Origin of the sequence: Rahnella aceris (assembly GCF_011684115.1) — a bacterium.
Lineage (GTDB): Bacteria > Pseudomonadota > Gammaproteobacteria > Enterobacterales > Enterobacteriaceae > Rahnella > Rahnella aceris.
Genome location: NZ_JAADJV010000001.1, coordinates 2,189,323 through 2,302,156, shown reverse-complemented (window position 1 = coordinate 2,302,156; position 112,834 = coordinate 2,189,323). Strand labels below are relative to the sequence as shown.

116 protein-coding genes, 3 tRNA genes, 3 other RNA genes, 1 pseudogene and 1 riboswitch (1 of these 124 cut by a window edge) are annotated in these 112,834 nt (G+C 53.4%); of the genes and pseudogenes, 67 read left to right on the top strand and 56 right to left on the bottom strand.

The features are described from left to right. The first annotated feature begins 707 nt into the window (after positions 1–707). The 19 genes from cydA (at position 708) to pnuC (ending at position 12,763) form a co-directional block, all read left to right on the top strand. Positions 708–2,276 (top strand): cytochrome ubiquinol oxidase subunit I, encoded by a 1,569-nt coding sequence (gene cydA, locus GW591_RS10550; RefSeq protein ID WP_013576435.1) that lies wholly within the window; start codon positions 708–710, stop codon positions 2,274–2,276. 14 nt (positions 2,277–2,290) lie between these two features. Continuing rightward, the gene (gene cydB / locus GW591_RS10545; protein WP_013576434.1) at positions 2,291–3,430 is read left to right on the top strand and encodes a cytochrome d ubiquinol oxidase subunit II; all 1,140 of its coding nucleotides are present in this window, start codon (positions 2,291–2,293) and stop codon (positions 3,428–3,430) included. A gap of 10 nt (positions 3,431–3,440) precedes the next feature. Beyond that, complete coding sequence (cydX, locus tag GW591_RS10540) at positions 3,441–3,554, top strand: cytochrome bd-I oxidase subunit CydX (RefSeq protein ID WP_013576433.1); 114 nt, start codon at positions 3,441–3,443, stop codon at positions 3,552–3,554. A gap of 2 nt (positions 3,555–3,556) precedes the next feature. Then, positions 3,557–3,850, top strand: coding sequence for a cyd operon protein YbgE (gene ybgE / locus GW591_RS10535; protein ID WP_013576432.1), 294 nt, complete (start codon positions 3,557–3,559; stop codon positions 3,848–3,850). 149 nt (positions 3,851–3,999) lie between these two features. After that, on the top strand, positions 4,000–4,404 hold the full coding sequence (gene ybgC / locus GW591_RS10530) for a tol-pal system-associated acyl-CoA thioesterase (protein ID WP_013576431.1): 405 nt from the start codon (positions 4,000–4,002) through the stop codon (positions 4,402–4,404). After that, the gene (gene tolQ, locus GW591_RS10525; protein ID WP_013576430.1) at positions 4,401–5,090 is read left to right on the top strand and encodes a Tol-Pal system protein TolQ; all 690 of its coding nucleotides are present in this window, start codon (positions 4,401–4,403) and stop codon (positions 5,088–5,090) included. Before ybgC ends, tolQ begins: the two co-directional genes overlap by 4 nt. 11 nt (positions 5,091–5,101) lie before the next feature. Beyond that, positions 5,102–5,533, top strand: a complete 432-nt coding sequence (tolR, locus tag GW591_RS10520; RefSeq protein ID WP_013576429.1) for a colicin uptake protein TolR — start codon at positions 5,102–5,104, stop codon at positions 5,531–5,533. 113 nt (positions 5,534–5,646) lie between these two features. Beyond that, positions 5,647–6,852, top strand: a complete 1,206-nt coding sequence (tolA, locus tag GW591_RS10515) for a cell envelope integrity protein TolA (protein ID WP_166860550.1) — start codon at positions 5,647–5,649, stop codon at positions 6,850–6,852. 129 nt (positions 6,853–6,981) lie between these two features. Continuing rightward, complete coding sequence (gene tolB / locus GW591_RS10510) at positions 6,982–8,274, top strand: Tol-Pal system beta propeller repeat protein TolB (RefSeq protein ID WP_013576427.1); 1,293 nt, start codon at positions 6,982–6,984, stop codon at positions 8,272–8,274. 48 nt (positions 8,275–8,322) lie between these two features. After that, the gene (pal, locus tag GW591_RS10505; RefSeq protein ID WP_013576426.1) at positions 8,323–8,835 is read left to right on the top strand and encodes a peptidoglycan-associated lipoprotein Pal; all 513 of its coding nucleotides are present in this window, start codon (positions 8,323–8,325) and stop codon (positions 8,833–8,835) included. 9 nt (positions 8,836–8,844) lie between these two features. Further along, positions 8,845–9,636, top strand: coding sequence for a cell division protein CpoB (gene cpoB / locus GW591_RS10500; protein ID WP_013576425.1), 792 nt, complete (start codon positions 8,845–8,847; stop codon positions 9,634–9,636). A gap of 197 nt (positions 9,637–9,833) precedes the next feature. Then, positions 9,834–9,909: transfer RNA gene (locus GW591_RS10495), tRNA-Lys, on the top strand. Positions 9,910–9,924: 15 nt separating this feature from the next. After that, positions 9,925–10,041, top strand: a non-coding RNA gene (locus tag GW591_RS10490) — RtT sRNA. A 71-nt stretch (positions 10,042–10,112) separates the two neighbouring features. Then, positions 10,113–10,188 (top strand) — tRNA-Lys (locus GW591_RS10485). Between the two features lie 14 nt (positions 10,189–10,202). Continuing rightward, positions 10,203–10,322, top strand: a non-coding RNA gene (locus tag GW591_RS10480) — RtT sRNA. 68 nt (positions 10,323–10,390) lie between these two features. Next, positions 10,391–10,466 (top strand) — tRNA-Lys (locus GW591_RS10475). 14 nt (positions 10,467–10,480) lie between these two features. Next, positions 10,481–10,600: non-coding RNA, RtT sRNA (locus tag GW591_RS10470), on the top strand. 317 nt (positions 10,601–10,917) lie between these two features. Then, complete coding sequence (gene nadA / locus GW591_RS10465) at positions 10,918–11,982, top strand: quinolinate synthase NadA (protein ID WP_112151664.1); 1,065 nt, start codon at positions 10,918–10,920, stop codon at positions 11,980–11,982. A 58-nt stretch (positions 11,983–12,040) separates the two neighbouring features. Further along, on the top strand, positions 12,041–12,763 hold the full coding sequence (pnuC, locus tag GW591_RS10460; protein ID WP_037037501.1) for a nicotinamide riboside transporter PnuC: 723 nt from the start codon (positions 12,041–12,043) through the stop codon (positions 12,761–12,763). Positions 12,764–12,828: 65 nt separating this feature from the next. Here pnuC and zitB read toward each other — a convergent pair whose 3' ends face one another. Continuing rightward, positions 12,829–13,782: a CDF family zinc transporter ZitB gene (zitB, locus tag GW591_RS10455; protein WP_015690251.1), complete on the bottom strand. Its 954-nt coding sequence runs from the start codon at positions 13,780–13,782 to the stop codon at positions 12,829–12,831. 126 nt (positions 13,783–13,908) lie between these two features. Next, positions 13,909–14,238: a protein YbgS gene (locus GW591_RS10450; RefSeq protein WP_013576421.1), complete on the bottom strand. Its 330-nt coding sequence runs from the start codon at positions 14,236–14,238 to the stop codon at positions 13,909–13,911. Between the two features lie 203 nt (positions 14,239–14,441). Between GW591_RS10450 and aroG the strand changes: the two genes are divergently transcribed. Beyond that, positions 14,442–15,494 (top strand): 3-deoxy-7-phosphoheptulonate synthase AroG, encoded by a 1,053-nt coding sequence (gene aroG / locus GW591_RS10445; protein WP_166860548.1) that lies wholly within the window; start codon positions 14,442–14,444, stop codon positions 15,492–15,494. A gap of 65 nt (positions 15,495–15,559) precedes the next feature. On the opposite strand, the gene GW591_RS10440 is transcribed toward aroG, so the two are convergent. Continuing rightward, positions 15,560–16,033, bottom strand: a complete 474-nt coding sequence (locus GW591_RS10440; RefSeq protein WP_015690248.1) for a GNAT family N-acetyltransferase — start codon at positions 16,031–16,033, stop codon at positions 15,560–15,562. A 137-nt stretch (positions 16,034–16,170) separates the two neighbouring features. On the opposite strand from GW591_RS10440, the gene GW591_RS10435 reads away from it, so the two are divergent. Then, a complete protein-coding gene (locus tag GW591_RS10435) occupies positions 16,171–16,494 on the top strand; it encodes a hypothetical protein (RefSeq protein WP_015690247.1) in 324 nt (107 codons plus the stop codon). A 264-nt stretch (positions 16,495–16,758) separates the two neighbouring features. On the opposite strand, the gene GW591_RS10430 is transcribed toward GW591_RS10435, so the two are convergent. From GW591_RS10430 to GW591_RS10395, 8 genes are all read right to left on the bottom strand, one after another. Continuing rightward, complete coding sequence (locus tag GW591_RS10430; RefSeq protein ID WP_013576416.1) at positions 16,759–18,024, bottom strand: DUF1479 domain-containing protein; 1,266 nt, start codon at positions 18,022–18,024, stop codon at positions 16,759–16,761. A gap of 247 nt (positions 18,025–18,271) precedes the next feature. Continuing rightward, positions 18,272–19,024: a 2,3-diphosphoglycerate-dependent phosphoglycerate mutase gene (gpmA, locus tag GW591_RS10425; RefSeq protein ID WP_013576415.1), complete on the bottom strand. Its 753-nt coding sequence runs from the start codon at positions 19,022–19,024 to the stop codon at positions 18,272–18,274. A 207-nt stretch (positions 19,025–19,231) separates the two neighbouring features. After that, the gene (locus GW591_RS10420) at positions 19,232–19,564 is read right to left on the bottom strand and encodes a PsiF family protein (RefSeq protein WP_037037122.1); all 333 of its coding nucleotides are present in this window, start codon (positions 19,562–19,564) and stop codon (positions 19,232–19,234) included. A gap of 151 nt (positions 19,565–19,715) precedes the next feature. Continuing rightward, positions 19,716–20,762: a galactose-1-epimerase gene (gene galM / locus GW591_RS10415; RefSeq protein WP_112198511.1), complete on the bottom strand. Its 1,047-nt coding sequence runs from the start codon at positions 20,760–20,762 to the stop codon at positions 19,716–19,718. Then, positions 20,756–21,904 (bottom strand): galactokinase, encoded by a 1,149-nt coding sequence (gene galK / locus GW591_RS10410; RefSeq protein ID WP_013576412.1) that lies wholly within the window; start codon positions 21,902–21,904, stop codon positions 20,756–20,758. Before galK ends, galM begins: the two co-directional genes overlap by 7 nt. Further along, positions 21,904–22,953, bottom strand: coding sequence for a galactose-1-phosphate uridylyltransferase (gene galT, locus GW591_RS10405; RefSeq protein WP_013576411.1), 1,050 nt, complete (start codon positions 22,951–22,953; stop codon positions 21,904–21,906). Before galT ends, galK begins: the two co-directional genes overlap by 1 nt. Before the next feature lie 19 nt (positions 22,954–22,972). After that, a complete protein-coding gene (gene galE / locus GW591_RS10400) occupies positions 22,973–23,989 on the bottom strand; it encodes a UDP-glucose 4-epimerase GalE (RefSeq protein ID WP_013576410.1) in 1,017 nt (338 codons plus the stop codon). 200 nt (positions 23,990–24,189) lie between these two features. Further along, positions 24,190–25,137 carry a LysR substrate-binding domain-containing protein gene (locus GW591_RS10395; protein ID WP_166860545.1) on the bottom strand — a complete coding sequence of 316 codons (948 nt, stop codon included), beginning with the start codon at positions 25,135–25,137 and terminating at the stop codon, positions 24,190–24,192. Between the two features lie 138 nt (positions 25,138–25,275). Between GW591_RS10395 and GW591_RS10390 the strand changes: the two genes are divergently transcribed. Then, positions 25,276–26,106 (top strand): MFS transporter, encoded by an 831-nt coding sequence (locus tag GW591_RS10390; protein ID WP_013576408.1) that lies wholly within the window; start codon positions 25,276–25,278, stop codon positions 26,104–26,106. Here GW591_RS10390 and modF read toward each other — a convergent pair. Together modF and modE are read right to left on the bottom strand one after the other, a co-directional pair. Next, complete coding sequence (gene modF / locus GW591_RS10385; RefSeq protein ID WP_121020043.1) at positions 26,060–27,529, bottom strand: molybdate ABC transporter ATP-binding protein ModF; 1,470 nt, start codon at positions 27,527–27,529, stop codon at positions 26,060–26,062. The genes GW591_RS10390 and modF overlap by 47 nt on opposite strands. A gap of 121 nt (positions 27,530–27,650) precedes the next feature. After that, positions 27,651–28,433 (bottom strand): molybdenum-dependent transcriptional regulator, encoded by a 783-nt coding sequence (gene modE, locus GW591_RS10380; RefSeq protein ID WP_013576406.1) that lies wholly within the window; start codon positions 28,431–28,433, stop codon positions 27,651–27,653. A gap of 189 nt (positions 28,434–28,622) precedes the next feature. Between modE and GW591_RS10375 the strand changes: the two genes are divergently transcribed. The 4 genes from GW591_RS10375 to modC all read left to right on the top strand — a co-directional run bounded on the left by GW591_RS10375 (position 28,623) and on the right by modC (position 31,677). Next, positions 28,623–28,778, top strand: coding sequence for an AcrZ family multidrug efflux pump-associated protein (locus GW591_RS10375; RefSeq protein WP_013576405.1), 156 nt, complete (start codon positions 28,623–28,625; stop codon positions 28,776–28,778). Between the two features lie 195 nt (positions 28,779–28,973). Further along, positions 28,974–29,747, top strand: a complete 774-nt coding sequence (modA, locus tag GW591_RS10370; protein ID WP_013576404.1) for a molybdate ABC transporter substrate-binding protein — start codon at positions 28,974–28,976, stop codon at positions 29,745–29,747. 177 nt (positions 29,748–29,924) lie between these two features. Further along, the gene (gene modB / locus GW591_RS10365; protein WP_013576403.1) at positions 29,925–30,614 is read left to right on the top strand and encodes a molybdate ABC transporter permease subunit; all 690 of its coding nucleotides are present in this window, start codon (positions 29,925–29,927) and stop codon (positions 30,612–30,614) included. A 1-nt stretch (position 30,615) separates the two neighbouring features. Then, positions 30,616–31,677, top strand: coding sequence for a molybdenum ABC transporter ATP-binding protein ModC (gene modC, locus GW591_RS10360; RefSeq protein ID WP_013576402.1), 1,062 nt, complete (start codon positions 30,616–30,618; stop codon positions 31,675–31,677). 12 nt (positions 31,678–31,689) lie between these two features. Here modC and GW591_RS10355 read toward each other — a convergent pair whose 3' ends face one another. Beyond that, positions 31,690–31,953: a helix-turn-helix transcriptional regulator gene (locus GW591_RS10355; protein ID WP_013576401.1), complete on the bottom strand. Its 264-nt coding sequence runs from the start codon at positions 31,951–31,953 to the stop codon at positions 31,690–31,692. Positions 31,954–32,097: 144 nt separating this feature from the next. On the opposite strand from GW591_RS10355, the gene GW591_RS10350 reads away from it, so the two are divergent. Then, positions 32,098–32,367: a helix-turn-helix domain-containing protein gene (locus tag GW591_RS10350; RefSeq protein ID WP_015690238.1), complete on the top strand. Its 270-nt coding sequence runs from the start codon at positions 32,098–32,100 to the stop codon at positions 32,365–32,367. A gap of 56 nt (positions 32,368–32,423) precedes the next feature. Here the strand turns inward: GW591_RS10350 and GW591_RS10345 are convergent, their stop codons facing one another. Beyond that, positions 32,424–33,245 (bottom strand): pyridoxal phosphatase, encoded by an 822-nt coding sequence (locus GW591_RS10345; RefSeq protein ID WP_013576399.1) that lies wholly within the window; start codon positions 33,243–33,245, stop codon positions 32,424–32,426. Positions 33,246–33,415: 170 nt separating this feature from the next. On the opposite strand from GW591_RS10345, the gene pgl reads away from it, so the two are divergent. Further along, positions 33,416–34,414: a 6-phosphogluconolactonase gene (pgl, locus tag GW591_RS10340; RefSeq protein ID WP_013576398.1), complete on the top strand. Its 999-nt coding sequence runs from the start codon at positions 33,416–33,418 to the stop codon at positions 34,412–34,414. A 254-nt stretch (positions 34,415–34,668) separates the two neighbouring features. After that, positions 34,669–36,180 (top strand): methyl-accepting chemotaxis protein, encoded by a 1,512-nt coding sequence (locus tag GW591_RS10335; RefSeq protein ID WP_166860543.1) that lies wholly within the window; start codon positions 34,669–34,671, stop codon positions 36,178–36,180. 82 nt (positions 36,181–36,262) lie between these two features. On the opposite strand, the gene GW591_RS10330 is transcribed toward GW591_RS10335, so the two are convergent. From GW591_RS10330 to GW591_RS10315, 4 genes are all read right to left on the bottom strand, one after another. Further along, positions 36,263–37,543: a putative acyl-CoA thioester hydrolase gene (locus tag GW591_RS10330; protein WP_013576396.1), complete on the bottom strand. Its 1,281-nt coding sequence runs from the start codon at positions 37,541–37,543 to the stop codon at positions 36,263–36,265. 122 nt (positions 37,544–37,665) lie between these two features. Further along, complete coding sequence (locus GW591_RS10325) at positions 37,666–38,148, bottom strand: kinase inhibitor (protein ID WP_013576395.1); 483 nt, start codon at positions 38,146–38,148, stop codon at positions 37,666–37,668. Between the two features lie 37 nt (positions 38,149–38,185). Then, positions 38,186–38,881 (bottom strand): type 1 glutamine amidotransferase domain-containing protein, encoded by a 696-nt coding sequence (locus GW591_RS10320; RefSeq protein WP_013576394.1) that lies wholly within the window; start codon positions 38,879–38,881, stop codon positions 38,186–38,188. Between the two features lie 41 nt (positions 38,882–38,922). Next, complete coding sequence (locus tag GW591_RS10315; protein WP_013576393.1) at positions 38,923–39,960, bottom strand: NADP-dependent oxidoreductase; 1,038 nt, start codon at positions 39,958–39,960, stop codon at positions 38,923–38,925. 271 nt (positions 39,961–40,231) lie between these two features. On the opposite strand from GW591_RS10315, the gene aphA reads away from it, so the two are divergent. Continuing rightward, positions 40,232–40,945 (top strand): acid phosphatase AphA, encoded by a 714-nt coding sequence (gene aphA / locus GW591_RS10310; protein ID WP_112151654.1) that lies wholly within the window; start codon positions 40,232–40,234, stop codon positions 40,943–40,945. Positions 40,946–41,105: 160 nt separating this feature from the next. Here the strand turns inward: aphA and GW591_RS10305 are convergent, their stop codons facing one another. Both GW591_RS10305 and GW591_RS10300 read right to left on the bottom strand, forming a co-directional pair. Beyond that, on the bottom strand, positions 41,106–41,885 hold the full coding sequence (locus tag GW591_RS10305) for an ABC transporter substrate-binding protein (protein WP_166860541.1): 780 nt from the start codon (positions 41,883–41,885) through the stop codon (positions 41,106–41,108). Between the two features lie 41 nt (positions 41,886–41,926). After that, positions 41,927–43,081 carry a methionine aminotransferase gene (locus tag GW591_RS10300; RefSeq protein WP_013576390.1) on the bottom strand — a complete coding sequence of 385 codons (1,155 nt, stop codon included), beginning with the start codon at positions 43,079–43,081 and terminating at the stop codon, positions 41,927–41,929. 155 nt (positions 43,082–43,236) lie between these two features. Here GW591_RS10300 and GW591_RS10295 point away from each other — a divergent pair, with 155 nt between their 5' ends. Further along, on the top strand, positions 43,237–44,190 hold the full coding sequence (locus GW591_RS10295; RefSeq protein ID WP_015690235.1) for a LysR substrate-binding domain-containing protein: 954 nt from the start codon (positions 43,237–43,239) through the stop codon (positions 44,188–44,190). Here the strand turns inward: GW591_RS10295 and bioA are convergent, their stop codons facing one another. After that, complete coding sequence (gene bioA, locus GW591_RS10290; RefSeq protein ID WP_013576388.1) at positions 44,191–45,468, bottom strand: adenosylmethionine--8-amino-7-oxononanoate transaminase; 1,278 nt, start codon at positions 45,466–45,468, stop codon at positions 44,191–44,193. A 128-nt stretch (positions 45,469–45,596) separates the two neighbouring features. Between bioA and bioB the strand changes: the two genes are divergently transcribed. The 4 genes from bioB (at position 45,597) to bioD (ending at position 49,311) form a co-directional block, all read left to right on the top strand. Next, positions 45,597–46,634, top strand: coding sequence for a biotin synthase BioB (bioB, locus tag GW591_RS10285; protein WP_013576387.1), 1,038 nt, complete (start codon positions 45,597–45,599; stop codon positions 46,632–46,634). Positions 46,635–46,637: 3 nt separating this feature from the next. Next, positions 46,638–47,789 carry an 8-amino-7-oxononanoate synthase gene (bioF, locus tag GW591_RS10280; protein WP_015690233.1) on the top strand — a complete coding sequence of 384 codons (1,152 nt, stop codon included), beginning with the start codon at positions 46,638–46,640 and terminating at the stop codon, positions 47,787–47,789. Further along, entirely contained in the window at positions 47,773–48,564 is a 792-nt protein-coding gene (bioC, locus tag GW591_RS10275) for a malonyl-ACP O-methyltransferase BioC (protein ID WP_015690232.1), read from the top strand. Before bioF ends, bioC begins: the two co-directional genes overlap by 17 nt. A 66-nt stretch (positions 48,565–48,630) precedes the next feature. Then, positions 48,631–49,311 carry a dethiobiotin synthase gene (bioD, locus tag GW591_RS10270; protein ID WP_015690231.1) on the top strand — a complete coding sequence of 227 codons (681 nt, stop codon included), beginning with the start codon at positions 48,631–48,633 and terminating at the stop codon, positions 49,309–49,311. A 4-nt stretch (positions 49,312–49,315) separates the two neighbouring features. On the opposite strand, the gene GW591_RS10265 is transcribed toward bioD, so the two are convergent. After that, positions 49,316–50,026, bottom strand: coding sequence for an ABC transporter ATP-binding protein (locus tag GW591_RS10265; protein WP_013576383.1), 711 nt, complete (start codon positions 50,024–50,026; stop codon positions 49,316–49,318). Between the two features lie 1,156 nt (positions 50,027–51,182). On the opposite strand from GW591_RS10265, the gene uvrB reads away from it, so the two are divergent. From uvrB to GW591_RS10250, 3 genes are all read left to right on the top strand, one after another. Continuing rightward, the gene (gene uvrB, locus GW591_RS10260; protein WP_013576382.1) at positions 51,183–53,189 is read left to right on the top strand and encodes an excinuclease ABC subunit UvrB; all 2,007 of its coding nucleotides are present in this window, start codon (positions 51,183–51,185) and stop codon (positions 53,187–53,189) included. 66 nt (positions 53,190–53,255) lie between these two features. Beyond that, a complete protein-coding gene (locus GW591_RS10255; protein WP_013576381.1) occupies positions 53,256–53,624 on the top strand; it encodes a VF530 family protein in 369 nt (122 codons plus the stop codon). 40 nt (positions 53,625–53,664) lie between these two features. Beyond that, on the top strand, positions 53,665–54,189 hold the full coding sequence (locus tag GW591_RS10250) for an isochorismatase family protein (protein WP_166860539.1): 525 nt from the start codon (positions 53,665–53,667) through the stop codon (positions 54,187–54,189). A gap of 64 nt (positions 54,190–54,253) precedes the next feature. Here GW591_RS10250 and GW591_RS10245 read toward each other — a convergent pair whose 3' ends face one another. Then, complete coding sequence (locus tag GW591_RS10245) at positions 54,254–55,162, bottom strand: gluconeogenesis factor YvcK family protein (protein ID WP_013576379.1); 909 nt, start codon at positions 55,160–55,162, stop codon at positions 54,254–54,256. Between the two features lie 263 nt (positions 55,163–55,425). Further along, a riboswitch (molybdenum cofactor riboswitch) is annotated at positions 55,426–55,582 on the top strand. On the opposite strand from GW591_RS10245, the gene moaA reads away from it, so the two are divergent. From moaA to GW591_RS10215, 6 genes are all read left to right on the top strand, one after another. Beyond that, a complete protein-coding gene (gene moaA, locus GW591_RS10240; RefSeq protein ID WP_015690228.1) occupies positions 55,572–56,558 on the top strand; it encodes a GTP 3',8-cyclase MoaA in 987 nt (328 codons plus the stop codon). It overlaps the preceding riboswitch by 11 nt. Before the next feature lie 31 nt (positions 56,559–56,589). After that, positions 56,590–57,102 (top strand): molybdenum cofactor biosynthesis protein B, encoded by a 513-nt coding sequence (moaB, locus tag GW591_RS10235; RefSeq protein WP_013576377.1) that lies wholly within the window; start codon positions 56,590–56,592, stop codon positions 57,100–57,102. A 2-nt stretch (positions 57,103–57,104) separates the two neighbouring features. Further along, the gene (moaC, locus tag GW591_RS10230; RefSeq protein WP_013576376.1) at positions 57,105–57,596 is read left to right on the top strand and encodes a cyclic pyranopterin monophosphate synthase MoaC; all 492 of its coding nucleotides are present in this window, start codon (positions 57,105–57,107) and stop codon (positions 57,594–57,596) included. Beyond that, a complete protein-coding gene (gene moaD / locus GW591_RS10225; protein WP_013576375.1) occupies positions 57,593–57,838 on the top strand; it encodes a molybdopterin synthase sulfur carrier subunit in 246 nt (81 codons plus the stop codon). Before moaC ends, moaD begins: the two co-directional genes overlap by 4 nt. Before the next feature lies 1 nt (position 57,839). Next, a complete protein-coding gene (moaE, locus tag GW591_RS10220; RefSeq protein WP_166860537.1) occupies positions 57,840–58,292 on the top strand; it encodes a molybdopterin synthase catalytic subunit MoaE in 453 nt (150 codons plus the stop codon). Positions 58,293–58,410: 118 nt separating this feature from the next. Further along, positions 58,411–59,121 carry a Bax inhibitor-1/YccA family protein gene (locus GW591_RS10215; RefSeq protein ID WP_013576373.1) on the top strand — a complete coding sequence of 237 codons (711 nt, stop codon included), beginning with the start codon at positions 58,411–58,413 and terminating at the stop codon, positions 59,119–59,121. A 210-nt stretch (positions 59,122–59,331) separates the two neighbouring features. Here the strand turns inward: GW591_RS10215 and GW591_RS10210 are convergent, their stop codons facing one another. Further along, positions 59,332–60,534: a multidrug efflux MFS transporter gene (locus GW591_RS10210; RefSeq protein ID WP_013576372.1), complete on the bottom strand. Its 1,203-nt coding sequence runs from the start codon at positions 60,532–60,534 to the stop codon at positions 59,332–59,334. Between the two features lie 377 nt (positions 60,535–60,911). On the opposite strand from GW591_RS10210, the gene rhlE reads away from it, so the two are divergent. Beyond that, positions 60,912–62,324, top strand: a complete 1,413-nt coding sequence (gene rhlE / locus GW591_RS10205; RefSeq protein WP_013576371.1) for an ATP-dependent RNA helicase RhlE — start codon at positions 60,912–60,914, stop codon at positions 62,322–62,324. Between the two features lie 66 nt (positions 62,325–62,390). Here rhlE and GW591_RS10200 read toward each other — a convergent pair whose 3' ends face one another. Continuing rightward, entirely contained in the window at positions 62,391–63,038 is a 648-nt protein-coding gene (locus GW591_RS10200) for a helix-turn-helix transcriptional regulator (RefSeq protein WP_166860535.1), read from the bottom strand. Between the two features lie 121 nt (positions 63,039–63,159). Here GW591_RS10200 and GW591_RS10195 point away from each other — a divergent pair, with 121 nt between their 5' ends. The 3 genes from GW591_RS10195 to pbpG all read left to right on the top strand — a co-directional run bounded on the left by GW591_RS10195 (position 63,160) and on the right by pbpG (position 66,762). Then, the gene (locus GW591_RS10195) at positions 63,160–64,605 is read left to right on the top strand and encodes an MFS transporter (protein WP_112151651.1); all 1,446 of its coding nucleotides are present in this window, start codon (positions 63,160–63,162) and stop codon (positions 64,603–64,605) included. A 58-nt stretch (positions 64,606–64,663) separates the two neighbouring features. After that, entirely contained in the window at positions 64,664–65,596 is a 933-nt protein-coding gene (gene dusC / locus GW591_RS10190; RefSeq protein WP_015690224.1) for a tRNA dihydrouridine(16) synthase DusC, read from the top strand. 227 nt (positions 65,597–65,823) lie between these two features. Then, on the top strand, positions 65,824–66,762 hold the full coding sequence (gene pbpG / locus GW591_RS10185) for a D-alanyl-D-alanine endopeptidase (protein WP_015690223.1): 939 nt from the start codon (positions 65,824–65,826) through the stop codon (positions 66,760–66,762). A 69-nt stretch (positions 66,763–66,831) separates the two neighbouring features. Here pbpG and GW591_RS24285 read toward each other — a convergent pair whose 3' ends face one another. After that, a complete protein-coding gene (locus GW591_RS24285) occupies positions 66,832–66,915 on the bottom strand; it encodes a small membrane protein YohP (RefSeq protein ID WP_019105993.1) in 84 nt (27 codons plus the stop codon). 108 nt (positions 66,916–67,023) lie between these two features. Beyond that, positions 67,024–67,653 (bottom strand): Asp/Glu racemase, encoded by a 630-nt coding sequence (locus GW591_RS10180; protein WP_166860533.1) that lies wholly within the window; start codon positions 67,651–67,653, stop codon positions 67,024–67,026. Positions 67,654–68,022: 369 nt separating this feature from the next. Between GW591_RS10180 and GW591_RS10175 the strand changes: the two genes are divergently transcribed. Continuing rightward, entirely contained in the window at positions 68,023–68,673 is a 651-nt protein-coding gene (locus GW591_RS10175) for a hypothetical protein (RefSeq protein WP_166860531.1), read from the top strand. A gap of 177 nt (positions 68,674–68,850) precedes the next feature. Then, entirely contained in the window at positions 68,851–69,441 is a 591-nt protein-coding gene (locus GW591_RS10170) for a Yip1 family protein (protein ID WP_013576364.1), read from the top strand. A 139-nt stretch (positions 69,442–69,580) separates the two neighbouring features. On the opposite strand, the gene dld is transcribed toward GW591_RS10170, so the two are convergent. Beyond that, on the bottom strand, positions 69,581–71,272 hold the full coding sequence (dld, locus tag GW591_RS10165; RefSeq protein WP_015690221.1) for a D-lactate dehydrogenase: 1,692 nt from the start codon (positions 71,270–71,272) through the stop codon (positions 69,581–69,583). 206 nt (positions 71,273–71,478) lie between these two features. On the opposite strand from dld, the gene phnC reads away from it, so the two are divergent. The 4 genes from phnC (at position 71,479) to phnE (GW591_RS10145) (ending at position 75,263) form a co-directional block, all read left to right on the top strand. Next, entirely contained in the window at positions 71,479–72,315 is an 837-nt protein-coding gene (gene phnC, locus GW591_RS10160; RefSeq protein WP_015690220.1) for a phosphonate ABC transporter ATP-binding protein, read from the top strand. Between the two features lie 68 nt (positions 72,316–72,383). Then, positions 72,384–73,316: a phosphonate ABC transporter substrate-binding protein gene (gene phnD, locus GW591_RS10155; protein ID WP_013576361.1), complete on the top strand. Its 933-nt coding sequence runs from the start codon at positions 72,384–72,386 to the stop codon at positions 73,314–73,316. A 160-nt stretch (positions 73,317–73,476) separates the two neighbouring features. After that, the gene (gene phnE / locus GW591_RS10150; protein ID WP_013576360.1) at positions 73,477–74,340 is read left to right on the top strand and encodes a phosphonate ABC transporter, permease protein PhnE; all 864 of its coding nucleotides are present in this window, start codon (positions 73,477–73,479) and stop codon (positions 74,338–74,340) included. Further along, positions 74,340–75,263, top strand: a complete 924-nt coding sequence (phnE, locus tag GW591_RS10145; RefSeq protein WP_013576359.1) for a phosphonate ABC transporter, permease protein PhnE — start codon at positions 74,340–74,342, stop codon at positions 75,261–75,263. Before phnE (GW591_RS10150) ends, phnE (GW591_RS10145) begins: the two co-directional genes overlap by 1 nt. A gap of 80 nt (positions 75,264–75,343) precedes the next feature. Here the strand turns inward: phnE (GW591_RS10145) and GW591_RS10140 are convergent, their stop codons facing one another. Together GW591_RS10140 and GW591_RS10135 are read right to left on the bottom strand one after the other, a co-directional pair. Then, positions 75,344–76,465 (bottom strand): ribosomal protein uL16 3-hydroxylase, encoded by a 1,122-nt coding sequence (locus tag GW591_RS10140; protein ID WP_015690219.1) that lies wholly within the window; start codon positions 76,463–76,465, stop codon positions 75,344–75,346. A 149-nt stretch (positions 76,466–76,614) separates the two neighbouring features. Continuing rightward, positions 76,615–77,994: an NAD-dependent succinate-semialdehyde dehydrogenase gene (locus GW591_RS10135; protein WP_013576357.1), complete on the bottom strand. Its 1,380-nt coding sequence runs from the start codon at positions 77,992–77,994 to the stop codon at positions 76,615–76,617. 335 nt (positions 77,995–78,329) lie between these two features. On the opposite strand from GW591_RS10135, the gene GW591_RS10130 reads away from it, so the two are divergent. Then, positions 78,330–78,659: a DHCW motif cupin fold protein gene (locus tag GW591_RS10130; protein WP_013576356.1), complete on the top strand. Its 330-nt coding sequence runs from the start codon at positions 78,330–78,332 to the stop codon at positions 78,657–78,659. Positions 78,660–78,717: 58 nt separating this feature from the next. Then, on the top strand, positions 78,718–79,815 hold the full coding sequence (ddlA, locus tag GW591_RS10125; RefSeq protein WP_013576355.1) for a D-alanine--D-alanine ligase: 1,098 nt from the start codon (positions 78,718–78,720) through the stop codon (positions 79,813–79,815). A 68-nt stretch (positions 79,816–79,883) separates the two neighbouring features. On the opposite strand, the gene GW591_RS10120 is transcribed toward ddlA, so the two are convergent. The 7 genes from GW591_RS10120 to GW591_RS10090 form a co-directional block, all read right to left on the bottom strand. After that, positions 79,884–80,225 (bottom strand): helix-turn-helix domain-containing protein, encoded by a 342-nt coding sequence (locus GW591_RS10120; protein ID WP_013576354.1) that lies wholly within the window; start codon positions 80,223–80,225, stop codon positions 79,884–79,886. Next, entirely contained in the window at positions 80,206–80,565 is a 360-nt protein-coding gene (locus GW591_RS10115; protein WP_013576353.1) for a type II toxin-antitoxin system RelE/ParE family toxin, read from the bottom strand. The genes GW591_RS10120 and GW591_RS10115 overlap by 20 nt, the downstream gene beginning before the upstream one ends. Before the next feature lie 173 nt (positions 80,566–80,738). Beyond that, positions 80,739–81,953 carry an MFS transporter gene (locus GW591_RS10110; RefSeq protein ID WP_013576352.1) on the bottom strand — a complete coding sequence of 405 codons (1,215 nt, stop codon included), beginning with the start codon at positions 81,951–81,953 and terminating at the stop codon, positions 80,739–80,741. A gap of 247 nt (positions 81,954–82,200) precedes the next feature. After that, positions 82,201–82,458, bottom strand: a complete 258-nt coding sequence (gene bhsA / locus GW591_RS10105; RefSeq protein ID WP_013576351.1) for a multiple stress resistance protein BhsA — start codon at positions 82,456–82,458, stop codon at positions 82,201–82,203. A gap of 151 nt (positions 82,459–82,609) precedes the next feature. Continuing rightward, positions 82,610–82,867: a multiple stress resistance protein BhsA gene (gene bhsA / locus GW591_RS10100; RefSeq protein ID WP_013576350.1), complete on the bottom strand. Its 258-nt coding sequence runs from the start codon at positions 82,865–82,867 to the stop codon at positions 82,610–82,612. Positions 82,868–83,036: 169 nt separating this feature from the next. Then, a complete protein-coding gene (gene bhsA, locus GW591_RS10095; RefSeq protein ID WP_013576349.1) occupies positions 83,037–83,294 on the bottom strand; it encodes a multiple stress resistance protein BhsA in 258 nt (85 codons plus the stop codon). A gap of 416 nt (positions 83,295–83,710) precedes the next feature. Then, positions 83,711–83,968, bottom strand: a complete 258-nt coding sequence (locus GW591_RS10090) for a hypothetical protein (protein WP_013576348.1) — start codon at positions 83,966–83,968, stop codon at positions 83,711–83,713. 210 nt (positions 83,969–84,178) lie between these two features. Between GW591_RS10090 and GW591_RS10085 the strand changes: the two genes are divergently transcribed. Together GW591_RS10085 and GW591_RS10080 are read left to right on the top strand one after the other, a co-directional pair. Beyond that, positions 84,179–84,838: a TetR/AcrR family transcriptional regulator gene (locus tag GW591_RS10085; protein WP_013576347.1), complete on the top strand. Its 660-nt coding sequence runs from the start codon at positions 84,179–84,181 to the stop codon at positions 84,836–84,838. Positions 84,839–84,855: 17 nt separating this feature from the next. Beyond that, entirely contained in the window at positions 84,856–85,722 is an 867-nt protein-coding gene (locus GW591_RS10080) for an oxygenase MpaB family protein (RefSeq protein WP_166860528.1), read from the top strand. A 3-nt stretch (positions 85,723–85,725) separates the two neighbouring features. On the opposite strand, the gene abgT is transcribed toward GW591_RS10080, so the two are convergent. The 3 genes from abgT to GW591_RS10065 form a co-directional block, all read right to left on the bottom strand. After that, a complete protein-coding gene (gene abgT, locus GW591_RS10075; protein ID WP_013576345.1) occupies positions 85,726–87,249 on the bottom strand; it encodes a p-aminobenzoyl-glutamate transporter in 1,524 nt (507 codons plus the stop codon). A 105-nt stretch (positions 87,250–87,354) separates the two neighbouring features. Next, positions 87,355–88,821: a M20 family metallopeptidase gene (locus GW591_RS10070; RefSeq protein WP_112198554.1), complete on the bottom strand. Its 1,467-nt coding sequence runs from the start codon at positions 88,819–88,821 to the stop codon at positions 87,355–87,357. Then, a complete protein-coding gene (locus GW591_RS10065; protein ID WP_112198553.1) occupies positions 88,821–90,137 on the bottom strand; it encodes a M20 family metallo-hydrolase in 1,317 nt (438 codons plus the stop codon). The genes GW591_RS10070 and GW591_RS10065 overlap by 1 nt, the downstream gene beginning before the upstream one ends. 201 nt (positions 90,138–90,338) lie before the next feature. Between GW591_RS10065 and GW591_RS10060 the strand changes: the two genes are divergently transcribed. Both GW591_RS10060 and GW591_RS10055 read left to right on the top strand, forming a co-directional pair. Next, the gene (locus GW591_RS10060) at positions 90,339–91,235 is read left to right on the top strand and encodes a LysR family transcriptional regulator (RefSeq protein WP_013576342.1); all 897 of its coding nucleotides are present in this window, start codon (positions 90,339–90,341) and stop codon (positions 91,233–91,235) included. 141 nt (positions 91,236–91,376) lie between these two features. Continuing rightward, positions 91,377–92,483, top strand: a complete 1,107-nt coding sequence (locus GW591_RS10055) for a suppressor of fused domain protein (RefSeq protein WP_013576341.1) — start codon at positions 91,377–91,379, stop codon at positions 92,481–92,483. Between the two features lie 190 nt (positions 92,484–92,673). Here the strand turns inward: GW591_RS10055 and GW591_RS10050 are convergent, their stop codons facing one another. Then, on the bottom strand, positions 92,674–94,170 hold the full coding sequence (locus GW591_RS10050) for an MFS transporter (RefSeq protein ID WP_126125048.1): 1,497 nt from the start codon (positions 94,168–94,170) through the stop codon (positions 92,674–92,676). 362 nt (positions 94,171–94,532) lie between these two features. Here GW591_RS10050 and osmF point away from each other — a divergent pair, with 362 nt between their 5' ends. The 4 genes from osmF to GW591_RS10030 all read left to right on the top strand — a co-directional run bounded on the left by osmF (position 94,533) and on the right by GW591_RS10030 (position 98,398). After that, positions 94,533–95,471 (top strand): glycine betaine ABC transporter substrate-binding protein OsmF, encoded by a 939-nt coding sequence (gene osmF / locus GW591_RS10045; protein ID WP_126125047.1) that lies wholly within the window; start codon positions 94,533–94,535, stop codon positions 95,469–95,471. Positions 95,472–95,532: 61 nt separating this feature from the next. Beyond that, positions 95,533–96,702, top strand: coding sequence for an ABC transporter permease (locus tag GW591_RS10040; protein WP_037037194.1), 1,170 nt, complete (start codon positions 95,533–95,535; stop codon positions 96,700–96,702). Then, entirely contained in the window at positions 96,699–97,643 is a 945-nt protein-coding gene (locus GW591_RS10035) for an ABC transporter ATP-binding protein (protein WP_126125046.1), read from the top strand. The genes GW591_RS10040 and GW591_RS10035 overlap by 4 nt, the downstream gene beginning before the upstream one ends. Further along, entirely contained in the window at positions 97,640–98,398 is a 759-nt protein-coding gene (locus GW591_RS10030; protein WP_013576336.1) for an ABC transporter permease, read from the top strand. Before GW591_RS10035 ends, GW591_RS10030 begins: the two co-directional genes overlap by 4 nt. A gap of 63 nt (positions 98,399–98,461) precedes the next feature. Here GW591_RS10030 and GW591_RS24215 read toward each other — a convergent pair. Further along, a pseudogene (locus GW591_RS24215) lies at positions 98,462–98,563 on the bottom strand (hypothetical protein); the annotation flags it as partial. A gap of 225 nt (positions 98,564–98,788) precedes the next feature. On the opposite strand from GW591_RS24215, the gene yedA reads away from it, so the two are divergent. Next, positions 98,789–99,706: a drug/metabolite exporter YedA gene (gene yedA / locus GW591_RS10020; RefSeq protein WP_112198500.1), complete on the top strand. Its 918-nt coding sequence runs from the start codon at positions 98,789–98,791 to the stop codon at positions 99,704–99,706. Positions 99,707–99,787: 81 nt separating this feature from the next. On the opposite strand, the gene GW591_RS10015 is transcribed toward yedA, so the two are convergent. From GW591_RS10015 to GW591_RS09975, 9 genes are read right to left on the bottom strand one after another with little or no spacing between them, the layout of a single operon-like run. Beyond that, the gene (locus tag GW591_RS10015; protein ID WP_166860526.1) at positions 99,788–100,324 is read right to left on the bottom strand and encodes a DUF3833 domain-containing protein; all 537 of its coding nucleotides are present in this window, start codon (positions 100,322–100,324) and stop codon (positions 99,788–99,790) included. Between the two features lie 20 nt (positions 100,325–100,344). Beyond that, complete coding sequence (locus tag GW591_RS10010; RefSeq protein WP_037037204.1) at positions 100,345–100,872, bottom strand: hypothetical protein; 528 nt, start codon at positions 100,870–100,872, stop codon at positions 100,345–100,347. Next, complete coding sequence (locus tag GW591_RS10005) at positions 100,872–101,372, bottom strand: DUF2878 domain-containing protein (protein WP_013576331.1); 501 nt, start codon at positions 101,370–101,372, stop codon at positions 100,872–100,874. The genes GW591_RS10010 and GW591_RS10005 overlap by 1 nt, the downstream gene beginning before the upstream one ends. Then, positions 101,369–102,601 (bottom strand): SAM-dependent methyltransferase, encoded by a 1,233-nt coding sequence (locus GW591_RS10000; protein ID WP_013576330.1) that lies wholly within the window; start codon positions 102,599–102,601, stop codon positions 101,369–101,371. The genes GW591_RS10005 and GW591_RS10000 overlap by 4 nt, the downstream gene beginning before the upstream one ends. A gap of 2 nt (positions 102,602–102,603) precedes the next feature. Beyond that, entirely contained in the window at positions 102,604–103,320 is a 717-nt protein-coding gene (locus GW591_RS09995) for a DUF1365 domain-containing protein (RefSeq protein WP_013576329.1), read from the bottom strand. Continuing rightward, entirely contained in the window at positions 103,317–104,675 is a 1,359-nt protein-coding gene (locus GW591_RS09990; RefSeq protein WP_166860524.1) for an NAD(P)/FAD-dependent oxidoreductase, read from the bottom strand. Before GW591_RS09990 ends, GW591_RS09995 begins: the two co-directional genes overlap by 4 nt. Position 104,676: 1 nt before the next feature. Then, complete coding sequence (locus GW591_RS09985; protein WP_013576327.1) at positions 104,677–105,393, bottom strand: SDR family NAD(P)-dependent oxidoreductase; 717 nt, start codon at positions 105,391–105,393, stop codon at positions 104,677–104,679. Next, positions 105,393–105,848 carry a nuclear transport factor 2 family protein gene (locus tag GW591_RS09980; protein ID WP_225444895.1) on the bottom strand — a complete coding sequence of 152 codons (456 nt, stop codon included), beginning with the start codon at positions 105,846–105,848 and terminating at the stop codon, positions 105,393–105,395. The genes GW591_RS09985 and GW591_RS09980 overlap by 1 nt, the downstream gene beginning before the upstream one ends. After that, complete coding sequence (locus GW591_RS09975; RefSeq protein ID WP_126125044.1) at positions 105,838–106,698, bottom strand: MerR family transcriptional regulator; 861 nt, start codon at positions 106,696–106,698, stop codon at positions 105,838–105,840. The genes GW591_RS09980 and GW591_RS09975 overlap by 11 nt, the downstream gene beginning before the upstream one ends. A gap of 179 nt (positions 106,699–106,877) precedes the next feature. Between GW591_RS09975 and GW591_RS09970 the strand changes: the two genes are divergently transcribed. Further along, positions 106,878–107,447: a helix-turn-helix domain-containing protein gene (locus GW591_RS09970; RefSeq protein WP_013576324.1), complete on the top strand. Its 570-nt coding sequence runs from the start codon at positions 106,878–106,880 to the stop codon at positions 107,445–107,447. Between the two features lie 27 nt (positions 107,448–107,474). Then, positions 107,475–108,011: a GNAT family N-acetyltransferase gene (locus tag GW591_RS09965; protein ID WP_112198505.1), complete on the top strand. Its 537-nt coding sequence runs from the start codon at positions 107,475–107,477 to the stop codon at positions 108,009–108,011. Between the two features lie 609 nt (positions 108,012–108,620). Here GW591_RS09965 and GW591_RS09960 read toward each other — a convergent pair. From GW591_RS09960 to GW591_RS09945, 4 genes are all read right to left on the bottom strand, one after another. Beyond that, on the bottom strand, positions 108,621–109,616 hold the full coding sequence (locus GW591_RS09960; RefSeq protein ID WP_015690214.1) for an ABC transporter permease: 996 nt from the start codon (positions 109,614–109,616) through the stop codon (positions 108,621–108,623). Positions 109,617–109,627: 11 nt separating this feature from the next. Further along, positions 109,628–111,109: a sugar ABC transporter ATP-binding protein gene (locus tag GW591_RS09955; RefSeq protein WP_112198698.1), complete on the bottom strand. Its 1,482-nt coding sequence runs from the start codon at positions 111,107–111,109 to the stop codon at positions 109,628–109,630. 322 nt (positions 111,110–111,431) lie between these two features. Beyond that, positions 111,432–112,292 carry a VOC family protein gene (locus tag GW591_RS09950; RefSeq protein WP_166860522.1) on the bottom strand — a complete coding sequence of 287 codons (861 nt, stop codon included), beginning with the start codon at positions 112,290–112,292 and terminating at the stop codon, positions 111,432–111,434. Next, positions 112,285–112,834: the 3' end of an alkylhydroperoxidase domain protein gene (locus GW591_RS09945; RefSeq protein ID WP_166860520.1), read on the bottom strand. Its footprint extends 560 nt past the window's final position; only the last 550 of its 1,110 coding nucleotides appear in the window; its start codon lies off the right edge, out of view; its stop codon occupies positions 112,285–112,287. The genes GW591_RS09950 and GW591_RS09945 overlap by 8 nt, the downstream gene beginning before the upstream one ends.

Genomic DNA, 112,834 nt, shown 5'->3' with positions numbered 1-112,834 from the left:
ACCGGTGAAATTACGGTGCGGGTGAAGCCATTTTATTTAAGAAAAAGATTCGACATGTTGGCCACCTTCGGGTGGCCTTTTTTATTTTAAGCGAAATAGTTAACATTCGCTGAATTGAGCTATATTTATTAACACAGCACGATAGGTTCATTGGAAATAAAAGGTTAATAATTAGGTTTAAACAGGTAGCAAAATAAATATTAACGATAACCATATAAACACAATTAATTAACATAAAGGCCACCCTTAAAGCTCAATGAAACCAACGGTTAACATCCTGAAATATTTTTTTCGAAATTGATGAAGACATTATAGAAATAAACAATGAGATAGGCTTAAATTGCGTCAGATCAATTACAGCGATTATCACTGTTTTGTTCTTAAATTGACCTGTACACGGAAATCCGCTTTGGGTCACTAAAAAACCTATTTAATGTGTGGGATTACTGGCGTAACATAATGCTCCTGTAACCATCCGTTTTTTGTATGATTATTTTTCCCGTGATTTTGCCCGTTCATCAGCCTGTTACAGGCCCGCTGATCGCGCTTTTTCCGGGTTCAGAGTGTCCCGCTGACAGCGTTACTCGCACTGAATGCTGGCTCTCTGTTCTGCACACATTTGAATACTGGTAGTCATGAGGCGTTCCGGCAACCGGTTCGTCAGAGATCGCAATTTGGGGTCTTCCTCCGAGGAGCAAGGGGTCAAGATGTTTGATATCGTTGAACTGTCGCGTTTACAGTTTGCTTTAACAGCCATGTACCATTTCCTATTTGTCCCATTAACGCTGGGTATGGCGTTTTTACTGGCAATTATGGAAACGGTTTATGTGCTTTCCGGCAAACAAATCTATAAAGATATGACCAAATTCTGGGGCAAACTTTTTGCAATTAACTTTGCATTGGGCGTTGCAACCGGTTTAACCATGGAATTCCAGTTCGGGACTAACTGGTCATATTTCTCACATTACGTCGGTGATATCTTCGGTGCGCCTCTGGCGATTGAAGGTTTAATGGCGTTCTTCCTGGAATCCACTTTAGTGGGCCTGTTCTTCTTCGGATGGGACCGTCTTTCTAAAGTTCAGCATATGACAGTGACCTGGTTTGTTGCCCTTGGCTCAAACTTGTCAGCACTGTGGATCCTGGTGGCGAACGGCTGGATGCAAAACCCGATTGCATCGACCTTCAACTACGAAACCATGCGTATGGAAATGGTCAGCTTCTCTGAGCTGGTTCTGAACCCGGTCGCACAGGTTAAATTCGTTCATACCGTAGCGTCTGGTTATGTGACTGGCGCGATGTTCATTCTGGCTATCAGCTCTTACTACCTGTTAAAAGGCCGCGACGTAGGTTTTGCGAAGCGTTCATTTGCTATCGCTGCAAGCTTCGGTCTGGCCGCAGTGCTCTCCGTTATCGTACTGGGTGATGAATCCGGTTATGAAATGGGTGACGTACAGAAAACCAAACTGGCGGCTATCGAAGCAGAGTGGGATACCCAACCTGCACCGGCAAGTTTCACGCTGTTCGGCATGCCTAATCAGGACAAAATGGAAAATGAATATTCCATTCAAATTCCTTACCTGCTCGGCCTGATTGCTACGCGTTCCGTGGATACGCCGGTTACTGGTCTGAAAGACCTGATGGCGCAACATGAAGTGCGTATCCGCAACGGTATGAAAGCGTACACCCTGCTGGAAGAACTGCGTTCGGGCAATACTGACCCGAAAGTCCGCAGCGATTTTGAAAATGCTAAGCAGGATCTGGGCTACGGTATGTTGCTCAAACGCTATACCGACAACCCGGCGGGAGCGACTGACGCACAGATTCAGAAAGCGACCAAAGATTCTATTCCACGCGTTCTGCCTCTGTACTTCGCATTCCGTATCATGGTTGCCTGCGGCATCCTGATGTTCGTCCTGATTGCGCTGTCCTTCTATACCGTCCTGCGCGGCAAGATTGGTCAGAAACGCTGGTTACACCGCGCGGTATTCATCGGCCTGCCATTGCCGTGGATTGCTGTCGAAGCGGGCTGGTTCGTGGCTGAATATGGTCGTCAGCCTTGGGCGATTGGTGAAGTGTTACCGACTGCGGTTGCACACTCTTCACTGACTGTGGGTGATGTACTGTCCTCGATGATCCTCATCTGCGGTCTGTACACCCTGTTCCTGGTCGCTGAAATGTTCCTGATGTTCAAATATGCGCGCCTGGGCCCAAGCAGCCTGAAAACTGGCCGTTATCATTATGAACAAACTTCAGCGCCACTTGAGCAAGCTCGGTAATAGGGAGTCCACTTATGTTTGATTATGAAGTTTTACGGTTCATCTGGTGGGTGCTGATTGGCGTGCTGTTTATCGGCTTCGCCGTCACCGATGGATTTGATATGGGCGTAGGCATCCTGGTGCGCATTATCGGTAAAACCGATACTGACCGCCGCGTGATGATTAACGCCATCGCCCCGCACTGGGACGGCAACCAGGTCTGGCTGATTACGGCCGGTGGCGCATTGTTCGCTGCCTGGCCGATGGTCTACGCAGCGGCTTTCTCCGGCTTCTATGCCGCGATGGTGCTGGTGTTGTGCGCCTTGTTCTTCCGTCCGCTGGGCTTTGATTACCGTTCAAAACTCGAGAGCGCTCGCTGGCGTGGCATGTGGGACTGGGGCATCTTTATCGGCAGCTTCGTGCCCGCTCTGGTGTTCGGTGTGGCCTTCGGTAACCTTCTGTTAGGGGTGCCGTTCCATATCGACAGCGACCTGCGTCTGTTCTACACCGGTAATCTGCTGGGCTTGCTGAACCCGTACGGCATTCTGGCCGGTCTGGTGAGCCTGACTATGCTGATCACCCAGGGCGCTACCTACCTGCAAATGCGTACTGTGGGTGAACTGCACCTGCGTACCCGTACCGCGTCGCAGATTTCTGCGCTGGTGATGATGGTGTGCTTCCTGCTGGCGGGTATCTGGTTAGTGAAAGGGATTGATGGCTTCACCGTGACATCCGTTATGGATCACGCGGGTCCGTCTAACCCGCTGCGCAAAACTGTGTCTCATGAAGCGGGTGCATGGCTGGCGAACTTCAACAAGACGCCGGGCCTGTGGGCAATTCCTGCGTTAGGTGTGATTTTGCCGCTGCTGACCATTTTGTTCTCGCGCATGAATAAAGCCGCGCTGGCGTTCATCAGTAACTCACTGACTATCGCCTGTGTGATCCTGACTGCCGGTATCACTATGTTCCCGTTCGTGATGCCTTCTATCACTGAACCGAATGCCAGCCTGACAATGTGGGATGCAACATCTACGCTGTTGACGCTGAGAGTGATGACCGTTGTCGCTTGTATCTTTGTGCCAATCATCCTGATTTACACCTCATGGGCGTATTACAAGATGTTCGGGCGCCTCGATAAACACTACATCGAGAACAACAAGCATTCGTTGTATTAAGGAGAACACCATGTGGTATTTTGCCTGGATCCTCGGCACCTTACTGGCTTGCTCATTCGGTATCATTACCGCGCTGGCGTTTGAACACAGCGAAGCCAATAAAGCGGCTAAAGAAGAGAAGTAATAATGAGTGTGATCGTGGATAAACTCTACGCCATCACAGACAAGGGCCCCTTGCGGGCCCTTTCGCTTGTGATGTCACTGGCACTGGCCGGTTGCGTTTTCTGGAAACCGGGCATGTTTGCCTCGTCGACCAGTCAGCTTGAAGTCTGGCATGGGCTCATTTTGATATGGGCTGTGTGCAGTGGCGTGATCCACGGCCTGGGTTTTCGCCCGAATAAATCAGTCTGGAAGGCTTTCTTCTCGCCATTGCTGGCGATGATTGCGCTAGCTGCAGGACTTTATTACTTTTTCAGCTGATTTTTTGCATAAAAAAAAGACAAATTTACAGTAATTTTCTTATGGGCCGTGCTGGCCCATAATTATTTTCATTCCAGCAATCCTACCCATTCCCAACCCCAATTCTCTTGCGTATAGTAGTGCCGTCAAATTGCATTACGGGATGTACAGTGAGTAATTCGTTGTTCCGATGGCCGGTTCGTGTCTATTTTGAGGACACAGACGCGGGAGGTGTGGTCTACCATGCCCGATACGTCGCCTTTTATGAAAGGGCTCGCACAGAGATGTTGCGCCAACGCAATTTTCACCAGCAGCAGTTGCTGAGTGAACACGTCGCTTTTGCTGTCCGCCGCATGACGGTCGAATACTTTGCACCAGCTCGCTTAGATGACCTGCTGGATGTTCAGAGTGAGATTACGTCCATTCGCGGAGCTTCTCTTACTTTTGCACAACGAATTCTTGATTCGCATGGAAACCTTCTGAGTTCTGCAGAAGTGTTGATCGCATGCATTGATCCAAACCAAATGAAGCCCCGAGCGCTTCCTAAGTCTATTGTCGCGGAGTTTAAGCAGTGACTGACATGAACATTCTTGATTTATTTTTGAAGGCCAGCATCCTGGTCAAGCTGATTATGCTTGTCCTGGTGTGCTTCTCTATCGCGTCCTGGGCGATCATCATTCAACGCACCAAAGTGCTGAATGCCGCCACCCGCGAGGCAGAAGCGTTCGAAGATAAATTCTGGTCCGGTATCGAACTTTCCCGTCTGTATCAGGAAAGTCAGGGCCGCCGCGAAACCCTGAGCGGGGCAGAGCAGATCTTCCATTCTGGTTTTAAAGAGTTCGCCCGCCTTCATCGTGCCAACAGCCACGCGCCAGAAGCCGTGATTGAAGGTTCTTCACGTGCGATGCGTATTTCTTTTAACCGTGAACTCGAATCACTTGAAACTCACATTCCGTTCCTTGGTACTGTCGGTTCTATCAGCCCTTATATCGGTCTGTTCGGTACAGTCTGGGGGATCATGCACGCCTTTATCGGTTTAGGTTCTGTGAAACAGGCAACGTTGCAAATGGTTGCTCCGGGTATCGCAGAAGCACTGATCGCCACCGCGATTGGTCTGTTTGCCGCTATCCCTGCTGTTATGGCGTACAACCGCCTGAACCAGCGTGTGAACAAGCTTGAGCAAAACTACGATAACTTCATGGAAGAATTCACGGCTATCCTGCACCGTCAGGCTTTCTCTCGCGAAACCAGCAGTAACTAAAGGGGGAGAGTATGGCTCGTTCACGAGGTCGTCGTAACCGTCGCGAAGGTAAGTCGGAGATCAATATCGTTCCGCTGCTGGACGTACTGCTGGTTCTGTTACTGATTTTTATGGCAACAGCGCCCATCATTACCCAGAGTGTGGAAGTTGATTTGCCTGACGCAACGGATTCTAAAACGGTGTCCAGCGATGATAATCCGCCAGTGATTGTTGAAGTGTCTGGCGTGGGTCAATACACCATCGTGGTTGACCATCAGCGTATGGAACAATTGCCTGAACAGCAGGTGATCGCGGAAGCGACCAGCCGTATTCAGGCCAATCCGAAGACGGTATTTCTGATCGGTGGTGCGAAAGATGTGCCTTATGATGAAATTATTAAGGCGCTGAACATGCTGCATCAGGCTGGCGTGAAGTCTGTCGGATTGATGACACAACCTATCTGAGGATAGGTAATTTGTAACACTTATTTGAAACCCGGCATTCTCTGGCTTGTTAAAAGTATGACAGGCAATACAGGAAACCGGGTTTTTAGTAATCCTGTCTTGGGAAATCTATTTTGGTAAAGGCAACTGCAACTGAACAAAACGATAAGCTCAAACGCGCCGTTATTGTTTCGGTCGTTCTGCATATCATCATTATAGCCCTGTTGATTTGGGGATCGCTGGACGAAGATACCAGCATGAGTGGCGGCGGTGGCGGTAGCGATATCTCTGCCGTAATGGTTGATCCAAGTGCCGTGGTCGATCAGTACAACCGTCAGCAGCAGCAACAGGCTGATTCCCAACGTGCTGCCGCAGCGCGTCAGAAAAAATCAGAACAACAGGCTGAAGAGCTGCAACAGAAACAGGCCGCAGAACAGCAACGCCTGAAAGAACTTGAGAAAGAGCGTCTGCAAGCGCAGGAAAATGCCAAGCAGCAGGCTCAGGAACAGGCTCAGCAGCAGAAGCAGGCTGAACAAGCCGCTGAGCAGGCGAAAGAACAGCAGAAACAGGCAGAAGCTGCTGCCGCACAAGCGAAGGCTGAAGCGGCCAAAGCGGCCGCTCAGGCGAAAGCAGATGCTGCGAAAGAAGCGGCTAAAGCACAAGCTGATGCTAAAAAACAAGCAGAGGCTGAAGCTGCCGCCGCCGCTGCCGCAGCGAAGAAACAAGCCGAAGCGGACGCTAAGAAAGAAGCGGCCGCAGAAGCCAAAAAACAGGCTGCTGCTGAGGCAAAAGCTCAGGCCGCGGCTGATGCGAAGGCACAAGCTGACGCCGATGCCAAAGCCGCCGCCGATGCAAAAGCTGCCGCTGCCGCAGAGAAAAAAGCGGAAGCTGCCGCTGCTGCCAAGAAAGCTGCAGCGGATAAAAAAGCTGCCGCCGCAGCCAAAGAAGCCGCTGATGCGAATAACTTATTTGATGGCCTTGCCGACTCCAAAAATGCACCGAAAGGCGCAACAGGTGGCGGCGCTTCTGCTCCTTCAGGGAAGGGGACTCAGAAAAAGGCGGGGGCATCCGGGGCTGATATTGCGAACTATGGTAGCCAGATTAAGGCTGCCATCGAGAGCAGATTCTATGACGCGTCATCTTATACAGGCAAAACCTGTGCGTTGCGCGTTAAAATGAACCCTGATGGCTCATTAATCAGTGTGTCGGCAGAAGGTGGGGATCCTGCACTGTGTCAGGCGGCGCTTGCCGCAGCCCGACAGGCGAAGTTCCCGAAACCGCCTTCTGAAGCCGTCTATGAAGTATTTAAAAATGCTCCGATAGATTTCAAACCTCAATAAAAGATGAAAATGATAACTTTTCAGATTTTTACGATGGTTTGCAGGGTGTAATTCTAGTTTTGTGTGCGTTGGTTTGTTAAAATTCTGCTAAATTATCGCGGGCAGATACGTCCAGATAAGGGAGATACAATGAAGCAGGCATTTCGAGTAGCGTTCGGCCTTTTGATGATGTGGGCATCTGTGGTTCATGCAGAAGTTCGCATTGAAATTACCCAAGGGGTAGATACAGCTCGTCCGATTGGCGTTGTGCCATTCAAATGGGCTGGCCCGGGTACACCACCTGAAGATGTGGGTGGTATCGTTGCTGCTGACTTACGTAACAGTGGCAAATTCAATCCTATTGATGCATCACGTATGCCTCAGCAGCCAACCTCCGCCGCAGAAGTGACCCCTGCAGCCTGGACCGCGCTGGGTATTGATGCTGTTGTTATCGGTCAGGTTCAGCCTGCAGCCGATGGCAGCTATGTGGTGTCTTACCAACTGGTGGATACCTCTGGCGCACCAGGTACCGTGCTGGCGCAAAACCAGTACAAAGTGACCAAACAATGGTTGCGTTATTCCGCCCATACCGCCAGCGATGAAGTGTTTGAAAAGCTGACCGGTATTAAAGGCGCATTCCGTACCCGTATCGCTTATATCGTGCAGACTAACGGCGGGAAATTCCCGTATGAACTGCGTGTAGCGGATTACGATGGATACAATCAGTTTGTCGTTCACCGTTCACCTGAGCCTCTGATGTCTCCGGCCTGGTCTCCGGACGGCAGCAAACTGGCTTACGTCACCTTTGAGAGCGGTCGTTCAGCATTGGTGGTTCAGACGCTGGCAAACGGTGCAATCAAGCAGATTGCCTCATTCCCTCGTCACAACGGTGCACCAGCTTTCTCTCCGGATGGCAGCAAACTGGCTTTCGCACTGTCTAAAGACGGTAGCCTGAACCTGTATGTGATGAATCTGTCTTCTGGCCAGATTAGTCAGGTGACTAACGGACGTAGCAACAATACGGAACCAACCTGGTTCCCGGACAGCCAGAATCTGGCATTCACGTCGGATCAGGGCGGTCGTCCGCAGGTTTATAAAGTCAACATTAATGGCGGTGCGCCTCAGCGTCTGACCTGGGAAGGCTCGCAGAATCAGGACTCTGACGTAAGTACAGATGGCAAGTTCCTGGTTATGGTGAGCAGCGCCAGCGGTACACAGCACATCGCTAAACTAGATCTGGCAACGGGAGCCGTTCAAACATTGACGGACACGTTCCTGGATGAAACGCCTAGCCTCGCACCAAATGGCACCATGGTAATTTACAGTTCCTCTCAAGGACTGGGTTCCGTATTGCAGTTGGTATCGACTGATGGGCGCTTCAAAGCGCGTCTTCCGGCAACTGATGGACAGGTCAAATTTCCTGCCTGGTCGCCGTATCTGTAATGCATAGAAAAACTATGTATGGCAAAAAATTATAAAAGGATCGAATAGATGCAACTGAATAAAGTGCTGAAAGGGCTGATGCTGGCGTTGCCTGTACTGGCAGTAGCTGCTTGTAGTTCTCACAAGAACGCAGACAACGACCAATCCAACGGTATGGGTCTGAACTCTGGCGCAGGCACTGAAAACGCAAACATGTCTTCAGAAGAGCAAGCTCGTCTGCAGATGCAAGAACTGCAGAAAAACAACATCGTTTACTTTGGCCTGGACAAATACGATGTGTCTTCTGAATTCGCTCAGATGTTGGACGCGCACGCTGCTTTCCTGCGTAGCAACCCGTCTTACAAAGTGACTGTAGAAGGTCATGCTGACGAACGTGGTACTCCAGAGTACAACATCGCCCTGGGCGAACGTCGTGCTACTGCTGTTAAAATGTACCTGCAAGGCAAAGGCGTTTCTGCTGACCAAATCTCTATCGTTTCTTACGGTAAAGAAAAACCAGCTGTACTGGGCCATGACGAAGCGGCATACGCTAAAAACCGTCGTGCCGTACTGGTATACTAAGAGAGTAGTATGAGCAGTAACTTCAGAACTCACTTGTTGAGTCTGTCGTTACTGGTTGGCGTAGCGGTCCCATGGGCCGCTACTGCCCAAGCGCCAATCAGTAATGTCGGCTCAGGCTCGATTGAAGATCGGGTCACCTCTCTGGAGCGTATTTCTAACGCTCACAGCCAGCTATTAACTCAACTCCAGCAACAACTTTCTGATACCCAACGTGATATGGATACTCTTCGTGGTCAAATCCAGGAGAACCAATATCAGTTGAGTCAGCTTGGTGATCGCCAGAAGCAGATTTTTAATCAACTGGACAGCTTAAGCCAGAGTTCTGCCGGAGCCGCCAGCACGGGTGCTGCAGCAGCCACAGGTGACGCTTCCGGTTCTGCTGCCACAACGCCTGATGCGGGTGCTGCACAAGCCCCGGCAAGCACCGGTGACGTGAACAGTGACTACAATGCTGCAGTTTCACTGGCGCTGGAAAAGAAACAGTATGATGAAGCCATTGCGGCTTTTCAGAGTTTCGTAAAAAAATATCCTGATTCAACTTATCAGCCTAATGCCAATTACTGGCTGGGACAGTTGTATTACAACAAGGGTAAAAAAGACGATGCTGCCTATTATTTTGCGGTTGTGGTCAAAAACTACCCTAAGTCTCCAAAAAGTTCTGACGCAATGTTCAAGGTTGGGGTGATCATGCAGGAGAAAGGGCAGGCTGATAAAGCCAAAGCCGTCTTCGCACAGGTCGTGAAACAGTACCCAAATACCGATGCGGCAAAACAAGCTCAAAAACGTTTATCTGCAAAATAGTTCCTCGTTCAGGTCCGGAAAATGTACATATCGTGCATTTTCTGGGCTTGAGTGTGTGAAACGCCATCAGTTAGCACTCTTTCTGAAAATTAAAGTTGCACTGAAAAGTTAAATAAGTAATATATGCCGCCGTTGCCCAGACAACTCCAAACGGCTAACGCTGTCAGAGATTTAGGCAATATGCAGCAGGTTTAGATGGGCCGTTAGCTCAGTTGGTAGAGCAGTTGACTTTTAATCAATTGGTCGCTGGTTCGAATCCAGCACGGCCCACCACTTTTAAAGTGGAAAATGCAGTGAAGCAGTGCAGGATGAGAACCATAGGTTCGAGCCGAGCGAAGCGAGACGACAACGCGCAAGCGTTGCCCGCAGGCGAGGTGAAACCGAGTCAATCCAGCACGGCCACCAATCTAAATCAGCATTGCATGTGGCTTGCACACCAACTGCAAGACACGCTGGCAATAAGCAGTATTCAGGAAGGGCCGTTAGCTCAGTTGGTAGAGCAGTTGACTTTTAATCAATTGGTCGCTGGTTCGAATCCAGCACGGCCCACCACTGTTAAAGTGGAAAATGTAGTGAAGCAGTGCAGGATGAGAACCACAAGTTCGAGCCGAGCGAAGCGAGACGACAACGCGCAAGCGTTGCCCGCAGGGCGAGGTGAAACCGAGTCAATCCAGCACGGCTCACCACTCTTTAGAGTGTAATGTCCTGAATAATTTTAGAAGCCGACAGTAAAAGCAGTACGCAGCATTTAGATGGGCCGTTAGCTCAGTTGGTAGAGCAGTTGACTTTTAATCAATTGGTCGCTGGTTCGAATCCAGCACGGCCCACCACTTTCAAAGTGGAAAATGTAGTGAAGCAGTGCAGGATGAGAACCACAAGTTCGAGCCGAGCGAAGCGAGACGACAACGCGCAAGCGTTGCCCGCAGGGCGAGGTGAAATCGAGTCAATCCAGCACGGCCCACCACTGTTAAAGTGGAAATGCAGTGAAGCCATCTAAATTGCAGAATTCAGAGAAAAGCGCCTTTTGGCGCTTTTTTCGCATGTGAGTCCCAAAAGACCTCATTTTTTCTTAAGTCTTCGCTTTTTGTTCCCCCGTTGCGTGTCTTGTTCGAGACTCTTTTAAGTCCAGTAAACATTTTAAGCCCTGCGTCTATTATTTGGACGACTTCCCCTGCTTTTTGCGGTATTTTGTTTAGCATACAAAACTAAGGATTCCCGGGTGGGATCTGTTGTGGCTTATGGCTATCCGGGCAAGTTGCCTGACTGAATGAGATAACGAGTATGAGCGAAACATTGGATCTGAATGCGACGGTTTATCCTTTCCCTCCGAAACCCGCCGTGCTGACTGCAGATGAAAAGACCTTCTATAAAGAGAAGATCAGAAAACTGCTGAAGGAACGTGATGCCGTGATGGTGGCGCATTATTACACCGATCCTGAAATTCAGGCGCTCGCTGAAGAAACCGGTGGTATTGTCGCGGATTCTTTAGAGATGGCGCGTTTTGGCAGCCAGCATCCTGCTTCGACCCTGCTTGTCGCGGGTGTGCGCTTCATGGGAGAAACGGCCAAAATCCTCAGCCCGGAAAAAACCGTGCTGATGCCAACCCTCAACGCTGAATGTTCTTTGGATCTGGGCTGCCCGGAGCAAGCTTTCTCAGATTTTTGCGACCAGCACCCCGACCGCACCGTTGTGGTCTACGCTAATACCTCAGCAGCAGTAAAAGCCAGAGCCGACTGGGTCGTGACCTCAAGCATTGCGGTTGAGCTGATTGAACATCTCGATAGTCTGGGTGAAAAAATAATCTGGGCACCTGACCGGCACCTCGGAAATTACGTCCGTAAGCAGACGGGGGCAGACGTCTTGTGCTGGCAGGGCGCCTGTATCGTCCATGACGAGTTTAAAACACAGGCCCTGACCCGAATGAAAGGCTTGTATCCGAACGCCGCTGTTCTGGTGCATCCGGAGTCTCCTCAGGCGATCGTTGATATGGCTGATGCGGTCGGTTCTACCAGTCAGCTTATTCAGGCGGCAAAAACGTTGCCTCAGAAGCAACTGATCGTCGCCACTGACCGTGGTATTTTTTACAAAATGCAGCAGGCGTGCCCGGACAAAGAATTGTTTGAAGCGCCGACGGCGGGTGAGGGCGCAAGTTGCCGTACCTGCGCACATTGTCCGTGGATGGCGATGAATGGCCTTAAAGCCATTGCTGAAGGTCTGGAACACGGCGGCACGGAACATGCTATCGAGGTGGAAGAAGCGCTGCGTGTGAAATCACTGATCCCCCTGAATCGCATGCTGGATTTTGCTGCCCAACTTAGATTACGGACGCAGGCTAAAGCGCTGTAAGCATTTTTTGTGACTGATAATGTCTTGTGACTGACAATAAAAGGAAAAGGATGTGATGATGGATTTTTTCAGTACCAGCAATATTCTGGTTCATATACCGCTTGGAAAGGGCGGATATGACCTGTCGTGGATTGAAGCTGTAGGCACCCTTTTTGGATTGCTCTGCATCTGGTACGCCAGCAAAGAAAAGCTGATCAACTATCCTTTCGGTCTGATCAACGTCACATTGTTTGCGATCATCTTTTTCCAGATCCAGCTTTATGCCAGCCTGCTGCTGCAGATTTTCTTCTTTGCCGCGAATATCTACGGCTGGTATGCCTGGAGTCGTCAGACAGCCGATCAGGAAGCTGAATTGCAGATCCGCTGGTTGCCGCGTGGCAAAGCGCTGATATGGGGCGTAGTGTGCATCGCAGGCATTCTGCTGATGACCTTCAACATTGACCGCGTTTTTGCCACCCTGACGCTAGTGGCGGTGAATCTGATGCAGGCGCTGGGGCTGAATGTGCAGATGCCTGAACTGCAACCTGATGCCTTCCCGTTCTGGGATTCGTCAATGATGGTGTTGTCGATTGTGGCAATGCTGCTGATGACCCGAAAATATGTCGAGAACTGGCTGCTGTGGGTCATCATTGATGTCATCAGCGTCGCGATTTTCGCTTATCAGGGCGTTTATGCGATGGCGCTTGAATACGTGCTGCTGACGCTGATTGCACTGAACGGTTCGTGGCTGTGGATCAAAAGTGCAAAGCAAAACGGTTCTCAGCCTTTGCAACCGGCCTGATTTTGCGACCATAAAAAACGCCTCCATAACGGAGGCGTTTTGCTTTCTCGTTCTGACCTGAGGAATCAGTGGTGATGATGTGCATGGCTATGACCATGATGATCGTGCCCGGCGCGGGTCACCGGAATTTCATTCATCTCACAATCCGGTGCTTCACACTGGCCATATTCCATCTGTATCGTGGCATGGCCGATGCGGCATTTTTCCAGTAAATGGTGCTGAATGCGGTAAAGCAGCGCGTCGTGATCGTGCGGTGGAACAACCTGCACGTGCACGGTCATCAGACGCTGTTCACCAATCTGCCAGACGTGAACGTGATGCACGTTGCGCACCTCCGGGATACTCAGGGATAAATCCCGGCGCAGTTTATTGATATCGATCTCTTCCGGTGTGCCTTCCAGCAACTCATGGAAACTCTCCCGCAGCAACCGCCAGGCATTGTTTAACACCAGGCAGGAAACCAGCACTGATAAAATCGGGTCCACAGGTGTCCAGCCGGTATACATGATGATCAGCGCCGCAGCGACCGCCCCAATTGACCCCAGCAAATCACCCAGAACGTGCAGCGCGGCGGCACGCACATTAATGTTGGCTTTTTCCTGGCCCTGATGCAGCAGCCAGAAGGCCAGAATATTGGCAAACAGGCCAGCGATGGCGATCACCAGCATAGTGGTGCCCATCACCGGCTGTGGATTAAAGAATCGCGCGATGGCTTCCCAGACAATCAGAACGACAATCACCAGCAGCGCAGCGGCATTGACGAAGGCCGCCATGGTCGTCAGGCGCAAATAGCCAAAAGTATGGCGGGTATTCGGCTTACGTTTAGCAAAGCGTACGGCAAGCAATGCGACAAGCAGCGCGGCGGCGTCAGTCAGCATGTGTCCTGCATCGGCCAGAAGCGCCAGAGAGCCGGAGACCAGCCCGCCAATCACTTCGGCCACCATGAAAATCACAGTAACGAGGAAAGCCAGCAACAAACGGCGACTGTTTTTGTCCTGTGGTAACAGGGAAGAAGACATAATTATATTCACAAAAATGATGAACCGAGACAATCACAATAGCGTAATCATAACGTGTTGCAAGAAGGGGAAGTTAAGGAAGAAGGAGGAAACAAAGTTCCTCCTGTGTGAACAACCGTGACGGGATTAGTTACCGGTTTCTTTCGACGGTGTTGTGCCCGGGGTCTGATTCGGACAACGGCCATCTTTGCACATGGTTTTCTTATGCTGTTTGTCTTTGCTCATGTGATGCGTAGTGGTATCCGTTTTGGTATTCACTTCATTCACCGGTTTACTGGTATTGTTGATCTGATCGTTGCTCACACTTTTTGGCGCAATTTTCTGAATTGAACCCGGCGAGCCGGACTGATTTGCCTGGCCATTGTTATCGCTGGCTGAGGATTCGCCGGCAGCATAAGCAGCGCCGGTGGTCAGCGCCATGGTTGCGGTCAGTAACATGATTGCGAGCTTTTTCATAATGTTCATCTCCATTGTTTCGTTAAAGGTCCATGGTCGTTTTTCATGTGCCTGATAAAAGCCTAGCTAAATAAATTATGTCCTAAATCAAAATGAGACGAATCGTAAGTGTAAAAGCAGGTTTACACTGACATTCAATACGGCTAGATTGAACGCGGTCAGCGTTTCGCTTTGTCTCTTATGAACACCCGAATGGAACAGTTATGAATTATCAAAACGACGATTTACGCATTAAAGAAATCAAAGAACTTTTACCTCCGGTTGCCCTGCTCGAAAAATTTCCCGCCACTGACAAAGCGGCAAAAACAGTTTCTCAGGCTCGCAATGCCATTCATAAGATACTGAAAGGAAACGATGATCGCCTTCTTGTCGTCATCGGGCCGTGCTCTATTAACGATCCGAAAGCCGCGAAAGAATACGCTGCCCGTTTGCTGAAAATGCGTGAAGAGCTGCAAGGTGAGCTGGAAGTGGTGATGCGTGTTTATTTTGAAAAACCGCGCACTACGGTGGGCTGGAAAGGGCTCATTAATGATCCGCACATGAATAACAGCTACCAGATTAACGACGGTTTGCGCATTGCCCGCAAACTGTTACTGGATATTAATGACAGCGGTCTGCCAGCGGCGGGCGAGTTCCTGGACATGATTACGCCACAATATCTGGCGGATTTAATGAGCTGGGGTGCCATCGGCGCACGTACCACGGAATCTCAGGTACACCGTGAGTTGTCCTCCGGCTTATCTTGCCCGGTTGGTTTCAAAAACGGCACCGACGGTACCATTAAAGTGGCGATCGACGCCATCAACGCGGCTGGCGCGCCGCATTGCTTCCTGTCTGTCACCAAATGGGGGCACTCCGCTATCGTGAACACCAGCGGGAATAACGACTGCCATATCATTCTGCGCGGCGGCAAAAAGCCAAACTACAGTGCTCAGGATGTGCAGGAAGTGAAAGAAGGCCTGAAAAAAGGCGGACTGCCAGCCCGTATCATGATCGATTTCAGCCATGCCAACAGCAGTAAGCAATTCAAAAAGCAGATGGAAGTGTGTGAAGACGTTTGTGGTCAGATTGCGGGTGGCGAACAGGCGGTGATGGGCGTGATGGTCGAAAGTCATCTGGTCGAAGGGAATCAGAGCCTCGACAGCGGTGAACCTCTGCTTTATGGCCAGAGCGTGACCGATGCCTGCATCGGCTGGGAAGATACCGAAGTGCTGCTGCGTAATCTCGCGAACGCCGTTAAAGCGCGTCGCGGATAATTCTTTAACGCCAGCATATCTTTCTGAGCCCCGCTTTTGCGGGGCTTTTTATTACCTGAATATGTTCAGAGCGTGCATTTCATATCCATACAACGCAAATCAGCATTCGCCATCTCAGAGCGGTAAAGACTCTCTTTTACCAGACTGAAACCGTTCCTCTTATAAAATTCAAAAGCATTCGGTGTGGAAGCCAGCGTAAGTGCTGTGAATCCCCGCGATTTGGCTTCCGCTTTTATGGCAGCAAGAATTTGGGTGGCGAGACCTTTGCCTTCGAATTCCGGCAACGTAAAAATCGCTTCAACACTGCCATTTTTCAGATCGAGAAAACCTGTTGCCGCCGGTGTCTCCAGCCCGTGCACCTGTGCGACAAAAAAAGGATTCTCCGCAATAGCTTTGCGATATCCGGCAGGCATCTGTTCGGGCGTCCACGCCATCACAATGTCTGCGCCATAGGTATTTTTACATCCGTGGCGGATAGCCTGATTTCTGATTTCCCAGAGTATTTCCGCTTCATCGGGGCAGGCGAGTCTGACGGGCATTGTTATCTCCTTTTTGATGGCGTTCAGAAATAACTTACATGAATTCATCGCTCAATGTGTTGAATATGAAGTTTATTTTTTCACCGCGAGGTGTAACATTATCTTTTGCTAACAATAAAAACTGACAGGGATGAGAGATGAACGCAGTACAGATAAGAACAATAGAAATCCGAAAAATTACCGCCGGGACTGTCTATAAATTGGTGTCTGTCGGCATGCTGTTTGCAGCCTTACCTGTGGGTTTGCTGATGGGAATTATGGGGGCTTTTGGGTATGACGTGATTTTACTGAATGGCGAATACGTCTATGGCATTACAGCGTTTATCACCGCGCCGGTCCTTGCCTGCTTAATGTCACAAGTGTTCACGCTATTCTTTGGAACATTTATTTGCCTGGGATTGTGGATTTACTCACGTATTAAACGGATGAATATCAGGATAGTAGAAGATTCAAATACCTGATAAAGCAAGAGCAGGATGATGACAGAAAACGAACTGGATAAAGCCATTCACAAAGCTAATGAAAGGGAACGTTATCTCTGGCGGTACGCTCGCTGGTTTATCAAAATCTTGTGGTTTGGCTTGTTTATGGCTTTCCTTGCGCAATTAATACAACGTTATTTTCAGTGCTAACGTGTTTCTGATTTTGCCTGATGAGAAAGTCAAAGCCCCGGTTAATTATCGGGGCTTATTGTTTTATGCATTACTGAAAACGTAGCCGCGGAGTTACTTCTTCAGCCCTACGCCCAGCCGTCCGTTAGCGTTGAGATCTCGTTCAAGGAATCGGCCTGTCCAGTTTGCTTCATAGTTTTCGCGGGGGAAATCCGCTGGTGAAGCGCCTGTCTTCAGCGCTTCGTGTACCTTACGGGCATAAGCGACATTCTTTTCGCACAGCGGCGCGGCTGGAATGTACATCACATTTCCCCATCCTTGCTGATCTTCAACCGGCGCGACGGAATGAATGACGTCACAATGCCACCATACCGAGTCGCCCGCCTGAAGTTCCGGAATACTGCACAGGCCTTTAATCAGATGCGGATGCCATTTTTCTGAAACAGGTAAAACGCGGCCAGGCGCAACGCCACAGAGTTCATCTTCCGGCACATCATCAAGCAGCGGACGCAGCAGCACATACGCCATCGCCTCAGGCACCGGAACGACGTGCAGCAAGCCCTGTCCGGTTTGCATATCAGATAGCGCAGTCCAGCCCTGGAATGTCCGGAACGCTGAGCATTTCGTCGTGTTTTCCACATCGTATTCATTGACGTCGGGTCTGAAAGCCGCATCCCATGGATCGTATTCCTCAAAACGGTTGGTGAAAATCTTGCGGAAGACTTTCTGATACGCCGGTAACAGCCAGCGTTCTAACGCGCCGGAATCGGTATGCGCGCCCAGCCCCTTAGAAGTGGTGCCCGGAAGACGCCTGCGGATCCTGTCCGGATAGATAATATTTACGTCAGGATTAAACCATGCGCCCTGATGGTCCCCGAACTTCCAGAGACGGTTTAAAAATGACTGAACCGTGCCGATTTCCTGGCTCTGTCTGGCTTCCATTTGCGCGTGAGACCAGTAGATCGGATAAATTTCAGGCCGGGAAGCTTCCAGCGATCCGAAGAAGTTATCACCCGGCCCGCGGTAGACCTCATCGAAATGGTTGGCATCGAGGTAATGCAGCATGGATTTATCCATCGCCAGCGCGTCATCGCGGTCAAATGTCTGACGGACCACCAGACAGCCGCGGCGTTTCACCTGAGCAATTTGCGCATCAGAAACCCGGCCTTCCGCCAGCGCTGCCCAGCTGATTTGTGGCCATGCAGTCCCGTTCGCTGCCTCCTCCGCCCGTGCTGCGGCGATCTCCGTTTCAATTTTTTCGCATACCTGACGGAAGAGTCCTTCAACATCGCTAATCTGTGCGCGGAGTTGTTTTTTCATCTCGATAATATTCTTTTTATAATCAACAGGTAATGTCGTTGACGTAAATCTGTTATCCATAAAACCTCCGGCAGGTTGCTGAAATGATTATTTCGTACGAATATTAAATTACTTTCATTCGAAAGTTTAAATGAATGTAGCAAAACTGTTATCTGAAAAGCCGGCGTTGGATCACGATTTTCACAACAGGGAGGATTTACCGGAAATCCGGATAAGGGCGGGGGAGTGTCGGATTCAGAAAACAAAAAAGGCACGCGTGTGCGTGCCTGTTCCAATCTTCCTGCTTAACGCAGAAGAAAACGTGAAATTACTTCGCTTTACCCTGGTTTGCCACGGCCGCTGCTTTCGCTGCGATTTCGTCGGCATTACCCAGATAGTAACGTTTGATTGGTTTGTAGTTTTCGTCAAACTCGTAAACCAGTGGAACACCGGTAGGGATGTTCAGTTCCAGAATTTCTTCTTCGCTCAGGTCGTCGAGATATTTAACCAGTGCGCGCAGGGAATTACCGTGTGCCGCGATGATGACGCGCTCGCCGCTGGCGATGCGTGGTTTGATCACTTCAGTCCAGTAAGGGATGACGCGTTCGATGGTCAGCGCCAGGCTTTCTGTCGTTGGCAGTTCTGCCGCGGTCAGTTTAGCGTAACGTGGGTCGTGGCCAGGGAAACGTTCGTCAGCGCGATCCAGTTCTGGTGGCGTCACAGCAAAACCACGACGCCATTGTTTAACTTGCTCGTCACCGTATTTCTGTGCAGTTTCTGCTTTATCCAGACCCTGCAACGCACCGTAATGACGTTCGTTCAGTTTCCAGGATTTCTCAACTGGCAGCCATGGCTGGTTCAGTTCGTCCAAAACGCTCCACAGTGTGTGGATGGCACGTTTCAGCACAGAGGTGTATGCAAAATCGAATTGGAAGCCTTCGTCTTTCAGCAGCTGACCAGCAGCTTTTGCTTCGGTGCGGCCCTTATCGGACAGTTCAACATCATGCCAACCGGTAAAGCGGTTTTCTTTATTCCACTCACTCTCACCGTGTCTTACCAGCACCAGCTTGGTTACAGCCATAGCTAAACTCCTCAGTTAACTCAATTTTCAATGATAACAGTTATCATTATAGGGTCTGGGCATCCCACTCAGCAATCTGAAACTTCCTCAGGAAATCTTTGCGGGACGCTGTTTGTATTAAACATAACGAATTTGCTGCGACGATGTAAAACAAAACGCGCAGAAGGTCACCCTGACAGCGCGTTTTGTACAAGCAGGTCAGCGTGATCAGCTGGCTTTTTTCAGGCAGGTACTCATGAAGGATTTACGCGCATCGCCTTTCAGATTTTGCTTCGCGGCATCGGCATTACAGGTTTTCATTTTCATCTGCTGAGGATTCATTTTATCGTCAGTTTTAGCCTCTGCTTTCAGACAATTGCTCATGAATTTTTTACGTTCATCCCCTTTCAGGGACTGCGTAGTGGCCTGCTGATTACAATCGGTCATTTTTTGGCGTTGCTCAGTCTGAGCAGGAGAAGGGACTTTCACCGGGTCCGCCGCCAGAGCGGAACCCGCCGCGCACAGCGTTGCCAGCAGGGATAGCACAACAGGTAAACGCATATCAAAACTCCTTAATAAACGTCCTTTTATGCAGGACACCCTCTGAGTTTAGATGTTTAGCTGAGAAAGTGCGGAAGCAGATGCGCAGTCAGTCACAAATTCGAAGAAGTTTGGGAAAAGGACAGAGCCTGGAAGCCCTGTCCTGAACGAATTACAACGCGAAGAACTGATACGTCGTCGAGGACTTATACGTCTGACCCGGTTTGACCCAGCAGCTCGGTTGCGGCCAGGTGGCGTGATTCGGGCTGTCCGGCAGAAATTCGCTTTCCAGCGCGACACCGCTGTAACTGGCGTATTCACCGCCGCTGCGGTTCGGTGTTCCGCCCAGGAAATTACCGCTGTAGAGTTGCACGGCGGGCGCAGACGTAAACATTGTCATTTTGACTTTGCCGTCGGCAGACCACAAATGCGCTGCCGGATTGCTGCCGCTGTTGCAGGTGCGGTTGAGCAGATAGGCGTGGTCATAGCCTTTCACGCGTTGCTGGTCGCGGTCGGTGAGGAAATCTTTCGCCAGCGTTTTGGCTGCGTTGAAATTCATGCCGGTGTTTTCAACCGGGGTCGGATCCGCACAGGGAATGCCATCGCTGTCGACCGGCAGGAAACGGTCCGCAAACAGTTGCAGCTTGTGCTGGCGCGCATCGGTGCCTTCGCCGTCGAGATTGAAATAGGCATGATTGGTCAGATTGACCGGGCACAGCTTATCAACCGTCGCTTCGTAACGGATTTCCAGACGGTTATCGTCAGTCAGCTGGTAATGCACTTTCGCCGTCATGTTGCCCGGATAACCCTGATCGCCGTCGGCCGAAAATAGCTGGAACGTCAGCTTCTGCGCGGTCTGTTCGAGAATAGTCCAGCGACGCGCATGGAAACCTTCCGGCCCGCCGTGAAGCTGATGCACGCCCTGATTGGCGACCACCAGATGCGGTTTGCCGTCAATATCAAACTGCGAGCGGGCGATACGGTTGGCATAACGTCCGACGGTCGCGCCCAGATACGCGCTCTGGTTCATGTATTCCTGCGGCGACTGGCAGCCCAGCAGCAGTTCACGCGTGGAGCCATCTGTCAGCGGCAGGGTAAAGGATAACCAGGTCGCGCCCCAGTCCATGAATGTGGCGGTGGCACCTGCCGCATTCTGTAGCGTAACCTGTTCAAACGGCTGGCCATCGGGCGCCAGTTGCGTGTTTTCAGGTTTTAGCATATGCCTGCTCCTTGGGAAGCTGTGCAAACGTAGAAGGTTTCTTTCAGACCGCTGTGCGCGTGATATTGCTGTTCAACGGCATGACGGACTTTCTCCACCATGTCTTCCGGCACCAGCGCCACGATGCAACCGCCAAAGCCGCCGCCGGTCATGCGCACGCCGCCTTTATCGCCAATCACTTCTTTAACGATTTCCACCAGCTTATCGATTTGCGGCACGGTGATTTCAAAATCATCACGCATTGAGGCGTGAGATTCTGCCATCAGCTCGCCCATACGTTTCAGGTCGCCACTGGCCAGCGCATCAGCTGCTGCCAGCGTACGGTCATTTTCTGTGATGACGTGACGTGCACGGCGGGCAACGACCGGATCCAGCTCATCCTGAATGGAGAAGAATAGGGCAGGGTCAACGTCACGCAGCGCTTTTACGCCAAAGAAGCGTGCCGCCACTTCGCACTGTTCGCGACGGGCATTGTATTCGCTGTCCACCAGACCGCGTTTCACGTTGGAGTTGATAATGACCACCGCGGCGTTTTTCGGCATGGACACTGCACGGGTTTCCAGCGAGCGACAGTCGATCAGCAGTGAATGATTTTCTTTGCCCAGCGCAGAAATAAGCTGATCCATAATGCCGCAGTTACAGCCGACAAACTGGTTCTCCGCTTCCTGACCGTTCAGTGCCAGCGCAACGCCGTCCAGCGGCAGATCGTACAATGATTTCAGCGCCTGACCGACCGCCACTTCCAGCGATGCGGATGAACTCAGGCCTGCACCCTGTGGCACATTGCCGCTGATCACCATGTCCGCGCCGGAGAAATCTTTGTTACGCAGCATCAGATGCTTCACCACGCCACGCACGTAGTTGGCCCACGGGTGCGCATCGCTGTGCAAAATAGGCTCGTCGAGCGAGAAGCTGTCTTCGTCGTTATCGAAATCGGCGGCGATCACGCGGATGGTGCGGTCATTACGCTGTGCACAGGCAATCACTGTTTCATAATCGATGGCGCATGGCAGCACGAAACCGTCGTTGTAATCGGTATGTTCGCCGATCAGATTTACGCGGCCCGGTGCTTTGATGGTAATGGTGGCAGGGTAGCCGAATTTATCGGCAAAGATTTCCAGGGTTTTGGTCTTCAGTTTCATTATTTTTCTCCGGCCTCACGATAATGGACATCACTCACCGCCCGCAGACGCTCGGCGGCTTGTTCCGCTGTCAGGTCGCGTTGGGTCTCAGCCAGCATTTCGTAGCCGACCATAAATTTGCGCACCGTGGCTGAACGCAGCAACGGCGGATAGAAATGTGCGTGCAACTGCCAGTGTTCGTTGTCGTCTTCGGTAAATGGCGCGCCATGCCAGCCCATCGAATACGGGAAAGAGCACTGGAACAGGTTGTCATAACGGCTGGTCAGCTTTTTCAGCGCCAGCGCCAGATCACCGCGTTGTGCATCGCTCAGTTCGGTAATGCGTTTGACGTGAACTTTCGGCAACAGCAAGGTTTCGAACGGCCACGCTGCCCAGTAAGGCACCACCGCCAGCCAGTGTTCGGTTTCGACCACCGTACGGCTGCCATCGGCCAGTTCGCGCTGCACGTAATCCAGCAGCATCGGCGAACCTTGCTGTTCAAGATAGGTGCGTTGCAGGCGATCTTCGCGTTCGGCTTCGTTAGGCAGGAAGCTGTTGGCCCAGATCTGACCATGCGGATGCGGGTTGGAGCATCCCATCGCCGCGCCTTTGTTCTCAAAAACCTGCACCCATGGATAGGTTTTTGCCAGATCCGCGCTTTGCTCCTGCCAGGTTCTGACGATCTCCGTCAGGGCTTCAACCGACAGTTGTGGCAGCGTTTTGCTGTGATCCGGCGAGAAACAGATCACCCGGCTGGTGCCGCGTGCGCTCTGAACGCGCATCAGTGGATCGTCGCTTTCCGGCGCAAAAGGGGTATCCGGCATCAGCGCGGCATAATCATTGGTAAACACAAACGTGCCGGTGTATTTCGGATTCACATCGCCAGTCACACGGGTGTTGCCCGGACACAGGAAACAGTCCGGGTCATGCGCAGGCAGCGTTTCCTGCGAAACGGCTTCCTGCTGGCCTTGCCACGGACGTTTTGCGCGGTGCGGGCTGACTAACACCCACTGATCGGTCAGCGGGTTGTAGCGACGATGCGGGTGATCAATCGGGTTAAACGTGGTCATAAACTTTCCTTAGTGCACCTTAGTCCGGGTAGCCTTGCGGGTTTTTCGACTGCCATAGCCAGGTATCGTTGGCCATGTCTTCAAGCGTTCGGGTGACTTTCCAGTTCAGCTCTTTCGCCGCTTTGGTCGGATCCGCCCAGTAAGCCGGTAAGTCGCCCTCACGGCGCGGTGCAAACTTGTAATTCACGGGCTTGCCGCAGGCTTTGCTGAAGGCATTTACCACATCCAGCACGCTGTGGCCGAAGCCCGCGCCCAGGTTATAAATATGTACGCCCGCTTTGTTGTGCAGGGTTTTCATTGCCGCCAGATGGCCGTCGGCAAGATCCACCACATGGATATAATCACGCACGCCGGTGCCGTCCGGTGTCGGATAATCGTTGCCGAAAATCGCCACGGACTCACGACGGCCTACCGCTACCTGCGCGATAAATGGCATCAGGTTATTTGGCACGCCCTGGGGATCTTCACCCATCAGGCCAGACGGATGTGCGCCGACCGGGTTGAAGTAACGCAGCAGCGTAATGCTCCATTCAGGTTCTGCACGCTGCACATCCTGCAGAATTTGCTCGACCATCAGTTTGCTGCGGCCGTACGGGCTGGACGGATTGCCGGTCGGGAAATCTTCAACGTAAGGCGTTTTTGGCTGATCGCCATACACGGTCGCCGAAGAGCTGAAAATCAGGTTTTTAACGCCAGCTTCACGCATGGCTTCAACCAGCACCAGCGTGCCGGTGACGTTGTTGTCATAATAAGCCAGCGGTTTTGCCACCGATTCACCCACGGCTTTCCAGCCAGCGAAATGAATGACGGAATGAACAGGGTGCTCACTGAAAATTTTATCGAGAAGCGCGCGGTCGCGAATATCACCTTCGTAGAACAGCGGCGTTTTGCCGGTCAGGCTGTGGATGCGTTCCAGTACGCTGACTTTGCTGTTATGAAGGTTATCAAGAATGATTGGCGTAAAGCCTGCATCAATCAGTTGCACGCAAGTATGACTACCGATGTAACCGCTACCACCTGTGACTAAGACGTACATAAGAGCTCCCCGATGATTATCTTGATGCAACGATATCACGCTGCAAGGCTGAAAAAGGTGATCCATCCCCAATAAAATGGAATCGCTTACACAAACAGTTTACCACCTTTCAACATGACTCAACAGGTGCTGCGTGCCATGCAGAAAGCCTTCTGCAGCTGGCAGCAATCCAGAAAGGATGGGTTTTGTAATCGCTTACACTAACGTTTATGCTTTGTCTGAATCAGTTTTCCGTGCTCATTTTCAGACTCCAGCCGGGGAAATGCCGACATTTTGTCCAGTAACCAGCGGCGGAGCGTCACGATGTCCTCGCGCAGTGCTTTCTCTTTTGCGGTCACCAGATAATAGTTTGCGCCGGGAAGATATTGAGGGAATGGCGTGGTCAGAATGCCTTTTTCAATGAAGTCATGTGCCAGCAAACTGCTGACAATCGCCACGCCCTGACCGGCAATTGCCGCCTGAATGGCATGGGTTTCATCTGTAAAGCGCAGGCCGCTGTCGGTATTTAATTGCGCGGGACCGACGTGTTTTTTCCAGTTTTCCCAGTCGGGAGAAGGATGGGGAATATGACGGTTTTCCACATGAAACAACGTCACCTCTTTCAGATCTTCCATCGTTTTCAGCGCCAGTGCAGGACTGGCAACCAGCACAAAAGTGTCGTGATAAAGCAACGTTGAATCGAGGCTTTCATTGGCGGATTCACTGTAACGGATCGCCACATCCACGGTATTACGGGTTAAATCCACCAGTTCGATGCCGGTGTGCAGGCGTAAATCCATTTCGGGCGCTGCGGCTTTTAAGTCCGCCAGCCGCGGCACCAGCCAGTGCGTCAGGAAATTGGACGTGGTGGTCAGTGTCAGTGCCGCAGGCAACCCGGCGTGATGGATTTCTTCGACGGCTGCCTGTAATCCGGCAAATGCCTGCCGGGTGGCGTGGCGCAGAATTTTCCCCGCAGCGGTTAGCCTGACCTCACGGGCGCTGCGCTCAAACACCGCCGTGCCCAGTGCTTCTTCAAGCACACGGATCTGATGGCTGATGGCGGTGGCCGTCACGCCGATATCTTCTGCCGCGCGTTTGAAACTCCTTTGCTGCGCCACGACATCAAACGCTTTGAGCGAACCCAGCGGCGGTAAACGGATCTTCTTCATGATGAGTTATTTTCATCCATTGCTGAAATCTATGACTTTGAGTTAGCTAAAATAGGCGGTGTAAGCTCTTTTATCAACACGATGAAGATGAAGCATATTCATCTGCTGAGCCGATGAATGTTGATAAAGGAACTTGCTATGAACGCCAAAAAATTACCCATGCCGTTGCTGGCGTCTGCGCTGGGCACGCTGTTTGTGCTGAACCTGGCGCTGACACTGCTGAGCGTCGCCTTTTACGGTCTGGACACACCGCTGTCCCACTCGCTGGCGGGGGCTGCCGCACTCTTTTTTGTACTGTTTATCATCAGCGAACGTTATCACCCCGAACCGCTACTGCCACGTCATCTGCGGTCGTCGTTGCTGTTACAGATAAGTCTCTGGACGCGTATTTTCGTCACAGCGGTCACTTATGCCACGTGGTTCATGCTGGCGGTGGCGATGTATCAGCTTTACGGATTGGGCGTACCGGGCATTATTCTCAGCTTTGTTGCCTTATTGCTGATAATGCTGCCGGGCAAAGCGCTCAGCGAAAAGCTCGGGCGGAGAATGACATCTGCCCGCACCTTGCTGTGGGGTTTTATGATTGTGGCGGGCGGACTGGAGGGGATGGCGATGACACCCTCGTTCTGGCCGGTGCTGCTGCCGGGATTGTTACTGACCGGATTCGGGGCGGGTATGGTTCGCCAGGCCGCCGCGGCAGAAAGGGATCTGCTCACCGGGGCCGAATACCATTATGCAATCCTGCTGGGAGGTTGGGTTCGGGTGAGCAGTACCATAGTGATACTGGCACTGCTCATTCTGCTACTGAGAAATAACCCCGGCCAGCAGGGGATTGAAAACGGATTTGCATTGCTGGCGGCACTGGCGCTGGCTGGTGTCGTGACCGCGCTGATGGTTCCCGCAAAGGCGAAGCAAAATAACGTTACAGCGCGTCAATCTGATAACGGTAGATTTCGCCATCAGGAATAAAGCTCAGCCGGTGAGTAATACATTCCGGCGCATCTTCCGCATGATGCGAAACAAACAGCAACTGGGTTTCGCCTTCGCCGATCAGAATATCGACAAAACGGCGCACCAGCTGGCGGTTGATCGGATCCAGACCCTGCAAAGGTTCATCCAGAATTAACAGCGCCGGATGCTTGACCAGCGCGCGGGCGATGAGCGCCAGCCGCTGTTGTCCCCAGGATAAACTGTGGAACGGGCTATCACCGGCATCGCCGTCCAGTCCGAGCAGTGTCAGCCATTGCGAGGTGAGCAATCTCTGCCGGTCAGATACCGCCTGATAAATGCCGATCGAATCGAAGAAGCCGGAAGTAATGACATTGCGCACGCTGGTGCTGACGCGATAATCCAGATGCAGACTGCTGCTGACGTAGCCGATATGGCGTTTGATGTCCCAGATGGTTTCACCGCTGCCACGCCGGCGACCGAACAGCGTCAGATCATTGCTGTAGCCCTGTGCGTGATCGCCGGTGATAAGGCTCAGTAAGGTGGATTTCCCGGCACCGTTCTGGCCGGTGATCTGCCAGTGCTGACCGTGATCGACCTGCCAGCTCAGATTGTGCAGGATCGGCTTGTCGTTGTACTGCACCACGCCGTCACGCAGTACGATCAAAGGGCTGTCGGCAGGCGGACTGACGCGGGCTGTCGGATCTTCTGCTTCCGGCACAGCCATGCCGTTCAGGCTTTCGCTGTGTGCCAGTTGCGCGACCAGCGCATCAGCCATCACCTGTTCGCGCGCACCCACCGAGGCCAGCGTGCAGTCAGCCAGAACGCCGACATTTTTCACAAATGCAGGAATGTCGTCAAAGCGGTTAAGCACCAGCACCATCGTCTGACCTTCGCCGGACAAGGTTTCCAGCAACTGTGCCAGTTGCGCCCGGGCGTTGACGTCGAGGCCATCGAACGGCTCATCAAGCACCAGCAAATCGGGTTTTTGCATCAGCACCTGGCACAGCAGTGTCTTGCGCGTTTCGCCGGTCGATAAATATTTGAAACGGCGGTCGAGCAATTTCTCAATACCAAACTGTGCGGCAAGGGCAGCACAGCGGGCGGGGTCGCGCACTTCATCCTGAATAATTTCAGCGGTGGTGCGGCCGGTATCGTCTTCACCTTCGCTCAGTAAGTCGGTGTTGTTACGCTGCCATTCATCGGCCACCAGCTTCTGCAACTGTTCGAATGAGAGACGCACAATATGCGGAAAATTGTTTTCCCGGGTACCTTTCAGCAGGGTTAAATCGCCTGCCAGCGCTCGTGCCAGTGCGGATTTTCCACTGCCATTTGAGCCGACAAACGCCCAGCTGTCGGCCTGCCGGATATTCAGATCAGAAAGTGTGAGGGTTCGGGTATCACTGAGACGGAAAACGCCTTGCGAGATATGTAACGACGACATCTTAATCTCTCATTTTCAAATGATTATAAAACAAGGGATAAGCGCTGCACCTTCGCAAGTCAATTGACAAATCTGCAAAATGAAAACGCTGATTTTGCAAGATACTGATTAAATTCTGCTTTTAGCACAGGGTGGCCAGGATCACTTTGTCGTCATCAAACTGCGCGTAAACGCTCTGACCGTTTTTCAGAGCCAGTTTATCGGCTTCGGCATTCGGTACCGTCGCACACAGAATTTCACTGCTTTGCAGTTTCATCAGCACTTCGCTGCTGTTTTCACCGCGCTGGATGTGGGTGACACTGCCCTGCAAGGCGTTATGCGGATTTTCTGCGGTGAAGCCAAGGGTGATCCAGGGCGCTTTGATCAGCACCAGCACTTCCTTGCCGGGCGTTAACGCCAGACGGTCTGCGCTTTGTTCAGTGATCGCGGCGCGGATTTTTGTTTTGCCGTCAGCCAGCAGGACATCAATATGCTGCTGAACGGTGCTGTTATCGCGGTCAATCACGTTGCCGAAGAACTGGTTGCGCGCGCTGGTTTGCAGGGAGAAGCGTGAAATGGCCGCCAGCAAACTGTCGAGAGGGAGCGAATCCTCTTTTAGCACGTCGAAGGCTTTTTGCTGGATTTGCGCCAGTAATTCATAAAGCTGGATCAGGCGCTCGCCGTAAGGTGTCAGCACTGCGCCGCCACCGCCTTTCCCGCCGGTGCTGCGATCGACCAGCGTCTGATCGGCAAGCTGATTCATTTCATTGATGGCATCCCAGGCGCTTTTGTAACTGATGTTCGCGAGCTTAGCCCCCTGACTGATTGAACCGGTGTGGCGCACCTGCCGCAGTAATTCAATACGGCGCGGATCGGCAAACAAACGTTGCTGAAGTTTAAGGGTTAAGAGAATTTCGGCTTGCATCGCAGCTTCCTTGTTAGAATCATGGCTTATTGTCGCCGCTAAACCTGCAGGCAGGCAAGTTGGCTAAATGCTAAAGTAATTACCGTCCCGTGCTGTTATTATCCGCAACAGTTTGATTTTTCGTTTTTGACTTCATGTACGAAGTCCAACATCGCCTCAGGGCGATTCAGCCAGTTAAGTGAGGCTATCATGTTAGAACTATTAGAAAGTTTGATTTTCGCTGCCATCATGGTGCCGGTCTTCATCGCTGTGATCCTGGGCTTGATCTGGGGGCTGGGCGAAGTATTCAACATCATTTCACACGTGGGCCACTCTAAAGAATCCCGTGAGAAACCTCATTACTGATTAATGAGACTGTTTGTTTCCGGAACCCGGCCCTTGCGCCGGGTTTTCTTTTTTCCGGGTTTTCTTTTTATAGTTCAGATCAAAAAAACATAGGTTATCTCCCCCTGATTCATAAAAATGAATGACATCGTTTTTCGTCGCGCTATATTAAAGATTACATAGCGAAATATCTCTTCATAAAGGCGAAGGAAAACGATGACATATCAATGGGGTAAAGTATTCACCGCAACCATTCTGGTCGCAGGGCTTGGCGTTCAGGCGCAGGCAGCAGAGAAAATCACGGTGTTTGCCGCTGCATCACTCACCAATGCTTTGCAGGATATCGCCACCCAATACCAGAAAGAAAAAGGCGTGCAGGTGGTCTCATCCTTCGCCTCATCTTCGACACTGGCCCGCCAGATTGAACAGGGCGCGCCGGCAGATTTGTTTATTTCTGCCGATCAGCAATGGATGGATTATGCCATCAGCAAGCAGCAGATGGTCGATAACACCCGTTACACGTTGCTGGGCAACGAACTGGTGCTGATTTCTGCGGCTAACAGCAAAATCAACAAAGTCGACATCTCTGAGAAAACCGAATGGACCAAACTGACGGGCGACAGCCGCCTGGCGGTGGGTGACCCTGATCATGTCCCGGCCGGGATTTATGCCAAAGAAGCGCTGCAAAAACTGGGGGCCTGGACCACGCTGGAACCTAAACTGGCGCGCGCCAGCGACGTCCGTGCGGCCATGGCGCTGGTTGAACGCGAAGAAGCGCCAGTGGGCATAGTTTATGGTTCTGACGCCGTCGCCAGTAAAAAAGTGAAAGTGATCGGTATTTTCCCTGCCTCCAGCCATAAGCCGGTTGAGTATCCGATGGCGATGGTGAAAGGGCACGAAAATGCCACCGTCAGCGGTTTTTATGATTATCTGAAAACCCCGGCAGCGGCTGCAATCTTCAAAAAATACGGTTTCACGCCTCGCGGCTAAGTTCATCGCTGTTGCTGAAAACAGATAAAGCCTGCGCTGCGCCAGGAGGCTTTATCTGTCCATCCCGGTTTCTTTCCCCGTGTGTGATTCTCTATACTTTGACGTAAATTAAAGCCTGCGAAATTTTTGCCGATATTTTATCTCTGCGACACATAAATTCAGGATTAAGAAACCGACATGATGTTGAGTGAATATGAGTGGCAGGCGGTACTTCTTAGTCTGAAAGTATCGAGCCTGGCCGTTGTTTGCAGTCTGCCGCTTGGTATTCTGATGGCGTGGGTCCTCGCCCGCGGCCGCTTTCCCGGCAAGTCCCTGCTCGACAGTATTATTCATTTGCCGCTGGTATTACCGCCGGTGGTGATTGGCTATTTGCTGCTGGTGGTGATGGGGCGACGCGGCTTTATCGGCCAGCGTCTGTACGAATGGTTTGGTTTCAGCTTCAGTTTTAGCTGGCATGGTGCAGTGCTGGCCTCGGCGGTGGTGGCATTTCCGCTGATGGTGCGGGCGATACGCCAGTCGCTGGAGGCGGTTGACCCCAAACTTGAACTCGCCGCCCGCACGCTCGGTGCTTCGCCGTGGCGGGTCTTTTTCACCATCACACTGCCGCTTTCCGTGCCGGGCGTCATTGCCGGCGTGGTGCTGGCATTTGCCCGTTCGCTGGGCGAGTTTGGTGCAACGATCACCTTCGTCTCGAATATTCCGGGTGAGACCCGCACCATTCCGCTGGCGATGTATACCCTGATTGAAACGCCGGGCGCGGAAGGCGCTGCCGCACGGCTCTGCGTGCTGGCAATCCTGCTGTCTCTGGCGGCATTGCTGATTTCTGACTGGCTGGCAAAACGCAGCCGTATCCGGCTGGGAGGCTGACATGCTTGAACTCGATTTCAGCCAGACGCTGGGCAGCCTGGAATTACAGGTATCGCAGACCTTACCGGCGCAGGGGATAACGGCCATTTTTGGTTTGTCAGGCGCAGGAAAAACCTCGCTGATTAATGCGATCGGCGGCCTGACCCAACCTGATAGTGGCCGCATTACCTTGAACGGCCGCATCTTATCGGATAAGCAAAACAACATTTTCCTGCCGCCAGAAAAACGCCGCGTCGGTTATGTTTTTCAGGATGCGCGACTGTTCCCGCATTACCGTGTGAAAGGCAATCTGCAATACGGCATGGCGCCGTCGATGCGCGGACAGTTCGATAACATCGTGCGGTTGCTCGGTATCGCCCCCTTACTGGACCGCTTCCCGCTCACGCTTTCAGGTGGCGAGAAACAGCGCGTGGCAATTGGTCGTGCGCTGCTGACAGCACCGGAAATTTTACTGATGGATGAGCCGCTGGCCGCGCTCGATATCCCGCGTAAACGCGAACTGATGCCTTACCTGGAGCGTCTGGCGCAGGAAGTCAGCATTCCGATTTTGTATGTGACGCACAGCCTCGATGAGATTTTACGTCTGGCGGAAAAAGTGCTGGTGCTCGACGGCGGTAAAGTGCTGGCAATGGGCACGCTGGAAGACGTGTGGGCGAGCAATGTGATGCGGCCGTGGCTGCCGAAAGAAGAGCAAAGCAGCGTGCTGAATGTCAGCGTACTGGAACATCATCCGCGCTATGAAATGACCGCACTGGCCATTGGCGATCAGCGTTTATGGATCAGTAAAGTCGAAGAGGCGCCTGGGACGGCGTTGCGCATTCGCGTGAATTCCACGGACGTTTCGCTGGTGCTGCAACCGACGGCTAACAACAGCAGTATCCGCAATATTCTGCCAGCGAAAGTGCTCGAATGTCTGGATCTGGGGAATCAGGTGGAGGTCAAACTGGCGATGGCCGATCACATCATCTGGGCGCGGATCTCGCCGTGGGCGCGGGACGAACTGATGATCCGCGCAGGCCAGTGGTTGTATGCGCAGATCAAAAGTGTGTCGGTCAGTCGTTAATCGTATTGCACCTTACTTTTCTGACGGGTTAAAGGCGGCGTAAAGCACCAGAACCTCTTCGGCAAACGCGTCATCAATAATATAGAAATAGCATTCCGGCACGTTAAGCACCCGGGCGAAATGACACATGGTGTCGAAGTTCGGGCTGTACGTGCCGTTTTCATATTGCGACACCCGCGAACGCGCAGTGCTCTCATCTATTCCGGCTAAAACACCCAATTTTTCCTGCGTAAGTCTGGCTTTTGTCCGTGCGGATTTCAGTCGATGTGGGATCATTATCAATAACCATAGAAACTGTATTGACGTTATGTTTAGCATCACTTAACATTATTGTTGTTTAGAGTTACTGGACATCGTTATATGTCAGTGTAATTCACAATTCAGATAGTTGAACAAACAACATAAGGAAGAGGGATAAAAATGGAAAATGACTGGCATCCGGCAGATATCATTGCTGCATTACGTAAGAAAAAATCCTCACTGGCGGCGGTCTCGCGTCAAGCCGGTTTAGGCTCATCCACACTGGCCAATGCGCTGGCGCGTCCGTGGCCGAAAGGGGAACTGATCATTGCTCAGGCTCTGGATATCCATCCGTCGGTGATCTGGCCCAGCCGGTACTTCGACGAAAATCAGCAATTAATTACCCGCGCCGTCCGGCCGGTCAGGAATAAGACGCTGAAAAGCGACTGATTATCCTGCATAAAAAAACACCTTCCTCTGTGGCAGAGGAAGGTGCATTGGTAAAATTAGTTCAACACTTTATTACGGATAACTTCAGCGATGCCGGGTGTTTCGTGATCGCCAATCACCAGCGCGGCACGTTCTTTGATAGCATCTGCTGCATTGCCCATCGCCACGCCCAGACCGACATTTTCCAGCATGCTCAGGTCGTTGTAGTTATCACCGAACGCCACCACATCCTGCATGCTCATACCCTGCGATTCGACCCATTCCTGCAAGCGGCGACCTTTGCTGTTGCCTCCTTTCGCCACATCCACCTGATCATGCCATGACCATTCGCAGGCCAGACCCAGCTCGTTTTCAACCTGCGAGGCAAACGTATGCAGGGCATCGAGATCCTGATGTGAGGTGGCGAATTTCCAGATCGACTGCGCATCATCAGCGGCCTCGCGAAGACTGTTCACCTGAATAATGTTTGGGCGCTGATGTTCCGGCAGGGTTTGCCCCCAGGCAATGGACCGGCTGACGTGGCCGCTCGGTTGCTGATACAGCATGGCGTCATCGACATACAACAGACCGTGGATGCCGTGATATTCCAGCAAGTCGACCACTTTTTTTGCTTTGACCGGATCCAGCGGATCAGAAGTTAAGACCTTACGTGCCTGATAATCATACAAATAGGTGCCGTTACAGCAGATAGCAGGTGTATCGAGCTGCAATGCCTGATAAAACGGATGGATAGCGACATGATGGCGTCCGGTCACGACGACCACTTTGATTCCCTGTGCACGGGCATCGGCCAGTGCGGCAAGGGATTCTGGAAGGATACGTTTTTGGCGGTCCAGCAGCGTCCCGTCGAGATCGAGCGCAATAATGCGATAAGTCATGAGCAGTCCATCGTAAGTGAGGGGGAATAAGGGGAAATTATCGCCATATTACCTTTTTTAGCCTGCTAATTAAACCGGGTATCCGGCACTAAAGGTGCCGTCGTATCGTGCTAACCTGAGCTACGCTGTAAAAAACATAACGACTCATTCAGTCTTAATAAGGAGATGTGATGAAGCAAGTTGTCTACATTGCCAGCCCTGAGAGCCAGCAAATCCACGCTTTTCGTCTGGCAGACAATGGTGAACTGAGCCTGCTGCAAACGGTGGACGTTCCGGGACAGGTTCAGCCGATGGTGATTCATCCCGATGGTCATCGTCTTTACGTCGGCGTACGTCCTGAGTTCGGCGTGCTGACCTACCGCATCGACCATGAAGGTAAACTGGAAGAAGCCGCGATGGCACCTCTGCCGGGCAGTCCGACGCATCTGGGTATAGACCTTCAGGGGCGTTTTGTGTTCTCCGCGTCCTACAGCTTTAACAATGTCAGCATTCATCCGCTGGATGAAAAAGGCCTCGCACTGGCCCCGGTGCAGGTGCTGGAAAACATCCAGGCTCCGCACTCAGCCAATATTGACCCGACCAATCAGGTGCTGATGATCCCGGCGCTGAAAGAAGACCGTATCCGCCAGTTTGACTTCAGTGTGAACGGCGAAGCGACGCCGCATAACGCGCCGGAGCTGAAAACCGCAGCGGGTGCGGGCCCGCGTCATATGGCATTCCACCCGAATCATCATTTTGCCTACTGTGTAAATGAGCTGAACAGCAGCGTGGATGTGTACCAGAAAGACGTCACCAGCGGCGAATACCGTCAGGTGCAGACACTGGGGATTATGCCCGCTGATTTCACCGGCACCTGCTGGGCGGCCGATTTGCACATCACGCCGGACGGCAAATTCCTGTATGCCTCAGACCGTACTGCCAGCCTGATTTCTGTGCTGACCGTCTCAGAAGATGGCAGCGTGCTTGAACTGGCCGGGCATCACGCCACCCAGACACAGCCGCGTGGTTTCAATATTGATCACTCCGGCCAGTATGTGATCACCGCAGGACAGAAATCGGATGCGATTGAAGTCGCTAAAATTGATCCGCAAAACGGTCAGCTGACGACGTTGAAAACCTACGCGGTGGGCAAAGGCCCGATGTGGGTAAGCATTCTGGAAATTAATTAATCACGGCTGTTTACTGGTTAGTTTATCTAATGATTTATTTTTAACTGATCAATAATACCGCTCTGAAATAATGATCAAGCCCCTGTAATAAGGGGCTTTTTTATTGCCTGTGCTATACGTGCTATATATAAGAAATATTTTAATGTTTCTATAAATGTTGAACATTGCTGGTCGATAACTCTCCCGTTATTCACTGATTCTTCGGTGGCGTTGCCACTTCAGAGTCAGTCCTTTTGGTTATCAGGGAGAAGAAAATGAATGTACTTTCAGGGATCGCTGGCCGGGTTCGCCATGCCTCAATTGCCAGCAAGCTCGGTGCAGGATTTGCGCTGGTGTTGCTTCTGGGATCCTTTATCGCTGTGTCCGGTGTCTACCATCTGACCAGCATCAATCAACGCGCTGAAAAAGCGTCCTTGCTCAAGACCGTTAACGATCTGCTGAGCGATGCCAAATTTACCCGGCTTTCATATATGTCCAGCAAAGACCCCAAATTTGTTGAAGAAAACCGCCAGGCGCTGGATAAACTGGAAGCCCGTCAGGCTGATGTTGAGGCGTACTCCTGGGATCCGCAAGACCAGCGTCTGGTGGAAACCATGCCGGAAAATATCCGCCGTTATCGTGAAAGCTGGCAGCACACGCTGAATCCTCCGGCAGGCAGCGATGCGGAAAAAATCACCGCGCAGTTGGCCGAAGCCGGGCTGGCCCTGACCTCTGCGTCTAACACGTTGCTCGATCATGAGATGAACAATCTGCATAACGAAGTGACGCGCACCATTTCTGAAATGCTGGTGATCATTGTGGCGACTGTGGTTGCCGGTGTGTTGATTTCGTGGCGCATGACCCGTCAGCTGACACTTCCTCTGCGCCGCACGCTGCAAACCGCAGAACGTATCGCTGCCGGTGATCTTTCTACTCATGCCACCAGCCACAGTTTTGACGAAGTGGGGCAACTGAGCCGCGCCATTGAAACCATGAACCAGAACCTGCACGGCATCATCGGTGATATCCGCGAAGGCGTAACGCAGGTGACCCGCGCTTCGGGCGAAATAGCCGCAGGTAATATCGATCTGTCAGCCCGTACCGAAGAGCAGGCGGCAGCGCTGGGGCAAACAGCGGCCAGCATGGAACAACTGACCTCAACGGTGAAACAGAACGCCGACAATGCCGCGCAGGCCAGTCAGCTGGCCTCCGATGCGGCCAATACGGCGGCACGGGGGGGTAAACTGGTGGCCGATGTCGTGGGCGTGATGAAAGAGATTACTGTCAGTTCGAAGCAGATTTCCGAAATTACCACGGTCATCAACAGCATCGCTTTCCAGACCAATATTCTGGCGCTGAATGCTGCGGTTGAAGCGGCGCGGGCAGGGGAGCAGGGCCGCGGTTTTGCCGTGGTCGCCAGCGAAGTCCGCAGCCTTGCGCAGCGCAGCGGGCAGGCGGCGAAAGAGATTGAAGGGCTGATTGGTAAATCGGTGATTAACGTCAATAACGGCTCTGTGCTGGTTGGCAAAGCGGGTGACACCATGGAAGAAATCGTCGGCTCTGTCCGTCATGTCACGCAAATCATTCATGAGATCGCATCGGCGTCTGACGAGCAAAGTCGCGGCATCAGTCAGATTGCGCAGGCGGTGGCAGAGATGGATACCGTCACCCAGCAAAACTCGGCGCTGGTTCAGCAGTCTGCCAGTGCGGCGGCTTCGCTCGATGAGCAGGCGGTGAATCTGGAACGCACGGTGTCGGTATTCCGTCTGGGCAACGAAGCGTTGTAACATTTTCGCAGAACGAAGTCCGCAGAACGAAAAAAAACCGCCGGAGGCAACCCCGGCGGTTTTTTCATGGCATCAGACTGAATTACTTCGCAGGCTGTGTCAGCACGTTGTTGTACTGCCACAGGCGGTTGAAGTTAGTGTCATTCAGATTGCGCTGTTGTTTCTCATCTTTTGGCACGTTGCCGGCAAATGGCTGGCCGGAGAAGACAGAAGCGCCCCACGGATTCATCTGGTCATAGCTGTTGTCGAAGCTGCTGTCGCGGATTACCAGCTGGCTGCTTGCGCCATCAGCATCCCACGCACGCCCCATTTTCGCTTTCGCAGCCTGCTCGAAGCCACGGTCGCCGGTCAGGTTGCTGTCGATCACCAGGAAGCCATACGGTGCAGCTGCTGGCGTGTTTGGCGCAAAGACAGACGCCTGTTTCACGCCACGGCTGCTGACGGTGTGGAATTCAACGTGGTCAAAGACGGCATTCGCCCGACCAAATACGTAATCCACATCACCCACGATCAGGCTGTTATGCACGTATGCACGGCTGTAACGACTGTTGTCAGTCTGGTTGTGGATGTTGGCGGTGTTCACCATAAAGGTATTCTGGCGGCCAATCAGGCGCACGTTATCCAGAATCACATTGTCACCGTCGGTACGCAGCGCAACGGCGGAATGATCGCCCCCGTCAACAGTATCGAGCAGGGAATTGCCGATGGTCAGGTTCTGAATCTGCACACCGTTGCTTTGTGACCACACGGTCGCGGTACAGCCGGTGCCGATGGTTTCAGTGGTCAGGGTGGCGCAGTTCTGGAACATATAGAACGCGCGATCGCCCGGCAGGAACTGGCCGTTAGGACTGACGGTTGAACGGTAAGTGGCGGGTGCCGCTGCGGCTTCCAGACCTTGTGCGAGGGTCACATCAGCAGAGCTGTTGCCCGCACCGAATAAGGTGACCGGTGGTGAACCCGCCGGGATGTACACGGCGCCGTTGTAAGTGCCTGGCAGGATTTTAATGAAGATACGTTCACCGTGGTTACGCACAGCCAGTGCCGCGTTTACCGCCATCTGAACGTTAGAGTATTCTGCGCCGTCGGTGCCTAACTGCGGGCCGACCACGAAATGGGTGTTCACACCGTCAGTGCTGGCCAGTTTAGGGAACCAGCCCTGTTGCTGAACCTGCAAAGAAGGGCCGCCAAAGGCCAGATAATTTTTCGTTGTAAAATTGGCCGCTTCGTCCGCTGATAACACGGGCAGTGACGCGGTGCCCGGAGCAACCTGGCTGGATAAGCCTTGATGGCTGCTGCTGCATGCCGCCAGGATCAGGCTGGCAGACAACATAGCGCACGCGCGCGACAGGGTGGAAATTTTCACTGTGACTGACTCCTTGATGAAGAAGATTGTTCTTTTTTTTCAATGTTGCGGTCATCGCCGCAATAAAAAAACGGTGGCCAGTAAAACTGACCACCTTTTCTGCGTCTTTTATACCACAGGAATCAGCTGTATATCACTGTCAGTGATGCTTTGCCGAGAGTATGGAAATGCACATTGAAGCCGAGATACGCGCCGCTGGCATTCTCATCGACTTCCAGCGTTTCAGTATCGATGGCGTATACGGTGAAATGATAGTGATGGTGTTCGCCCTGCGGAGGGGCTGCGCCGCCATAACCGGCTTTGCCAAAATCGGTGCGGGTCTGCACGGCACCGGCAGGTAAACCGCCTTTGCCGGAGCCCGCGCCTTGCGGCAATTCGGTGACGTCTGCCGGAATATTCGCGACGCCCCAGTGCCACCAGCCGGAGCCGGTCGGGGCATCCGGGTCATAAACGGTTATCACAAAACTTTTGGTGCCCTCGGGGGCACCGGACCAGGCCAGATGCGGCGAAAGGTTGTCGCCGTTGTAGCCCATACCGTTAAAAACCTGCGTTTCCGGCATTTTGTCGCCATCGCGCAAATCATTACTGGTGAGTGTAAATGCCATAGAACCCTCTTCAGATGATGAAATAGTCACGGGCAGATTACTTGCCGACCTCGCCGCCGCCCAGCATTTTCAGTAATGCCTGCGCGACTGCTCTGGAAGAGGCCGGATTCTGACCGGTGATCAGTTTGCCATCGGTGACGGCATAAGGCCGCCAGTCCGCTGCCTTACTGTAATCGCCGCCATTTTTCTTCAGCTCGTCTTCAACCAAAAAAGGCACGATGTCGGTCAGGCCAACCGCGTCTTCTTCGCTGTTACTAAAGCCGGTTACGCGCTTGTCTTTCACCAGCGGCGTGCCATCTTCCACCAGCACATTGCGCAACACCCCCGGCGCGTGGCAGACCGCAGAAACCGGTTTGCCCGCTGCCCAGAAAGCCTGGATCAGCGCGATGGAATGCGGGTCTTCAGACAGATCCCACAACGGTCCGTGACCACCCGGATAGAAAATGGCATCGAAGTCATCAGCGTTAACATCAGCAAGTTTGTGCGTGTTCGCCAGCACCTTCTGCGCATCTTTATCACTGCGGAAGCGTTCGGTTGTTTCGGTCTGCGCATCCGGCTCATCACTTTTCGGATCGAGTGGTGGCTGTCCGCCTTTCGGCGAGGCCAGCGTCAGCCCGGCGCCTGCATCCAGAAACTCGTAATAAGGCGCGGTAAATTCTTCCAGCCAGAAACCGGTTTTCTTACCGGTTTCGCCGAGCTTATCGTGTGATGTCAATACAATCAGTAATTTCATGTTACCTCCTGTGGACGCCGTCAGCTTTAGTTAAGGAGTAATCAGTCCTGACCGACACGAACGACCAGTTTGCCAAAGTTTTTACCCTCAAGCAGGCCAAAGAACGCCTGCGGTGCATTCTCTAATCCTTCCACGATATCTTCGCGGAATTTCACTTTCCCTTGTTCAAACCATTCGCTCATCTGTTTTGCAAACTCCGGATAGCGATGGCCGTAATCATCAAAAATAATAAAGCCCTGCACACGCATGCGTTTCTTCAGAATGGTGCCGGTCAGCAGGGAAAGGCGATCTTGTCCCTCTTTCAGACCGGTCGCGTTATATTGGGAAACCAGCCCGCACAGCGGAATACGCGCTTTGGTATTGAGCAGCGGCAATACGGCATCAAACACCGCGCCACCGACGTTTTCAAAATACACATCAATGCCATCCGGGCAGGCCGCTTTCAGGCGTTTATCCAGATCCGGGGCGCGGTGATCGAGACACTCATCGAAACCGAAATGTTCAACGGCATAGCGGCATTTCTCTTCACCACCGGCAATCCCGATCACGCGACAGCCTTTGATTTTACCAATTTGTCCGACCAGCGAGCCGACCGGCCCGGTCGCTGCAGCAACGACCAGCGTTTCCCCCGGCTTGGGTTCGCCAATATCCAGCAGCCCCATAAAAGCGGTGAAGCCCGGCATGCCTAAAACACCGAGTGCAAGGGAAGGTTGTTTGAGTGCCGCGCCTTCGAGTTTCTTCACGGCTTTGGCGTCGGCCACGGAATAATCCTGCCATCCGGTGCTGCCGACCACGAAATCCCCGGCTTTAAAATCCGGGCTTTTTGATTCCACCACGCGGGAAACTGCGCCGCCGGTCATTACTTCACCGATTTGTACCGGCGCAGCGTAAGAAGGCGCATCGCTCATACGTCCGCGCATGTACGGGTCGAGCGAAAGCCACACGGTACGCAGTAATAACTGACCGTCTCTGGCCTGCGGTAACGGCGCTTTTTCCAGACGGAAATTGTCATCGACGGGTTTGCCGTGAGGGCGTGAAGCCAGCACGATGCGGCGGTTTTCAGACTGTAACTGGGGCATAGTCATTCCTTTTCGTTTTCTTATAAGAAAGTTAAAAGCTAACGTAATTGGGAATAAGTATAGGACGCTAAACAGTTTTCGAACCAAGCGCTTTATGCCATGTTTGAATAAACCCTGCGATTTTTCCCTGAAATGTGACCATCATCTTTTCCTATGACATCTGCCGGAAAATTCCTTTAAATCTGCAGGTTGCACAGGTATGGTCGGTAAGATTTTTGACCCGTTGCTCCACTTTATCTGCAAGATTAATAAGCATAAAAAAGGGATCCTAATGCGTAAAACTCCTCTGGCACTGAGTGCCGTTTTCCTGTTGCTCAGCCTGAATCAGTCTGCCTTCGCCAAAGAGCCCGCGCCCGCGCCGCTCTGGCCGGGCGTCAATGTGGCGCAACTCGCGCAGCAATCGCCGGTTCACTGGGTGTCGGTCGCGCAAATTGAAAACAGCCTGAACGGCCGCCCGCCAATAGCTGTCGGTTTTGATATCGATGACACGGTGTTGTTTTCCTCGCCGGGCTTTTACCGCGGGCAGGTCGAGTTTTCCCCCGGAAAACAGGATTATCTGAAGAACCCGAAATTCTGGGAGAAAATGAACAACGGCTGGGATGATTTCAGCATGCCAAAAGACGTAGCGAAGGCGCTGATTGCCATGCACCTTAAACGCGGCGACAGCATTTACTTCGTGACCGGCCGCAGCGAAACCAAAACTGAGACCGTGACGAAGACGCTGCAGAACGATTTCCAAATCCCGCAGGACAAAGTGAATGCGGTTATTTTCGCCGGTGACAAAGCCGGTCAGAACACAAAAACGCAGTGGCTGAAAGATAAGCAAATTAAAGTGTTTTATGGCGACTCTGACAATGATATCACTGCCGCTCAGGCCGTAAGCGCGAGGGGGATCCGCGTACTGCGTGCGTCAAACTCCAGCTATAAACCGCTGCCACAAGCCGGTGCGTTTGGCGAAGAAGTCATTGTAAATTCGGAGTATTAAGTGGCACCCTCCCCTGCGAAGGGGAGGGCTGGGGTGGGGTATTAAAGCAAAATCAATGGGTTGAAGTTTTTTTGACGAGGTGTTAGCCCTTAAAAACTCCCTCCCGGCCTCCCCCTTCGCAGAGGGAGGCGCAAAAGTTAAACCTGTCTTCCTGGCGGCTTTACTTCACGCTCACATCAATATCACCAAAGTATTTCTTCGAAAGCTCTTTCACCACGCCATCTTTTTGCACTTTAGCGATCGCTGTATCCAGCTTTTCTTTCAACTGGGTATCGCCTTTACGCAGGCCGAAGGCGATGCCGCTGCCGAGAATTTTGTCATCGCGTACGGCGTCACCGACGAAGCCGTAATCTTTACCGTCCGGACGCGACAGGAAACCGGTCTGACCGGCCGGGGCCAGCACTAATGTGCCGTCGAGACGACCGGATGACAGATCCAGATACACCTGATTCTGATCCTGATAAGAGACGATATCTACGCCTTTCGGTGCCCAGTGTGCCTGCGCATAACTTTCCTGAATCGACCCCTGTAACACGCCGATATGCTTGCCTTTCAGCGACTCCGTGGTCGGCAGCAGGCTGGAATCTTTCTTCGCAATCAGTTTGGTGGGGACGCGGTAAATCACGTTGGTAAAATCAATCGCCTGACGACGTTTATCCGTCACGTTCATCGCCGAGTTAATCGCATCAAATTTACGCGCCTGCAGGGCTGCAATCAGGCCGTCGAAAGAAGTGTCGTACCAGTCGCATTTCACACTGGCGGCGGCGCAGACGGCGTTGCCCAGATCGATATCAAAACCCTGTAATTCACCGGTCGCACTTTTCGATTCGAACGGTGGATATTGCGCTTCCAGACCAAATTTGAGCGTGGAACCGTCCGCCAGTGCGGAGAAAGACGCGACGGCACAACCTAACAGCAATGCGATTTTCAATTTTTTCATTATTCACAATTCCCCGGCGTTATTGAGATGAATACAAAGGTTCAGACGCGACACAACCGGCGTGCGCCTTCGTACAACGTGTCGTTATCTTTGGCAAAGCTCAGACGGATAAGCCCTGTTGGTTGGTTATTGCTGTAAAAGGCTGACAGCGGAATGGTCGCGATCTGATGATCGCGGATCAGGCTCAGCACAAATTCGTCGTCGGTCAGCGGACTGAAATGACTAAAACGCGCCAGCATAAAGAAACTGCCACGGCTTGGCAGTAATTCAAAGCGGGATTCGCTGAGGGCTTCGGCCAGCAGGTCGCGTTTTTGCTGATAAAAATCGGCCAGTCCCAGATAACTTTGCGGGTCAGCCAGCGCTTCGGCGAATGCGACCTGCATCGGCGTATCGGCAGAGAACACCATAAACTGATGCACTTTGCGGATTTCATCCATTAGTTCTGCCGGTGCCAGGCAATAACCCACACGCCAGCCGGTGACGTGATAGGTTTTGCCGAAAGACGACACAATCACGCTGCGTTCAGCCAGTTGCGGATAGCAGGCCATGCTTTCGTGGCGCTCGCCGTCGAACACCACGTGCTCATACACTTCATCGGACAAAATCACGATGTCGGTGTTTTGGGTCAGCGCGGTCAGCCGTTCGATATCAAATTCAGTGAAAATGGCACCGGTCGGGTTATGCGGGCTGTTGATGATGATCATTCGCGTGCGGCTGTTGATCGCGCTGGCGACCTGATCCCAGTCGATGCTGAAATCATCCAGCGACAGGCCGATAGCCACCGGCTTCGCGCCCTGTAAACGGACGATCGGTGCATAGCTGTCAAATGACGGCTCGAAATAAATGACTTCATCGCCCGGATGTACCAGGGCGCTGATGGCGGAATACAGGCCTTCGCTGGCGCTGGCAATCACCGTCACTTCGCTGTCGGCATCATATTTGCAGCCATAAAGCGCTTCGACTTTGGCGGACAACGCATGGCGTAATGCCGCCACGCCACTCATTGGTGCGTACTGGTTATGCCCCTCGCGCATGGCTTTTGCGACGCTGTCGATTAACGCGGGCTGGCATGAGAAATTCGGTGCCCCCTGTGACAGGTTCAGGGCGTTATGTTCAGCGCTGAGCTGGCCGATAACGGTAAAAATGGTGGTGCCGACGTCAGGTAATTTTGACAGGGGCGACATGGCGCTCTTCATAGCATTTTCCCCAAAAAGCAGGCCGGGTGGCCATGAGAAGGTAAAAACGGGTGTTGAATGATTAAGCAATAGTTCCCCTGTGCCGACAATGGAAAGTTTGTCATACTCGTTATGATCTGAAGTCATGGCTTTATAACGTTTCTGACGAGGTAACTGTGAGTTTTTCTCCTGAACTGCCGTATCTGAATTTACCCTCGCTCAACGTGCTGAAAACCTTTGCCGTGGTTGCGCAAACCTTGAATCTGACACACGCGGCGGCGTTGCTGCACATCACCCAGGGCGCGGTCAGTCGCCAGATCACCGGACTTGAGGCCACGCTGGGTTATCCGTTGTTTTTACGTCAGGCCCGCGGGCTGACGCTGACCCCGCGCGGGGCGCAGTTGTTGCCGCCGGTACAACAGGCGCTGGCGCTGATGGGAGAAGCCCTGCAACGTGTGGGTTCGCATCCGGATACCTTACGCATTAAATGCCCGACCTGTTCCATGCGCTGGCTGCTGCCGCGTGTTATCCAGCTACAAAACGACAGGCCGGATATGCAGATTGAGCTGACAGCTTCCATCGCCCACGGCGTGGATTTCAGCAACGAACATTTTGATGCTGCCGTAGTGTTTGGTCGTCCGCCGGAATCACAGCGCCGGGCGCATCATCTGTTTGATGAAGTGCTGACGCCGGTGTGTACGCCGGAGTTTCTGCCGCGTCATAAAGGGAAAACGAAAGTGGCGGATCTGGCCGATAAAACGCTGCTTCACCCGACGCGTGACCGTCGCGACTGGTTGTTGTGGCTGCGGGAGGAGGGCGTACAGGGATTGCCGTCAGCCAAATCACAGCATTTCGATACGCTGGATCTGGCGATCAATTCGGCGTTGCAGGGCTACGGTGTGGCGATAGGCGATCTGACATTAATTGAAGATGATTTGCAGGCGGGAAGGGTGATTGCGCCGTTCCCGTTGTGCGTGGCAAGCGGCGCGTCTTATACGTTGCTGTATCCGGAAAACCCGACCCCTGCGCTGAAAGTGGCAATTGATTTTCTTAATGAAGAAGCGCGGCTCAGCCGGGAAAAACTGAGCGCGCTGTTATCTACCTCACACCGGTTAGTCACTACAGGCTAATCAGTAAAGCGCAGCCAGTGCGCTGGCGATTGCGCCGGTCAGTTTGCTCAGTTCTTCAGGTGAAATGATGTACGGCGGCATCAGGTAAATCAGCTTGCCGAACGGGCGGATCCACACGCCCTGACCGACGAAATGCTTCTGCAATTGCGCCATGTCTACCGGCTGGCGCATTTCCACCACACCAATCGCCCCGAGCACCCGCACATCGGCGACCGCCGGATGTGCTGCCAGCGGCTGTAAACCGGCATTCAGCTGTTTCTCAATGCTCAATACCTGCGCCTGCCAGCGGTTTTCCGCAAGTAAATGCAGGCTGGCGCTGGCGACCGCGCAGGCCAGCGGATTGCCCATAAATGTCGGGCCGTGCATGAAACATCCCGCCTCGCCGTCACTGATCACCTGCGCCACATGGCGGGTGGTGAGCGTGGCGGAAAGTGTCATGTAGCCGCCGGTCAGGGCTTTGCCGAGGCAGAGGATATCCGGCGAAATCCCGGCGTGATCACAGGCAAACAGCTTGCCGGTGCGGCCAAATCCGGTGGCAATTTCATCGGCAATCAGCAACACGCCATATTCATCGCATAACTTACGCACGCGTTTGAGATACAACGGGTGATAAATCCGCATCCCGCCCGCCCCCTGAACGATGGGTTCTACAATGACTGCGGCGATTTTGCGGTGATTTTCGTCCAGCATTTTGGCAAATGGCGCGATATCCGCCTCGTCCCATTCCCCGTCAAAACGGCTCTGCGGCGCATCGGCGAACAGATGCTGTGGCAGATAACCCTGATACAAACTGTGCATCGAGTTTTGCGGGTCACAGACTGACATCGCGCCAAAGGTGTCGCCGTGATAGCCGTTGCGCAGGGTCAGCAACGTCTGGCGTTTTTCACCGCGCGCCTGCCAGTATTGCATCGCCATTTTCAGTGCTACTTCAACGGCCACCGAACCAGAATCCGCCAGAAACACGCATTCCAGCCCGGCGGGGGTCATTTCTACCAGACGGCGGCACAACGCAACCGCCGGCGGATGGGTGATCCCGCCAAACATCACATGTGACATTTTTCCGATTTGTTCGATGGCCGCCTGGTTCAACTGCGGATGGTTGTAACCGTGGATTGCCGCCCACCAGGACGACATGCCATCAACCAGTTTGCGGCCATCAGCCAGCTGCAACATCACGCCGGACGCGGATTCCACCGGATAGGCGGGCAGCGGTTTGGTCATAGAGGTATACGGATGCCAGATGTGGCGCTGGTCGAATTCAATATCGGCGGGGGTCATAAACGAATCCTGAGGCGTAAGCTGTAAACTAAAAAATAATTTTAACGTTGACGGTAAACCAAAACAAATTAAAAATGGTTTACGGATTATGAAAAAAATACAACTGAACACTTTTTAAAGGAGTCGCAATGACTGCCCGCACCCACTGGACGCTGGAAAAAACGCAGGCTCTGTTCGATAAGCCATTCCTGGAGCTGATGTTCGAAGCGCAGCAAATTCACCGTCAGCATTTTGACCCGCGACAGGTTCAGGTCAGCACCTTGCTGTCGATCAAAACCGGTGCCTGTCCCGAAGACTGTAAATATTGCCCTCAAAGTTCCCGTTACAAAACCGGGCTGGAATCTGAACGTCTGATGCAAGTCGAGCAGGTGCTCGAATCTGCCCGACAGGCGAAAGCCGCCGGTTCAACCCGTTTCTGTATGGGCGCGGCGTGGAAAAACCCGCACGATCGTGACATGCCGTACCTCGAGCAGATGGTGCAGGGCGTGAAAGAAATGGGCATGGAAACCTGCATGACCCTCGGCACGCTGAACACTACGCAGGCACAGCGTCTGGCGCACGCCGGGCTGGATTTCTACAACCATAACCTTGATACCTCGCCGGAATTTTACGGCAGCATCATAACGACCCGCAGCTATCAGGAACGCCTGGATACGCTGGCGGAAGTGCGCGGCGCGGGCATTAAAGTCTGTTCCGGCGGCATTGTGGGGTTAGGTGAAACCGTCAAAGACCGCGCCGGTTTGCTGATGCAACTGGCAAACCTGCCGGTGCCGCCGGAAAGTGTGCCGATCAACATGCTGGTGAAAGTGAAAGGTACGCCGCTGGCGGATAATGACGATGTGGATCCGTTTGATTTCATCCGCACGATCGCTGTCGCGCGCATCATGATGCCGCAATCTTATGTGCGTCTGTCTGCCGGACGTGAGCAGATGAGTGAGCAGACCCAGGCGATGTGCTTTATGGCCGGTGCCAACTCCATCTTCTACGGCTGCAAACTGCTGACCACGCCAAACCCGGCAGAAGATAAAGACCTGATTCTGTTCGGCAAGCTGGGGCTTAACCCGCAGTCATTTGAAACAGAAATGGGCGATAACCAGCAGCAGGCCGCGCTTGCCGAGCAGCTGGTCCACGCCGATACCGATCAGTTCTACAACGCTGCGGTATAACCGGTGAGCTGGCAAACGCGGATCAACGACGCGGTGGCGGCGCGCAAACAGGCGGCGGCATTTCGTGTACGGCAGCCGAATGAGGGCGGCAGTGCGCGTTTTCTGACGCAGGGCGGGCGGCGTTATCTGAATTTTTCCGGTAACGATTATCTCGGCCTGAGTCAGGACGCTGAGGTGATCGCCGCGTGGCAGCAGGGTGCGGCTAAATACGGTGTCGGCAGCGGCGGTTCAGGACACGTCACCGGTTACAGCGAGGTGCATGCCGCGTTTGAGCAACAACTGGCGCAGTGGCAGGGATATCCGCGGGCTTTGCTGTTTATCTCCGGTTTTGCGGCGAATCAGGCGATTCTCGCGGCGCTGATGCAGGCTGAGGATCGCGTGCTGGCTGACAAACTCAGTCACGCGTCTTTACTGGAAGCCGCAGCCCATGCACCTTCGCAGTTGCGGCGTTTTCACCACAATCAGCCGGATTCCCTGCAGCGCCTGCTGGAAAAACCGGTAGCCGGTGAAACGCTGGTGGTGACCGAAGGTGTATTCAGTATGGACGGCGACGCCGCGCCGCTGGCTGATCTGCATAACTTGTCCAAAGCGCACGGTAGCTGGCTGATGGTCGATGACGCGCACGGTGTGGGCGTTACCGGTGAAGAAGGGCGCGGCAGTTGCTGGCAACAGGGCATCCGGCCGGAACTGCTGGTGGTCACATTCGGAAAAGCTTTCGGTTGCAGCGGCGCGGCGGTGTTGTGTGATGATGCTACCGCCGATTACCTGTTGCAGTTTGCCCGCCATCTGATTTACAGCACGTCGATGCCCGCCGCGCAGGTGTGCGCGTTACAGGCTGCACTGGCACGAGTCCGGCAGGATGACGGTCTGCGTGATAAACTGGCCGCCAATATTGCCCGTTTTCGCGCGGGTGCCGCCGGTTTGCCGTATCCGCTGACCGGTTCACAGACGGCGATCCAGCCGGTGATTGTGGGTGAAAACCAGCCCGCGCTGGATCTGGCATCCACCTTGCGCGATCGCGGATTGTGGGTCAGCGCCATCCGTCCACCGACGGTGCCACCGGGCAGTGCGCGGCTGCGCATTACTCTGACAGCGGCGCATGAGCCGGAAGATATCGATTTTTTGCTGGAGTCCCTTCATGGGTGCAGTCACTGAATTAGTGAACAAACAAGCGGTGGCCGATGCGTTCAGTCGCGCCGCCATCAGTTACGAAAACGCCGCACAGTTGCAGCGTGATGTGGGTGAGGAATTACTGGCGCTGGCAGCGCCGTATCTGCAAGACGCCGGCAAGATTGTCGTCGATGCGGGCTGTGGCACCGGCCACTTCAGCCGTTACTGGCGTGCGCAGGGTAAAAATGTCATTGCGCTGGATCTCTCTGAGGGCATGTTAAATCGCGCCCGTGAGCTGGATTCTGCTGATGAATACGTGCCGGGCGACATCGAACGTTTGCCGTTTGCCGACAACTCTGTCGATATCTGCTTCAGCAATCTGGCGGTGCAGTGGTGTAACGCACTGCCACGCGCACTGGAAGAAATGCACCGCGTCACCCGCAACGGCGGGCTGGTGCTGTTTTCCACGCTGGCAGAAGGTTCGCTCAATGAGCTGGCCGCGGCATGGATGAAGGTCGATGGCCGACGTCACGTGAATCAGTTCCTGACGCCGGACAAAATCGCCGAAGCCTGCGCGCCGTATCGCCATGATGTGACCTTCAGCGATCATGTTGCTCAATTCCCCGATGTGATGTCGCTGCTGCGCTCGCTGAAAGGCATCGGTGCGACGCACATCAAAAATGGCCGCCTCGGCGGTCTGGGCGGGCGTGAACGTCTGCAATTGCTGGACAAACACTATGCCCGCCGCGACGGCATCCTGCCGCTCAACTACCGGCTGGTCTACGGCATTTTGCAGGTCGAAGAACTTATCCCACGCTGATTTACTCCTCCCCCTTCGCAGGGGGAGGGAGCCAGAACCAACACCAGGCTTTTATTAAAATAAATCATGAAACAAAAATACTTTATTACCGGCACCGACACTGAAGTCGGTAAAACCGTCGCGACCACCGCTTTTTTGCAGGCTGCCGCGCAGGCAGGACACAAAACAGCCGGATACAAACCGGTGGCATCCGGCAGTGAAATGACCGGCGAAGGCCCGCGCAACAGTGATGCGCTGGCGTTACAGGCTTACAGCACCGTCGGGCTGCGTTATGACGAAGTGAACCCCTGCACCTTTATCGAACCGACTTCGCCACATGTCGTCAGCGAACTGGAAAAACGGCCGATTGATCCGCGGGTGCTATCAGACGGATTACGTCATCTCGAACCGCTGGCGGACTGGGTGGTGGTGGAAGGCGCAGGCGGCTGGTACACACCGCTGACGGCAGATTATACCTTTGCTGACTGGGTTATCGCCGAGCAGTTGCCGGTAGTGTTAGTGGTAGGCATGCGGCTGGGTTGCATTAATCACGCCGTGCTGACGGCGCAGGCCATCACACAAAGCGGGTTGCATCTGGCGGGCTGGATAGCTAACGACGTACAGGAAACGGGGAAGCATCATCAGGCATACATGGATACGCTCACGCGTATGCTGCCTGCGCCTTTGCTGGGCGAGATCCCGTACCTGAGTGCCGGAACTGACGTTAATTTGGGACAGTATCTTCATCTTAACCGTCTCACGGCATGAGACGTCAGACGGTCAGATAATTTTTGACTAATGTATCGTCAAGCTGCGCCAGTGTGCCTTGCGCGATGTTGCGTCCGCCGTCGACCAGGCAGAACCGGTCGGCAACGCTGCGGATGAACGGCAGTTTATGACCGACCAGCAACAATGTCAGGCCGAGATCACGGTTCAGGCGGTGAATGATATTGCCCATGTTTGCCGCCATCGATGCGCTGGTGTGCTCGGTCGGTTCATCCAGAATCAGTAATTCAGGTTCCTGAACCAGCGCACGACTGATTGCCAGTTGCTGCTGCTGGCTTTCATCGAGCTCACCGGCTTTGCGCGCCCCCATCTCCTTTAATGTCGGAAACAGGTCATACACCTCTTCCGGCACGCGACGGGTCTTATTCCGGCTGGCCATCATGGCGATTTGCAGGTTTTCATCGACGCTCATCTGCGAAAAAATCTGCCGTCCCTGTGGCACATAACCGATCCCCATTTGGGCGCGGCTTTCGACCGGCAAATTCAGCAGACTTTGCGGCTCTTCGTCACGCGACTGCCAGGAGATGGCGCCGCTTTTCACCGGAAGATGCCCCATGATGCAGTTCACCAGCGTGGTTTTTCCCACGCCATTTCGCCCGATCAGGCAGGTACATTGACCGCGGTACAGTTCGAGATTGATATCCCACAGAATATGTTTTTGCCCATAATACTGATTAACTGATTTTACACTTAACATCAGACCTCCCTCCCGCACGGAGCCTTCCGCTGAACTTCATTTTGACGGCCACTGTCATATTTCTGACATTTATGTTCCGCTGTTAATGCCCCAACGCAGAATTTAATTCCGTTTGTTGACGGCTAATCTGACAGCATCAATTACAGATAAATCCCCCTTAATCAGTGATAAATGGGGTTAAGTGGCATTTCCTTGCGCTAAAAATGATTTTTCCTGCCTGAAAGCAGGGGAATTCTCATTTTTTATGGCGGGGCGAAAAAAGCAGTTCCGGCTGTCGCAACCTCCACATGCAGAGACGTTGCAACTCTCAGGCCAAGTTTGTAAAAACGGTCAGGGAAAGAGAAGTTACAGGGGTGTTAACAGGCGCGCCGCTGATGATTTCGGATTATTCATTAGCATTTCTGGGGTTTTTGAGATTACCCCATAAGGAGTAGTCCACGGTGACCTGCACTTTGCCAGTGCCGTCTTCACTGTTTTTGGTGCAAACACATGGACAAACGTGAGCAAAAAATTCTGGTGAGATGCACTTTTGGTTTTTGCAAGAAACATCAGCCCAGAAATTTAGGCAAAATAGGCATAAATAAGGAGATAAAAAAGATAAAAAATAACTAAAAAAGACCTTTCAGACTCACGGAAGGCAAAATTCAGTTTTTTACCAACTCCCGCAGCGCGGGGCGTGCTGGGACTTATCCACTATTCCTGTGGATAACCTTGTGCATGAGAGTGAGAAAAGTTGCTACAGACGAGTCAGCATGCGGGTTCCGCTTAGTTTGCCCGTATTCGCAGCTTTTTAATGATACTGTTTTTAATCAACGAGTTAGTTAAAAGCAATACAGCCGTAATTCGTTCGTCATAGTTGTGTCAATCTTCGTCAACCTGTGGTCAGAAAATGGAGGGAATGCGGATTTTGGGAAAAAATGTCATCTGATGGTGAGAATTCTCATTCGTCATATCCTAAAAAAGTGCAGCATCGACAGCACGTTAAAACGCCAACACTTTTTATCGATTGGAAGCTGGTTTTATATACAGTATTATAGCGAAGGTAAAATCAGGGCTGGCAAAAATCGCGAAGTCTTTCATACTATTTTTCCGCAAACTGTTCACCCGTTCAGCGCGCACGGCCCTATGCATTCCCATTTCAGTCAGGTAGCCCGTCATGAGTAAAGAGTTCAAACTGCATTCCGAATTTAAACCGTCAGGTGACCAGCCTGAGGCAATACGCCGTCTGGAAGAAGGGCTGGAGAACGGACTGGCGCACCAGACATTGCTCGGGGTAACCGGTTCAGGAAAAACCTTTACCGTGGCGAATGTGATTGCGGATCTGAACCGTCCGACGATGGTGCTTGCCCCCAACAAAACGCTGGCCGCACAGTTATACGGCGAGATGAAAGAGTTCTTCCCGGAAAACGCCGTCGAATATTTCGTCTCTTACTATGACTATTATCAGCCTGAGGCGTATGTTCCGAGTTCCGATACCTTTATCGAAAAAGACGCCTCGGTGAACGAACACATTGAGCAGATGCGTCTTTCTGCCACCAAAGCGCTGCTCGAACGGCGCGATGTCATTGTGGTGGCCTCTGTTTCTGCGATTTACGGTCTGGGCGACCCGGACTTATACCTGAAAATGATGCTTCACCTGACCAAAGGGATGATTATCGATCAGCGTTCGATCCTGCGTCGTCTGGCGGAACTGCAATATGCACGCAACGATCAGGCTTTCCAGCGCAGTACTTTCCGCGTGCGTGGCGAAGTGATTGATGTGTTCCCGGCGGAATCGGACGATCTGGCGCTGCGCATTGAGTTATTTGATCAGGAAGTTGAACGCCTTTCGCTGTTTGATCCGCTGACAGGCCAGGTGCAGCATGAAGTGCCGCGTTTCACCATCTACCCGAAAACCCACTACGTCACGCCACGCGAACGTATTGTGCAGGCGATGGAAGAAATTAAAGTCGAACTGGCGGATCGCCGCAAAGTGTTGCTGGCCAACAACAAATTGCTGGAAGAACAGCGCATCAGCCAGCGTACGCAGTTTGATCTCGAAATGATGAACGAGCTGGGTTATTGCTCCGGTATCGAAAACTACTCACGTTATCTGTCTGGCCGCGGGCCGGGCGAGCCGCCGCCGACGCTGTTTGATTATTTACCGGCTGACGGCCTGCTGATTGTCGATGAATCGCACGTCACCATTCCGCAAATCGGCGGTATGTACAAAGGCGACCGCTCGCGTAAAGAAACGCTGGTGGAATACGGTTTCCGCCTGCCTTCGGCGCTGGATAACCGCCCGATGCGCTTTGAGGAATTCGAAGCCCTGGCGCCGCAAAGTATTTATGTCTCGGCCACGCCGGGCAAATACGAGCTGGAGAAATCCGGTGACGATGTGGTCGATCAGGTCGTGCGTCCGACCGGTTTGCTGGATCCGATCATCGAAGTGCGACCGGTAACCACGCAGGTTGATGACCTGCTGTCTGAAATCCGCAAGCGCGTGGCGATTAACGAGCGTGTGCTGGTCACCACGCTCACCAAGCGTATGGCCGAGGATCTGACTGAGTATCTGGAGGAACACGGCGAGAAGGTGCGTTACCTGCACTCTGATATCGATACCGTCGAGCGCGTCGAGATTATCCGCGATTTGCGTCTGGGGGAATTTGACGTGCTGGTCGGCATCAACTTACTGCGCGAAGGGCTGGACATGCCGGAAGTGTCGCTGGTGGCGATTCTCGATGCGGACAAGGAAGGCTTCCTGCGTTCTGAACGTTCGCTTATCCAGACCATCGGCCGCGCGGCACGTAACCTCAACGGTAAAGCGATTCTGTACGGTGATAAAATTACCAATTCAATGGCCCGCGCCATTGAAGAAACCGAACGACGTCGCGCCAAACAGGAAGCGTACAACCTCGAAAACGGCATCACGCCGATGGGGCTGAACAAGAAGATCTCCGACATCCTGCAACTCGGTCAGCCGAAAACCAAAAAGAACAAAGACAAACGCGATGCCGAAGCGGCGCAAACCTTCAAATCGCTTACGCCGAAAGCGCTGGAGCAACGCATCAAAGAGCTGGAAAGCAAGATGTATGCGCACGCGCAAAATCTGGAATTCGAAGAGGCGGCCAACACGCGCGACGAGTTGCATGCCCTGCGTGAGCAGTTTATTGCGATTTCGTAACGAGAAGGGTGGTAGACTGCGCGGCTTAAAAATCATGACCCAGACATTTTAACGAAGAGCGAGCCAATGACTGATACACCACAAAACCCTGGCGCAGCGAAAGATCCGCTGCACGGCGTCACGCTGGAAAAACTGCTGACAACGCTGGTGGATAACTTTGGCTGGCCGGCGCTGGCCTCGCAGGTGAATATCAACTGCTTCAAAAGCGACCCGAGTGTGAAATCCAGCCTGAAATTTCTGCGCCGCACGCCGTGGGCGCGTAAGGAAGTGGAAACGCTGTATCTGGATTTCATTGAAGGTCATCTGCGCCCGGATATGACCCGCAGCAAGCGCCGCACACCGCTCTCAGCACAGGCTCCGCAAAAGCCAAAAGTCAGCACCGCCAAACCGGCTGCCGACAGCCCGTGGAATAACCATCCGCTGGTGAAAAAGTAATTTAGGCGCATTTCATTCTGTTCATTTGAGGGGAAGGATCGTGTCAGAGCAACATGTTCTTATCGTGGTGGATATGCAAAACGGGGTGTTCGCTTCCCCGCGTTATGACCGCAGCGGACGGGCTGAGCGCATTAATCAGCTGATTGACCGGGCAGGGCGGGTTATTTTCATTCAGCACGCTGAAGGTAAAATGACCGAAGGCAGCGAATTCTGGCAGATATTACCGGAATTGCATCAGCCGGAAGGCGCGATTTCTGTGACTAAAACCGCCTGTGATTCCTTCTACCGCACTTCACTCGATAACGTTCTGCAGGAACTGAATGCGACCCGTTTTACCCTTTGCGGTTGTGCAACGGATTATTGCGTAGACACCACCATCAAAATCGCTGCCAGCAAAGGCTATGCCGTGACGGTTGCGTCAGATGCGCACACTACCGGCGATCGCACACACGCGACGGCGCAGCAACTGATCGGGCAGCATAATGAAGTGTGGCGTGAGTTATCTGTGCCGGGAAATCCGGTAACGGTAAAAACCACTGCGGAAATCCTGGCTGACTGGCAGTAAATTCAGTTTTCGGACGCAAAAAAGGCCGCATCGCGCGGCCTTTCTTATATCTGATGTTTACCAATCAGATCATTTTTTGCAGCGCCTCTTCAATCGCCATGCGTAACATGTCGCGGTCATGACGATAGGGCACATCACTGGCTTCGAGCGGGCTTTGAATAATCAGATGTTCAGTGGCACTTCCGCCGATTTTGACTTTCGGCCCGACAATCGCGGCATCGGCGCGGCGGCCGATGCGTTTCTCGATCATATCCAGTTTGTCGTCCAGCGTCAGCGACGCGGCGGCGACACTCAGTTCCTTCCCCAGATTTCCGATATACACGATATGCGCCCGGCTGCGGCGCAGCGCGGTTGTCAGATCATTCATCAGTAACAACGGCATCAGGCTGGTAAAGAAACTCCCCGGCCCGATCAGGATCAGATTTGCCTCAGCAATGGCCTGTAACGCTTCGCGCGTGGCCGGCACCTGAGGTTCCAGCCGCAGTTCTCGCGGGATCAGCGTCAGTTTATCGACGTTGACTTCGCCGTGAACCGTTTCACCATTGGCATCAATGGCCGCCAGATCGACTGGCTGTTCTGACATCGGGATCAGTTCTGCGTCGACTTTCAGCAGGCTTCGTACCAGATTGATCGCTTCGAGCGGGCGCACGGTGAGATGATCCAGCGCGCGCAGCATCAGATTGCCAAGATTATGGCCATCCAGCTCGCCCTGGCCGCTGAAACGGTATTCGAACATCGCCGACGCCAGACTCGGTTCGGTGATCAGCTGATTCAGGCAATTGCGCATATCGCCCCAGGCAATGCCGCCAACGGAACGGCGGATACGGCCAGTCGAACCGCCGTTATCGGTGGTCGTCACAATGCCGGTCAGGCGCGGACCCAGCAGCGAGAGTGAAGACATCACACGGCCCAGCCCGTGACCTCCGCCTAATGCCACCACCCGGTCGAGGTCTGCTAATGTTCGGTTGCGCATGGTTTTCCTTTCAAATGGGGAGCGGCGGGTTTACATCGTTTTCTGCGGCGGATTTTACCTAATTTTGCAACAAGATGTTATCCCTTCACGCCACTCTCAGGACATTAAAAACCGGGCAGTTTCAGCGTTGAAAATGCAGCCTTTTGTCGTAAAAAATCGTTATGTATCAAAATGCATAACGAAAAACCATCTTGGCGTTCAGGACTTTGCGGCGTTAGAATATCCCCCGTTACCCCCGTATTCATTCTCGATCCGCTATGGACGGCATGAATCAACTCCTAGCCCTGGTTCCTAAGTTGCCTTTCTGACGTCGTTCCCACAGAAACAATATGGAGCCCTGGCCGTGACGAAAGTCACCAGGGTGCATGGCAGAAATGCCCGCATCTCCCGTATCTGGAAAGGTGTTAAGGTGCTTCAACTTACTGATGCTTTTGCCCGCAAGTTTTATTACTTGCGGCTGTCGATCACAGATGTGTGCAATTTTCGTTGCACCTATTGTCTGCCGGATGGCTACAAGCCGCACGGACACAGCAATAAAAGCTTTCTCTCGCTCGATGAAATCCGTCGGGTCAGCCGCGCGTTCGCCAGTCTGGGAACGGAAAAAGTGCGCCTGACCGGTGGAGAGCCGTCGCTGCGCCGCGATTTCTGCGAGATCATTGCCGCAGTGCGCGAAAATCCTTCCATCAAAACCCTCGCGGTGACCACTAACGGTTATCGCATGGCGCGTGATATCGATAAATGGCGCGATGCCGGTCTGACCAACATCAACGTCAGCGTCGACAGTCTCGACGCCCGCCAGTTTCACGCCATCACCGGTCAGGATAAATTCCGCGACGTTATGGCGGGTATAGATGCGGCCTTTGACGCCGGTTTCAGCAAGGTGAAAGTCAATACCGTGCTGATGCGCGATGTCAATCACGCCAGCCTGAATACCTTCCTCGACTGGATAAAAACCCGTCCGATCCAGCTGCGTTTCATTGAACTGATGGAAACCGGCGACGGCGGCGACTTGTTCCGCAAACACCACGTCTCCGGTGAGGTGCTGCGCGAGCAACTGGTGCGTCAGGGCTGGCAGTTACAACTTCGCTCACGCAGTGATGGCCCCGCGCAAGTCTTCAGTCATCCGGATTATCTGGGTGAAATCGGTCTGATCATGCCGTACGAAAAAGACTTCTGCGCCAGTTGCAACCGGCTGCGTGTGTCTGCCCTCGGCAATCTGCATTTGTGTCTGTTCGGCGAGCAAGGCATTCCGTTACGGGATTTATTAGCCGACGACATGCAACAGGACGATTTGATGGACCGCATTCAGGGCGGCCTCAGCCGTAAAAAACAAACCCACTTCCTGCATGAAGGCAATACCGGAATTACTCAGAACCTGTCGTTTATCGGCGGCTAAACCCGGTACTGATCGTTTAAGGAGCAAACTGATGAGCAAAGCCAGTAAAGAGTTCTTGCCTTTATCTGTCGCGATCATGACGGTTTCTGACCGCCGAACCGACGCTGAAGACACGTCCGGGCATTACCTGAAAGAAGCGGTGACCGAAGGCGGCCATCATGTCGTCGCGCAGCAAATTGTCAAAGAGAACATTTACAGCATCCGCGCTGTTGTATCTGCGTGGATTGCGGATGAAAAGATTCAGGCGATTTTGGTCAACGGTGGCACGGGTTTTAACGCGGGCAACAATACGCCGGAAGCGCTGAAGCCTTTGTTTGACCGTGAAATTGAAGGTTTTGGCGAGCTGTTTCGCATGGTGTCGTTTGAAGATATCGGCACCTCGACGATTCAGTCGCGCGCCATCGGCGGCATCGCCAACCAGACGGTGATTTTCGCCATGCCCGGTTCAACCCGCGCCTGCCAGACTGCCTGGGACAACATTATTGAAGCGCAGCTCGATGCCCGTCAGGGGCCGTGCAATTTCACTCCACATTTGAAGAAATAAGTATGTCTGAACTGACCCATATTAATGCGTCCGGCGACGCTCACATGGTGGATGTTTCCGGTAAAGCCGAAACGGTCCGCGAGGCCCGCGCCGAAGCTTTTGTTGAAATGGCCGCTGACACGCTGGCGATGATCATCAACGGTAATCACCATAAAGGTGATGTATTTGCTACGGCGCGTATCGCTGGCATTCAGGCGGCGAAGAAAACCTGGGATCTGATCCCATTGTGTCATCCGCTGCTGCTGACCAAAGTGGAAGTGAATCTGCAAGCACAGCCGGAACATAACCGTGTGCGCATCGAATCCCGCTGCCGTCTGAGCGGTAAAACCGGCGTGGAAATGGAAGCGCTGACGGCGGCTTCTGTGGCGGCACTCACTATCTACGACATGTGCAAAGCCGTGCAAAAAGATATGGTGATTGGCCCGATCCGCCTGCTGGAGAAAAGCGGCGGTAAATCAGGAGATTTTAAGGCGGAAGGTAAGGTGGAAGTATGATCGACATTCTGTTCTTCGCGCAGGTACGCGAACTGACCGGCACCTCCGGTCTGCAACTCCCTGCTGATTTCGCCACGGTGGAGGAGCTGCGCGCTTCGCTCACCGGACGCGGCGACCGCTGGGCACTGGCGCTGGAATCCGGGAAATTACTGGTGGCGGTTAACCAGACGCTGACCACGATGGCGCATCCGCTGCGTGCGGGCGATGAAGTGGCGTTCTTCCCGCCGGTCACCGGGGGCTGAGATGGATCAGACGAAAATTGTTGTTGATGCCGCGCCGTTCAGCGTGGGTGATGAGTACAACTGGCTGGCGCAATCGGACGCTGACGGTGCCGTGGTCACGTTTACCGGCAAAGTGCGTAATCATAATCTGGGTAATCATGTCAGCGCCTTAACGCTGGAACATTATCCGGGCATGACCGAAAAAGCGCTGGCTGAGATTGTTGCTGAAGCCCGTACCCGCTGGCCGCTGCAACGTGTGTCTGTTTATCACCGTGTGGGACCCATGTATCCGGGCGATGAAATTGTGTTTGTCGGCGTGACCAGCGCACATCGCGGCATGGCTTTTGAAGCCAATGAATTCATTATGGATCATCTGAAAACCCGCGCGCCGTTCTGGAAGCGTGAAGCCACAGAAGAGGGTGATCGCTGGGTCGATGCCCGCGACAGTGATAAACAGGCGGCGGCGCGCTGGTAAATAGCGCCTCAACCACACGCAGACCTCCCATGCTTTTCTCTCTATCTGTGATACGCTTTACAAATCGGGAGGCTGTTTTGGCCTCATTTTTCATCCTCCATGCAAAAGGGTAATCATCATGGATCGATATCCACGCAGTAACGGTTCAATTGTTGAACGCGCGAATACCGGCATTCAGGCGTACATGGCGCAAGTGTATGGCTGGATGTTCTGTGGTTTGCTGCTGACCGCATTTGTGGCCTGGTACGCTTCCGGCTCTGAAAAAATCATGAGCTTTGTTTTCTCCAGCCAGATTACTTTCTTCGGCTTGATCATCGCGCAACTGGCGCTGGTGTTCGTGATTTCAGGCATGGTGAACCGCCTGAGCGGCACGGTCGCCACCGGCCTGTTTATGCTGTATTCCGCACTGACCGGTCTGACGCTTTCCAGCATTTTTCTGGTCTACACCGGTGATTCAATCTTCGGAACGTTCATCGTCGCTGCCGGTATGTTCGGCGCAATGAGTGTCTACGGTTACGTGACCAAGCGCGACCTGACCGGGATCGGCAGCATGTTGTTCATGGCGCTGATTGGTCTGGTGCTGGCATCACTGGTGAACATGTGGCTGAAAAGCTCCGGCCTCGCGAACATCATTTCGTACGCTGGTGTGCTGATCTTCGTCGGTCTGACGGCGTATGACACGCAGAAGCTGAAAAATATGGGTGCGCAGTTGTCAGCGGATGACCGCGATAACTTTCGTAAATACTCGATTGTTGGCGCACTGACCTTGTATCTCGATTTCATCAACCTGTTCCTGATGTTGTTGCGGATCTTCGGCAACCGCCGGTAAGGTTTTTTGATTTCAAATATGAGAAAGGGGCACTGAGAAGTGTCCCTTTTTTTATGCTGACAGGTTAGGTTTATTAGCTCCCTCCCTTGCGAAGGGGAGGGTTGGGGTGGGGTATTAAGATCAAAAAATGAAAGCTGAAGTGTGCAGGGATAATGGTGTCAGCCCTTAAAACCCCCTCCCGGCCTCCCCCTTCGCAGGGGGAGGAGCAAATCAAAACCTGACCCGCCCCGTCGGCACCTGCCGAAAACTCCACCAAACCTGCACCGTATTGAACAGCACCAGTATCGCCGTGACAATAAACACCCAGCGGAAGCCAAGCAGTGCCGAGGCACTTGAGCCAATCAGCGGCCCGACCACATTCCCGAGATACATAAAAGACTGGTTGTAACCGAATATCCGGCCGGTGACCTGATCACTGCTGTATTTCACCAGCAACGCCTGTACCGCAGGCATCAGCGCGCCATCGCCGAAACCGAGCATGAAACGCAGGATCCCGAGCTGGGTCGGCGTATTAATCAGTGCCATCAGGCAAAACAGAATGAAGCAAAAAACCAGCGCGGCAATCAGAATGCGATGCGCGCCAATGCGGTCGCCGAGCTTGCCAAGTTTCGGGGCGGCCATCAGCGCGGAAACGCCCGGCACGGCGGCAATCACACCACTGATAAAGGCGATATTGCTGGTATCCGATGACAGTTCGCGGATAAATAGTGTCAGGATCGGGCTGATGGAACCGTTGGCGAGCTGAATCATCATGGTGGTGACGAACAGGCTGACAATCAGCCACGGGTAGGGCAGCGTAGTAAATACGGCTTTGCCGCTCAGACGGTTGGCTTTGGTGACCGGCACCACGCGTTCTTTAATCAAAAATAATGTGATCAGAAAGCTGATAAACAGCATGCCGCTGGTGACGAAAAACACCGTGCGCAGGCCCAGATGGTCAGCCATAAAGCCGCCGAGCAGCGGGCCGATAATCACGCCGGATACCTGGCCGGTAGACAGCGTGCCGAGCGCCCAGCCACTTTTATCGCGCGGGACCTGCGAGGCGACCAGCGCCATCGCGTTGGGAATATACCCGGACGTCAGGCCCATTAGTGTGCGCAGAATGAAAAGCTGCCAGACGTTGGTGGCGAACCCCTGCAACATCATGACAATCGCCATCCCCAGCGCGGCGCGCAGCAACATCAGTTTGCGGCCTTTGCGGTCAGCCAGACTGCCCCACAACGGCGCAACGATGGCGGAAACCAGGAACGTGCCGCTGAATACCAGCCCTGACCACAGGCTCAGGGATTCATGAGACGTTACGCCAAGTTGTTCGATATAAAGGGGTAAAAAAGGCAGGATCTGACTCATCGCCATGCCGGTAAAAAAACAACCCAGCCAGACGGAGATTAAATTTACTTTCCAAGTTTCCATGTTGCAGCGATGTAGCCTTATGGACAGAGGAGTGAGAGAAAAGAAGCATAGCAATCAAATCTGTGAAGTGGGACGCAAAAAGTGGGAACCCATTCATCAGGTTTATAATTGATTATCCTGTGTCAAAGTTTCGGATTATCGCGGCAGATTATGCGGCCTGAAACTGTTACCAGAATCTGCGGCTGTAACCATCAGTTACAGGCCAGAAGGAGATAACTTCACGCAGAGCGGCGTTTTGTGCTACTATCGCCCCAACTGGCGCACTGCAGTTTGTGCCGAATCCTCGTGGTAATGCCTCATTTGCCTCGTCTGATCATCCACTCTTGAAACTGCACCGAACCCCGTTCGGGTTAGAGTGGACTGGAGCTTTTCCTTATATGTCATTTGATTCCCTCGGCTTAAGTGCCGAAATTTTGCGTGCTGTTGAAGAACAGGGCTATCGCGAACCTACGCCTATTCAGCGTCAGGCTATTCCTGTCGTGCTGGAAGGCCGTGACCTGATGGCGAGTGCGCAGACCGGTACCGGTAAAACCGCTGGTTTTACCTTGCCGCTGCTCAATATGCTCAGCCATACCAACGCGCAATTCAAAGGACGTCGCCCGGTTCGTGCGCTGATCCTGACCCCAACCCGTGAGCTGGCGGCGCAGATTGGTGAAAACGTACAGGCCTACAGCAAATACCTCACCCTGCGTTCTCTGGTGGTATTTGGTGGTGTGAGCATCAACCCGCAGATGATGAAACTGCGCGGTGGTGTGGATGTGCTGATCGCAACGCCGGGTCGTTTGCTGGATCTGGAACATCAGCGTGCTGTTGATTTATCTCAGGTTGAAATTCTGGTGCTGGACGAAGCCGACCGCATGCTGGACATGGGCTTCATTCACGATATCCGTCGCCTGCTGGCAAAACTGCCTGCCAAGCGTCAGAACCTGCTGTTCTCCGCGACGTTCTCTGATGAGATTAAAGGTCTGGCGAGCAAGTTGCTGACCAACCCGGCCTCTGTCGAAGTCGCGCGTCGTAACACCGCTTCTGCGCAAATTGAACAAAGCGTTCATTTTGTTGATAAGAAACGCAAAAGAGAATTGCTGTCTCAGATGATCGGTGAAGGCGACTGGAAACAGGTGCTGGTGTTCAACCGGACAAAACATGGTGCAAACCATTTAGCTGAACAACTCAATAAAGATGGCATCACGGCTGCTGCTATTCACGGCAACAAAAGTCAGGGCGCACGTACCCGTGCACTGGCTGATTTTAAAGCCGGTTCTGTCCGTGTTCTGGTGGCAACAGACATCGCTGCGCGTGGCCTGGATATCGATATGTTGCCGCACGTGGTCAACTATGAGCTGCCAAACGTACCGGAAGATTACGTTCACCGTATCGGCCGTACCGGTCGTGCGGAAGCCACCGGTGAAGCGATTTCTCTGGTGTGTGTGGACGAACACAAACTGCTGCGTGATATCGAGCGTCTGCTGAAACGTGAAATTCCTCGCATCGCACTGGAAGGTTACGAGCCCGATCCGAGCATCAAAGCTGAGCCGATCATCAATGGTCGTCAGGGCAGCGGCGGTGGTGGTGGTCGTGGCGCGCCACGTCAGGGCCAGCGTCCTGGCGCACCGCGTACGGGTGCTCCACGTTCAGGCGCTCCGCGTCAGGGCGGTAACGGTCAGCGCAGCGGTACGTCTGAAAACCGGGGTTCAGAAAACCGTGGTTCAGCTGAGAACCGTCCGGCACGTTCGCGTCCTGCCCATGCAGGCCAGCGTCGCACCGGCAATGCAGGCAGCGGCAACAAATAAGTTTCCGGATCCCCTGTAATGCAATCAAACCGCCTTCACTGAAGGCGGTTTTTTTTCGCGGGTAATCTAACGAATCACGTACGCACAACGGCGTGCACCCTGCAAAATATGTTCGGTGCGTTCGACACTGGCGTTCAGCACATCGCTGAATACATCGCGTTCCGCACGGCAAAATCCCTGACAGGTGGCTGCGGCAGCGCAAATCGGGCAGTGATTTTCGACAAACAGATAACTGCCATCCTCCTGCATTTTCCAGTCCGCCATATAGCCTTCACGGGTACGGATATCCGTCAGCCTTTGCAATTTGTCTTCCATCGACACCGCCTCGAGCATCGCCTGGCGGTAGTGTTCCTGCGTGATTTTTTCCCGCGAGGTGATGAGCTGATCCAGCGCCGAATCCCCCAGAGAGGTGCGGATCAGTTGCAAAAGTTGTACGGTGAGGTCAGCGTGGGCATCGGGAAATCGCGCATGACCGGCGGCGGTCAGTTGCCAGAACTGCGCCGGGCGTCCGACACCCTGTGAGACAGATTTGGCTTCCACCAGTCCTTCCTTCGCCAGCTTCACAAACTGCTGGCGCGCGGCTTCACCTGTGGTACCCAGCAGATGGCCGGCATCGCTGGCCTGAAGTTGCCCGTGGGTTTTCAGCAGCATCAGTAAACGCTCTGCGACGCTTTGCCGTACGTCATTTTTATTTTCCAGGTCATTGCTTGACATATTGCCTCGACGGGTTCTAGATTACGTAAAAAATATTCCAAGTTATTTCTTGTTTTAATCATATCATAACCACAGCACGCTTCAATGCGTGGACAGTACAAACCAAAGGGATGCAGAGAAAATGTCGGGAAGTCAGAACGGATGGGCGGATTTATTCAGCGCCGAAAACCGGGGCAGTGCCATTACCCTGAGCGCAGGTGTCGCGCTTTATGCGACTAACAGCTACATCGTCATCACGATTTTACCCTCCGTTGTGCAGGATATCGGCGGGCTGGCGTGGTATGCCTGGAACACTACGCTGTATGTTGTGTGTTCCATTCTCGGCTCAGCACTTTCTGCACGATTGATGCGCACCGCCGGGCCGCGTGGCAGCTATCTGATGGCGACCGCTATTTTTATTGCCGGTGCCGCCATTTGTACCGCCGCGCCGAATATGCCGGTGCTGCTGCTCGGACGGGCGCTGCAGGGGCTGGGGGGCGGATTCCTGTTCGCACTCTCCTACGCGATGATCAACCTCCTGTTTAAAGAATCTCTCTGGCCGCGCGCCATGGCGCTGATTTCGGCGATGTGGGGCATTGCGACGCTGGTCGGCCCGGCGGTAGGGGGTATCTTCGCCGAACTGCATGCATGGCGCTGGGCGTTTGGTTTGCTGTTGCCGGTGACGTCGCTGTTCGGGGTGTGGGTCTGGCGGATTTTGCCAAAATCCCGGCACGACCGGCAGCCGGACGAACCGCTGCCGCTGATGCAACTGGCCTTGCTGACCGGCGCAGTGTTAGTGGTATCGGCGGGCAGCCTGTCTTCATCAGGGCTGATTAACTTGCTCGGTTTCGTGGTCGCGGTGGTGATGATTTTAATCTTGCGCCACCGCGAATTTACGGCGGATGTCAGACTGCTGCCGCGCAACGCTTTACGCCGTTCCTCACCGCTCTATGGCCTGTATCTGGTGATGACGTTGTTGATTATCGGCCTCGGTTGCGAACTGTTTGTGCCGTATCTGCTGCAACATTTACACGGTCAGACCCCGCTGGCTGCCGGATACATCACTGCCGCGGCGGCCGCGGGCTGGACATTAAGTGAAGTGGCCAGTTCCGGCTGGACAGGCCGTCGCGCGGATGGCGCGATTATCTGCGGGCCACTGATCCTGGCTGCCGGTTTGCTTTTACTGTTGTTCACCGTACCGGTCGCTTTCGGCCTGCCGTGGCTGAATATCAGTGGCGTAGTGCTCGGGCTGACGCTGGCCGGTTTTGGGATTGGCCTCGGCTGGCCGCATTTGCTGACCCGCGTTCTGCAACAGGCACCGGAAGAGGATCGCGAAAAAGCCGGTGCGTCGATAACCGTGGTGCAATCTTTTGCGGCGGCGCTTGGCGCGGCGTTAGCCGGAACGGTGGCTAACTTTGCAGGCGTTGATAAGGGGGATAGCGGTGCAGCCAGCGCGGCATTCTGGATGTTCCTGCTGTTTGCTGTGCCTGCGCTTCTGGCGGTGTGGATTGCCTGGCGCTCCGTCAGAGTCAGACGCTTGCAGGGCAGGGCGAAAACCTCATTAAGCGGCGATTTGTCTCAGGGGTAATTGCCCGGCGGCGGGCCTTGCGGTAATCTTGCGCGTCATTTTTAAGGGTTGAACTGCGATGCGCGTATTACTGGCTCCGATGGAAGGTGTGCTTGATCCTCTGGTTCGTGAACTTCTCACAGAAGTAAACGACTACGATTTGTGCATCACCGAGTTTTTGCGCGTGGTGGATCAGCTGCTTCCCGCCAAATCCTTCTATCGCTTGTGTCCTGAATTACATCATGCCAGCCGCACGTCTTCGGGCACGTTAGTGCGCGTTCAGCTACTCGGTCAGTATCCGCAATGGCTGGCCGAAAACGCCGCCCGTGCGGTGGAACTGGGCTCTTACGGTGTCGATCTCAACTGCGGTTGCCCGTCCAAACTGGTTAACGGCAGTGGCGGTGGCGCAACGTTACTCAAAGATCCTGAGCTGATTTATCAGGGCGCCAAAGCCATGCGTGAAGCGGTGCCCGCTCACTTACCGGTGACTGTCAAAGTGCGTCTCGGCTGGGATTCGCTGGAACACAGTTTTGAAATTGCAGATGCCGTGCAGCAGGCGGGTGCAACGGAACTGACGGTGCACGGGCGTACCAAAGAAGACGGCTACAAGCCGGAACGTATTAACTGGGCTGCGATTGGCGAAATCCGTCAACGCCTGAGTATTCCGGTGATCGCCAATGGTGAAATCTGGGATTACGAAAGCGGCCAGGCGTGTCTGCACACCACCGGTTGTGATGCCGTGATGCTCGGGCGCGGTGCGCTGAATATTCCGAATCTCAGCCGTGTGGTGAAGTACAACGAACCGCGTATGCCGTGGCCGGAGGTAATAACGTTGTTGCAGAAATACACCCGTCTGGAAAAGCAGGGCGATACCGGTTTGTATCACGTTGCGCGCATTAAACAGTGGCTGAGTTATTTGCGTAAAGAGTACGAAGAGGCGACAGAGTTATTTACTGAAGTGCGCGTGCTGAAGACGTCGAAGGAGATTGGTTATCTGATCGACAATCAATAATATTCACCTGTGTATTTCGAAGGGACGCTTTCTGAGCGTCCCTTTATTTTTTCAGTGCATTCTTACGCAAGTGTTCACTTACTCGTCGTTCCACGGTCTGTGGGTGGTGGTGACAGACTTTGTGACAAATAGAATTGAAAATTGCGGGTGCTAAGACTTTTCGCCTCACTTATAATTCCGCCCGCTGTTACGACATATCTTAATGACAACTTTCTAAATACAGAGCAATGCATGTGAAAATCCGTCTTTTGGTTCTGAGCTTATTAGCCTTAAATACAGGCATGTTGTCTGCCCCTGCCGCCACCGCTGCAAAGCATGAGCCGGCCGTCGCCCCGATCGTTCAAATTGCTTCCGGCAGTGCCATGGTGGTGGATCTGAAAAGCCACGAAGTGATTTATTCCCGAAATCCGGATGAGGTGAGGCCGATTGCCTCCCTGACCAAACTGATGACCGCGATGGTGACGCTTGATGCGAATCTGCCACTCGACGAAGTGATCAATATCGATATCAGTAATACACCTGAAATGCGTGGCGTGTTCTCCCGCGTGAAACTGAACAGTGAAATTACCCGTCGTCAGATGATCCAACTGGCGCTGATGTCCTCAGAAAACCGGGCTGCGGCCAGTCTCGCGGCACATTATCCGGGCGGTTATTCTGCATTTATCAATGCTATGAATGCGAAGGCGAAATCGCTGGGCATGACCCATACGCATTATGCTGAACCGACCGGTTTGTCGCCGCGCAACGTCTCCACCGCGCGTGATTTAACACGGCTGCTGCTGGCTTCACAGCGCTATCCGCTGATCGGTCAGCTAAGTACGACTGCTGAAAAAACGGCTGTCTTCAGCCATCCGGCGTATGCATTGCCGTTCCGTAATACCAACCATCTGATTATGAACCCGTCGTGGAATATCCAGCTGACCAAAACCGGTTACACCGATGAAGCCGGCCATTGCCTGGCGATGCGTACCACCATTAACGGCAAGCCCGTTACGCTGGTCGTGATGGATGCCTTCGGGAAATTTACGGCCTTTGCCGATGCCAACCGCCTGCGCACCTGGATGGAAACCGGCAAAGCAGTGCCTGTTCCACAGATTGCCAAAAACTACCGTAAGCAGAAAGAGCAGCAGAAAACGCAGCCTTCCGTCGAAGAGGCGGATGATTGAGCAGATGATTGAAATGAAAAAGTCCGGCCAGATGCCGGACTTTTTGTTTTGCAGGGACAGACAACGTGGTCAGAAAATCAGTTTAAACACCCCTGTCAGGGTCAGTAAGCCGACGATAAAGATGATGGCGATGATCCACAGAATAATTTTCATGTTTTCTCCTTAACATAACCTTCAGTCGTCATCGGCCATCCGGCTAAGCCAATGATATTCCTTATCAGTATAGCTTCTGCCTGCATTTTTGCTGTGTGCTTGCTAATTTCAGGCCAGTGCCGCGCGCAGACCACATTCCGGGCTGGTAAGCGGTTTGCCCATTTGGGTCAGTTGTGCCGCACCGGTCATCGAAGCCTGAGCCAGCACCACGCAGGCCGCGCCTCGCCTGTATTCCACATCAGCCGCCGCTGCGATAGCCTGTAAATATCCGGCCAGATCCCCCTGCTTAAACTTTTCCCATGCGCCTGCCACCAGATGGATTTCAAACTGCGCCTGCGGATGTTTTTCCACCTTCGCGAACAACTGCCGCGTCGGCTCCAGGGTCGTTTCGACCGCACAGAGTGCGACCACACTGCCCGCTGTTTTCATGGCCTGTTCCGCCAGCGTCTGATCGACACGCAACACCGGCACCGCGGCACTTTCACTGGCAAGCGTCGCGGCAGAACCCAGCGTCGAACAGGTCAGTAAAACGCGATCGGCATTTTCACTCAATGCCAGCAGCACATCCGCCGTTTGCTGACGAATTTCTGCAGTCAGCCCGCCCGCCTTTTCGGCTGCAGCCAGTAAATCGGGCCGCGAAACATGCACAAACTTATGCTGATCCAGCCCAAGTTCGTGAGCTGTATTTTCGAAAACCGCAATATTGCTGTCGGCCGTATGTAAGCAGGTAATGCGCATGTAATTCTCCTGATAAGTGTCTGCCTCTACGTTAATGATTTTTTAACCGTACCGCAGACTTTTTTACCTGTAAAAACTGATGAGTTAATGCGGGCTGGAAAATGCCCGGTTTCCCCGGTGCACGCTATGATTTCCATAACCCGCGGGCGTCCGTAATTCCTTAAGTTTGACCTGTTAACGATCCCCGTAACAGGTTATTTTCATTGATATTTATTCATTAAAGCAATGCAACTCAATCATATATAGATACATAAGCAATCGCGTATTTGTCGAGAAGGAAATTGATTTGAGGTGGTTATTTATCCAGTGCAAACTGTGGCCAGATTAAGGATTTCTAAACAGGGAAAGCTCATGTGAGGGACAACAACTATGTTTCAGCTCAGCAGACGGGATCTATCGCCGATCAACAGGATGCTCTATTTTCCAGGCGCGCCTGCCTGGCCGGAAGATTACAAAGGAAAATCGCTCATGGAAAAGCTCATGCAAAACCAGATCAACAATATTGAAAAGCAGGGCATCAAAAATGGTGAGGAAATTGCCGGGCTGAATCTGCGGGTAGGGAAGGTGGAACAGCAGGTCAGTCAGCTAACGGTAGTGATCACGGAGACGAATCTCCGTGTCGGCAAACTGGAGCACCAGATGGTCACGCTCACTGAAGCGGTGACAGATATCGGGGGTCGTGTCGGGAAAACCGAACAGAGCATCGACGGGCACCTGCTGAGAATTGACGATCATCTGGTGAGGATAGATAAACAGTTTGAACAGGTAGATAAACAGTTTCAACAGGTCGATAAACAGTTCGATCGTGTAGATGAGCGCTTTGACAAAATAGATCAACGATTTGAGAAGATCGACTGGCGCTTTGAAAAAGTAGATGAACGCTTTGTGAAGATTGAAGCTTCACTGAGTGCAATGCAGGCAATGTTTTACGATCTCATGATTAAACAGACCCGATGGATTGTCAGCATGATGCTGGTACTGGTTGGCGTGACGTTTACGGCTGCACGCTATATTCACTAACGGCGACCTGATACGGTTGATCTCCCATTACGCTGAATTGGCCGTATCAGCAAAGCTGGCAAGAGCGACTATAATATAGACAGGTCGCCACCTTCTTTATGCCCTTGTCTGACGGGCAATCCCGAAGGTTTATCACTGCGCGCTGCTGGCGGCTTTCGGCGTACAAGGGGGTGTTTCATGGCTAATCATGTCTGGGGACTGATATCCAATCCGGGTCCCGAATTGCAACAAATCCAGCGTGAGCGGGAAACCGTTTCACATGTGTATTCCCACCATGTTCTTTTAATGGCGCTCATCCCGGTTGTCTGTTCTTTCATCGGAACAACACAACTTGGCTGGAACTTCGGTGATGGCGAGAAGCTGATGGTTTCCATGTTTACCGCGTCTTATATCGCCGTCATTTTCTATGTTCTGATGCTCGCTGCTGTCGCACTGATGGGGCGGATTATCTACGGAATGGCGCGTCGCTATGACAGCCGCCCGACACTCAACAACTGTATCGTCTTTGCCGGCTACGTGGCCACACCCATGTTCCTCAGCGGGGTCGTAGCCCTGTATCCGATGGTCTGGTTATGCCTGTTTGTCGGGCTGATCGGCCTGTGTTACAGCGGATACCTGTTGTATCTCGGCATTCCTAACTTCCTCAATATCGACCGTCGCGAAGGGTTCCTGTTCTCCAGTTCAACACTGGCAATGGGCGTTCTGGTATTAGAGCTGCTTCTGGCTCTGACGGTAATTATGTGGGGTTACGGAACACAGTTATTTTAACTTAATGGCTATCTTACTTGCCATTTTGCCCCCGGGCAGTGCTCGGACTCCTCACGTACTTTATGTACGCTCCGGGTCCTCCGCGCTGTCTGGGAACAAACTGCCTGCGCCGACTACGCCATTCCTCTTTTGAAGGACATTATTCCTGCCAGTTCTTCATCTTACTGGTTTTCCCGATACCCGGATTGAAGGTGTTGGTCGGGTCTGCCTGCCGGTAGAATTCTTTCAAATGTGGTTTTGCCAGATACAAATGGCCGACGTTATGTTCGGCGGGATATTCCGCGCCTTTGGCGTCGAGCAGTTCTAACATCCTGTGTTTCAGCGCCTTGCTGTTTGCGCCTTTTTTGACGATGTAATCCTGATGGAAAACGTGGCACATGAAATGGCCGTAATACAGTTTTGCCACCAGTTGATTGTCGATATCTTCCGGCAATGTCTCGAACCAGTCGCGGTCATTGCGGCGCAGTGCGATATCCAGCGCCAGAATATCTTCCACTTCTTTTTCATGTACCGCGTGATACCGCACGGCGGCACCGGCGGCGGCAAAGCGATGCAGGAAGGCTTTCTTGCCTTCGTCGGCGGAACAGATAAAGAAATCACCCTGACCCTCACTAAAGAAACGTGTCAAAAAGGTTCGGGCTTCGTCAATACCGGGGCCGGACATTTTCAGCAGTAAGTGATGTTCAAACCGGTCACGATACTGCTTCATACGCGGTGGCAGATGATTCGGCAGGGCTTTGCTCAGACACTGCATCACGCGGTCGCTGAAATGTTTGGGCAGGAAAGGGACCTTGCTGGCGTGTGCATCGAACTTTCCTTTGGCAGTAAACATGTCTGGCATTTTGTCGGTGCCAAGTTTGTCGATCATCAGGAAAGTGTCTTTGCCATAGACTTCGGTGATATCGAAAATATCCCGGTGCATGTATTCCCCTGCCACCGGAAGGTTAGCGAAGTCACGCAGGATCTGGCGGCGTAATTCTGTCAGCACCGCCGTGTCATTGGTGCCGATGTAGAAAACCTGCTGCTGCGTTTCTGCCGGAAACGTATCGAGCCGCACGGCGAAAACCGCCAGCTTGCCCGCACAACCTGAAGCTTCAAATAAACGTCGCTCATCCGCGTTGAAACGCGACGGCGTATCCGCATCCACTTCGCGGACACGTGAGGCATAATCGTGATCCGACGCCAGACGCTGATCATGCTGGATATCGGTTTCCAGATAATCGCCTTTTTCCAGACGTGTCAGGATTTCTTCCGGCGTTTCACCAAGATTAATGCCCAGATGGTTAATCAGCCGCAATTCACCTTGTGCATCGATTTGTGCATAGAGCGCCATTTCGGTATACGCCGGGCCGCGTTTCACCAGCGATCCGCCAGAATTATTACAGATCCCGCCGACCACCGATGCGCCGATGCAGGACGAGCCAATCACTGAATGCGGTTCGCGGTTGTAGGGCTTGAGGATTTTTTCCAGCTTATACAGGGTGCTGCCGGGAAAACCGATCACCTGATGACCGCCGTCGAGTAACTGGATCGTGTCCAGTTTCAGGGTGCTGAAAATAACAATGTCGCGGTCATAGTCGTCGCCGCTGGGCGTCGAACCTTCGGTCAGCCCGGTATTGGCGGCCTGCATAATGACAATCTTGTCGGCGGCGATGCAGGTTTTGAGCAGTTGCCACTGTTGCAGCAGCGTTTGTGGAAATACGACCGCCAGCGCTTTACCGCCACCGGAGCGAAACCCTTTGCGGTAGCGTTCGGTGTTGCTGTCGCCGGTTAAAACGTGGCGGCTGCCGGCAATCTCTTTCAGCGTGGCGATGAGTGACTGATTATCCATTTCATCTTCCTTTTTTGATGGGATGCCATCTAATCATAGACTTAAATGATACTTGTTAAGTTAAACGTCATTCGGGATATGGGTTAGGTAATTTCACTTAATCTGTTGCATTTTTGTCATGCGCTGTCCATTAAATCGTCATTGATGTGTCATAAAACTCGCGCTTAATGAACGCCAGATAACGAAAGCAACCGAGAGACAGCATCATGGCGCAAGCTCAACTTAAGCTGGCACAGGCTGAATATCCTCAGACCGGGCCACAGCATCTGAACAAAGTTCTGGACGTCAAAGGCCTGGTGAAATCCTATAAATCGGGTCAGCGTGTCCTGAATGACATCAATTTTGATCTCCACGCCGGTGAGTTCGTGGCGGTAATTGGCCGTTCTGGCGCGGGTAAATCCACCCTGCTGCATGTGCTCAACGGTACGATCCCGCTCACGGATGGCAGTGTGGTATGTCATTACGAAAATGGTGAACAGCAGGAGCTGGCCGGGCTTACCGGCAAAGCATTGCGTCGCTGGCGTTCAGGCTGTGGCATGATTTTTCAGGATTTCTGCCTGGTGCCTCGTCTGGATGTCCTGACAAATGTGTTACTGGGGCGTCTCAGCCACACCTCAACGTTCAAATCATTCTTTAACCAGTTCGATGACGAAGACCGCGCCCGCGCCATCTCTTTGCTTGAATGGTTGCACATGCTGCCGCATGCATTGCAGCGTGCCGAAAACCTTTCCGGCGGCCAGATGCAGCGTGTGGCGATTTGTCGCGCGCTGATGCAGAACCCGAAAATTCTGCTGGCCGATGAACCGGTGGCGTCACTGGATCCGAAAAATACCCTGCGCATCATGAATGCGCTGAAAAAAGTCAGCGAAGAGAATATCGCCGTGATGGTCAACCTGCACTCTGTCGAGTTGGTGAAAGATTATTGCACCCGCGTTATCGGCATCGCGAAAGGGCAGATTATTTTCGACGGCCATCCGGACCAGTTAACTGAAGGCATTTTGCATCAGTTATACGGTGAAGAACACGAAGCGATAAACAGTTAAACAATAACGTTATTTATTTTGCAGTGCTTATTTCTACTTTCTCTCAATCTACACAAGGTCATCATTACATGAAGAAGTTATTACGTCTGGCAGTCTTCGTAGCAGGTTCTTTTACTGCAATGCACAGCATGGCAGAAGATGCTCCTAAAGAATTAAACTTAGGTATTCTGGGTGGCCAGAATGCCACCCAGCAAATCGGCGATAATCAGTGTGTAAAAGATTTCTTCGATAAAGAATTAAATGTGGATACCAAACTGCGTAATTCATCCGATTATTCAGGTGTTATTCAGGGGTTATTAGGTAAGAAAGTGGATATGGTATTAAGCATGTCCCCGTCATCTTTTGCTTCGGTTTATATTAATAATCCGAAAGCGGTGGATCTGGTCGGCATTGTTATTGACGATACGGATAAATCCCGGGGTTATCACTCCGTGGTTGTCGTAAAAGCCGACAGCCCGTACCAGAAATTATCTGACCTGAAAGGCAAATCATTCGGTTTCGCTGACCCGGATTCTACTTCGGGTTACCTGATCCCGAACCAGACATTCAAGAAAGAATTTGGCGGCACGACGGATAACAAATACAACAACTTCTTCTCCAGCGTGACCTTCTCCGGCGGCCATGAGCAGGATATTCTTGGCGTGCTGAACGGCCAGTTCGAAGGCGCAGTCACCTGGACTTCAATGATCGGCGACCGCGAAACCGGTTATACCTCCGGTGCATTCAACCGCATGATCCGCATGGACCATCCGGATCTGATGAAGAAAATCCGCATTATCTGGGAATCGCCATTAATTCCTAATGGTCCGATTTTAGTGCGCAGCGATTTGCCACCGGCATTTAAAGCTAAGCTGGTTTCTGCCATTAAGAAACTGGATAAAGATGACCACGCTTGTTTCGTAAAAGCGGTGGGCGGCAAACAGCATATCGGCGAAACGTCCCTGGCTGAATATCAGCAGATTATTGATATGAAGCGTGAACTGACCAAAGGCGGTCGCTAACCCGTAACTCCCTCCCCTGCGAAGGGGAGGGTTGGGGTGGGGTATTAATGGCAACTCAGGAAGCGAAAGCTTTTACCATTATTGTTTTTTTAATACCCCCTCCTGACCTCCCCCTTCGCAGGGGGAGGAATAATGATTATCGCAAATCGGAAATATTATTTTGAACAAAGACTTCAATCGTTATTACCAGCAGATACGCGGTAAACAAAAGCGGGAAGCGCTGATCTGGTCAGGGCTGATGTTGTTGTTATATCTGTGGTCAGGCAATGTTTCCGAACTTAATTTAAAAACGATTATTGTCTCCGCGCCGAGCTTCTTTGATTATATTGGTCAGACGGTGCCGGTATTACACTGGTCATTGTTATTTGCTGACGGTCATACCGAAGGTTCACTGGCGTATTGGGGATATCGTCTCAATATTCAGCTGCCGCTGATTTGGGAAACTATTCAGCTGGCGTTGTCCTCAACGATATTGTCGACGGCGCTGGCAGTCGTGCTGGCTTTTCTCGCCGCCAGCAATACGGATTCGCCTAAATGGGTGAAATTCAGCATCCGTACCTTTGTCGCTTTCCTGCGCACCATGCCGGAACTGGCCTGGGCGGTAATGTGTGTGATGGCGTTTGGCGTCGGTGCCATTCCGGGCTTTATCGCCCTGACGTTACACACTGCCGGCAGTCTGACCAAATTGTTCTACGAATCCATTGAAACCGCATCGGATAAACCGGTGCGCGGACTCAGAGCCTGCGGCGCGGGGCGTTTGCAGCGCATGCGTTTCGCCATGTGGCCGCAGGTGAAACCGATCTTCTTATCCTACAGCTTTATGCGCCTCGAAATTAACTTCCGCCAGTCGACTATCCTCGGGCTGGTCGGGGCCGGTGGTATCGGGCAGGAACTGATGACCTCAATCAAACTGGACCGATATGACCAGGTCAGCATGACCTTACTGCTGATTATTCTGGTGGTGTCGGCGATGGATTTTCTTTCCGGTAAATTGCGCAAACGCGTTGTGGAGGGCACTTTCTGATGTTAACTGATGCGCTCGAACCTCATGTGGTCAGCAGCCTGAAGCAGAAGCACGGGCATCTGTTTGCCGCGCAGCGCCGCTATCTGCGCTACCTCGCGATACTGGCTGTCGTGATTACGCTGTACTACGTCTATTTCTTCAGTTATTTCGGTATTCCATGGAGCGAAGTGGTGCGCGGCACCCGCGAAGTAGGACGTTATTTCCTGCGGATGTTTGTCTGGCATAACGTTTCCGAATGGCCGTTTATGTATTATTTTTCGCAAATAGCTATCACGCTGGCGATTGTGTTTTCCGGAACCATCACCGCGTCTTTCCTCGCATTGCCTCTTTCATTCCTTGCGGCGCGTAATGTGATGTCGACGCCGGTTCTCAGACCCGTTTCCATGGTCATCCGCCGTCTTCTGGATGTTTTACGCGGGCTGGATATGGCGATCTGGGGGCTGATTTTCGTTCGTGCTGTCGGCATGGGGCCGCTGGCCGGTGTGCTGGCGATCGTGATGCAGGATTTAGGCTTGCTGGGCAAGCTTTATGCGGAAGGGCATGAGGCGGTAGATCGTTCGCCGAGCCGCGGCCTGCGGGCGCTGGGGGCTTCCCCGCTACAAACGCACCGCTTCGGGATTTTCACTCAATCCTTCCCGACATTCCTTGCGTTGTCGCTGTATCAGATTGAATCCAATACCCGTTCAGCCGCTGTTCTTGGTTTTGTTGGCGCGGGCGGGATCGGTCTGGTGTATGCGGAAAATATGCGTCTGTGGAACTGGGATGTAGTGATGTTTATCACATTGATTTTAGTGGCTATCGTGATGATTATGGACAAGATTTCCGCGATGCTGCGCGCCAAATATATCCTGGGCGAAGAGATTAGTTTATTCGCACCGGAAGAACGGAAAATGAAGCCGCCGGTGGAGCTTTATCGCTCGTAAATGTTAACGGTCGAAACAGAATAAAAGAAGGCGGCATCCGGGATGGATGCCGCCTTTGCTGTTATTGAATCGCCGGGAGTTTACTCGTCGAAATACCAGTAACCCTGATTCACCAGATCCGTTAACAGAGCGACAAATTCAGGATCCTGCAACGCAGCACCCAGCTCTGTTTTACTGATCAGCGTATAGCGGCACAGCGCATCGGCAGCGGCATGTTGCGATGTTTCCAGCGGCTCGCTGTTAACAAAGAAACGTTCGCCGACGTTGAGAACCCGCAGACCGCTCAGGCGCACCAGGCTTTCGCCCTGCATCAGTGCATCGGCAATTTCATGTGATTCGTATGGCGGTTCGGCTGGCGCGATATCCAGTTCATGGCGCGGCGTAGTGGCGAAACGGCCAAACCATTGTTTGAAATCTTCCGGCTGGCTGATCAGCTCAACCATCATCTGGCGCACACGTTCCAGCTCGTAATCTTCTACTTTACCGACGTGGTCGCGCAGCGTGAGATCCGGATCGCTGTAATGGCTGCCGCCCAGATCGTTTTCCAGCGCGTAGTCAGCAAAACTGCTGATGAAATCGCGGCTGTTAGGGCCACGGAAACCGACGGAATAATTGAGAGCGGTTTCATGGGTAAAGCCGTCGTGCGGGAAGCCCGGCGGAATATACAGAATGTCGCCGGGTTCAAGATCTTCATCAATGATTGGCGTGAACGGATCCACATGCAGTAACGCCGGGTGCGGGCAGAACTGACGCATCGGCAGAGCATCGCCCACGCGCCAGCGGCGGCTGCCCATGCCCTGGATGATAAACACGTCATACTGATCGATGTGCGGGCCGACACCGCCGCCGGGCACGGAATACGAAATCATCAGGTCGTCTAAACGCCAGTCCGGCAATACGCGAAAAGGTTTCACCAGTTCTGCCGCAGGCAAATGCCAGTGGTTTACGGCCTGTGCCAGCAGTGACCAGCCGGTTTCACCCAGCCCGTCGAAATCTTCAAAAGGACCGTTACTTGCCTGCCATTCACCATCTTTATGGCTCACCAGACGGCTGTCCACTTCCGGCTCCATCGCCAGACCGGCTAATTCGTCTGGAGAGATTGGATCAACAAAATTTGAGAACGCTTTTTTGATAACAACAGGTTTTTTTTGCCAGTATTTTTCTAAAAATTCCGGCCAGTCCAGATTGAGTTCATAAGCCATGTGATTTACCAGTGGGAAGACAAACGGGTCTGATTATAGAGAGGCGGTGCTTGAGCGCGCTTTGTCGTGGGTCAAGGCTTGGTAAATGAGGGAGAAAGGAAAAGTGCGGAGAGAGGAAAAAATCCCCCTCCGCAGGGGGAGAAGAAGCATCAGGACTTCGCGGCCAGCACCACCAGTTTCTGGTTCACAAATTCTTTGATACCGAGATCAGAGAGTTCGCGGCCGAAGCCCGAGCGTTTCACACCACCGAAAGGCAGTTCAGCAGCGGTATCCGTCGGTGAATTGACGTATACCATACCGGTTTCAATCTGGCTCGCCAGCTTACGGGCGCGGGTCAGATCGGTGGTAAACAGCGAACCGCCAAGGCCGTAATGTGAGTCGTTGGCAAGTTTCACCAGTTCCTCATCATTTTTCACCACGTACACCTGTGCGACCGGGCCAAAGAACTCTTCGAAATAGGCCGGATTATCGCGGGTAATGTGCGTCAGAATCGTTGGCTCAAAGAAGTTGCCCGGATTGTCTGCCACCTTTTTACCGCCAAAGTGCAGTTTCGCCCCGTGTTTCACGGCATCATCCACTTGTTTGCTCAGCGTTTTTACCGCTTCGGCAGAGGACAACGGTCCCAGTGTGGTGGATTTATCCAGCGGATCGCCGATCTTCAGTGCCTTGAAGTGTTCGGTGAATTTTTTAAGGAATTCATCGGCGACTTTTTCATGAATAATGAAGCGCTTGGCCGCCGTACACACCTGTCCGGCATTAGAGACACGGGCCTGCGCACCGGCTTTGGCAGCTTTATCGATATCCGCATCATCGAGTACGGCAAACACGTCATTCCCGCCGAGTTCCAGCGTCGATTTCTTCAGCTTAGATGCCGCCCGTGAAGCCACGACCGCACCGGCTTTCTCCGAACCGGTCAGCGCGACACCCTGAACGCGGTCATCATCAATGATGGCACTGACCTGATCCTGAGAAATAAACAGGTTGGTATAAGCGCCCTTTGGGGCACCCGCTTCGGTAACCAGTTTCTCAAAGGTTTCCGCACAATGGGGAACGATACTGGCGTGTTTGACGACCACGCTGTTACCTGAGGCAAGATTCGGTGCCAGTACGCGCATTAACTGGTAGAACGGGAAATTCCAGGGCTCGACGGCCATGATCACCCCAATCGGATGATGCTCGACCCAGGCTTCGCCGAGATCGGATTTATACGGCACAGGTTTGAGAAATTCCTCGGCGTTTTCGGCATAGAATTTCGCAATATCCGCGCAAATCTGCACTTCGCCACGGCTCTGGCCGATGAGTTTCCCCATTTCTACACTGACCACTTCCGCCAGTTCATCGACACGGGAAGCCATCAGTTCTGACAATTTATGCAGCACGTTAACGCGTTGCTTAATATCGCCCTGACCCCAGTCAGATTTGTATAAAGCATGGGCGGCAGAGAGTGCCTCTTCAACCTGCTGATCGTTATGTGTTTGATATTCTTTGATGAGCTTATTGTTGAACGGATTTATCGTTTGATATGGCATATGTTGCTCCTTGTTTTGTGGCGTGTCGTCGAAAACAACGGCACGTTGGAATTGAGGTGCGTGCGCCTTTCTGCGTTCTCAACAGAACATTAAGCATAGTCGAAAAAACGTGACCGCTGTCCCACAGACATCTCATGCAACACAACGGTATGGCGTGTGCTGCCCGCATTCTCCCCTGGCCCTGCCATACGTGCGCTGCAGCCTGTCTCTAAGAACAATCGGCTTTACGCAACTTTGCGAGCGGCTGTTAATGAATTGTTTTCAGCAAGCGATTGATAAATTTACCGCTCACTTTTATGCTGGCTTTCCTTCCTTTTCCCGACATTGAGAAACTCATGAAGCTTGATGCGATTCCGTTTTGCACGACTGACTGGAGTGATGTCACGCCGACGCAGCATCCGGGTGATACCGGCATGGCGCTGTGGCGTACGCAAAAATTTGGCGATATCCGTGTGCGTATCGTTGAATATTCACCTGGCTATGAGGCTGATCACTGGTGCAGTAAAGGCCATGTTTTGTTCTGCCTGGAGGGGGAGCTTCATACGCGTCTTGAGGACGGACGGAATTTCACCTTATCGCCGGGCATGAGTTATCAGGTGGCGGACAATGCTGAAGCACACCGTTCATCCACACCAATTGGCGCGAAACTGTTTGTTGTTGATTAGTCGTGGTTGTTTATAGAAACGTTCGCCGTCCGCTGAGGCTGGCGACAAGGAGCAGCAGGTGAGTAAATTACGGGTTGGTATTATTTTCGGTGGTAAATCGGCAGAGCATGAAGTGTCACTGCAGTCGGCAAAAAACATTGTGGATGCGATTGATAAACAACGCTTTGATGTGACATTGCTGGGCATTGATAAGAAAGGGGAATGGCATATTAATGATGCCAGTAACTACCTGATCAATGCTGAAAATCCGTCGCTGATTGCCCTGAACCGCTCGAATAACCAGGTTGCACTGATCCCCGGTCAGACTGAGAATCAGTTAATTGAGACTCACAGCGCCAGCGCGTTGTCGCAAGTGGATGTGATCTTCCCGATAGTGCACGGAACGCTGGGGGAAGACGGTTCCTTGCAGGGGCTGCTGCGCATGGCAAATATTGCCTTCGTGGGGTCCGGCGTGCTGGGTTCCGCCGTGAGCATGGATAAAGATGTCACCAAGCGTTTGCTGCGCGATGCCGGTCTGGCTGTTGCCCCGTTTGTGTGCCTGACACGTGCGAACCGTCAGAAAAATACCTTTGCCAGTGTTTCGCAACAACTCGGTCTGCCGCTTTTTATCAAACCGGCGAATCAGGGCTCATCGGTGGGCGTCAGTAAAGTCAGTGATGAAGATGGCTATCAGCGTGCGCTGGATAAAGCCTTCAGCTTCGACCACAAAGTGCTGGTGGAATCGGCCATTAAAGGTCGTGAAATTGAATGCGCTGTGTTGGGTAACGATCACCCGCAGGCCAGTGTGTGTGGCGAAGTGATCCTGCACGACGAGTTTTATTCCTACGATACCAAATACATCAACGAATCCGGTGCTTCCATTGCGGTTCCGGCTGATTTACCCCGTGAGACCCACGACCGTATCCGCGCCATTGCCTTGCAGGCATTTCAGGTGCTGGAATGTCGCGGCATGGCGCGTGTGGACGTTTTCCTGACAGAACAGGGCGATGTCGTCATCAATGAAATCAATACATTGCCGGGCTTCACCAACATCAGTATGTATCCGAAACTCTGGGCAGCCAGCGGGTTAAGTTACAGTGAGCTGATCACCCGCCTGATTGAGCTGGCGCTCGAGCAACATCAGCAGGATAACCAACTGAAGAGTTCTGCCAACTGATTATTCAAATTTTGCATTGAGATGAAAAGGCAGGGAGAAATCCCTGCCTTTGTCGTTTTCTTTGCTGATTATTCAACCACCAGCTTTACCTGTTTTCCGGCCAGACTCAGCATCAGAATCAGGGCATCGAGCGTAAATTTATCCGTCTTTTTGTTCACTACGTCAGAAACGCGCGGGCGGGAAACTTGCAAAATTTTTGCAGCATCGCTCTGAAGTAAATTCTGATGGGCGATCCAGAGGCCAATTTCAGTCATCAGTTGTTCTTTGAGCGCCAGAGTATGGGCAATTTTACGCTGTGAATCGGCATGTAAAGCCTGTGCTTCGACAGCGCTGAATCCCAAATCGGCGAAAACATTTCCGCCTGCTGGTGTGATATGTCGTGATGCGACATCAATAACATCCTTTTTCATTTTCTCTCCTGTGGCGCTCCCGGACAATTTGGGCATAGCGGCTTTTTATAATGGAAATATCTTTCGGGCTGGTTTGCTGCTTCTTTTTCGCAAAGCAGTGCAGGATGTAAATGGCCTCGTCGAATTTAGCGAGATAGATAACCCGAAAAGTACCGGCAAACACATCAAGTTTGATTTCAACCACGCCAGCTCCCCAGTCGCTGACTGACTTCCATTGTGTTGGGGGAAGCCCATGCTGAATTTGTTCAAGTTCATAGCCTGCTCTTTTTCTGGCGTCTGTGGGGAAATCACGTAAATCCTTCAACGAACTTCCACGCCAGTCGATATCTTTAATCACCATCACTTTCCTTGTGTATAAAATTTTATACCTAAATATGCCTCACGCCAACGTCTTTATACGACAGCCAACGTCTGACGAGATAAGTAAGGAGAATTCTTGCGAGATATGCCGAAGAAAAGCACTCCCATGGGGTTAAAAGGCAGAGAGAAATCCCTGCCTTTGTCGTTTTCTGATTACGCTCTGTAGTGCCAGAGTAAGATAACAACCCCGGTCAGGCTGGCGATTGACACACTATAAAGCGCGCCGGTTGCCCCGATGCTATCAGCCAGTAAACCGGCGGCGCCGGTGGCAAAAGCGCTCACCATAACTTGTCCGCGCCAGGCCAGAGCGCTGGCTGTGGTGACCTGCCTGCCCGCAAAATTTTGCAGCACGCCGAAAGTCCCTAATGTAAACACCACATTCGAGGCCAGATGAGCACCGAAAATCAGCATCAGACTGGCCACCGGCCAGGTGGAGAGGGGAGAAAGCAGAAAATATCCGCCCAGAAACAACATCAGGCATAGCAATAACCGTCCGTTGCTGGCGCTGTAACGGCGGAGTTTGTCGGCATTGAGCAATAACGGCCCGCAAAGTTGTCCCAGGCTACGGGAGAACAACAAAGGGAGCGCCAGACCTGTGGCTTCTTCAGGGCGGATTTGTTGCGCCAGTGCGGGCAATAATGCCATCGCGGGTGAACCGACGGCGGCGAGCGCCGGTAGCAGCAAGACGCTTCGTTTCTGTAGCGGTGAGTAATTTTTCCAGCGCAGTGACGCGGGTACGGCGGAATCAGCGGGCGTTGTGTCGGCGCATCTGGCCTGAAATATTTTCCGGGTGATCAGAAGCAAAATGGCAGATGCGGCAAAACTCAGGGCATCAAGCAGCAGAATGCTGAGTGGCGAAACAACATTGAACAACAAAACCCCTGCGCCGGTGCCGAGCATGACCTGCGCCGCGAAGATCAGCGTTTCCATTGCCGTCGCTGCCGGTAACTCATCAACACTCAGCCCGCGTTTGAATAACAACGTGAGCGCCGGATAACTCATCCCGCTGAGCAACGCCTCGGCAGACTGAACAGCCAGCAACGCGGAAATATTGTGTGACAGCAAGCCGTACAGCGGAAATATCAATGCCACCATGCCGAGAATTTCGGTCAGGATCAAAATCTGCAGCGGCGACATTTTTCTGCACAAGCGTTCGCCCCACAGACTTCCGATAAAGCCGGGCAATGTTGCCAGCATATAAGCGAAAGTCAGCGTAGCAGGGGAGGCGTTCCAGCGCAGCAGTTGACCAAAAACCACCACCTGTGTCAGGCCATTACCCAGAGATGATAAAATAAAGGCAAAGCCCAGCAGCCGCAGCCAGCGATGGCTGCGCAGTGCGCGTATGAGCGCAATTAATAACGAATTCATGAAAGAGATTCTCATCAGAAATAACAGAAACCCCGAATTGCCCGCAGGCAACAGGGAGAAGAAAAACTGTCAGTGATGAGAGTTCGTTACATTGGGAAAGAGGGCCTTAAGGAAATAGAAGAGAAAAATGTAGCACAAGGTCAGGCGGGCAGGGAGCATTCAGAGAAATTTTTCATAAAACACAGACACGAAAAAGGCGGCAAATGCCGCCTCTTCTGCTTACTGCTTTTTTACTGCTTACTTCAGCTTATTTATACAGTTCAGCTGTGCCATACAGATGGTTATCACCTGAAGCACCGATGATACGGTAAGAGCTTGCACCGGCTTCGCTGGCTTTAGCATTCAGTTTGTCCTGCAGGCTGCTCAGGCTGTTACCTGATGTTGCGCTGACCACACCAATTGCCTGCTGACCTGCCGGTGCGGACTGAACTTCAGTCGCTGCCAGAGTCGAGAATGAAGCGGTAGCCAGTGCGATTGCAGCAAGAGTCATTGTTACGTTTTTCATGTTATTTTCCTCATTTCGTATTTTTGAGCTTTGCCAGGCGTTGTCATCAACGTTCATTTAATGTGCAAAGCTGTCTTCTGTCCGATACAACATCTAGCTTATTAATCGTTAACTAAATGCTGTTGTACCCTTAAATTGCTTATTCTTGTGCTTATTTATACAGCTCAGCAGTACCGTACAGATGGTTTTCACCTGAAGCGCCGATGATACGGTATGAGCTTGCACCCGCTTCGTTGGCTTTTGCATTCAGTTTGTTCTGCAGGCTTGATAAATCATTGCTTGAAGAAGCACTTACCACACCAATTGCTTGTTGACCTTCTGGTGCAGACTGAACTTCAGTCGCTGCCAGGGTAGAGAATGAGGCGGTAGCAAGCGCAATTGCAGCTAAAGTCATAGTGATATTTTTCATGATGGTCTTCCTTTTTATCTGTTTATCAGCAGGTGATTATTAGGTCCGACTGTTATTTCTTAACAGTTGATAAGTAAATGTTAGACCTGGATCACATTCTGTGCAACTCATTTATTTATTAATCGTTAACTTATTGTGCGGAACAATCTGCTAACGAAATCTTCAGGCCTTATTTATACAGCTCAGCAGTACCGTACAGATGGTTTTCACCAGAAGCACCGATGATGCGGTATGAGCTTGCACCGGCTTCAGTGGCTTTCGCGTTCAGTTTTGACTGCAGTGTGCTCAGGTCACCGTTTGAAGAGGCGCTGACAGTACCGATAGTTTGTTCACCCGCAGGTACAGACTGAACCTCAGTCGCCGCCAGGGTAGAGAAAGAAGCGGTAGCAAGTGTGAGTGCTGCGATTGTCATTGCGATAGTTTTCATGATGTTAATTCCTGTTCGTCAATTTTTTATTCGGGGTGCCTTATTCAGGAACCTCAGTTTCGGGTCAACGTTAGTTATTAGTTAACGTTCGATAAGTAAATGATAGGGAGTGTTGAGAGTTTGTGCAAGATGTTTTTTTAATGAACGTTAACTAATCGTGCTGTGATGAATGTCACGCTAAACGCGGTTTTTGTTTTCATTTTGTTAAATGAATGTTTTTAAAATGATTCGCGATAAGAATTGAAAATCCTTTATGCATAATTTTGCTGAATGAATCTTTAATGATCGCTAAGTTAATGGTTGGTTCTGGCCAGCGAGGGTGATAAAACATGGGGCGGCCAGGAAAAAGATAAGGCGACATAAGCCGCCTTATCGTGATTCCTGCCCTGACGGTCTGTCATCAGGCTCCGTGGTCATTAGTAATAAACAGAAGCGGGCTGATGACCAGAGGTTGAAGGCGCAGGTGGTTGAGTGGGAGAAGTAGGAATACGGCCCTGTTCGATTTTTTTGTTCGTACAGGTGGCCGGGTTACAGAAGTTACTGTCACCGGTCACATTGACCATCCGCACTTCCTGACTCTGCAAAGGCATCATGATAACCTGCTGTGCGGCAACATTGGCAACCGGTACAGCGGTTAATGCCAGAACTGCAAGAAGGATTTTAAAGTTACTCATGATGTTACGTCCTGAATGTGTTGTCTGCAAAAGGCTTATAAAAGCGTTTTAGTTGTGCAGCTTTGCGGGTTTGAGTGATTTTCTTATCGCTCGATAATTAAATGATAAACTCCGCTGGACTTGTGCGCAACTATTTTTAATAATGATCGTTAAGTTATTTCTATAACTATTTTAATAACCATAATCACAATGGTGATGGAAGGAGGGTGTATGAGCACTGAACAGACGGCTTTGGTCCGGAAAAGTCGCGGTCGCCCAAAACAGTTCGATCGTGGAACTGCTCTGAGCAAGGCCTTGAATTTATTCTGGCGCCATGGTTACGAGGCCACTTCATTAGCCGATTTGGTCGAAGCAACCGGTGCAAAAGCGCCAACTTTGTATGCCGAATTTGGTAACAAAGAAGGGCTTTTCCGCGCAGCCGTTGAACATTATCTGAAAAACTTTTACGAAAAGAGCTCATGTTTACTGAGCAGAACAGATTTGTCCGTTGAGGATACGGTTGGGCGCTATCTGCGTGCCATCGTTGAGCTGTTTACCGACTGCGACACGCCAAGTGGCTGCTTTATGATCAGCGCATCATCCGGGATGTCTTCATCTTCTGCGGATATTGCCGAAATGCTGCGTGCGCGCCACCTTTCGCAGGAACGCACTCTGTTTGAATATTTCGAGAAGAAAAAACAGAGCGGTGATTTGACTGCGGTAACTGACAGCGCGCTGCTGGCGAAATACCTGGCCTGCACCATTCAGGGCTTCTCCGTACAGGCCCGTGACGGCGCAAGTTCTGATGAACTCAACCGGCTGATTGACGTGGTCATGAACCTGTGGCCGGAGCTGACCAAAGCCACGGTTGTCAGCAAAGCCGCACATTAATCACTGAGTTAAGATAATTGTTAAGAAAGAGAATAGAACGTCAGGTGCTGAGTCTTTCGGGCCTGGCGTTAGGCGGTATAGACTTTGAGAATCCGCCGGGTGACCCGGGACTGTTTGGTCCGCAAAGCATCACCTGGCGAATTCACGGAGACTTCTCATCCATGCTTTGTGGCGGCGTCAGTGCCTTATTGCTGCAAATGCTTCATCCGCTGGCGCTTGCCGGTGTCTGGGATCATTCCTCATTTCGTGAAGATATGCTCGGGCGACTTCGTCGCACCAGTCAGTTCATTTCCGGGACGACTTTTGCGCCTGTTAATGACGCCAACGCGTTAATCGAAAAAGTAAAATCCATTCATTTGCGGGTGACCGGTACCGATGCTTACGGCACGCCTTATGCGGCCAGCGATCCGGATTTACTGGTCTGGGTGCACGTAGCCGAAGCGTACAGCTTCCTGCAATCGCATCTGCGTTATCGCAATCCTGCGCTCAGCCTGAGCGATCAGAACCGCTATTATCAGGAGTTTTCCCGTGTGGCGAAAAGCCTGGGGGCGGCAAATGTGCCGGAGAGTGTCGATGCGGTAGAAGCCTATCTGCAGGCGATGCGCCCGCAGTTGCGCTGCGATGAACGGACGCTTGAAGTGGTAAGATTATTGCAGAATGCACCCGCGCCGAGCCGTCTGGCCAGGCCGGTGGGCAGCCTGATGATTCAGGCTGGCATTGAATTATTGCCTGAGTGGGCAGCAATCCAACTGGGGATTTCCCTTTCCCCGCCGAAGCGCCGGAGGATTCGTTTCGCCACCCGTTGCATTGCAGGGGTATTGCGCTGGGCGGTGAGAAACGGCTCATGGCACCGGGCCATGCGCCGTATGGGGCGTCTGCACTGACCGTTAAAGATGCGGATAAACGCCCGGACCGATGGGCAGACCCAGCAGATACCAGCCCACCAGCATCAGCAGCCACACCACGAAAAACACAATCGGATACGGCAGCACCAGCGAATAATAGGTGCCGAGTTTCGCTTCTTTGTTGTAGCGCTGCAGGAACCCGAGGAACAGCGGCACAAACGGCGACATCGGCGCAAGCGGGATCACCGAAGAATCCGCGACGCGGAACACGATTTGCGCGAACGCCGGATGGAAACCGAGCAGCATAAACATCGGCACAAATATCGGTGCCAGAATCGACCAGATTGCCGAGCCGCTGGCGATAAACATACACAGCAATGCCGACAGGAAAATCAGGCCGAGAAACGCCGGGATGCCGGTCATGCCTAAGTTTTCCAGCACATCCGTCAGCCCGATCGCCATGAATTTCCCCATATTACTCCAGTTGAAAAACGCCACAAACTGGGACAGCGGGAACACCATCACAATAAAACCCGCCATGGATTTCATCGGATCCACCAGCAAATCCGGCACGTCACTGGCGCTGCGGATCTGCTTCGTCACCATGCCGTAAGGCACTGAAATCACGAAAAAGAACAGAATAATCAGCGGTACGATGCCCTGAATAAATGGCGAAGGGATGATGCCGCCGGTTTTCGGATTGCGCAGCGGCGCGGCTTCCGGCACCACCAGCAACGCCACCAGGGCGATAAACACCAGCGCCGCAATGCCGCTCGCCATCAGGCCGCGGTTCTGTTCCGGCGTCAGCTTTTTCATCTCTTCGTTACGCTCGCCGTGATACACCGGCAGGCGCGGTTCAACGAATTTATCGGTCAGAATGGCACCCACGATGGTCAGCAAAATCACCGAGGCTGCCATAAAGTACCAGTTGTCGATCACACTGACCTGAACCGCCGGATTAATCGCCTTTGCCGCCTCGGTACTCAGACCGGATAACAACACATCGGTGGTCACAATCAGCAGGTTAGCCGTGAAACCGCAGCCAACACCGGCGATAGCCGCCAGTAAACCAGCCACGGGATGACGTCCGACTGCGAGGAAAATCAGTGCGCCCAGCGGCGGCATCACCACCAGTGCGGCATCCGACGAAATGTGGCTGAAGAAGGCGATAAAAATCACCATATAGCTGGCGTAACGGGCGTTTACTTTGGACGCCATTTTGTACATCAGGCTTTGCAGCAGCCCGACGCGCTCCGCCAGTCCGGCACCAATCACCAGCGCCAGAATCGAGCCGAGCGGGGTAAATCCGCTGAAATTTTTAATGACGTTCGGCAAAATCCACTGAATACCTTCCACGCTCAGCAGGTTTTTTACATGGATTACCTCACCGTTGGTTGGGTTTACTGCCGTAATATTCAGCCATGAAATCACCGCACTGGCGACCATCAGCACGGCGATCAGGTAAACAAATAACAAAAACGGGTTGGGAATTTTATTCCCCACACGTTCAACCCACTGAAGAAATCCCCCCGGACTCTGGCCGGAATCTTGCGCCTGAATACTCATCTGTTAACCCTCTGTCGTGTTTGTCTTTTTTTATATTTATGCCGCTCATCCGTGCCGGAACGGGACGCGAATGAGCGGTTTACATCATTAACTGACACCCGTGATTTATTTCAATGGCGAAGGTTTTACGCCTGCCGGGATCGGGCACTGATACGGGCGTCGTGCACGTTGTGCATCGCGCTCTTTCTGACAGGCCGTCAGTAAATCCGGCCGGGTGAACAGGTCTATCGCGGTCGATGACATGATTTTCGCTGCCAGACACATGCCTTTATGGGCGATGGAGGTCCGCCCCTGCGACACAATCTGCCAGGTATGCAGCGGCGAACCGACCGCAAAACACGGGCTGAAACACTGCGCCGTCGGCACCAGCCAGCTCACATCACCGACGTCCGTTGAGCCGTAGAGGATATTGCCGTTCGGGGCATACGGAGCAACGGAGTCTGTCAGCGGGGAATGGCGCAAGGTTTCGGCGAATTCCACGCCTTCCGCGCCGCTGGTACGGGAGATATTCAGCAGATTATTATCAATATCCTGTTCCGTCAGCGTGGCATGAATCGACGCCGCAAACGCCCGCTCTTCGGCGGTGTAATGCGGTGTGCCGAAAGCCTGGACGTACTGATACATCGCGCTTTCCAGCGTGCGGTTGGGCACGTAGTTGGAACAGGCCTTGTCAAAGCGCATCGACATCTGTGTGCCGGTCATCAGCGCTGCGCCTTTGGCAATATCCACTACGCGGTCGAAAATCGCCTGCGCCTGATCCATTTGCGGCGCGCGTACCAGATACAGCACTTCGGCGTCTGCCTGCACCACGTTGGGCGAAATCCCGCCCGCGTTGGTGATCGCGTAATGCAGGCGCGCTTCCTGAATGATGTGTTCGCGCAGGAAGTTCGCGCCGGTATTCATCAGCGTCAGGGCATCCAGCGCGCTGCGACCCAGATGTGGCGCGGCGGCGGCGTGTGAGGACACGCCTTTAAAGCTGAACGACGCCTGAATATTGGCCAGCGTCTGGTTGCTGAACATGCCGCTGTAGGTTTCCGGATGCCAGGTCAGTGCGGCATCGACGTCATCGAACAATCCTTCGCGGGCCATAAAGGTTTTGCCGGAGCCACCTTCTTCACCCGGGCAGCCGTAAAAACGCACCGTGCCCTGAATGTTTTCACGTTCCATCCAGGCTTTCACTGCCAGCGCGCCGCCGAGTGCCGCCGTTCCCAGCAGATTATGGCCGCAACCGTGGCCGTTGCCGTTTTCCACCAGTGGCTGCGCTACATCGCAACCGGCTTTCTGGCTTAAACCGGCCAGCGCGTCGAATTCGCCGAGCAGGGCAATCACTGGTTTTCCGCTGCCGAAGCTGGCGATAAACGCCGTTTCCATGCCACCCACGCCGCGCTCAACGGCAAATCCGCTGGCGTCGAGTTTGTCGGCCAGTAATGCAGAAGAGAAGGATTCGACAAAGCGGGTTTCAGGATGATCCCAGATGGCATCGCTGATTTCTGCCAGCGCGGGTTGCTGGTTATCGATGAAATCATTGATGAAATTCACGACGTTCTGTTGATGTGGCACGTGCGACGTCATCAGCGTTCCCCTTTGAATTCAGCGATATTCAGCGCCAGTGCCGCCAGGGTTTTAATGCCCTGAGACATCACTTTTTCATCGAAATCAAACAGTTCATTGTGATGACCCGCGCTCAGATCAGTGCCGAAAATGACATAAGAGGCTTCGCCACCGCGGGCTTTTACGCGCTCCATCATATAGGTGGCATCTTCCGAACCCGCTGCGCCTTCCTGACGGTCGATAATCTGCTCAAACTCGCCGAGTTTTTCCGCCTGACGGTGGATGTAATTCACCCAGGCGGGCGTCGGCGTGCTGCTTTGCGCCGCGCCCATCAGTTTGATGTCGAATTTCACCTGATGCATTTCGGCTGCGCCGGAAATCACTTTCAGCGCCTGCTGATAAATAAATTCGTTCACCTCATTGGTGGTGCCACGCGTTTCTACTTTCATCGTGGCGCTGGAAGGCACCACATTGCGCCCGGTACCAGCCTGTAAAACGCCGACATTAATGCGTGAATCACCGCCGCTGTGACGCGGGATCGCATGCAAACCCAGTGTTGCCTGCGCCGCCGCCAGCAGGGCATTGCGGCCATCCTCCGGCTTACCGCCCGCATGTGAGGCCACGCCGGTGAAGTGCACGTCGAGCTTGGTCGTTGCCATAAAAGTATCGTTACCGCACACGATGTGATTAGCCGGTACGCCGGTGCCGATATGCACGGCGGTGAAATATTGCACGTCGTCCACCACGCCCGCTTCAACCATGGATTTCGCGCCGCGCGTGCCTTCCTCGGCAGGCTGGAAAATCAGCTTGATGGTGCCGCAGAGCTGGTCGCGCACCTGCATCAGCACGTCTGCCAGCCCGAGGCCAATGGTGGTGTGACCGTCGTGACCACAGGCATGCATCATGCCGTTATTGGCCGAAGCAAACCCGTCGCGGAACGGGCGATGCTGGTCTTCCTGTACTTCGTTTAAATCCAGCGCGTCCATATCCACCCGAAAACCCATTACCGGGCCGGGGCGACCGGTTTCCAGCGTGGCGACAATCCCGGTGAAACCGCCGGAGAAATGCGGCATCCAGCGGGCAATCGCGCCTTGTTCCAGTGCGCGCTGCTCCTGTTCGGCCAGCACGGCTGCGGAAGGCAGCCCCATACGCGAATCCGCGTCGATAACTTCTTTGCCGAGTTGCAGTGAATAGCCCAGTTTTTCCAGACGATCGGCCACCAGCGTGGAGGTACGAAATTCTAGCCAGCCGGATTCGGCGTATTTATGCAGATCACGACGTTGCTTTTGCAGGGAAGGGAACAGCTTTTCTACACGTTCAGAAATCTCATTAACCATCACGGACTCTCTTTTTACACAGACATGCAGGCTTTCCGCACAGCGGCAGAAAGGAGGAAATCAAAGCTTCGGGAAGTGCAGACCCGCACGCAGAAAGCGGCGAAAGGTGGCCTGATATGATTTTCAATGTACATAAAGCGTTCAGGGCATATAAGATGCCAAAATCTTCTTAGTGATAATCAGGGGTTATCAAAGAATCTCATGCCATCACAAATAAAAATGCATCAGTTACGGGCGTTTGTTTCGGTCGCACGTCAGGGCAGTATTCGTGCCGCCAGCCGGATGCAGAATCTTTCACAGCCCGCGCTGACCAAATCAATTAAAGAACTGGAAGAAAATCTGGGGGCGAGGTTATTTGTCCGTCGCCGTCAGGGCGTGACGCTAACTGATTGTGGTGACGCGTTTTTTAAGCGCGCAAGCCTGATTCTGGAAGAGCTGCGGGTGGCGCAGGAAGACATCGCTCAGCGCCTCGGCGGGACCAGCGGCAGGGTCAATATCGGCGTCGGTGCCAGTATTGCCCGCACCATCATGCCGGAAGTCATTGACCGTTTTCACCGTGAATTCCCCCATGTGAAGGTGCGGATTGCCGAGGGACAACTGGTATCGATGATCCCGGAGCTGCGTCAGGGCGAGCTGGATTTCACCGTGAATACCTATTATCAGGGACCCTTTGATAACGAACTGTTATATGAAAAGCTTATGGATAAAGAGTATCGCGTGGTGGCAAGGCGTGGTCATCCGATGCAGCATGCCCGTTCGATGCAGGAGCTTTTGCATTGCGACTGGACGATGCCGACGCCACGCGGCAGCTATTACAAACTGCTCAGCGAAGTGTTCAGCGAAATGGATGCCGAGCCGAATATCAGCGTGATTTGCGAAACTTTTATGTCCTGCACCAGCCTGATCGCCAAGACCGATTTTCTCAGCGTGTTGTCCGTCGATGTCATTAACGATCCGGTGATCGGCCAGAGTCTGGTCGCGCTGGATCTTGATCTGCCGCTACCGAAAGCCACGTTCTATCTCATTCAGCGACGTGATACCACGCTGACGCCGATGGCCGCGCATCTGGCGCAGCTGTTTCGGATGTATTGCCGCTGATGTTGATATTTTGACAAAAAAGCACCTGTTTTAATGATTTATCGGGGATTTTTGGGAATATTGCCCGTTATCGGCCTGGCTTATCCGTTCTACACTGACCATCACAGGGAATAATAAGCTTCCTGATATTGTTGAGGTCATATGCGCCAGTCCGACATTGTTGCTGAAGTCAGTAACGACAAACAAACCCTGACCGCGCTGGTCGAGCAGGATAACCGCGTGGTGTATTTTTATATTTTCGCCCGCGAAGATTTGCGCGACCGCTTTCCGAAAATGCGCGCCTGCTGGGTACGTAATCTGGTGCCCGCACCGCTGAACGATGACACAGAGGCAATGGAGCAGGGGATTGCCCCGATGCTGGCGGCGCAATACTGCCGCAATCTGGAGGGCGAAGCGCCGCTGGAGCCTGCACAAATTCAGATCCTCTGGAATGAAAGCGATGACGGCGCGGCGTTGTGGTATCAGGGATTATTGCTGGCGGTGATCCCCGGCTGGAGTTTGTATATCGACCATTCGGTGTGTTATTCCGCCGGCTGCATTAAACAGAATCCGCTGACCTTCCCGCTGGGTTCTGCCTCGACCAACACGCAATGTGAACTGGCAGAAAAGACCCGCCTGTTCTGGCGTGACTGGCAAAATGAATTCAGCAATCCGTGGCCGAAAATCCAGCGCAAGCTGCTGGAATCCTACGAAGATCGCTTTGGCTCATCACTGAAATATTATCTGATCAATCAGGGCAACTGGCCGCCGATGGCGATTTCTCAGCATGAAGATGAAGAGAACTATTACTTCTTCACGGTCGGCATGAGTATCCGTCCGATGCCGCAAATTGATATTGTTTTCAACGATGAAGCAGAAAAGCATCGTCGCATCGAACTCGCCTTTTCGGTCGGCAAAGAATATGTGACGGAAGAAAATGCCGTGCAGATGGCCAGCGCGTTATCCGGTTATGCACAGATTCCCTGGACGACTCTCAGCTGGTTGGGTGAAGGCCACACGCTGATGTCGCCGATGGCACCGCTCGGCTTTGAAGGACACGTGATTTCCTCCGCATTATGCGGTCCGGCAGACAAAATGCGTCTGCCAAAAATTTACGGGGATCCGGTGAATCTGTTTTGGGTCAGTCCGGTGTTTACCAGCGAACTGGAGTTTGCGCAGGCCAGACCGAATGGCGGATTTGAACTGGTCGCCGCGATGATCAAGAACGATATCGGGTATGTGTTTGCGCCGAGAAGTGCGGTGGTCTGATGTCACTCTCTCAGTTTTCTCACAGAGATGAGTAAGAATACCGATCTGCTCCCTCCCCTGCGAAGGGGAGGGTTGGGGTGGGGTATTAATGGCAACTGAGTTGTCTGCTAAACCCCCTCCCAGCCTCCCCCTTCGCAGGGGGAGGAGCAAGAAAATCCTCTCCTTCGCGGGGGAGGAGCAAGGTAAAAACCTAAACCGGTTTAATTTCCTGCTGAAAATCCTCAGCATCAACATCATATCCCGACGGTTCCCAGCGTACCGCTGTCAGTACGATTAAGCCTGCCAGTGGCGCTAAGGCGATCACCCAGAACACGCCGGTGCCGAGTGCGGCGGAAAGCACCGGAAACAGGAACAGTGAAAGGGTAGAGCTGGCGCGCATCAGCGTCTGGTTGAAGCCGACACCTATGCCGCGCAGTGATGTCGGGTAGCTCAGTGACGCAAATGTCATGGTGTGCGATCCCGGGCCGAAGCCCTGACCGAACAGGAATAACGCCAGCATGGCGATGGAAATCGCCGCTTCGCCACCGTCTGCCGGGCGGCCGACCAGTGCCAGACCGATCATCGCCACCAGCTGGCAGGCGTAACCGGCGTAGGTCATTTTCCATGCACCAAATTTCGACACATACCGTACCGCAATCAGACCACCGACGAAGGCGAAGCACAGGTTCAGGCCGAGCGAGAACAGAATGGTGCTGATCATCGATTGTTGCAGGAAGCTGGATAAAATCACCGGTAACCCGAATGCCACCGCATTATAGGCAAATGACGAGGCCACCGCCGTCACGGTCGCCAGCACGGTGCGCCGCAGATAAATGCCCTGCAACAGCGTGCCGTAGTTACGCCATGCGGCTTTGCGCACTTTCACCTGCGGTGTTTTGTCCGCATCTTCAGCCACTACCGCATTGATGTTGTAAGACTTTCTCAGGATCGCCGCCGCGCTTTGCAGGTCGCCCTGATTGGCCGCCCAGACCGGCGATTCATTCATATAACGGTGACGGATAGCGATAATCAGAATCGCAGGCACCGCGCCGAAGCCGAGGATCAGACGCCACAACCAGTCGGTGTGCGTGGCAGGCAGTACTGCGTAAAGCAGCAGAACCAGCAGATACGAGACGCTGATCGCCGCGTACCACGTCGGGCACCACATTGCCACGCGCGAGGCTTTATTGCCGCGCCCCTGAAGTTTTGAGAACTCCGCAAGAAACGCCATCGCCACCGGTAAATCGATGCCGACGCCTAATCCCATCACGAAGCGCGACCCGCCGAGCACCCATTCATTCGGTGCAAAGGCGCAGGCCAGCGCGGCAATCACGAAGAAGAACATATCAGCCATAAAGACGCGGTAACGGCCGATTTTGTCGGTCAGATAGCCGCCGAACAATGCGCCGACAATCGCCCCGAAAGTGATCGCCGAGGCCACAAAGCCCGCGCCGGAAGGCGTCAGCCCAAACTGGCGGGTGATATCTTTCATTCCGAAAGCCAGCGCACCGAGATCATAAGCGTCGAGGAAAACGCCGCCGAGAGCGATAGCAATCACGATGCGTGCGTCGCTGATTTTCGCTGCGCCGCGGTTCACTAACTGAGTAATATCGGCAGCGGAGCGAATCACCACCGGCTGGTCAGACGCAGAATCTGCGCTGTAATCCCCTGAAGAGGCGGTCTGAGAGGCCGCAATTGAATCAGACATTGTTGTGTTTACGCTTTTTGACAAAAAAACCAGCATAGAGGCGAGGTGATGCCGGTCACAAGTCCTGATTAGACGTTGCGTGAAAACAAATGGCTATAAGTTAAAACAAAGTGATCTAAAAGGCAGCGGTGAACATCTTCTTCGGGGGAAACAGCCTGTCTTGTCTCAGTGATTTAGCGGATAAGCTTCGAACATTTATGCATTTTACTCCGCTTCCGCCGCCTGCTTTTATGGCTCACTCTCCGTTTCCCTGCGCGAAATTGGACTATTCTTGTTAGCAGCTTGTTTATTCAGATGAAAGCCGAAAGACAGAGCAGTCGCCGGGCGACAAAAACCAACATAACCCGATAAGAGGATAGAACATGACTGTAACAACTGGGCGAGTACGGGGATTTTCAGTGGCAGCACTGGCGCTGGCTTCCGTGTTAAGTTTCAGCGCACAGGCCGCTGATGATGCCGTGCGTGTCGGCTCAAAAATTGATACCGAAGGGTCGCTGCTCGGTAACATTATTATTCAGGTGCTGGAAGCCAACGGTATTCACACTACCAATAAATTACAGCTGGGAACGACGAAAGTGGTGCGTGGCGCAATCACCTCCGGTGAAATCGATATCTATCCGGAATACACCGGCAACGGCGCGTTCTTCTTCTCCGACGATAAAGACCCGGCGTGGAAAAATGCGCAGGCCGGTTTCGATAAAGTCAAAAAGCTGGATTACGACCAGAACAAAATTGTCTGGCTGAATCCGTCTCCGGCCAATAACACCTGGACTATCGCGGTACGTCAGGACGTCGCGAGTGCGCACAACCTGAAATCGCTGGGTGATTTGGGCAAATACATCAGCAGCGGCGGCGATTTCAAACTGGCGGCGTCAGCCGAGTTTATCGAGCGTCCGGATGCCTTACCGGCGTTTGAGAATGCCTATGGCTTCAAGCTTAATCAGGCGCAACTGTTGTCTCTGGCGGGCGGTGATACGGCGGTGACCATCAAAGCGGCCGCTGAGCAGACTTCCGGCGTCAATGCGGCAATGGCTTACGGCACTGACGGCCCGGTCGCCGCGCTCGGCCTGCAAACGCTGGAAGATCCGAAAGGCGTACAGCCGATTTACGCGCCTGCGCCTGTCATCCGCGAGGCCGCGCTGAAAGCGCATCCGAACATTCCTGAATTGCTCAAACCGGTGTTTGCTTCGCTTGATACCAAAACGCTCCAGGGGCTGAACGCGAAAATCGCGGTTGATGGTCAGGATGCGAAGAAGGTGGCGGCGAAGTACTTGCAGGAAAAAGGTTTCGTTAAAAAATAACCGGGCAGTGACCGCCCTGAGCACGATCTTCGGATCGTGCTCTCTGATATCAGGTAATGTTTTGACTTATCACTCACCCGTTAAAAACCGCGTCCTGCTGACGCTGGTTTTGCTGCTGTTGCTGGCCGGTTTCGGGCTGGCTTTTGTCAGCCATGCGCCCAACCGGCTGGTATCCGGTAAAGGTATTTCACTGGCGAGCCTGCTGCATGGCTATTCTGCGTTACTCCTGTTGCCTGCCGTTTTGCTGCTGGCCTGCGCCTTTCTGACCCTTTATGGTCGCCATCATTTGCTGGTGATGCTGCTGGCGGAAATCCTGCTGGCCGTGCTGGTCTGGCTGGCCGGTCACAGCGCGGTGCAACTTGCGGGGGGCGATGAAGACAGTATCGCGCGCACCTCGCTCGGCGGCGGTTTCTGGGCAGGTGCGGCGCTTTGTCTGCTGATCGCCTCCGACGCCATTTCCCGTTTTACCCGTAATCACAGCCTGCGTATTTTGCTCAACGTGCAGATGATCGTGCCGGTGGTTTTGCTGCTGGCGTACGGTCAGCTTGCCGAACTTTCGCTGCTCAAGGAATACGACAACCGTTCCGACGTGTTCAACGATGCGCTGTGGCAGCATCTCGGCATTTTGTTTGGCACGCTGGTGCCTGCGGTGCTGATCGGTCTGCCGGTCGGGTTGCTGTGTCACCGTAAACCCCGCTGGCGCGGGCCGGTATTGTCGGTGCTGAATATTATTCAGACCGTGCCGTCGATTGCGCTGTTTGGCCTGCTGCTCGCACCGCTGGCGGGGCTGGCAAAAGCGCTGCCGTGGCTGGCTGAACACGGCATCAGTGGCATCGGGCTGGCACCGGCGATTATCGCGCTGGTGCTGTATTCGCTGTTGCCGCTGGTGCGCGGGGTGATTGCCGGGCTGGAGTCGGTGCCGGAATCGGTGATCGAATCTGCCCGCGGCATGGGTATGAACCGTGCGCAGGTGTTTTTCCGCGTGCAGATGCCGATTGCCTTGCCGGTTATCCTGACAGGTGTGCGCATTGTTGCGGTGCAAACGGTCGGTATGGCGATGGTTGCGGCGCTGATTGGCGCGGGCGGACTGGGGGCCATCATGTTCCAGGGTCTGCTCAGTAGTGCGCTGGATCTGGTCTTGCTCGGGGTGATCCCGGCGGTGCTGATGGCCGTTGTTGTCGACAGCGTCTTTAAATTTGCAGTCTCAATTCTGGAAACCACACGCAGATGATTCATTTCAAGCAGGTTAGCAAACACTTTGCCGGAAAAGCGGTCGTGCGCGATCTCACGCTGGAAATGGCCAAAGGCGAATTCACGGTGCTGATCGGCACCTCCGGTTCGGGGAAATCCACCACGCTCAAAATGATCAACCGGCTGGTGGAGCACGATCGCGGGGAGATTTTATTTGCCGGTGAACCGATAGAAAAATTCCGTGCGCAGGATCTGCGCCGCCGGATGGGTTATGCGATCCAGTCCATTGGCCTGTTCCCGCACTGGACGGTGGAGGAGAATATCGCCACCGTGCCGCAATTACTGAAATGGCCGAAGGCGAAAATCCGTGACCGCGTGACTGAACTGCTCGAACTCCTCAATCTCGATCCGAAACAGTTCCGTCATCGTTATCCGCATCAGCTTTCCGGCGGACAACAGCAGCGCGTCGGTGTGGCACGGGCGCTGGCTTCTGACCCGGAAGTATTGCTGATGGATGAACCTTTCGGCGCGCTCGATCCGGTGACCCGCGCGACGTTGCAGGAAGAAGTGGCGCGCATCCATAAAATCACTCACCGCACCATCGTACTGGTGACGCATGACATCGACGAAGCGCTGGCGCTGGCCGACCGCATCGTACTGCTCAATGACGGACAAGTGGTGCAGCAGGGGACGCCGCTGGAATTGCTGACCCGACCGGCGACGCCGTTTGTGCGTGATTTCTTCGGTGGCAGCGAGATGGGGATCCGCTTGTTGTCGCTGCGCGAAGTGGGTTCGCTGATGCGGCGCGGCGAGTCGTATTCCGGCAACCAGTTACCGCTGACCGATACCATGAGCCTCAGTCAGGCGCTGTCAAAATTTGTCGCGCAGCAGGCTCAGCAGTTACCGGTGGTGGATGAACAAGGGCAACCGCTCGGCGTGCTGCATTTTGCGGATCTGACCGCACCGGAGGGCAGCGCATGAAACGGGTATTTGCAGATCCTCTGATTTGGTTATTCGCTTTATTGCTGGCGCTGATTTTCGGTATGACCTCGCTCGGCGGGCTGTTCCACTGGATGTTCCCTGAACTCAGCAGGCCGGTGTATCAGCAGGAAAGCTTTGCCGCGCTGGTGGAAGCCCATCTGTTGCTGGTCGGCATTTCCAGCCTGATTGCGGTGATTATCGGCGTAGCGGCGGGGGTGGGCGTAACACGTCCGGCGGGCAAAGAATTCCGTTCACTGGTGGAAACGCTGGTGGCGATGGGACAGACGTTTCCGCCGGTTGCGGTACTGGCAGTCGCGGTGCCGGTGATGGGATTCAGTGAAAAACCGGCGATTATTGCGCTGGTGCTTTACGGGTTGCTGCCGATCCTGCAGGGGACGATTGCCGGGATTGAATCGGTACCGGCGTCGGCGCGGGAGATTGCGCAGGGCGTGGGGATGAGCCGCTGGCAGATGCTGCGGAAAGTGGAAATTCCGCTGGCCGCGCCGGTGATTATTTCCGGCATCCGCACGTCAGTGATTATCAATATCGGGACGGCGGCGATTGCCTCGTCGGTCGGCACGTTAAGCCTCGGCTCGCCGATTATCATCGGCCTGAGCGGTTTTAATACCGCCTATGTATTGCAGGGGGCGGTAATTGTCGCGTTGCTGGCGATTTGCGTAGATATGCTGTTTGAACGCTGGAGCCAAGGGTTACAACGCTGGCAGCAGCGGTCAGTGGACGAATCAGTTCGTTGACGCAGACGGCGGCGCAGGCACCACGGAAGGGGCGTCGTTATCGCTGACCGGTTTCGCGTCGTCCTGAATCACCACCGCATAACCGGCAACCATCACGCCACCAATTGCGCCAATCGCCATCAGACCAAACAGCGCGATAAATAATTTTTTGCCTAGCGAATTCATGTGCAGTACCTCAGGATTTTGAACGGCGAATTATAAATCGTTTCCTCACCCCTGCAACAGACTATTCATGCTGTGATTACTTTTAACGGTGATGCCAGCGCATTTTTTGTCATATACAGGAACTTTTTAGCAACATTTTGACGCGATCGCACGGATTCCCTTGCCGGAAATCAGGGCAATAGCGTTAACTGTTTGCCTTCATTATCACGCTAATAAGTTATTCCTATGACTGGTTCCGCCACCCGTTCCCTGCTGCCATTAATTGCTGCACTGTTTGCGCTGTATTTTATCTGGGGTTCGACCTATTTCGTGATCCGCGTGGGCGTGGAAAGCTGGCCACCGCTGATGATGGCCGGGCTGCGTTTCTTCGTCGCCGGATGTATTTTGTTCACGTTTTTATTGCTGCGCGGGCATAAAGTCCCGACGTTGAAGCAGTGGATGGCCGCCGGTGCCGTAGGTATTTTGCTGCTCTCTGTCGGTAACGGGCTGGTGACGGTGGCGGAACATATGCAGGTGCCGTCGGGCATTGCCGCCGTAATGGTCGCCACCGTGCCGCTATTTACCCTGTGTTTCAGCCGCCTGTGGGGAATGCCCAACAGCCGCCTGGAATGGACCGGTGTCGCCATCGGCCTGTTCGGGATTGTGCTGCTTAATACCGGCAGTAATCTGGAAGGGAACCCGTGGGGCGCGGCGCTGATCCTGCTCGCCTCACTAAGCTGGGCATTCGGTTCGGTGTGGAGTTCTCGCTTGCCGCTGCCAACCGGCCTGATGGCGGGTGCGGCGGAAATGATTATCGCCGGTGTGGTGTTGCTGGTGGCAAGTCGTGTCACCGGGGAACACATGACCGCGACGCCTTCGCTGAGCGGTTTTCTGGCGCTCGGTTATCTGGTGGTATTTGGCTCGATGATTGCCATCAGCGCCTATATGTTTCTGCTGAAAACTGTGCGTCCCGCCGTGGCCACCAGTTATGCCTATGTGAACCCGATTGTGGCGGTGTTGCTCGGCATCGGCTTCGCCGGTGAATCCTTGTCTCCGGTCGAATGGGTGGCGTTGGGCGTGATCCTCTGCGCGGTGCTGCTGGTGACGCTGGGGAAATTTGTATTCGGGCGTAAGAAGACGGTGATTAAAGAAGTGAAGGTTTAAACCGCTTCCTTTTCGCAAATGTGAAAGCTGATTTTGTTTTGCTCCTCCCCTTCGCAGGGGAGGGATCAGACCGGGTTAAGCCTATTTTTTCTCAAAGAAAATCGTCACCCGCGCCACTTCCACGCCGAATTTTTTCAGCGCGGTGACGTTAAACAGGTGCTGTTCGTCCTGCTGATAAATCCAGTCATCGAACGTCAGCCGGTAGGTGCTGCCGCCTGATTTTACGTCCATCACGTATTTCCAGTTAAAGGCATTGCCTGCGGATTGCCCGGTGGCGGTGCCGATAATGTCGCCCGCCGTGCCGGTATAGCTGCCGTCTGCCAGTTTGCGGATCCGCCAGACGCGGGTCTGTTTCTCGCCGTCGTCATACACAAAGTCTTCATGCAACGTCAGCGTATCGCCCGCCACATCACCGCGGATTTTCACGGTGAAGCGCCGGGTCTGTTTGTTGCTGTAATCCTGCACCATGCCGTAGGCCACGCTGTCACCGGCAAACCAGGTGAAAATATCCAGCTTCGGTTGCGCTTGTGCGTAATCCTGAATATTGGCTTTACAGCCGGTGAGTAACAGCATTCCGCCGAGGATCAGCGTGACAAAAATCTTGCGCAGAACAGTCATAAAACCTCCATAAGATGCCATTAATCGGACGCGGATGCGCCGGTCAGCTTGCTGCGTAAATCAGGATATTGCGTGGCGGGCGAGAGCCAGATCGCCAGAAAGGCATCGCGGAATGCCGGGCTGAAAGGCTGACCGACCGGTGTGCTCAGCACGCTGTTTGCGGGCTGGCTGTAAAACTGGCCGCCATTTTCAGTGGCGACAAACATGATTTCGCTGCCGTTGCTGACATCCGGCCAGGTGTTTTGTACCGCCTCCAGCCAGCCATTTTTCTGTGCCTGTGCCAGCAATCCCAGTGCCTGCCATTGCTCTTCTGTTGCTTTGGTCAGCTCCTGATGATCAATGCTGCGCAGATACTCAATCTTCAGCGCCTGCGGCCATTTTCCGGCCTGATACTTACCGTCGGGCGTCAGCAGTTGCGAATGATAAACCTCAAAAGGCCCCCAGCTCAGCGTGGCACGCCCGACCTGTTGCCATTGGTTCCACGGCGTGGCTGCAAAGGCAGAGAAAGAAATCATCAGCGAAAGTACGGCCAGAAATGCGCGCATCATCAGGTTTTCCGCTCTGTGTCATGGCTGAGCAGCACCGGCAGGCTGATCAGCGGTAAGAATATCGCCCAGCCCGCCGCCAGCAGAAGCCAGACATAAACCGGTGCGGCGAGAAGTTGCATGGCACCGAGCTGCATGCCGAGGTAATAGGCCAGCGGGCCGCTGACCGCGCCGACAGGCATCAGCCAGTACCATGTCAGCCGTAAATAGCCGAGTAACCACAGCCACCAGGCGCTGAAGCCCAGCCATAACGCCATCATCCACGGCGGTACGGCGGAAGAATCGCTAAATTCAAACAGACCCAAAATGCACCACAGCGAGTCCATCATGATGCCCAGCGTACAGGCAGTGGCGACCCACAACCGGCGTTTTGATGGTGTAAACGCCAGCATCAGAAAACTGCTTAAAAGCAGGAAGAGGATAAACCGTCCGCGCCCCCAGACGGCCAGCGTCCACCAGGCATCAAAACCCAGTGTCAGCAGCCAGAAGCGCAAGGTTTTCATCCGCGTCGCTCGGCGACCAACTGCACGGTGCTGATGGTGCGTGCACGAAAACCTGCCTCGCAGTAGCACAGATAAAACAGCCACAGACGGCGGAAATATTCGTCCTGCACGCCGTCAGTCTGTGCATTCCAGTAGCGCTGCACCCGCTCACGCCATTCATGAAGGGTGCGGGCGTAATCGGAACCGATATCGAACAGATCACGCACCACCAGACTGGTGCAGCGGGTCATGGTGTCATTCATGGCGGTAATTGAGGGCAGAAAACCGCCGGGAAAAACGTAGCACTGAATAAAATCGACGTTACGGCTGTAGGCGGCATAACGCTGGTCGGCGATGGTGATTGCCTGAATTGCCATACGCCCGTGCGGTTTGAGCAGCGCATTGCAGCGTTTGAAAAAGGTGGAGAGATAGCGTTTGCCGACTGCTTCAATCATCTCTATCGACACCAGTTTGTCGAACTGCCCCTGCAGCGAACGATAGTCTTCGAACAGCACCGTCACGCGGTCACTCAGCCCGGCTTTTTCAATCCGCTCACAGGCAAAGCGATATTGCTCGCGGGAAATGGTGGTGGTAGTGACCTGACAGCCATATTCGCGCGCGGCAAATTCGGCCATCGCGCCCCAGCCGGTGCCGATTTCCAGCAGATGATCGCCCGCTTTTAATTGCAGCTGTTCACACAGGCGGCGCATTTTGGCTTCCTGCGCCTGTTCCAGCGTCATCTGTGGCTCCTGATACCAGGCGGAGGAATACAGCATCTTCTCATCGAGAAAACCCTGATAAAAATCGTTGCCCAGATCGTAATGCGCCGAGATATTTTTACGCGCCTGCGACGGACTGTTGCGGCGGAAAAAATGAATGACTTTTTTGGCCGGTGTGCTGAGCCAGCTGAGGCGTGCCTCGATTTTATCGACCAGCTTCAGGTTCTCGGCCAGCAGTTGCAGCACGACGGTCAGATTAGGCGTGGTCCAGTCGCCATCAATAAAACTCTCACCCGCTGCGACGCTGCCGCCCAGTAAGACACGCCGGTAAGCGCGCTGATGCAGAATGTCAATTTCACCCTGCAAGATAGCCGTCGGATCGCCAAAAAATATCGCCTGCTCACCGGGTTCACGCAGCGTCAGGCCCGCGCCTTTGAGCTGCTTCAGGACGCTAAGGATGAGCGCGCGCGCCGCTTTGCTGCGCCTGTTATTCGTCCCTTCACGGGCGAGTTGCATTTCAGGTTGGCTCATGGTCAGTCCTTATCAACGGGAGGATGAGAATAAATGGGCGCCCGTTTCAGCCACAGTTTCAGTGCCTGCCAGTAGATAGTCAGTGCGGTTTTAGCGGTCATGACAGGCAGCCGCCACAATTGCTGACGCAACGCCGCGCGGGTCAGCGGACGGGCTGTCAGTGAAAGGGCTGCATCGAATTCCCGTTCTTTACGGTGATTTTCGATAGTGATGTGTAACTGCTTTCCAGGGGGTGTCAGCCGCCAGTGATAGACCATGTCCATCGGATTAAAGGGCGACACATGAAAGGCTTTCGGCACCGGTTGTGAACCGTCAGGCAGAACGGCGTAAGTGTGACGTTCGTTCCAGGGGGTATTGCGCACCTCGGCCAGCATCCAGCGCAAAACACCATGCTGATCATAAAGATAGTAAAAATTCACCGGATTGAAATAACAGCCGAAATAACACAACTGACATAACAACATCACCCGCCCGTCCGGGCGTTCGCCGGTCAGCGCTTCGATTCTCGCCTGCGCTTTGGTTTTGATATCACCGCCGCCGAGATAATCTTTGCGGCGAAAACTGGCGGCGGAAAACCGGTCGAGCTGGATACCTTGTGCAGGTAACTGGTCCAGTTCATCAAGGTCAATCAGCGGCATGAAAATATCGTAGTCGAATCGGTGTTCAACCGGCGTAAACCGCCGATGGCGCACCGTGCCGACATACAACTGGCTGTTCATGACGCCTCCCGTTTTTCCTGCTCATTCTGTTGCTGCGCACTGAAAAGTTGCAGATTGAGTTGTTCCACCACGTCACGCGCACTGTTGACACCGTCCTCGTGAAAGCCGTTGTACCAGTACGCACCGCAGAACCAGGTGCGGTTGTGGCCGTTGATCCGGTGGCGTTCCTGCTGTGCGTGGCGGCTGCCCAGATTGAGAACCGGGTGCATATACGTGGTGCGGAACAGGACTTTGTTTTCATCAATCGGCGTCAGTGGATTGAGTGACACGCAAAATGTCTGCGGCGTATTCAGCCCCTGCAAAATATTCATGTTATAGGTCACGCTGGCGCGGCGGCAGTGCGAAGGATTGCTGTCGCGTATATCCGCGTGGTCCGCCAGATTCAGCGCGTTCGGCAACTGATAATTCCAGCTCGCCCAGGCGCGTTTTTCGCGAGGCAGCAGGTGGGTATCGGTATGCAAAATGACGTCGTTGCTCTGATAAGGCAGGGCAGTGAGAATGCTTTGCTCATCAGCAGTGGCGTTGTCACCCAGAATGGTCAGCACCTGATCGGAATGGCAGGCGAAAATAATCTGATCAAAATGCGCCTCGCCATGCGGGGAATGCAGCGTCACACCGCAGGGTGTGCGGACGACTTTACTGACCGGTGCGCTGGTCAGCAGCCTGACGCGGGCCGGCAGTTTTTCCTGCATCCGGCGGATATATTCCCGTGAACCGCCGGGGACCACCATCCATTGCGGGCGGTTGCTGACGTCCAGTAATCCGTGATTATCGAAAAAGCGCAGGAACATCGACAGGGGGAAATTCGCCATATCGCTCAGCGAAGAAGACCAGATGGCCGCCCCCATCGGCAGCACATAATGCAGGGCGAAAAACGGGGTGAAACCGTTTTGATCGAGCAAGTCAGCCAGCGTATCTTCGTCATTGTGCGGATTCAGCAGGCGCGCCTTGCACAGTTTGTTAAACCGCAGGATCTCGAGAATAAAGCGCCAGAATTGCGGTTTGAGCAGGTTGCGGCGCTGGGCAAACAGGCTGTTCAGCGAGTGGCCGTTGTATTCGAGTTTATTAACCGGATTGCGTACGGAAAAACTCATTTCCGTCGGCTGTCCTTCAATGCCCAGTTCTTTGAGCAGGGCAATAAAATGCGGGTATGTCCGGGAGTTATAGACAATAAAACCGGTATCGATGGCGTATTCTTTTCCGTCGGAAATCACATCCTGCGTGGCAGTATGTCCGCCTAAGGTTTCAGACGCTTCAAAGACGGTAATCTCACAGCCGGGCTGACTTTTTGCCAGCAGCCAGGCACAGCTCAGCCCTGAAATTCCGCTGCCTACAATCGCCACTTTTGTTGTCATTTTATTTCACCATTTTCCGGCATAACCATTGTTGCAAACTGACGGGCAGCAAGGAGAGCACCTTGAGTAAACGGGCAAAAAGCGGAGGGAAGGCGATTTCACTCGCACCGCGCGCCAGTTTTTTACGAATGTGCTTCGACGCCTGGGCGACGCTCACCATCATCGGCATCGGGAAGTCATTGCGCGATGTCAGTGGTGTTTCGACAAAACCCGGCTGAATCAGCGAAATGTGAATCTGACGTTTCGCCAGATCAACCGCCAGAGAGCGGGCAAAAAAGGCCAGCGCGGCTTTGGATGCCCCATAGGCTTCACTGCGTGAAAACGGCAGCAGCCAGGCGACGGAACCCACCAGCGCTATCCGGCTGCCGGGCGCTAAGCCGGGGAGCAGGGCGTCGAGGCAATTGACCGGGCCGGAAAAATTGGTGTTCATCACCCGCATGACTTTTTCGGCATCGACGACGCCGTTGTCGAGATATTCGCAGGTGCCCGCGCAAAGAATCACTAAATCGGCCTGCCTGCCCTGCAATGCTTCACGGGTAGCCTGTAAATCGGTGATATCAAAACACAGCGGGATGATCAGCGGGCTGGTGGCGGCGACGGCCGTCAGCTTTGCGCCATCTCGCCCGCAGGCAATGACCTCCCAGCCTCCGCTGGCATAATCCAGTGCCAGTTGTTTGCCAATGCCAGAACTGGCACCGGTAATCAGTACGCGCCCCATTATTTCAACCTGGCTTTGACGGCGCGCACGACACCGCCGAGCACCGGAATGTGCTCGTACAACATGGCACCGAGATCGTAATAATCGCGCTGATAGATAATAAGGTTTTCATTCAGGCGCAGATGGCTTGTGCCATCAAGAAACATTGCCTGACCTTTTTTCAACGCCGGGTGTGAGAATTCCATCCGCCAGAACAGCGACACTTCGTCACCCTGAATAAGTGGAGGCTGGATCTCAAAGCGGCAGTAATTCGTTTTCTCAAGCAACTGCGCAAAATAGTGTTCCAGCGCATCCACGCCGTCGTAATGTGAAACCGGATCGATAAACACCACATTCGGATGATAAATAAGGGAAAGCTGCGGCAGGCGGCTGATATCAAGGTGACGGTAAAATTCGCACAGCCGTGTCAGAACGTCGGCCGGGGTTGCGTGTTCAGAAGCATGTTTAAGCATCATTTTTTCCTTCCCGACGAACAGGCTCAATACGAAGGCTGGCGCGATGATCATGGTCATCGGGGGAGGCGCTGAGCTCATCTTCCTTAGCGTCTGTTTCTTCTGCACCGAGCAGGATAGCTGAGCTGCCCAGCAGGATGATCGACAAACCCTGCGCCATCCAGTTCTGCAGCCGCTGGCGCTGAACCTGCGTCAGCTTGCCTTCGGACCACAACAGAATTTGCGAGCCGCTCAGGTTTTCCAGATACGGCTCGCTGAGAGGAACCGGCAATATTTCGACCTGCAAACCTTCTTCGCACCGCACAATGGCCTCAAGCCACAACTCGGTGCTGTCTGTGTTCCCCCAGCCGATCAGCGTGGCAGCCGGTCCGGGACGCTTACGGGCGGCGTTCATGCACATCACCGCGTGTTCAATGATCAGACCGTCAAGCTGGCTGCGCAGCATCAGCAGTCGTGAATCGCCGGAACTCAGGCGCTCACGCAGGGGGCGAAGCACGTTATTCACAAATGTTACCGCCGGGTATTCACGACCGAACTCCAGCATCAACTGACGAACTTTTTGCGGGCGGCCATCCTGTAAGGCGGTCAGCAGCTGATGTTCTGACTGCGACCAGCCACCGGGTAGCACGTCCACTTTACCTTCCAGCAAAGATTTCACCTGACCAACCGGAATACCGCGATTGATCCAGCCCAGAATGGTGCGGATGGTGTCGAGATCATCATCATTAAACAGACGATGGCCACCCTCTGTGCGCTGTGGCTTCAGCAGGCCATAACGCCGCTGCCAGGCACGCAACGTGACCGGGTTGATACCACAAATTCGGGCGACTTCACCGATGCTGTACAGAGACATATTTCCATCCAAATATTCATACCACTTATAAGCTAACTCTAGCGCCACATCGTAAAGTTGTACAACTTTATTATTTCTGTACAACTTGGAAAATCCTTTTGGTTACACTTTTTTAACTTGCGACATTCTCATATAAGAGATATTTTCCCTGTATTGAGATTTCACGACAGGGTAAGAAAATGGGAGAAGGGCAGGACAATCACGATCTCCGTCTGGCGGAACGGCTGGCTGAATTACGCGTCAGCCAGGGCTGGTCACTTGAACAACTGGCGCAGATGACCGGCATAAGCCGCGCGACACTTTCACGCGTGGAGCGGGCAGAGACCAGCCCGACGGCCTCGTTGCTGGGCAAACTGAGTGCGGCTTACGGGCTGACCACTTCCCGTTTGCTGATGGCGCTGGAAGATAACCCCCCGGAGCTTATCCGCGCATCGCAACAACCGGTGTGGCATGACCGGGAAACCGGCTTCGAGCGTCGTTCCGTTTCCGCACCGGCACCGGGTTTTCGTGCTGAGTTGATTTCAGGTGTGCTGAAAGCTGGCGCCAGCATTACTTACGACGCACCGCCGGTAGAGGGACTCGAACAGCATATCTGGATGCTTGAAGGTGTACTGGAATTTGTGCTCGATGGCCGCAGTTACCGGCTGGAACCGGGCGACTGCCTGCGTTTTCATCTTCACGGCAGGACTTCTTTCTATGTGCCCGGCCCGGCAGATGCCCGCTACGCCATCGTCATTTCACGTCCTTAAATGTCTGACTGAGTAAGGTTTAACATGATGCAAAACAGCAATGAAGTGGTGATCAGTGAAGTGCAGGGCGGCGTATTGTCGCAAATCGATCTGGATGCGCTGGCCGAAACCCTGATGCAGTCCGTGGCGTTGGGTGCCAGCATCGGTTTTATTTTGCCTTTCGGTTTTGTGCAGGCGCAGGCGTTCTGGCAAAAGCTGTTACCGGCTTTTGAGCGTGGCGAAAAACGCCTGCTGGTGGCGCGCATGGCAGGCAAAATCATCGGCACGGTGCAACTGGTGGTCGATCAGCCCGCCAACGGTGCGCACCGCGGTGACGTGGTTAAACTGATGGTTCACCCCGATGGCCGCCGCAAGGGTATCGCGCGTAAACTGATGACGGCGGTTGAAGCGCTGGCGCGGGAAGAGGGCAAAACCTTGCTGGTGCTGGATACCGTCACCGGCAGTCCGGCACAGACATTGTATGAAAATCAGGGTTTCACCCTGAGCGGGACGATTCCGCATTATGCGATGTCGACGGGGGGAATGCTGGAGTCGACGAGTGTGATGTATAAGGTGCTGGTGTGATCTGATTTTGACCGAATCAGGGGCGGTTTTAACTTCAACTTCAAATTCAAATTCAAATTCAAGGTCGTGGGCGTCGGCCCACACCGACTTGGGGGACGGCTTATCGCCGCCGCCCCCCAAGACCCCCCGGGCTCTTTCACTGCGCGCTCCGCTCGCTGACTATGTTTCATCAGCCGCAGTGATAGCCGCAAAATCCCGCCGCTGCGCGGTTCCCTCCCATCGGGTTACAACCCGCGCAAAAAGATGCGCGGTTTTCCACCTCTCGTCCGGCGGTATTTTGGAACCGGCCTCAGGCTCTTAATTCACAACCTGACTGATTTTGAAATCTTAAACTGTCTGCCCTTGAATTTAAGATCCCGCGGGCGATTCAGAAATCTTGCTGAACGGAGCGGCTTCGAGACCTATGGCTCGAAGACCGAGAGAAGGTACCGCGCAGCGGCAAGATTTCCAGCCTGTCGCTGTGGTTTCTGAAACATAGCCAGCGAGCGAAGCGCGCAGTTAAAAAAACGCAGGATTCCAAAGGGTTTCGTTTAAAACCCTTTGGGCCAGTGTGGGCGGCAAGCCCACGGTGTTGACCTTAAAGAGGCCGAAATATAGCAGCGGCCTCCGCTATCTCTTCTGGATATACGTCAGCGCTAACGCCACTGCCAGCACTAACCCTTTGATGATATCCATCGCATAATACGGCACCGACAACATCACCAGCCCGTTCGACAGCACGCCTAAAATCACCGCGCCAAGCAGTGTGCCGAGCGCATTCGGTTTACCGGAACCTGCCAGCGAGAAACCGATATAAGCGGCGGCAACGGCATCCATCAGATAGCCGCCACCGGCATTCACCTGTGAAGACCCGATGCGTGAAGCCAGCAAAATCCCGCCTGCACCGGCCAGAACAGATGACATCACATACGCAATCACGCGGTAGCGCGCGGTGCGGATCCCCGCCAGACGTGCGGCCAGCGGATTTCCGCCGATGGCGTACATGCGGCGGCCATGCTTGGTCAGCGACATAAACAGTTGCACCGCAATGGTCACGACGGCCATCACGATCACAATCACCGGCACCTGACCGAGCAGGCTGAACACCGCAGGGACCGTGCCTTCGGCCATGTCGCCGCTCGGCAATAACATGTTTTCAGTGATGGAACCGCCGTAGCTGTAAGTCATCGCTGCGCCCTGAATCACAAACAGACTGGCGAGCGTTGCCAGCATGTCAGGAATTTTCAGGATGACGATCAGAAAGGCGTTGAACAGGCCGACCAGCGTGCACAACGCCAGCGTGATAAGTATCGCTTCGGTCGTGCCGAAACCGTGCCAGACGAACATCGAAATCACCAGCGCATTGGCAAGCGATGCCGTGGAGCCGACCGATAAATCGAAGCCGCCGACCGCCAGGGAAATCGACACGCCGATGGCAATCACCGTCACGATGGCAATCGAACGCAAGATATTGATGATGTTCGACGGTTCGAGGAAGTTATCTGACGCCAGACCAAAAGCGGCGATCAGCAACACCACGGTCAGCAACATGCCCCATTTATATAAAAATTCGAACAGCTGATGACGCCACGGCTGGCGGGCATCGGGCACGTTTTCTTTACTCACCACGGCTTTGTTCACGCGGGTATTCCTCCGGTTGAATAGACTAATAAGGTTTCTTCGTCGACGTCTGCGGCGTTCAGTTCGGCGACGATACGGCCGTCCCATAACACCAGAATGCGGTCGCATAAACCGACCAGTTCGGCGAACTCACCGGAAGCATAAATAATGCCTTTTCCCTGTTGCGCCAGGCCGTCGATCAGCCTGAACACGTCCGTTTTGGCCTTGATGTCCACGCCTTTGGTCGGTTCGTCGAAGATCAACACCTGACTCTCACTGCGCAGCCATTTCCCGATGGCGACCTTTTGCTGGTTGCCGCCGGAAAGCCGGGCCAGCTTCTGCATCGGCCCGGAAGCGCGAATGCCTAAGCGGCTGATAATGTCTTTTGCCCATGACAGCGACTGGCGCGCGTTGAAAATACTCCAGCGCGAAAAGGTGTCATCAGCGGTCACACTCAGGTTCATCGGGATATTTTCGTCAATGAAAATCCCTTCCTTGCGCCGTTCTTCCGGTACTAACGCCAGCCCCTGTTCGACAGAAAGGTGCGGCTCTTTCGGCTTCCACGGTTTGCCATTCAGCTCACCGCTTTCTACCTGACTCGGCGTTGCGCCAAACAACGCTTTGCACAGTTCCGTTTTTCCGGCTCCCGCCAGCCCGGCGATGCCGAGAATTTCGCCACGATGCAGTCGCAGCGAGATATCGCGCAGTTTGTCTTTATCGTGCATCCCGTGAATGCTTAGCAGCGTTTCACCGCTGTGCGGCGGACGGCGCGGCGGATAAATATCGTCGAGCTGATGGCCGATCATTTTCTCGATGATGTGTTCATTGCTCAGACCGTCCATGCTGTCATCGCTGACCAGACGCCCGTCACGCAGCACCGTCATACGGTCGCAGATATCGCGCAGTTCATGAATGCGATGCGAGATAAATACGATCGCCATTCCGGCGGCTTTCAGCTTGCGGACCAGCGCGAACAGGCGTGCACTTTCCGCCTGATCCAGCGGGGCGGTCGGTTCATCAAGGATCAGAAAACGGCATTTATGCGATAACGCCCGCGCCAGCAAAATCAGTTGTTTCTCGGCCAGCGTGCAGCTTTCGATCCGCGCCCGCAGGCTGATGTTCAGCCCGAGTTGCTCAGTCAGCAGTTGCGCCTGACGATAAAGTTGCGGCCAGTTATGCAGATGGCCCGGTTCGGAAAGGCGGTCGAGCATGATGTTTTCGGCAACGTTCAGCGTCGGCACCAGCGCGACGTCCACTTCCTGCTGCACCAGATGAATACCGTGCTCGCGGGCATGATGTGGCAGGCGGATATTTACCGCTTCGCCGTCGATAGTGATCTGCCCGGTGTAATGGTCATGCGTGCCGGAAAGCACCGCCATCAGCGTCGATTTCCCCGCGCCGTTTGCGCCGACTAATGCATGGACGGATCCGCCTTCCAGCGTGAAATCCACCTGGCGCAGGGCAGGAAAACCGGCAAATGAAATCGAGATATTACGCATCTCAAGGAGGGAGGAAGTCACTGGGCGTTGGGCCTTATTAAATAGACGGTTGGGGATTTAGACGTTTAGCCGTCTAAGACTCGCAGTAGCAGAGTTTTAACATATCAGGGAATTTAAGCAACAAAATAAAAGTGATAACTAAGAGCGAAAAGATCTAAAGTCTTCAGCGGAAACTCGATCGACTCCCTCCCCTGCGAAGGGGAGGGTTGGGGTGGGGTATTAAAGACAAATCAGCGGGTTAAGTCACTGCGCAGGCATTTGCGTTAATACTTAAAACCCCCTCCCGGCCTCCCCCTTCGCAGGGGGAGGAGCTAAAAGCAGATCATTCCTCGCTGAATCCAAGCGCCACCCCAAGCCCGTCCGCTGCCCGGACAGACACACGGTTAACGTCATCCCTGAAAAGTATTTCCCCGACCCGCAAACTATTCCGTACTGCCTCCAGCGACCGCGTGGCGAATTCCAGTCCGACCATGCGGGCGCTGCCGTTCTCGCCTTCCGGCACAATGCCGAATTCAGCGGCGGCTTGCTCCGGTGTGATAAACCGGACGGTGGCGCGGCCTGCGCGCAGCACGACTTCCTGCGGTTTGAACTCCAGCGCACTGACACCAAACAATTCGCCATACACCTTAGCGGCTTCCTGCGGATTTGCCGCAGAAATCACGAAACCGGTGATATCGGCAACACCGTTCGGGTGGTGTTGCCATTCGTTGCGCCACACCAGTTCCGGCGTCAGATGATGACAAAAGAAACTGCGGCCATTCGGTACGCGGCTGGCGGCCAGCGGTACGGTGCGGAATCGCGCATTCGGTGAAGTGCCGTCGTTGAGCCCGACGGGGCGGAAGAACTCCGCCGGTGCGGAACCGGCAATATCTTGCTGTTGCAGATGTTCGTATACCGCCGATGAATTCTGCGTTTTCCACACCAGACCGGTCAGGCCAAGCGGTGCCTGCCACAGGTCTTTGCGGGTGTGAGCGTTGCCCGGCTCATAGCCGAGCAGTTCAAGATAGTTTTCGCCGAAAATCGCCAGATGATTACTGGATCCCAGCGAGTGATGGCCACGCGGCGTGAGATGAAACCCCAAACGGCGGAACTGCTGCCCGGCCTGATCCAGTTGTTCGGCGACGTTGATCACCACGTGATCAAGCTGCGGGCGAAGGGGCTGCGAATGTTGTGCTTCAGTCATTAAACGGTTCTCCCAGCGTTAACATCAGACGGTTTGCCCAGGCGAAGAACGCCGCAGACTGCGCCAGATCGACAATCTCCAGCTCACTTAAACCCTGCTCGCGCAGCGCCGCAATGTGCTGCTCCGTGGCGACCGGTGGTGTGGCGGAAAGCGCGGCGGCGAAATCAATTTCGGCCTGCCAGCGCGGGGATTGCTCTTTGCTGAGAATGCCGCCCGGCGGGGTGTCGATCAGACGCTGGACATCTTCCGTCTGTTTGGAAAGCTGGCTGGCTTTGCGTGAATGCACCGAGGCGCAGTAAATACAGCCGTTAATTTTGCTGGCAACCGTCGCCGCCAGTTCGCGCTCTTTGCGCGGCAACCCGCCTGCGGTGTAGAAAATTCCTTTGTCGGTCAGCGTGCGCTGTTCGAGTACCGGTAAATTACGACCTAACAGGCGGAAATAGTCAGAATCGGTATGGCCGAATTTCGCCAGAATAGCCTGCTGGGCTTCATCAAATTCTTCCAGTTTTTTCGCCGGGATCCACGGCTCCCAGCCCAGTTCT

Excerpts from the sequence above, each read along its gene's own strand:
- cydA (WP_013576435.1), top strand. The coding sequence starts at position 708 with ATGTTTGATATCGTTGAACTGTCGCGTTTACAGTTTGCTTTAACAGCC.
- cydB (WP_013576434.1), top strand. The coding sequence starts at position 2,291 with ATGTTTGATTATGAAGTTTTACGGTTCATCTGGTGGGTGCTGATTGGC.
- cydX (WP_013576433.1), top strand. The coding sequence starts at position 3,441 with ATGTGGTATTTTGCCTGGATCCTCGGCACCTTACTGGCTTGCTCATTC.
- ybgE (WP_013576432.1), top strand. The coding sequence starts at position 3,557 with ATGAGTGTGATCGTGGATAAACTCTACGCCATCACAGACAAGGGCCCC.
- tolR (WP_013576429.1), top strand. The coding sequence starts at position 5,102 with ATGGCTCGTTCACGAGGTCGTCGTAACCGTCGCGAAGGTAAGTCGGAG.
- tolB (WP_013576427.1), top strand. The coding sequence starts at position 6,982 with ATGAAGCAGGCATTTCGAGTAGCGTTCGGCCTTTTGATGATGTGGGCA.
- pal (WP_013576426.1), top strand. The coding sequence starts at position 8,323 with ATGCAACTGAATAAAGTGCTGAAAGGGCTGATGCTGGCGTTGCCTGTA.
- cpoB (WP_013576425.1), top strand. The coding sequence starts at position 8,845 with ATGAGCAGTAACTTCAGAACTCACTTGTTGAGTCTGTCGTTACTGGTT.
- nadA (WP_112151664.1), top strand. The coding sequence starts at position 10,918 with ATGAGCGAAACATTGGATCTGAATGCGACGGTTTATCCTTTCCCTCCG.
- pnuC (WP_037037501.1), top strand. The coding sequence starts at position 12,041 with ATGGATTTTTTCAGTACCAGCAATATTCTGGTTCATATACCGCTTGGA.
- zitB (WP_015690251.1), bottom strand. The coding sequence starts at position 13,782 with ATGTCTTCTTCCCTGTTACCACAGGACAAAAACAGTCGCCGTTTGTTG.
- GW591_RS10450 (WP_013576421.1), bottom strand. The coding sequence starts at position 14,238 with ATGAAAAAGCTCGCAATCATGTTACTGACCGCAACCATGGCGCTGACC.
- aroG (WP_166860548.1), top strand. The coding sequence starts at position 14,442 with ATGAATTATCAAAACGACGATTTACGCATTAAAGAAATCAAAGAACTT.
- GW591_RS10440 (WP_015690248.1), bottom strand. The coding sequence starts at position 16,033 with ATGCCCGTCAGACTCGCCTGCCCCGATGAAGCGGAAATACTCTGGGAA.
- GW591_RS10435 (WP_015690247.1), top strand. The coding sequence starts at position 16,171 with ATGAACGCAGTACAGATAAGAACAATAGAAATCCGAAAAATTACCGCC.
- GW591_RS10430 (WP_013576416.1), bottom strand. The coding sequence starts at position 18,024 with ATGGATAACAGATTTACGTCAACGACATTACCTGTTGATTATAAAAAG.
- gpmA (WP_013576415.1), bottom strand. The coding sequence starts at position 19,024 with ATGGCTGTAACCAAGCTGGTGCTGGTAAGACACGGTGAGAGTGAGTGG.
- GW591_RS10420 (WP_037037122.1), bottom strand. The coding sequence starts at position 19,564 with ATGCGTTTACCTGTTGTGCTATCCCTGCTGGCAACGCTGTGCGCGGCG.
- galM (WP_112198511.1), bottom strand. The coding sequence starts at position 20,762 with ATGCTAAAACCTGAAAACACGCAACTGGCGCCCGATGGCCAGCCGTTT.
- galK (WP_013576412.1), bottom strand. The coding sequence starts at position 21,904 with ATGAAACTGAAGACCAAAACCCTGGAAATCTTTGCCGATAAATTCGGC.
- galT (WP_013576411.1), bottom strand. The coding sequence starts at position 22,953 with ATGACCACGTTTAACCCGATTGATCACCCGCATCGTCGCTACAACCCG.
- galE (WP_013576410.1), bottom strand. The coding sequence starts at position 23,989 with ATGTACGTCTTAGTCACAGGTGGTAGCGGTTACATCGGTAGTCATACT.
- GW591_RS10395 (WP_166860545.1), bottom strand. The coding sequence starts at position 25,137 with ATGAAGAAGATCCGTTTACCGCCGCTGGGTTCGCTCAAAGCGTTTGAT.
- GW591_RS10390 (WP_013576408.1), top strand. The coding sequence starts at position 25,276 with ATGAACGCCAAAAAATTACCCATGCCGTTGCTGGCGTCTGCGCTGGGC.
- modF (WP_121020043.1), bottom strand. The coding sequence starts at position 27,529 with ATGTCGTCGTTACATATCTCGCAAGGCGTTTTCCGTCTCAGTGATACC.
- modE (WP_013576406.1), bottom strand. The coding sequence starts at position 28,433 with ATGCAAGCCGAAATTCTCTTAACCCTTAAACTTCAGCAACGTTTGTTT.
- GW591_RS10375 (WP_013576405.1), top strand. The coding sequence starts at position 28,623 with ATGTTAGAACTATTAGAAAGTTTGATTTTCGCTGCCATCATGGTGCCG.
- modA (WP_013576404.1), top strand. The coding sequence starts at position 28,974 with ATGACATATCAATGGGGTAAAGTATTCACCGCAACCATTCTGGTCGCA.
- modB (WP_013576403.1), top strand. The coding sequence starts at position 29,925 with ATGATGTTGAGTGAATATGAGTGGCAGGCGGTACTTCTTAGTCTGAAA.
- modC (WP_013576402.1), top strand. The coding sequence starts at position 30,616 with ATGCTTGAACTCGATTTCAGCCAGACGCTGGGCAGCCTGGAATTACAG.
- GW591_RS10355 (WP_013576401.1), bottom strand. The coding sequence starts at position 31,953 with ATGATCCCACATCGACTGAAATCCGCACGGACAAAAGCCAGACTTACG.
- GW591_RS10350 (WP_015690238.1), top strand. The coding sequence starts at position 32,098 with ATGGAAAATGACTGGCATCCGGCAGATATCATTGCTGCATTACGTAAG.
- GW591_RS10345 (WP_013576399.1), bottom strand. The coding sequence starts at position 33,245 with ATGACTTATCGCATTATTGCGCTCGATCTCGACGGGACGCTGCTGGAC.
- pgl (WP_013576398.1), top strand. The coding sequence starts at position 33,416 with ATGAAGCAAGTTGTCTACATTGCCAGCCCTGAGAGCCAGCAAATCCAC.
- GW591_RS10335 (WP_166860543.1), top strand. The coding sequence starts at position 34,669 with ATGAATGTACTTTCAGGGATCGCTGGCCGGGTTCGCCATGCCTCAATT.
- GW591_RS10325 (WP_013576395.1), bottom strand. The coding sequence starts at position 38,148 with ATGGCATTTACACTCACCAGTAATGATTTGCGCGATGGCGACAAAATG.
- GW591_RS10320 (WP_013576394.1), bottom strand. The coding sequence starts at position 38,881 with ATGAAATTACTGATTGTATTGACATCACACGATAAGCTCGGCGAAACC.
- GW591_RS10315 (WP_013576393.1), bottom strand. The coding sequence starts at position 39,960 with ATGCCCCAGTTACAGTCTGAAAACCGCCGCATCGTGCTGGCTTCACGC.
- aphA (WP_112151654.1), top strand. The coding sequence starts at position 40,232 with ATGCGTAAAACTCCTCTGGCACTGAGTGCCGTTTTCCTGTTGCTCAGC.
- GW591_RS10305 (WP_166860541.1), bottom strand. The coding sequence starts at position 41,885 with ATGAAAAAATTGAAAATCGCATTGCTGTTAGGTTGTGCCGTCGCGTCT.
- GW591_RS10300 (WP_013576390.1), bottom strand. The coding sequence starts at position 43,081 with ATGAAGAGCGCCATGTCGCCCCTGTCAAAATTACCTGACGTCGGCACC.
- bioA (WP_013576388.1), bottom strand. The coding sequence starts at position 45,468 with ATGACCCCCGCCGATATTGAATTCGACCAGCGCCACATCTGGCATCCG.
- bioB (WP_013576387.1), top strand. The coding sequence starts at position 45,597 with ATGACTGCCCGCACCCACTGGACGCTGGAAAAAACGCAGGCTCTGTTC.
- bioC (WP_015690232.1), top strand. The coding sequence starts at position 47,773 with ATGGGTGCAGTCACTGAATTAGTGAACAAACAAGCGGTGGCCGATGCG.
- bioD (WP_015690231.1), top strand. The coding sequence starts at position 48,631 with ATGAAACAAAAATACTTTATTACCGGCACCGACACTGAAGTCGGTAAA.
- GW591_RS10265 (WP_013576383.1), bottom strand. The coding sequence starts at position 50,026 with ATGTTAAGTGTAAAATCAGTTAATCAGTATTATGGGCAAAAACATATT.
- uvrB (WP_013576382.1), top strand. The coding sequence starts at position 51,183 with ATGAGTAAAGAGTTCAAACTGCATTCCGAATTTAAACCGTCAGGTGAC.
- GW591_RS10255 (WP_013576381.1), top strand. The coding sequence starts at position 53,256 with ATGACTGATACACCACAAAACCCTGGCGCAGCGAAAGATCCGCTGCAC.
- GW591_RS10245 (WP_013576379.1), bottom strand. The coding sequence starts at position 55,162 with ATGCGCAACCGAACATTAGCAGACCTCGACCGGGTGGTGGCATTAGGC.
- moaB (WP_013576377.1), top strand. The coding sequence starts at position 56,590 with ATGAGCAAAGCCAGTAAAGAGTTCTTGCCTTTATCTGTCGCGATCATG.
- moaC (WP_013576376.1), top strand. The coding sequence starts at position 57,105 with ATGTCTGAACTGACCCATATTAATGCGTCCGGCGACGCTCACATGGTG.
- moaD (WP_013576375.1), top strand. The coding sequence starts at position 57,593 with ATGATCGACATTCTGTTCTTCGCGCAGGTACGCGAACTGACCGGCACC.
- moaE (WP_166860537.1), top strand. The coding sequence starts at position 57,840 with ATGGATCAGACGAAAATTGTTGTTGATGCCGCGCCGTTCAGCGTGGGT.
- GW591_RS10215 (WP_013576373.1), top strand. The coding sequence starts at position 58,411 with ATGGATCGATATCCACGCAGTAACGGTTCAATTGTTGAACGCGCGAAT.
- GW591_RS10210 (WP_013576372.1), bottom strand. The coding sequence starts at position 60,534 with ATGGAAACTTGGAAAGTAAATTTAATCTCCGTCTGGCTGGGTTGTTTT.
- rhlE (WP_013576371.1), top strand. The coding sequence starts at position 60,912 with ATGTCATTTGATTCCCTCGGCTTAAGTGCCGAAATTTTGCGTGCTGTT.
- GW591_RS10200 (WP_166860535.1), bottom strand. The coding sequence starts at position 63,038 with ATGTCAAGCAATGACCTGGAAAATAAAAATGACGTACGGCAAAGCGTC.
- GW591_RS10195 (WP_112151651.1), top strand. The coding sequence starts at position 63,160 with ATGTCGGGAAGTCAGAACGGATGGGCGGATTTATTCAGCGCCGAAAAC.
- dusC (WP_015690224.1), top strand. The coding sequence starts at position 64,664 with ATGCGCGTATTACTGGCTCCGATGGAAGGTGTGCTTGATCCTCTGGTT.
- pbpG (WP_015690223.1), top strand. The coding sequence starts at position 65,824 with ATGCATGTGAAAATCCGTCTTTTGGTTCTGAGCTTATTAGCCTTAAAT.
- GW591_RS24285 (WP_019105993.1), bottom strand. The coding sequence starts at position 66,915 with ATGAAAATTATTCTGTGGATCATCGCCATCATCTTTATCGTCGGCTTA.
- GW591_RS10180 (WP_166860533.1), bottom strand. The coding sequence starts at position 67,653 with ATGCGCATTACCTGCTTACATACGGCCGACAGCAATATTGCGGTTTTC.
- GW591_RS10175 (WP_166860531.1), top strand. The coding sequence starts at position 68,023 with ATGTTTCAGCTCAGCAGACGGGATCTATCGCCGATCAACAGGATGCTC.
- GW591_RS10170 (WP_013576364.1), top strand. The coding sequence starts at position 68,851 with ATGGCTAATCATGTCTGGGGACTGATATCCAATCCGGGTCCCGAATTG.
- dld (WP_015690221.1), bottom strand. The coding sequence starts at position 71,272 with ATGGATAATCAGTCACTCATCGCCACGCTGAAAGAGATTGCCGGCAGC.
- phnC (WP_015690220.1), top strand. The coding sequence starts at position 71,479 with ATGGCGCAAGCTCAACTTAAGCTGGCACAGGCTGAATATCCTCAGACC.
- phnD (WP_013576361.1), top strand. The coding sequence starts at position 72,384 with ATGAAGAAGTTATTACGTCTGGCAGTCTTCGTAGCAGGTTCTTTTACT.
- phnE (WP_013576359.1), top strand. The coding sequence starts at position 74,340 with ATGTTAACTGATGCGCTCGAACCTCATGTGGTCAGCAGCCTGAAGCAG.
- GW591_RS10140 (WP_015690219.1), bottom strand. The coding sequence starts at position 76,465 with ATGGCTTATGAACTCAATCTGGACTGGCCGGAATTTTTAGAAAAATAC.
- GW591_RS10135 (WP_013576357.1), bottom strand. The coding sequence starts at position 77,994 with ATGCCATATCAAACGATAAATCCGTTCAACAATAAGCTCATCAAAGAA.
- GW591_RS10130 (WP_013576356.1), top strand. The coding sequence starts at position 78,330 with ATGAAGCTTGATGCGATTCCGTTTTGCACGACTGACTGGAGTGATGTC.
- GW591_RS10120 (WP_013576354.1), bottom strand. The coding sequence starts at position 80,225 with ATGAAAAAGGATGTTATTGATGTCGCATCACGACATATCACACCAGCA.
- GW591_RS10115 (WP_013576353.1), bottom strand. The coding sequence starts at position 80,565 with ATGGTGATTAAAGATATCGACTGGCGTGGAAGTTCGTTGAAGGATTTA.
- GW591_RS10110 (WP_013576352.1), bottom strand. The coding sequence starts at position 81,953 with ATGAATTCGTTATTAATTGCGCTCATACGCGCACTGCGCAGCCATCGC.
- bhsA (WP_013576351.1), bottom strand. The coding sequence starts at position 82,458 with ATGAAAAACGTAACAATGACTCTTGCTGCAATCGCACTGGCTACCGCT.
- bhsA (WP_013576350.1), bottom strand. The coding sequence starts at position 82,867 with ATGAAAAATATCACTATGACTTTAGCTGCAATTGCGCTTGCTACCGCC.
- bhsA (WP_013576349.1), bottom strand. The coding sequence starts at position 83,294 with ATGAAAACTATCGCAATGACAATCGCAGCACTCACACTTGCTACCGCT.
- GW591_RS10090 (WP_013576348.1), bottom strand. The coding sequence starts at position 83,968 with ATGAGTAACTTTAAAATCCTTCTTGCAGTTCTGGCATTAACCGCTGTA.
- GW591_RS10085 (WP_013576347.1), top strand. The coding sequence starts at position 84,179 with ATGAGCACTGAACAGACGGCTTTGGTCCGGAAAAGTCGCGGTCGCCCA.
- abgT (WP_013576345.1), bottom strand. The coding sequence starts at position 87,249 with ATGAGTATTCAGGCGCAAGATTCCGGCCAGAGTCCGGGGGGATTTCTT.
- GW591_RS10070 (WP_112198554.1), bottom strand. The coding sequence starts at position 88,821 with ATGACGTCGCACGTGCCACATCAACAGAACGTCGTGAATTTCATCAAT.
- GW591_RS10065 (WP_112198553.1), bottom strand. The coding sequence starts at position 90,137 with ATGGTTAATGAGATTTCTGAACGTGTAGAAAAGCTGTTCCCTTCCCTG.
- GW591_RS10060 (WP_013576342.1), top strand. The coding sequence starts at position 90,339 with ATGCCATCACAAATAAAAATGCATCAGTTACGGGCGTTTGTTTCGGTC.
- GW591_RS10055 (WP_013576341.1), top strand. The coding sequence starts at position 91,377 with ATGCGCCAGTCCGACATTGTTGCTGAAGTCAGTAACGACAAACAAACC.
- GW591_RS10050 (WP_126125048.1), bottom strand. The coding sequence starts at position 94,170 with ATGTCTGATTCAATTGCGGCCTCTCAGACCGCCTCTTCAGGGGATTAC.
- osmF (WP_126125047.1), top strand. The coding sequence starts at position 94,533 with ATGACTGTAACAACTGGGCGAGTACGGGGATTTTCAGTGGCAGCACTG.
- GW591_RS10035 (WP_126125046.1), top strand. The coding sequence starts at position 96,699 with ATGATTCATTTCAAGCAGGTTAGCAAACACTTTGCCGGAAAAGCGGTC.
- GW591_RS10030 (WP_013576336.1), top strand. The coding sequence starts at position 97,640 with ATGAAACGGGTATTTGCAGATCCTCTGATTTGGTTATTCGCTTTATTG.
- yedA (WP_112198500.1), top strand. The coding sequence starts at position 98,789 with ATGACTGGTTCCGCCACCCGTTCCCTGCTGCCATTAATTGCTGCACTG.
- GW591_RS10015 (WP_166860526.1), bottom strand. The coding sequence starts at position 100,324 with ATGACTGTTCTGCGCAAGATTTTTGTCACGCTGATCCTCGGCGGAATG.
- GW591_RS10010 (WP_037037204.1), bottom strand. The coding sequence starts at position 100,872 with ATGATGCGCGCATTTCTGGCCGTACTTTCGCTGATGATTTCTTTCTCT.
- GW591_RS10005 (WP_013576331.1), bottom strand. The coding sequence starts at position 101,372 with ATGAAAACCTTGCGCTTCTGGCTGCTGACACTGGGTTTTGATGCCTGG.
- GW591_RS10000 (WP_013576330.1), bottom strand. The coding sequence starts at position 102,601 with ATGAGCCAACCTGAAATGCAACTCGCCCGTGAAGGGACGAATAACAGG.
- GW591_RS09995 (WP_013576329.1), bottom strand. The coding sequence starts at position 103,320 with ATGAACAGCCAGTTGTATGTCGGCACGGTGCGCCATCGGCGGTTTACG.
- GW591_RS09990 (WP_166860524.1), bottom strand. The coding sequence starts at position 104,675 with ATGACAACAAAAGTGGCGATTGTAGGCAGCGGAATTTCAGGGCTGAGC.
- GW591_RS09985 (WP_013576327.1), bottom strand. The coding sequence starts at position 105,393 with ATGGGGCGCGTACTGATTACCGGTGCCAGTTCTGGCATTGGCAAACAA.
- GW591_RS09980 (WP_225444895.1), bottom strand. The coding sequence starts at position 105,848 with ATGATGCTTAAACATGCTTCTGAACACGCAACCCCGGCCGACGTTCTG.
- GW591_RS09975 (WP_126125044.1), bottom strand. The coding sequence starts at position 106,698 with ATGTCTCTGTACAGCATCGGTGAAGTCGCCCGAATTTGTGGTATCAAC.
- GW591_RS09970 (WP_013576324.1), top strand. The coding sequence starts at position 106,878 with ATGGGAGAAGGGCAGGACAATCACGATCTCCGTCTGGCGGAACGGCTG.
- GW591_RS09965 (WP_112198505.1), top strand. The coding sequence starts at position 107,475 with ATGCAAAACAGCAATGAAGTGGTGATCAGTGAAGTGCAGGGCGGCGTA.
- GW591_RS09955 (WP_112198698.1), bottom strand. The coding sequence starts at position 111,109 with ATGCGTAATATCTCGATTTCATTTGCCGGTTTTCCTGCCCTGCGCCAG.
- GW591_RS09950 (WP_166860522.1), bottom strand. The coding sequence starts at position 112,292 with ATGACTGAAGCACAACATTCGCAGCCCCTTCGCCCGCAGCTTGATCAC.